Annotated in this window: 89 protein-coding genes; 48 read left to right on the top strand and 41 right to left on the bottom strand. The window is 68.6% G+C overall.

What is annotated here, in order from left to right; all coding sequences use genetic code 11:
- A partial coding sequence (locus AC3WQR_RS14560) for a response regulator (protein ID WP_492742477.1) occupies positions 1-427 on the bottom strand: 427 nt, incomplete at its 3' end.
- Positions 428-1,048: 621 nt separating this feature from the next.
- Here AC3WQR_RS14560 and AC3WQR_RS14555 point away from each other — a divergent pair.
- From AC3WQR_RS14555 to AC3WQR_RS14525, 7 genes are all read left to right on the top strand, one after another.
- Positions 1,049-8,704 (top strand): tandem-95 repeat protein, encoded by a 7,656-nt coding sequence (locus tag AC3WQR_RS14555; protein WP_492742476.1) that lies wholly within the window; start codon positions 1,049-1,051, stop codon positions 8,702-8,704.
- 61 nt (positions 8,705-8,765) lie between these two features.
- On the top strand, positions 8,766-10,100 hold the full coding sequence (locus tag AC3WQR_RS14550) for a TolC family outer membrane protein (RefSeq protein WP_492742475.1): 1,335 nt from the start codon (positions 8,766-8,768) through the stop codon (positions 10,098-10,100).
- A complete protein-coding gene (locus AC3WQR_RS14545) occupies positions 10,097-12,289 on the top strand; it encodes a type I secretion system permease/ATPase (RefSeq protein WP_492742474.1) in 2,193 nt (730 codons plus the stop codon). Before AC3WQR_RS14550 ends, AC3WQR_RS14545 begins: the two co-directional genes overlap by 4 nt.
- Positions 12,286-13,533 (top strand): beta-barrel domain-containing protein, encoded by a 1,248-nt coding sequence (locus tag AC3WQR_RS14540; protein WP_492742473.1) that lies wholly within the window; start codon positions 12,286-12,288, stop codon positions 13,531-13,533. The genes AC3WQR_RS14545 and AC3WQR_RS14540 overlap by 4 nt, the downstream gene beginning before the upstream one ends.
- A 66-nt stretch (positions 13,534-13,599) precedes the next feature.
- The gene (gene bamE, locus AC3WQR_RS14535) at positions 13,600-14,043 is read left to right on the top strand and encodes an outer membrane protein assembly factor BamE domain-containing protein (RefSeq protein ID WP_062479197.1); all 444 of its coding nucleotides are present in this window, start codon (positions 13,600-13,602) and stop codon (positions 14,041-14,043) included.
- 23 nt (positions 14,044-14,066) lie between these two features.
- Positions 14,067-14,456, top strand: a complete 390-nt coding sequence (locus tag AC3WQR_RS14530; RefSeq protein WP_307693486.1) for a hypothetical protein — start codon at positions 14,067-14,069, stop codon at positions 14,454-14,456.
- A 105-nt stretch (positions 14,457-14,561) separates the two neighbouring features.
- Positions 14,562-14,732 (top strand): hypothetical protein, encoded by a 171-nt coding sequence (locus tag AC3WQR_RS14525; protein ID WP_157627413.1) that lies wholly within the window; start codon positions 14,562-14,564, stop codon positions 14,730-14,732.
- 769 nt (positions 14,733-15,501) lie between these two features.
- Here the strand turns inward: AC3WQR_RS14525 and AC3WQR_RS14520 are convergent.
- From AC3WQR_RS14520 to AC3WQR_RS14485, 8 genes are all read right to left on the bottom strand, one after another.
- On the bottom strand, positions 15,502-15,681 hold the full coding sequence (locus tag AC3WQR_RS14520) for a hypothetical protein (protein WP_492742472.1): 180 nt from the start codon (positions 15,679-15,681) through the stop codon (positions 15,502-15,504).
- Between the two features lie 103 nt (positions 15,682-15,784).
- Positions 15,785-16,459 (bottom strand): abortive infection family protein, encoded by a 675-nt coding sequence (locus AC3WQR_RS14515; RefSeq protein ID WP_492742471.1) that lies wholly within the window; start codon positions 16,457-16,459, stop codon positions 15,785-15,787.
- A 240-nt stretch (positions 16,460-16,699) separates the two neighbouring features.
- Entirely contained in the window at positions 16,700-18,175 is a 1,476-nt protein-coding gene (locus tag AC3WQR_RS14510) for an MBL fold metallo-hydrolase (protein ID WP_492742470.1), read from the bottom strand.
- A gap of 272 nt (positions 18,176-18,447) precedes the next feature.
- Positions 18,448-19,221 (bottom strand): hypothetical protein, encoded by a 774-nt coding sequence (locus tag AC3WQR_RS14505; protein WP_492742469.1) that lies wholly within the window; start codon positions 19,219-19,221, stop codon positions 18,448-18,450.
- 47 nt (positions 19,222-19,268) lie between these two features.
- Complete coding sequence (locus tag AC3WQR_RS14500) at positions 19,269-20,021, bottom strand: hypothetical protein (protein WP_492742468.1); 753 nt, start codon at positions 20,019-20,021, stop codon at positions 19,269-19,271.
- Positions 20,022-20,491: 470 nt separating this feature from the next.
- Positions 20,492-21,823: a sulfatase family protein gene (locus AC3WQR_RS14495; RefSeq protein WP_492742467.1), complete on the bottom strand. Its 1,332-nt coding sequence runs from the start codon at positions 21,821-21,823 to the stop codon at positions 20,492-20,494.
- A 19-nt stretch (positions 21,824-21,842) separates the two neighbouring features.
- Entirely contained in the window at positions 21,843-22,796 is a 954-nt protein-coding gene (locus AC3WQR_RS14490; protein WP_095949153.1) for a Bug family tripartite tricarboxylate transporter substrate binding protein, read from the bottom strand.
- Positions 22,797-22,902: 106 nt separating this feature from the next.
- On the bottom strand, positions 22,903-23,922 hold the full coding sequence (locus AC3WQR_RS14485) for a Bug family tripartite tricarboxylate transporter substrate binding protein (RefSeq protein WP_492742466.1): 1,020 nt from the start codon (positions 23,920-23,922) through the stop codon (positions 22,903-22,905).
- A 153-nt stretch (positions 23,923-24,075) separates the two neighbouring features.
- Between AC3WQR_RS14485 and AC3WQR_RS14480 the strand changes: the two genes are divergently transcribed.
- Positions 24,076-24,672 (top strand): MarR family winged helix-turn-helix transcriptional regulator, encoded by a 597-nt coding sequence (locus AC3WQR_RS14480; RefSeq protein ID WP_492742465.1) that lies wholly within the window; start codon positions 24,076-24,078, stop codon positions 24,670-24,672.
- On the opposite strand, the gene AC3WQR_RS14475 is transcribed toward AC3WQR_RS14480, so the two are convergent.
- Positions 24,644-25,657, bottom strand: a complete 1,014-nt coding sequence (locus AC3WQR_RS14475) for a tripartite tricarboxylate transporter substrate binding protein (RefSeq protein ID WP_492742464.1) — start codon at positions 25,655-25,657, stop codon at positions 24,644-24,646. The two genes, AC3WQR_RS14480 and AC3WQR_RS14475, sit on opposite strands and share 29 nt — an antisense overlap.
- 137 nt (positions 25,658-25,794) lie before the next feature.
- Here AC3WQR_RS14475 and pcaQ point away from each other — a divergent pair, with 137 nt between their 5' ends.
- The 5 genes from pcaQ to AC3WQR_RS14450 all read left to right on the top strand — a co-directional run bounded on the left by pcaQ (position 25,795) and on the right by AC3WQR_RS14450 (position 29,715).
- Positions 25,795-26,724: a pca operon transcription factor PcaQ gene (pcaQ, locus tag AC3WQR_RS14470; RefSeq protein ID WP_159276039.1), complete on the top strand. Its 930-nt coding sequence runs from the start codon at positions 25,795-25,797 to the stop codon at positions 26,722-26,724.
- An 82-nt stretch (positions 26,725-26,806) separates the two neighbouring features.
- Positions 26,807-27,418, top strand: a complete 612-nt coding sequence (locus AC3WQR_RS14465) for a TetR/AcrR family transcriptional regulator (protein WP_492742463.1) — start codon at positions 26,807-26,809, stop codon at positions 27,416-27,418.
- Positions 27,415-28,620 carry a DUF418 domain-containing protein gene (locus AC3WQR_RS14460; RefSeq protein ID WP_492742462.1) on the top strand — a complete coding sequence of 402 codons (1,206 nt, stop codon included), beginning with the start codon at positions 27,415-27,417 and terminating at the stop codon, positions 28,618-28,620. Before AC3WQR_RS14465 ends, AC3WQR_RS14460 begins: the two co-directional genes overlap by 4 nt.
- Positions 28,621-28,660: 40 nt before the next feature.
- Positions 28,661-29,323, top strand: a complete 663-nt coding sequence (locus tag AC3WQR_RS14455) for a suppressor of fused domain protein (protein WP_095949134.1) — start codon at positions 28,661-28,663, stop codon at positions 29,321-29,323.
- 83 nt (positions 29,324-29,406) lie between these two features.
- Positions 29,407-29,715, top strand: coding sequence for a TfoX/Sxy family protein (locus AC3WQR_RS14450; RefSeq protein ID WP_159272669.1), 309 nt, complete (start codon positions 29,407-29,409; stop codon positions 29,713-29,715).
- A 4-nt stretch (positions 29,716-29,719) separates the two neighbouring features.
- On the opposite strand, the gene AC3WQR_RS14445 is transcribed toward AC3WQR_RS14450, so the two are convergent.
- Positions 29,720-30,343, bottom strand: a complete 624-nt coding sequence (locus tag AC3WQR_RS14445; RefSeq protein ID WP_369646381.1) for a LysE/ArgO family amino acid transporter — start codon at positions 30,341-30,343, stop codon at positions 29,720-29,722.
- A 107-nt stretch (positions 30,344-30,450) separates the two neighbouring features.
- Here AC3WQR_RS14445 and AC3WQR_RS14440 point away from each other — a divergent pair, with 107 nt between their 5' ends.
- Positions 30,451-30,909, top strand: coding sequence for an Lrp/AsnC family transcriptional regulator (locus AC3WQR_RS14440; RefSeq protein WP_070063168.1), 459 nt, complete (start codon positions 30,451-30,453; stop codon positions 30,907-30,909).
- A gap of 158 nt (positions 30,910-31,067) precedes the next feature.
- On the opposite strand, the gene AC3WQR_RS14435 is transcribed toward AC3WQR_RS14440, so the two are convergent.
- Positions 31,068-32,324 carry a porin gene (locus tag AC3WQR_RS14435; RefSeq protein WP_492742461.1) on the bottom strand — a complete coding sequence of 419 codons (1,257 nt, stop codon included), beginning with the start codon at positions 32,322-32,324 and terminating at the stop codon, positions 31,068-31,070.
- 382 nt (positions 32,325-32,706) lie between these two features.
- Between AC3WQR_RS14435 and AC3WQR_RS14430 the strand changes: the two genes are divergently transcribed.
- Positions 32,707-33,093: a DUF4148 domain-containing protein gene (locus AC3WQR_RS14430; RefSeq protein WP_492742460.1), complete on the top strand. Its 387-nt coding sequence runs from the start codon at positions 32,707-32,709 to the stop codon at positions 33,091-33,093.
- 30 nt (positions 33,094-33,123) lie between these two features.
- Here AC3WQR_RS14430 and AC3WQR_RS14425 read toward each other — a convergent pair whose 3' ends face one another.
- Genes AC3WQR_RS14425 through AC3WQR_RS14415 form a run of 3 tightly spaced genes read right to left on the bottom strand, consistent with a single transcriptional unit; the run spans position 33,124 to position 37,504 of the window.
- Complete coding sequence (locus AC3WQR_RS14425) at positions 33,124-34,209, bottom strand: mechanosensitive ion channel family protein (protein WP_070063165.1); 1,086 nt, start codon at positions 34,207-34,209, stop codon at positions 33,124-33,126.
- Positions 34,209-36,449 carry an FUSC family protein gene (locus AC3WQR_RS14420; protein ID WP_492742459.1) on the bottom strand — a complete coding sequence of 747 codons (2,241 nt, stop codon included), beginning with the start codon at positions 36,447-36,449 and terminating at the stop codon, positions 34,209-34,211. Before AC3WQR_RS14420 ends, AC3WQR_RS14425 begins: the two co-directional genes overlap by 1 nt.
- On the bottom strand, positions 36,449-37,504 hold the full coding sequence (locus AC3WQR_RS14415; RefSeq protein WP_139706900.1) for an inositol monophosphatase family protein: 1,056 nt from the start codon (positions 37,502-37,504) through the stop codon (positions 36,449-36,451). Before AC3WQR_RS14415 ends, AC3WQR_RS14420 begins: the two co-directional genes overlap by 1 nt.
- Positions 37,505-37,636: 132 nt before the next feature.
- Between AC3WQR_RS14415 and AC3WQR_RS14410 the strand changes: the two genes are divergently transcribed.
- The gene (locus AC3WQR_RS14410) at positions 37,637-38,368 is read left to right on the top strand and encodes an RNA methyltransferase (RefSeq protein WP_159276044.1); all 732 of its coding nucleotides are present in this window, start codon (positions 37,637-37,639) and stop codon (positions 38,366-38,368) included.
- Positions 38,340-39,227, top strand: a complete 888-nt coding sequence (gene cysE / locus AC3WQR_RS14405) for a serine O-acetyltransferase (RefSeq protein ID WP_492742458.1) — start codon at positions 38,340-38,342, stop codon at positions 39,225-39,227. The genes AC3WQR_RS14410 and cysE overlap by 29 nt, the downstream gene beginning before the upstream one ends.
- 7 nt (positions 39,228-39,234) lie before the next feature.
- Here the strand turns inward: cysE and cadR are convergent, their stop codons facing one another.
- On the bottom strand, positions 39,235-39,705 hold the full coding sequence (cadR, locus tag AC3WQR_RS14400; protein WP_492742457.1) for a Cd(II)/Pb(II)-responsive transcriptional regulator: 471 nt from the start codon (positions 39,703-39,705) through the stop codon (positions 39,235-39,237).
- Positions 39,706-39,775: 70 nt separating this feature from the next.
- On the opposite strand from cadR, the gene AC3WQR_RS14395 reads away from it, so the two are divergent.
- Positions 39,776-42,100, top strand: a complete 2,325-nt coding sequence (locus AC3WQR_RS14395; RefSeq protein WP_492742456.1) for a heavy metal translocating P-type ATPase — start codon at positions 39,776-39,778, stop codon at positions 42,098-42,100.
- A 97-nt stretch (positions 42,101-42,197) separates the two neighbouring features.
- A complete protein-coding gene (locus AC3WQR_RS14390; RefSeq protein ID WP_492742455.1) occupies positions 42,198-43,451 on the top strand; it encodes a cation:proton antiporter in 1,254 nt (417 codons plus the stop codon).
- A gap of 6 nt (positions 43,452-43,457) precedes the next feature.
- Here AC3WQR_RS14390 and AC3WQR_RS14385 read toward each other — a convergent pair whose 3' ends face one another.
- Together AC3WQR_RS14385 and AC3WQR_RS14380 are read right to left on the bottom strand one after the other, a co-directional pair.
- Complete coding sequence (locus tag AC3WQR_RS14385) at positions 43,458-44,786, bottom strand: heavy metal sensor histidine kinase (protein ID WP_492742454.1); 1,329 nt, start codon at positions 44,784-44,786, stop codon at positions 43,458-43,460.
- Positions 44,783-45,460, bottom strand: a complete 678-nt coding sequence (locus AC3WQR_RS14380) for a heavy metal response regulator transcription factor (protein ID WP_062481258.1) — start codon at positions 45,458-45,460, stop codon at positions 44,783-44,785. Before AC3WQR_RS14380 ends, AC3WQR_RS14385 begins: the two co-directional genes overlap by 4 nt.
- 162 nt (positions 45,461-45,622) lie before the next feature.
- Here AC3WQR_RS14380 and AC3WQR_RS14375 point away from each other — a divergent pair, with 162 nt between their 5' ends.
- From AC3WQR_RS14375 to AC3WQR_RS14355, 5 genes are all read left to right on the top strand, one after another.
- On the top strand, positions 45,623-45,997 hold the full coding sequence (locus AC3WQR_RS14375; protein WP_492742453.1) for a hypothetical protein: 375 nt from the start codon (positions 45,623-45,625) through the stop codon (positions 45,995-45,997).
- A gap of 104 nt (positions 45,998-46,101) precedes the next feature.
- Positions 46,102-47,457 carry a TolC family protein gene (locus AC3WQR_RS14370; RefSeq protein ID WP_492742452.1) on the top strand — a complete coding sequence of 452 codons (1,356 nt, stop codon included), beginning with the start codon at positions 46,102-46,104 and terminating at the stop codon, positions 47,455-47,457.
- A gap of 26 nt (positions 47,458-47,483) precedes the next feature.
- Positions 47,484-48,866, top strand: a complete 1,383-nt coding sequence (locus AC3WQR_RS14365) for an efflux RND transporter periplasmic adaptor subunit (RefSeq protein WP_492742451.1) — start codon at positions 47,484-47,486, stop codon at positions 48,864-48,866.
- Between the two features lie 10 nt (positions 48,867-48,876).
- Positions 48,877-52,086: a CusA/CzcA family heavy metal efflux RND transporter gene (locus tag AC3WQR_RS14360; RefSeq protein WP_492742450.1), complete on the top strand. Its 3,210-nt coding sequence runs from the start codon at positions 48,877-48,879 to the stop codon at positions 52,084-52,086.
- Positions 52,076-53,002: a cation diffusion facilitator family transporter gene (locus tag AC3WQR_RS14355; RefSeq protein WP_447745888.1), complete on the top strand. Its 927-nt coding sequence runs from the start codon at positions 52,076-52,078 to the stop codon at positions 53,000-53,002. The genes AC3WQR_RS14360 and AC3WQR_RS14355 overlap by 11 nt, the downstream gene beginning before the upstream one ends.
- 101 nt (positions 53,003-53,103) lie before the next feature.
- Here AC3WQR_RS14355 and AC3WQR_RS14350 read toward each other — a convergent pair whose 3' ends face one another.
- The 3 genes from AC3WQR_RS14350 to yjgA form a co-directional block, all read right to left on the bottom strand.
- Positions 53,104-56,334 (bottom strand): Ig-like domain-containing protein, encoded by a 3,231-nt coding sequence (locus tag AC3WQR_RS14350; protein WP_492742449.1) that lies wholly within the window; start codon positions 56,332-56,334, stop codon positions 53,104-53,106.
- A gap of 365 nt (positions 56,335-56,699) precedes the next feature.
- Positions 56,700-57,293, bottom strand: coding sequence for a molybdopterin adenylyltransferase (mog, locus tag AC3WQR_RS14345; protein ID WP_447745883.1), 594 nt, complete (start codon positions 57,291-57,293; stop codon positions 56,700-56,702).
- Positions 57,290-57,949: a ribosome biogenesis factor YjgA gene (gene yjgA / locus AC3WQR_RS14340; RefSeq protein WP_062476481.1), complete on the bottom strand. Its 660-nt coding sequence runs from the start codon at positions 57,947-57,949 to the stop codon at positions 57,290-57,292. The genes mog and yjgA overlap by 4 nt, the downstream gene beginning before the upstream one ends.
- A gap of 98 nt (positions 57,950-58,047) precedes the next feature.
- On the opposite strand from yjgA, the gene pmbA reads away from it, so the two are divergent.
- The 11 genes from pmbA (at position 58,048) to AC3WQR_RS14285 (ending at position 69,997) form a co-directional block, all read left to right on the top strand.
- Positions 58,048-59,418 carry a metalloprotease PmbA gene (pmbA, locus tag AC3WQR_RS14335; RefSeq protein ID WP_062476484.1) on the top strand — a complete coding sequence of 457 codons (1,371 nt, stop codon included), beginning with the start codon at positions 58,048-58,050 and terminating at the stop codon, positions 59,416-59,418.
- Positions 59,419-59,484: 66 nt separating this feature from the next.
- On the top strand, positions 59,485-60,429 hold the full coding sequence (locus AC3WQR_RS14330; RefSeq protein ID WP_062476487.1) for a helix-turn-helix domain-containing protein: 945 nt from the start codon (positions 59,485-59,487) through the stop codon (positions 60,427-60,429).
- Positions 60,430-60,603: 174 nt separating this feature from the next.
- Entirely contained in the window at positions 60,604-61,875 is a 1,272-nt protein-coding gene (locus AC3WQR_RS14325) for an ABC transporter substrate-binding protein (RefSeq protein WP_095949109.1), read from the top strand.
- A gap of 2 nt (positions 61,876-61,877) precedes the next feature.
- Positions 61,878-62,747 (top strand): carbohydrate ABC transporter permease, encoded by an 870-nt coding sequence (locus tag AC3WQR_RS14320; RefSeq protein WP_159276062.1) that lies wholly within the window; start codon positions 61,878-61,880, stop codon positions 62,745-62,747.
- Between the two features lie 11 nt (positions 62,748-62,758).
- Entirely contained in the window at positions 62,759-63,571 is an 813-nt protein-coding gene (locus AC3WQR_RS14315) for a carbohydrate ABC transporter permease (RefSeq protein WP_354345133.1), read from the top strand.
- A 32-nt stretch (positions 63,572-63,603) separates the two neighbouring features.
- Entirely contained in the window at positions 63,604-64,710 is a 1,107-nt protein-coding gene (locus AC3WQR_RS14310) for an ABC transporter ATP-binding protein (protein WP_447745879.1), read from the top strand.
- A 37-nt stretch (positions 64,711-64,747) separates the two neighbouring features.
- Positions 64,748-65,797 carry an NAD(P)-dependent alcohol dehydrogenase gene (locus AC3WQR_RS14305; RefSeq protein ID WP_447745877.1) on the top strand — a complete coding sequence of 350 codons (1,050 nt, stop codon included), beginning with the start codon at positions 64,748-64,750 and terminating at the stop codon, positions 65,795-65,797.
- 108 nt (positions 65,798-65,905) lie between these two features.
- Complete coding sequence (locus AC3WQR_RS14300; protein WP_492742448.1) at positions 65,906-66,733, top strand: SDR family oxidoreductase; 828 nt, start codon at positions 65,906-65,908, stop codon at positions 66,731-66,733.
- Positions 66,730-68,067: a flavin-containing monooxygenase gene (locus tag AC3WQR_RS14295; protein WP_447745872.1), complete on the top strand. Its 1,338-nt coding sequence runs from the start codon at positions 66,730-66,732 to the stop codon at positions 68,065-68,067. The genes AC3WQR_RS14300 and AC3WQR_RS14295 overlap by 4 nt, the downstream gene beginning before the upstream one ends.
- Before the next feature lie 32 nt (positions 68,068-68,099).
- Entirely contained in the window at positions 68,100-69,002 is a 903-nt protein-coding gene (locus tag AC3WQR_RS14290) for a bile acid:sodium symporter family protein (RefSeq protein ID WP_095949103.1), read from the top strand.
- A complete protein-coding gene (locus AC3WQR_RS14285; protein ID WP_447745866.1) occupies positions 68,999-69,997 on the top strand; it encodes an SDR family oxidoreductase in 999 nt (332 codons plus the stop codon). The genes AC3WQR_RS14290 and AC3WQR_RS14285 overlap by 4 nt, the downstream gene beginning before the upstream one ends.
- On the opposite strand, the gene AC3WQR_RS14280 is transcribed toward AC3WQR_RS14285, so the two are convergent.
- On the bottom strand, positions 69,984-70,898 hold the full coding sequence (locus AC3WQR_RS14280) for a LysR family transcriptional regulator (RefSeq protein WP_447745864.1): 915 nt from the start codon (positions 70,896-70,898) through the stop codon (positions 69,984-69,986). The genes AC3WQR_RS14285 and AC3WQR_RS14280 overlap by 14 nt on opposite strands.
- Before the next feature lie 101 nt (positions 70,899-70,999).
- Here AC3WQR_RS14280 and AC3WQR_RS14275 point away from each other — a divergent pair, with 101 nt between their 5' ends.
- On the top strand, positions 71,000-71,761 hold the full coding sequence (locus tag AC3WQR_RS14275) for a sulfite exporter TauE/SafE family protein (RefSeq protein ID WP_447745861.1): 762 nt from the start codon (positions 71,000-71,002) through the stop codon (positions 71,759-71,761).
- Between the two features lie 12 nt (positions 71,762-71,773).
- On the opposite strand, the gene AC3WQR_RS14270 is transcribed toward AC3WQR_RS14275, so the two are convergent.
- The 6 genes from AC3WQR_RS14270 to AC3WQR_RS14245 form a co-directional block, all read right to left on the bottom strand.
- A complete protein-coding gene (locus AC3WQR_RS14270; protein ID WP_447745858.1) occupies positions 71,774-72,265 on the bottom strand; it encodes an NUDIX domain-containing protein in 492 nt (163 codons plus the stop codon).
- 13 nt (positions 72,266-72,278) lie between these two features.
- Entirely contained in the window at positions 72,279-72,728 is a 450-nt protein-coding gene (locus tag AC3WQR_RS14265; protein ID WP_062476513.1) for a GatB/YqeY domain-containing protein, read from the bottom strand.
- 111 nt (positions 72,729-72,839) lie between these two features.
- Positions 72,840-73,052, bottom strand: coding sequence for a 30S ribosomal protein S21 (rpsU, locus tag AC3WQR_RS14260; protein ID WP_007833691.1), 213 nt, complete (start codon positions 73,050-73,052; stop codon positions 72,840-72,842).
- Between the two features lie 110 nt (positions 73,053-73,162).
- Positions 73,163-74,380 carry a BaiN/RdsA family NAD(P)/FAD-dependent oxidoreductase gene (locus tag AC3WQR_RS14255; RefSeq protein ID WP_447745846.1) on the bottom strand — a complete coding sequence of 406 codons (1,218 nt, stop codon included), beginning with the start codon at positions 74,378-74,380 and terminating at the stop codon, positions 73,163-73,165.
- Positions 74,377-75,162: a YaeF family permuted papain-like enzyme gene (locus AC3WQR_RS14250; protein ID WP_159276073.1), complete on the bottom strand. Its 786-nt coding sequence runs from the start codon at positions 75,160-75,162 to the stop codon at positions 74,377-74,379. The genes AC3WQR_RS14255 and AC3WQR_RS14250 overlap by 4 nt, the downstream gene beginning before the upstream one ends.
- 2 nt (positions 75,163-75,164) lie before the next feature.
- Entirely contained in the window at positions 75,165-76,289 is a 1,125-nt protein-coding gene (locus AC3WQR_RS14245) for a sterol desaturase family protein (RefSeq protein ID WP_070063138.1), read from the bottom strand.
- A gap of 123 nt (positions 76,290-76,412) precedes the next feature.
- Here AC3WQR_RS14245 and AC3WQR_RS14240 point away from each other — a divergent pair, with 123 nt between their 5' ends.
- The 5 genes from AC3WQR_RS14240 (at position 76,413) to AC3WQR_RS14220 (ending at position 83,049) form a co-directional block, all read left to right on the top strand.
- Positions 76,413-76,757 carry a hypothetical protein gene (locus AC3WQR_RS14240; RefSeq protein ID WP_447745842.1) on the top strand — a complete coding sequence of 115 codons (345 nt, stop codon included), beginning with the start codon at positions 76,413-76,415 and terminating at the stop codon, positions 76,755-76,757.
- A gap of 76 nt (positions 76,758-76,833) precedes the next feature.
- Positions 76,834-78,066, top strand: a complete 1,233-nt coding sequence (locus tag AC3WQR_RS14235; protein ID WP_447745839.1) for a TolC family protein — start codon at positions 76,834-76,836, stop codon at positions 78,064-78,066.
- Positions 78,063-79,556 (top strand): efflux RND transporter periplasmic adaptor subunit, encoded by a 1,494-nt coding sequence (locus AC3WQR_RS14230; protein ID WP_447745836.1) that lies wholly within the window; start codon positions 78,063-78,065, stop codon positions 79,554-79,556. The genes AC3WQR_RS14235 and AC3WQR_RS14230 overlap by 4 nt, the downstream gene beginning before the upstream one ends.
- Positions 79,553-82,720 carry an efflux RND transporter permease subunit gene (locus AC3WQR_RS14225; RefSeq protein WP_447745833.1) on the top strand — a complete coding sequence of 1,056 codons (3,168 nt, stop codon included), beginning with the start codon at positions 79,553-79,555 and terminating at the stop codon, positions 82,718-82,720. Before AC3WQR_RS14230 ends, AC3WQR_RS14225 begins: the two co-directional genes overlap by 4 nt.
- Positions 82,717-83,049, top strand: a complete 333-nt coding sequence (locus AC3WQR_RS14220; protein ID WP_095949094.1) for a copper-binding protein — start codon at positions 82,717-82,719, stop codon at positions 83,047-83,049. Before AC3WQR_RS14225 ends, AC3WQR_RS14220 begins: the two co-directional genes overlap by 4 nt.
- On the opposite strand, the gene cobA is transcribed toward AC3WQR_RS14220, so the two are convergent.
- The 6 genes from cobA to nirB are packed head-to-tail and all read right to left on the bottom strand — an operon-like array spanning position 83,046 to position 91,284.
- Positions 83,046-83,852, bottom strand: a complete 807-nt coding sequence (cobA, locus tag AC3WQR_RS14215; protein WP_447745830.1) for a uroporphyrinogen-III C-methyltransferase — start codon at positions 83,850-83,852, stop codon at positions 83,046-83,048. The two genes, AC3WQR_RS14220 and cobA, sit on opposite strands and share 4 nt — an antisense overlap.
- A complete protein-coding gene (ybiB, locus tag AC3WQR_RS14210) occupies positions 83,849-84,754 on the bottom strand; it encodes a DNA-binding protein YbiB (protein WP_369629497.1) in 906 nt (301 codons plus the stop codon). The genes cobA and ybiB overlap by 4 nt, the downstream gene beginning before the upstream one ends.
- Positions 84,755-84,801: 47 nt before the next feature.
- Positions 84,802-87,603 carry a nitrate reductase gene (locus AC3WQR_RS14205; RefSeq protein ID WP_447745826.1) on the bottom strand — a complete coding sequence of 934 codons (2,802 nt, stop codon included), beginning with the start codon at positions 87,601-87,603 and terminating at the stop codon, positions 84,802-84,804.
- Positions 87,604-87,610: 7 nt separating this feature from the next.
- Positions 87,611-88,015, bottom strand: a complete 405-nt coding sequence (gene nirD, locus AC3WQR_RS14200; protein ID WP_062475470.1) for a nitrite reductase small subunit NirD — start codon at positions 88,013-88,015, stop codon at positions 87,611-87,613.
- A gap of 34 nt (positions 88,016-88,049) precedes the next feature.
- Complete coding sequence (locus AC3WQR_RS14195) at positions 88,050-88,838, bottom strand: type IV pili methyl-accepting chemotaxis transducer N-terminal domain-containing protein (protein ID WP_159276082.1); 789 nt, start codon at positions 88,836-88,838, stop codon at positions 88,050-88,052.
- 13 nt (positions 88,839-88,851) lie between these two features.
- Entirely contained in the window at positions 88,852-91,284 is a 2,433-nt protein-coding gene (gene nirB / locus AC3WQR_RS14190; RefSeq protein ID WP_447745822.1) for a nitrite reductase large subunit NirB, read from the bottom strand.
- Between the two features lie 64 nt (positions 91,285-91,348).
- On the opposite strand from nirB, the gene AC3WQR_RS14185 reads away from it, so the two are divergent.
- On the top strand, positions 91,349-93,067 hold the full coding sequence (locus AC3WQR_RS14185) for a bifunctional protein-serine/threonine kinase/phosphatase (protein ID WP_492742447.1): 1,719 nt from the start codon (positions 91,349-91,351) through the stop codon (positions 93,065-93,067).
- Between the two features lie 20 nt (positions 93,068-93,087).
- Here AC3WQR_RS14185 and AC3WQR_RS14180 read toward each other — a convergent pair whose 3' ends face one another.
- Positions 93,088-94,353, bottom strand: a complete 1,266-nt coding sequence (locus tag AC3WQR_RS14180) for an MFS transporter (protein ID WP_369629492.1) — start codon at positions 94,351-94,353, stop codon at positions 93,088-93,090.
- A gap of 260 nt (positions 94,354-94,613) precedes the next feature.
- On the opposite strand from AC3WQR_RS14180, the gene AC3WQR_RS14175 reads away from it, so the two are divergent.
- On the top strand, positions 94,614-95,897 hold the full coding sequence (locus AC3WQR_RS14175) for an ANTAR domain-containing protein (RefSeq protein WP_492742446.1): 1,284 nt from the start codon (positions 94,614-94,616) through the stop codon (positions 95,895-95,897).
- A 25-nt stretch (positions 95,898-95,922) separates the two neighbouring features.
- On the opposite strand, the gene AC3WQR_RS14170 is transcribed toward AC3WQR_RS14175, so the two are convergent.
- From AC3WQR_RS14170 to AC3WQR_RS14155, 4 genes are all read right to left on the bottom strand, one after another.
- The gene (locus tag AC3WQR_RS14170; protein ID WP_492742445.1) at positions 95,923-96,732 is read right to left on the bottom strand and encodes an ABC transporter ATP-binding protein; all 810 of its coding nucleotides are present in this window, start codon (positions 96,730-96,732) and stop codon (positions 95,923-95,925) included.
- A gap of 55 nt (positions 96,733-96,787) precedes the next feature.
- A complete protein-coding gene (ntrB, locus tag AC3WQR_RS14165; RefSeq protein ID WP_492742444.1) occupies positions 96,788-97,711 on the bottom strand; it encodes a nitrate ABC transporter permease in 924 nt (307 codons plus the stop codon).
- Positions 97,712-97,724: 13 nt separating this feature from the next.
- The gene (locus AC3WQR_RS14160) at positions 97,725-98,972 is read right to left on the bottom strand and encodes a CmpA/NrtA family ABC transporter substrate-binding protein (RefSeq protein WP_062475451.1); all 1,248 of its coding nucleotides are present in this window, start codon (positions 98,970-98,972) and stop codon (positions 97,725-97,727) included.
- A gap of 318 nt (positions 98,973-99,290) precedes the next feature.
- Positions 99,291-100,556 carry a nitrate- and nitrite sensing domain-containing protein gene (locus tag AC3WQR_RS14155; protein ID WP_492742443.1) on the bottom strand — a complete coding sequence of 422 codons (1,266 nt, stop codon included), beginning with the start codon at positions 100,554-100,556 and terminating at the stop codon, positions 99,291-99,293.
- A 100-nt stretch (positions 100,557-100,656) separates the two neighbouring features.
- On the opposite strand from AC3WQR_RS14155, the gene tsaD reads away from it, so the two are divergent.
- Positions 100,657-101,718: a tRNA (adenosine(37)-N6)-threonylcarbamoyltransferase complex transferase subunit TsaD gene (gene tsaD / locus AC3WQR_RS14150; RefSeq protein WP_139702818.1), complete on the top strand. Its 1,062-nt coding sequence runs from the start codon at positions 100,657-100,659 to the stop codon at positions 101,716-101,718.
- Here the strand turns inward: tsaD and AC3WQR_RS14145 are convergent.
- Positions 101,654-102,412, bottom strand: coding sequence for an alpha/beta hydrolase (locus AC3WQR_RS14145; RefSeq protein ID WP_062475441.1), 759 nt, complete (start codon positions 102,410-102,412; stop codon positions 101,654-101,656). The genes tsaD and AC3WQR_RS14145 overlap by 65 nt on opposite strands.
- Positions 102,413-102,602: 190 nt before the next feature.
- Complete coding sequence (locus tag AC3WQR_RS14140; RefSeq protein WP_159276089.1) at positions 102,603-102,971, bottom strand: Hsp20/alpha crystallin family protein; 369 nt, start codon at positions 102,969-102,971, stop codon at positions 102,603-102,605.
- Between the two features lie 127 nt (positions 102,972-103,098).
- On the opposite strand from AC3WQR_RS14140, the gene AC3WQR_RS14135 reads away from it, so the two are divergent.
- The 4 genes from AC3WQR_RS14135 to AC3WQR_RS14120 all read left to right on the top strand — a co-directional run.
- Complete coding sequence (locus AC3WQR_RS14135; RefSeq protein ID WP_062475434.1) at positions 103,099-104,382, top strand: branched-chain amino acid ABC transporter substrate-binding protein; 1,284 nt, start codon at positions 103,099-103,101, stop codon at positions 104,380-104,382.
- Between the two features lie 5 nt (positions 104,383-104,387).
- The gene (locus tag AC3WQR_RS14130; protein ID WP_082818144.1) at positions 104,388-105,581 is read left to right on the top strand and encodes a pyridoxal phosphate-dependent aminotransferase; all 1,194 of its coding nucleotides are present in this window, start codon (positions 104,388-104,390) and stop codon (positions 105,579-105,581) included.
- 11 nt (positions 105,582-105,592) lie between these two features.
- Entirely contained in the window at positions 105,593-106,387 is a 795-nt protein-coding gene (locus AC3WQR_RS14125; RefSeq protein WP_447745798.1) for an AraC family transcriptional regulator, read from the top strand.
- Positions 106,388-106,470: 83 nt separating this feature from the next.
- A partial coding sequence (locus AC3WQR_RS14120) for a DMT family transporter (RefSeq protein WP_492742442.1) occupies positions 106,471-107,286 on the top strand: 816 nt, incomplete at its 3' end.

Here is a 107,286-nt window from a genome sequence, read left to right as displayed (position 1 = left end):
GGGCAGGGGCGGTGCGCGCCCTGCGGGATTCCGCCAGCGCCAGGTGAATTTCGACGCGGGCCATCACCTCGGCCGGGTCGAAGGGCTTCACGATGTAGTCGACCGCGCCGGCCCGCAGGCCCGTCAGGCGCTCTTCCAGGCTGGCCGACGAGGTCACGAAGATCACCGGAATGTCCGCCGTGGCCGGGTCGGCCTTCAGCAGGCGGCAGGCGGCAAACCCGTCGGTGCCGCCCAGGCGCACGTCCAGCAGCACCAGGTCCATCTGCAGCGTCGTCGCCCGCCGGTAGCCCTCCATCGCGTCGAAGGCGAGCGTGATGCGGTAGCCGGTGCCCCGCAGCGTTTCCAGCAAGAGCTTGAGTTCGTCAACGTTGTCGTCGACAACCAGCAGATGAGCTCTCCGGGGCTCCGGAGGTGACCAATAGGACATGGAAAGAGGGGGCGCCGGCACCGCGTTGGAACGCTCTGTGGCCGAAACAATGTAACCAAGAAATTAATTTGGTAATCATTGTCACAAGAAATGCAAATTCATCCAATGACCGGTCTTCATTCCTGATCGATTCACCCGCCATTGACGCCCGAGGCCTTAAAAAAGGTGCCGCAGCGAGGGGGTCTGTCAGAGGGGAAACGGGGCGCTGGACAGGGCCCGTTCGGTATTGCAGCAAATAGCCGGGCCGATTCCGTCCATCAAAAGAATTGGACGCTCCGGCAAAAGCCCGTAAGCCAAAAGGCCGCCAGCGCTCGCTTTCCTGACTTGCGAATTGCTGAATTTCTTTGGCCAATCGTGTGAAGTATTCGACATTCACACACGTTTGTGAACAGTTGTACGCCACGGCAAACGCCACGGCCTCTCCGGCAAAAGTCCGGACACCCCCCCGAACCAAGAATCCGGCCCCATGCAAGCGCAAGCCTGCGTGACCCGCGCACCGGGTCTCGCTGGCGAGTCCTCGAGAGCCACCCGCGGCCTTCGAGATTTCCCAACGTGCGACCCGGGCTGTTCGCTGAAAGCGAGGGCTCGCCCGAGGTCCGGAGTCAAGGAGAAAGACCAATCATGGAAGCTGTTTACAAGTCTGGTGGCGCGTCATCCCGCAAAGCGACGGCGGAAGCCCCTCTGGTTCTGGATCGCCCGTCGATCGTCACGCTGAAGATCGCGCCCGAGAGCGTGCTCAAGTTCGAGCGCCGCGGCGACGACCTCGTGCTCGTGCTGCGCGACGGCCAGGAAGTCGCCGTGCGCGGCTTCTTCGCCGAGTACCCCGACGCCGGCCGCAACGACCTCGTGCTCGAGGACGGCGCCGGCGTGCAGTGGTGGGGCCAGTACACCGCGCCCTGGAAAGACTTCCACTTCACCGAGATCGAATGGAACGACGCCGGCGGCGCCTTGCTGCCCGACGGCGTGCCGGGCTGGCTGCTGGGCGCGCTCGGCGTGCTGGGCGTTGGTGCCGCCGCGAGCGGTGGCGGCGGTGGCGGTGGTGGCCCGGCCTTCATCCCGCCGTTGCTGCCCGCGCAGAACCGCGGCCCCGAAGGCAAGGCCGATCCTGTCGTCACCGACCAGGACAAGCCCGTTAGCGGACAAGTGCAGGCGACCGACCCCGACCGTGACACGCTGACCTACACCGTCGCCAAGGGCCCCGAGCACGGCACCGTCACCGTCGATCCGACCACGGGCCAGTTCGTCTACACGCCCAAGCCCGGCTACGAAGGGCCCGACAGCTTCGAAGTGACCGTCAGCGATGGCAAGGGCGGCACCACCACCGTCACGGTGCCCGTGACCGTCTCGCCCGTGAACGACGCGCCCACCGCGCCCGACTACACCGAGACCACGACCGAAGACACGCCCGTGAGCGGCCGCGTGACCGGCAGCGACATCGACAGCGGCGACACGCTGACCTACACGAAGGGCAGCGATCCAGCGCACGGCACGGTGACGGTCAACCCGGATGGCACGTACACGTACACGCCGAACCCGGACTTCCATGGGACGGACAGCTTCACTGTCACGGTGAGTGATGGCCATGGCGGGACGACGACGAGCACGGTGACGGTGACGGTCTCGCCCGTCAACGACGCGCCCGAGGCGCCCGACTACAACGAGACGACGAACGAAGACACGCCGGTCAGCGGCAAGGTCGTCGGCAGTGACGTGGATGGCGACACGCTCACGTACGTGAAGGGCAGCGACCCGGCACATGGCACCGTCACGGTCAACGCCGACGGCACCTACACCTACACCCCGGGTGCCAACTTCCACGGTACGGACAGCTTCACCGTGACGGTGAGCGACGGCCACGGCGGCACGACCACCAGCACGGTGAACGTGACCATCAACCCGGTCAACGACGCGCCGACGGCGCCCAACTACAACCAGACCACGAACGAAGACACGCCGGTCAGCGGCCAGGTCGTTGGCAGCGACGTCGATGGCGACGCGCTGACCTATACCAAGGGCAGCGACCCGGCACACGGCACGGTCACGGTCAACGCCGATGGCACGTACACCTACGTCCCCGGCGCCAACTTCAACGGCACGGACAGCTTCACCGTGACGGTGAGCGACGGCCACGGTGGCACGACCACCAGCACGGTGAACGTGACCATCAATCCGGTCAACGACGCACCGACGGCGCCCAACTACATCGAGACCACGAATGAAGACACGCCGGTCAGCGGCAAGGTCGTCGGCAGTGACGTCGATGGCGACGCGCTGACGTACACCAAGGGCAGCGACCCGGCACATGGCACCGTCACGGTCAACGCTGATGGCACGTACACCTACAACCCGGGTACGAACTTCAACGGCACCGACAGCTTCACCGTCACGGTGAGCGACGGCCACGGCGGCACCACCACCAGCACCGTGAACGTGACCATCAACCCGGTCAACGACGCACCGACGGCGCCTAACTACACCGAGACCACGGACGAAGACACGCCTGTCAGCGGCCAGGTCGTCGGCAGCGACGTCGATGGTGACGCGTTGACCTACACCAAGGGCAGCAATCCTTCGAACGGTGCTGTCACGGTCAATCCCGATGGCACGTACGTCTACACGCCGAACCCGAATTTCCACGGCACTGACACGTTCACCGTCACGGTGAGCGACGGCCATGGCGGCACGACGACGAGCACCATCACGGTCACCGTCGATCCGGTGAACGATGTACCCACGGTGCCCGACTACACCAAGACCACGAACGAAGACACACCCGTCAGCGGGCAAGTGGTCGGCAGCGACGTCGATGGCGACACGTTGACCTACACGAAGGGCAGCGACCCAGCGCACGGCACGGTGACGGTCAATGCCGATGGCACGTACACCTACACCCCAGGTGCTAACTTCAATGGCACCGACAGCTTCACCGTCACGGTGAATGACGGCCACGGTGGTACGACCACCAGCACAGTGAACGTGACCATCAACCCGGTCAACGACGCACCGACAGTCCCCAACTACACCGAGACGACGAACGAAGACACGCCCGTCAGCGGACAAGTGACCGGCAGCGACGTGGATGGCGACACGCTGACTTATGTGAAGGGTAGCGACCCCGCGAACGGCACGGTGACGGTCAACGCGGACGGCACCTATACCTACACCCCGAATGCCAACTTCAACGGCACCGACACGTTCACCGTCACCGTGAGCGATGGCCATGGCGGCACGACGACCAGCACCGTCACCGTCACTGTCGATCCGGTGAACGATGCACCGACAGTCCCCAACTACACCGAGACGACGAACGAAGACACGCCCGTCAACGGCCAGGTCGTCGGCAGCGACGTCGACGGCGACGCGCTGACCTACACCAAGGGCAGTGATCCGGCGCATGGCACGGTCACCGTCAATGCCGACGGCACGTACACCTACGTTCCCGGCGCCAATTTCCACGGCACGGACAGCTTCACCGTCACGGTGAGCGACGGCCACGGCGGCACGACGACCAGCACCATCACCGTCACTGTCGATCCGGTGAACGACGCACCCACGGTGCCCAACTACACCGAGACCACGAACGAAGACACGCCCGTCAACGGTCAGGTCGTCGGCAGCGACGTCGACGGCGACACGCTGACCTACACCAAGGGCAGCGATCCGGCGCATGGCACGGTCACGGTCAACGCGGATGGCACCTACACCTACGTCCCTGGCGCCAACTTCAACGGCACCGACAGCTTCACGGTGACGGTGAGCGACGGTCACGGTGGAACGACCACCAGTACGGTGAACGTGACCATCAACCCGGTCAACGACGCACCGACGGCGCCCAACTACACCGAGACCACGGACGAAGACACGCCTGTCAGCGGCCAGGTCGTCGGCAGCGACGTCGATGGCGACACGCTGACCTACACGAAGGGCAGCGACCCCGCGCACGGCACGGTGACGGTCAACGCGGATGGCACCTACACCTACGTCCCTGGTGTGAACTTCAACGGCACCGACAGCTTCACGGTGACGGTGAACGACGGTCACGGCGGCACCACCACCAGCACCGTCAACGTGACCGTCAACCCGGTCAACGATGCACCGACGGTGCCCAACTACGTCGAGACCACGAACGAAGACACCCCCGTCAGCGGGCAAGTGGTCGGCAGCGACGTCGACGGCGACACGCTCACGTACGCGAAGGGCAGCGATCCAGCGCACGGCACCGTCACGGTCAATCCCGACGGCACGTACACCTACACGCCCGGCGCCAACTTCAACGGCACCGACACGTTCACCGTCACGGTGAGCGACGGCCACGGCGGCACGACCACCAGCACCGTGAACGTGACCATCAATCCGGTCAACGACGCACCGACGGCGCCCAACTACACCGAGACCACGAACGAAGACACCCCCGTCAGCGGGCAAGTGGTCGGCAGCGACGTCGACGGCGACACGCTCACGTACGTGAAGGGCAGCGACCCGGCACATGGCACCGTCACGGTCAACGCCGATGGCACGTACACCTACGTCCCCGGCGCCAACTTCAACGGCACCGACACGTTCACCGTCACGGTGAGCGACGGCCACGGCGGCACGACGACCAGCACCATCACGGTCACCGTCGATCCGGTGAACGACGCCCCCACGGTGCCCAACTACGCCCAGACCACGGACGAAGACACCCCCGTCAGCGGTCAAGTGATCGGCAGCGACGTGGACGGCGACGCGCTGACGTATGCACTGGGCAACGGCCCTGCGCATGGCAGCGTCACGGTCAACGCCGATGGCACCTACACCTACGTCCCCAGCGCGAGCTTCAACGGCACCGACACGTTCACCGTCACCGTGAGCGACGGCCATGGCGGCACGACCACCAGCACGGTGACGGTCACGATCGACCCGGTGAACGACGCGCCGACGGTGCCCAACTACGCCCAAACGACGGACGAAGACACACCCGTCAGCGGCCAGGTCGTCGGCAGCGACGTCGACGGCGACACGCTGACCTACGTGAAGGGCAGCGACCCCGCGAACGGCACGGTCACGGTCAACGCGGACGGCACCTACACGTACACACCCAACGCCGACTTCAACGGCACCGACACGTTCACCGTCACGGTCAGCGACGGCCACGGCGGCACGACCACCAGCACGGTGACCGTGACCATCGACCCCGTCAACGACGCCCCGGTCTTCGTCGACGGCGGCGGCACGCCGGTCGACACGGCCACCGGCTACGTCTTCGGCTACGACGAGAACCGCCCCGCGGGCACCGTGCTCGGCACGGTCCAAGCCACCGACATCGACAGCGCGAACGTCACCTACAGCATCCTCTCGGGCAACGACCAGGGCTACTTCGCCATCGACCCGGTCACGGGCGAGATCAGCCTCACGCCGGCAGGCGCTGCAGCTTTCGTCAACGACTACGAAGCAGGCGCCAACGCGCACGCGCTGGTGATCGGTGCGACCGATGGCACGGCCACGACCACCATCCCCGTCACGCTCAACGAGCAGAACATCAACGACGCACCGACGGTGCCCGACTACGCCAAGACCACGGACGAAGACACACCCGTCAGCGGCAGCGTGGTCGGCAGCGACGTCGACGGCGACACGCTGACCTACGCCAAGGGCAGCGACCCATCGCACGGCACGGTCACCGTCAACGCCGACGGCACCTACACATACACGCCCAGCGCCGACTTCAACGGCACCGACAGCTTCACCGTCACGGTGAGCGACGGCCATGGCGGCACGACGACCAGCACCGTCACCGTGACCATCAACCCCGTCAACGACGCCCCGGTGTTCGTCGACGGCGGCGGCACGCCGGTCGACAGCGCCACCGGCTACGTCTTCGGCTACGACGAGAACCGCACTGCGGGCACCGTGCTCGGCACGGTCCGCGCCACCGACATCGACAGCGCAACCGTCACCTACAGCATCCTCTCGGGCAACGACAACGGCTACTTCGCCATCGACCCGCTCACGGGCGAGATCAGCCTCACGCCGGCAGGCGCTGCAGCCTTCGTCAACGACTACGAAGCGGGCGCCAACGCGCACTCGCTGGTGGTCGGTGCGAGCGACGGCACCATCACGACGAACATCCCCGTCACGCTCAACGAGCAGAACGTCAACGAGGCACCAGAGGCTCCCGACGACACCAAGACCACGGACGAAGACACGCCGGTCAGCGGCCAGATCGTCGGCAGCGACGTCGACGGCGACACGCTCACCTACGTGAAGGGCAGCAACCCGTCGAACGGCACGGTGACGGTGAACCCCAACGGCACCTACACCTACGTTCCCAACGCCAACTTCAACGGCACCGACAGCTTCACCGTCACGGTGAGCGACGGCCACGGCGGCACGACCACCAGCACGGTGACCGTGACCGTCAACCCGGTGAACGACCCGCCCACGGCCACGGCGACCGACGCCGGCATCGTCTCCGAAGGCAGCCTGCCCGGCGGCATTGCGGCGGTGGGCGAGCCGTCGGTGCAATCGACCGGCAAGATCTCCATCGCGGACCCCGACAGCCTGGCGGGCGACCTGTCGGTGTCGCTCAGCGGCCCGACCGGCGTCACCTCCGGCGGCCAGCCGGTGTCGTGGACCTGGGACGCGGGCACGCACACGCTCACGGGCAGCGTCACCGTCGACGGCGTCACCACCCAGGTGATGACCGTGGCCGTGGGCAATGTCACCGCCACGGGCGCGGGGCAGTTCGAGGCGGGCTACACCGTCACGCTGAAGGCGCCGATCGACCACCCGGCGGGCAACGGCGAGGGCGTGTCGAACCTGCACTTCGAGGCCGTGGTGAGCGATGGCCAGCTCAGCGGCGCGCCGGTGGGCTTCAATGTGCCCGTCAAGGACGATGCGCCGGTGCTCGTGAACGGCGAGCAGTCCGTCGACGTGGCACCGATCAACACGAACCTGATGGTGATCCTGGACCTCTCCGGGAGCATGGGCGAGGAGAACCCGACGCGGCTCTCGCGTGCGAAGGAGGCCATCAAGAACCTGATCGACGGCTACGACCTGTACGGCGATGTGCGGGTGCAACTCGTCACCTTCAGCACGACCGGGCAGGCACAACAGGCCTGGATGACGGCGGCCCAAGCCAAGACGCTGGTGCAGAGCCTGCAGGACGGGGGCAGCACCAACTACGACGCCGCCCTGGCTACGGCGATGACCGGCTTCGAGGCCAATGGCAAGCTGCAGGGCGCGCAAAACGTGTCCTACTTCCTCACGGACGGCGAGCCGACCCGGGGGGACGGCAACACCGGCCAGCTCGGGAACAACAGCAACGGCAGCAACACGGCCGACTTCGGTATCCAGGCGGCGGAAGAAGCGATCTGGAAGACCTTCCTCACCAACAACAAGATCAACTCGTTCGCACTGGGTCTCGGGTCCGACCTCTTGCCCGCGGCGCAGGGCATCATCGACCCCATCGCCTACAACGGCAACACCGGCACGAACACCAACGGCAAGATCGTCACCGACACGAGCCAGCTGAACGACATGCTGCAAGGCACGATCAGCGTGCCGCCCACGGTCAGCAACCTGCTGACCGGCGGCCTCGGCGGCTCGTCGGGCTTCGGTGCCGACGGTGGCCATGTGTCCACGCTGACCATCGACGGCACCGTCTACGCCTTCGACAGCAGCACGGGCCTGATGACGAAGACCGGCCCCGCCACCAGCAGCGACTACAGCTACAACCAGGCGACGCACCAGGTCACCATTGCCACCGACAAGGGCGGCAAGCTGGTGGTGGACTTCGACACGGGCGAGTTCAGCTACCAGGTGGCACCGCGCACCACAACCTCGCACAACTACGACGAGACCCTCAGCTACCAGGTGGTCGACCGCGACGGCGATGCGAGCAACGTGGCCACGCAGACGCTGCACGTCAACTACACGCCTGCAGCGGGTGCGGCAGCGCTCTTCACCTCGGCAGACTCGTTGGGCCTGGCCGGCGTCGACGAAGTCACGGTGTCGATCGAGCAGCAACAGCAACCGCACGATGCGCCGCATTTCCCCTTCGGCGACAGCCCGGCGTGGGGCGGGCTGCAGCTGTCCGACATGCTGCAGGGCTTCGGCGCTGTCGAGTCGCTGCATGCACTGTTGCAGGCCGCGTTCCCACCGGCCTTCGGTGGCACGCAGGCGTCTCCCACGGTGCTGTCGCTGGCGTCGTCCGCAGATTCGCTCGCGGCCTACGCACCGCCCGTGGCGCCATCGCTCACCGACGAGCTCCACATGGGCCTCGCGCTTCACCACTGACCGACCGGTGTGCCGGCGCCGCTCGCGGCGTCGGCACCTGGTGGTCTGCACGTCTTCACGCATGCTTGCTTCCCGTCATCTTTCGTCTGCTGCCGCGGGCCTTTTCTTCCTGCTCGCCGGATCGGCGGCGCTTGCGCAAGCGAGCACCGCCGCCCCGCTGGGCATGGCCGAGGCCGTGCGCCTGGCCGCCACCTCGCACCCGACCGTGCGCAACGCCGTCGGCCAGGCGCTGCAGGCGGGCGAGGGCATTGCAGCCGCGCGCTCGGGCTACTACCCGCAGGTCAGCGCCGGCGTCAGCGCGCGCACGGGCAACCGCCAGCTGCAGGCCGACGGTCGCCGCCAGGTGCACCAGGCCTCGCTGTCGGTGACCCAGCTGCTGTACGACTTCGGCAAGGTGTCGAGCGCCGTGAGCGAGGCCGAAGCCTCGGCCACGGCCGCGCGCGCCAAGCTGCTGGTGGCGGTCGACGACGTGGTGCGCGACACCGCGCAGGCATGGATCGAAGTGCATCGCCAGCAGGCGCTCGGCGAAATCGCGCAGGCCCAGGTGAAGGGCGTGCAGTCGCTGGCCGGCCTCGTGGGCGAGCGCCAGGCCAAGGGCGCCACCAGCCAGTCCGACGTGGCGCAGGCGCAGTCGCGCCTGGAGGCCGCGCGGGCCCAGCAACTCAACACCGCGTCGCAGGCCGAGCGCTGGCGCCTGAACCTCATGCACCTGACCCAGGGCCGCACGCCGGCCGGCATCGCCGGCGAAGCGCCCGTGCCGCTCGCGAGCGCTTGCGCCGCGCTGCCGCAGACAGCCTTGCCCGCACCGACCGTGCAGATGGCACAGGCCGAGCGCGACATGGCGCAGGCCGCGCTGCGCGGTGCCGATGCGCAACTGCTGCCCACGCTGTCGCTCAACGCCGCCGTCAACCGGGGGCTCGAATCGGGCGGGCGGCCCGCCGGCCAGTCCGCCAACGAAAGCACGTTCACCGTCAACTTCACCGCGCCGCTGTACGAAGGCGGGCGCAGCCAGGCCCGCCAGCGCGCTGCCGCGCACGCCGTCGAGGCGGCCGAGGCTGCGCTGGGCTATGCCGAGCTCAGCGTGCGCCAGCGGCTCGAAGACGCGCGCGTGCAGTCGCAAGGCCACGCGCTGCGCCTGCCCGTGCTCGCCGCGCGCGTGCACAGCACGCAGCGCACGCGCGACCTGTACCGCGAGCAGTACCTGCAGCTGGGCACGCGCTCGCTGCTCGACCTGCTCAATGCCGAGCAGGAGTTCCACGGCGCGCGCTTCGAGCAGGCCGAGAGCGCGCACGAAGTGCAGCGCCTCGCGGTCGAGTGCCTGTACCAGGCGGGCCGCCTGCGCGAGGCCTTCGGGCTGGTCGATGCGGGCGAGCTCGTTGCCGGAGGCCAGCCATGACCGCCACCACCGTGCCCGAACTGTCCGCCGCGCGCGGCCCCGAGCTGCTCGCCGGCTGGGTCGACGCCGTGCTGGCCGTGGCCGCCCACTACCACCTCGACACCTCACGCGAGCGCATCCGTGGCGCCGCCGCATGGAGCGACCACGAAGACATCGGCGAGCGCGTGCGCCAGATGGCCCGCCAGGCCGGGCTCACCGTGCGCCAGGTCGCGCCGCGCCTGGACACCCTGAGCCCCTGGCGCCTGCCCGTGGTGCTGCAGCTGCGCGACGGGCAGGTGGCCGTGGTCACCGCCATCTCGGCGCAGGGCCTGCGCGTGATGCTGGGTGGCGACCAGGGCGCGGAAACCGTCTGCACCGTGGATGAGCTGCAGCCCGCGCTCGAAGCCATGGCCGTGCTGCGGCCCGCGCAATCGGCACCCGACTCGCGCGTGGACGCCTACATCCGCCCGGTGGAGCCGCACTGGCTGCGCCAGATCGTGCTGGCCGACTGGCGGCCCTATGCGCACATCCTCGTTGCGTCGCTGGCCTACAACCTTATGGCGCTGGCCGGCACGCTGTTCTCGATGCAGGTGTACGACCGCGTCGTGCCCGCGCAGTCGCTGCCCACGTTGCATGTGCTGTTCGGCGGCGTGCTGCTGTCGATCGCGTTCAGCTGGGTCATGCGCGGCGCGCGCATGCGCATCACCGACGTGGTGGGCAAGCGCGCCGACCTGCGCATTTCGGACCGCGTGTTCGGCCACGCGCTGCGCGTGCGCGGCTCGGCGCGCCCGCGCGCCACCGGCACCTTCATCTCGCAGCTGCGCGAGCTGGAGCCCGTGCGCGAAATGCTCACGTCGACCACCGTGGCGGCCGTGGCCGACCTGCCGTTCTTCTTCGTGTTCTGCGTGCTCTTCTGGTTCATTGCCGGCTGGCTCGTGCTCGTGCCGCTGGCCGCGTGCGTGCTGCTGATCGTGCCCAGCCTGCTGGCGCAACCGCGCCTGCGCGCGCTGGCCCAGACGGGCATGCGCGAGTCGTCGCTGCGCAACGCCATGCTGGTCGAGGCCGTGCAGGGCATCGACGACATCAAGGGGCTGCAGGCCGAGCCGCGCTTCCAGAACCAGTGGAACCACTACAACGCCGTCAACGCCGACTCGGGCCTGCAACTGCGCGCGCTGCTCAACACCCTGAGCAACTGGACGCAGACCGTGCAGGGCGCCGCCTTCGCCTTCGTCGTGTTCTTCGGCGCGCCGCTCGTGATGGACGGCCACATGAGCACCGGCGTGCTCGTGGCCGCATCGATCCTGTCGACCCGCATGCTCGCGCCGCTGGCCGGCGTGACGCAGGTGCTCAACCGCTGGCAGCAGGCCAAGGTGGCCGGCGAGGCGCTCGACCAGCTCATGAAGCTCCCGGTCGACCACCCGCCCCACGAGACCCGCGTGCACCGGCCCGCCGTGCAGGGCGACTACGCGCTGCGCGACGCCGTCTTCAGCCACGACGGCCAGACCACCGCGCTGCACGTGAAGGCGCTGCACATCGGCGCCGGCGAACGCATTGCCGTGCTCGGGCGCAACGGCGCGGGCAAGTCGACGCTGCTGCAGGCGCTGTCGGGCCTTATCGAGCCGCGCGCCGGCAGCGTGCTGCTCGACGGCGTGTCGATGGCCCACATCGACCCCGCCGACGTGCGCCGCGACGTGGGCCTGCTCGGGCAGGACGCACGCCTGTTCCACGGCACCCTGCGCGAAAACCTGCAGATGGGCACCCCCCACGCCACCGACGCCGAGCTGGTGGCGGCGCTGCAGGCCACCGGCGCCTGGGCCTTCGTGCGCCGCCTGCCCACCGGGCTGGACCATCCGCTGCTCGAAGGCGGGCGCGGCCTCTCGGGCGGACAGCGCCAGAGCCTGCTGCTCGCGCGGCTCATGCTGCGCCGCCCTGGCGTGCTGCTGCTCGATGAGCCCACCGCCTCGCTCGACGAAGTGGCCGAGCGCGAAGTGATCGAACAACTGCGCGCGCTGCCCGCCGGCCGCACGCTGGTGCTGGCCACGCACCGCCCGGCCGTGCTCGAGACGGTCGACCGCATCCTCGTGGTGGACGGCGGCGCCGTCGTGCTCGACGGCCCGCGCGAGCAGGTGATGGCGCGGCTGCGCCAGGGCGCGGTCGCCTCGCGCGAGGCGATGGCCTCCGCAGGCCGCAGCAAGGAGGGGCAGGCATGAACGCCGTGACATTGACCAAGGCGCAGGTGCAGGCCGCCGCGCAGGCACCCGTCGTATCCACCGCCACCGTGTGGGGCCCCGGCGGCGCCGACGACTTCGACGAAGCCCGCGCCAGCGGCTCCGCGCGCGTCGTGTGGTTCATCGCGCTCTTTCTGCTCGCCTTCTTCGTGTGGGCCTGGGTCTTCGAGATCGACGAGGTGTCCAGCGGCATGGGCAAGGTGATTCCCAGCTCGCGCGAGCAGCGCATCCAGTCGCTCGAAGGCGGCATCCTGGCCGAGCTGCGCGTGCACGAAGGCCAGATCGTCGAGAAGGGCCAGGTGCTCGCGCAACTCGACCCCACGCGCGGCGAATCGAACGTGGAAGAAACCGCCGCGCGCTACCGCGCCGCCCTGGCCAGCAGCGTGCGCCTGCGCGCCGAGGTGCAAGGGCAGGGCAGCCTGCAGTTCCCCGCCGAACTGAAGGCCTACGCGCAACTGGTCGATTCCGAAAGCGCGCTCTTCCGCTCGCGCCAGGGCAGCCTGCGCGACACCGTGTCCGGCCTGGGCCAGGCGCTCGCGCTCGTGCGCAAGGAGCTCGACATCACCCGCTCGCTGCAGGTGAGCGGCGCGGCCAGCAACGTCGAGCTCATCCGCCTGCAACGCCAGGCCGCCGACCTGGAGCTGAAGATTGCCGAGGCACGCGCCAACTACATGGTGCGCAGCCGCGAAGAGCTGGCCAAGGCCGATGCCGAGGTCAAGTCGTTGTCGTCCGTGGTGCGCGGGCGCGCCGACTCGCTCGAGCGGCTCACCCTGAACTCGCCCGTGCGCGGCATCGTCAAGAGCCTGCAGGTCACCACCATCGGCGGCGTCGTGCCGCCCAACGGGTCGCTGCTGACCCTGGTGCCGCTGGACGACCAGCTGCTGGTCGAGGCGCGCATCTCGCCGCGCGACATCGCCTTCATGCGGCCCGGGCAGGAGGCGCAGATCAAGATCACCGCCTACGACTACGCCGTGTACGGCGGCCTCAAGGGCCGCGTGGTGACCATCGCGCCCGACACCCAGCGCGACGAGGTCAAGCCCGAGATCGTGTACTACCCCGTGCTCGTGCGCACCGACTCCGACGCACTCACCGACAAGGCCGGCCGCCGCATGCCCATCGTGCCCGGCATGGTGACCACCGCCGACATCCGCACCGGCCGCAAGACCGTGTGGGACTACCTGACCAAGCCGCTGAACAAGGCGCGCGAAGCCATGCGCGAGCGCTGACCCGCGCGCGCCCATTTCTCCCAGCAAACCCATCCGTCACCCATCCGACCCAAGAGGACGCTAGCCATGAAAACCACCCCGCACGCATCCCCCGCCGCTGCCGCCTTCGTGCTCGCCGCCGCGCTGCTCGGCGCCGCCGCTCCTGCGGTGGCCCGCGACAACCCCGTGGACCCCGTGAGCAACCCCGACAAGCTCGACTACCGCGACGTCGAGGCGCGCCGCCCCGACTTCAAGGAACCCTTTCTGCGCGACGGCGTCGTGTCGCGGCCCGAGCGCTTTCGCGAGATCAAGCCCGGCCTCAACCAGGCCCAGGTGCTCGCCGTGCTCGGGCAGGCGCTGAAGCAGCAGCGCGGCGCGCTCGGCACCGAGTGGGACTACCACTTCAAGTTCCAGATGCCCCAATCGGCCAACTACCTCGTGTGCCAGTACAAGGTCGTGTTCGACGACAGCCAGGCCGTGCGCAGCGCCGTGTGGCGCCGCCGCCAATGCCTGGACCTGCTGCCGCGCTGAGCCGCAACGCCGGCCCGCAGCCCATGCCTCGCGATTCCACGCGCGCCCCCCGTCCCTACGAGGCCTTCGTGTACGGCAACTCCGCCGACGAGCCCACGCGGCTGGCCGAGCGTTGCCTGGAGGTGATCGAGGGCACGCTGAAAAGCGTCGACCGCGTCGTGGCCTGCCTGCGCGCGGCCGAGCTGGAACACGGCATCGGCATCGCCGCCATGACCCGCGCGCAGATCGCCGACGCCGCCGAGTGGCACCGCGCCAAGCTGCAGGGCCTGCTGGCCGTGAAGCTGCAGCTCACGAACCGCGGCGGCGACATTCATCTGGTGGACGACCTGCATCTGGTCGTGCGGCTCAAGTCGCGCCTCACCGCGCCCGGTGGTTTTCTGCCGGAGCTGTACCACCTCATGCCCCATGGCTGACCTGGACGACGCGGCCCTCGCGGTGGATGCGGTCCGCTGCATGGGGCGTTGTCTTCTTCTGGCGTTGAACGACGACGCCCACACGGCCGCCCCGGGAGTCGCGCCGTGATCCGCCGCACCAAGCGCTTTCGCAAGAACCTCTACCGGCTGAGCGACGTGGCGCTGTGGCTGCTCCTTGCGCTCTTCCTTGCGCTGGCGGCCGACGCGCTGCCGGCCCGAGGTGTCAGCCAGGATCATCACGACAGCGAAGCCGAGCGCGCCACGCACGCGCACTAGCTGGCGGCCGGCCCCGAGCCGGGTCTTGCTTCGCCTCGTCTCGCCTCCGCTGAAGCAGAAAAACCGGGGCACCTCAGATATCTCGTCGATTCGAGAAATCGTCGACGAATTCTTTTCTCTTGCGCGGCTTCGCTTCTCTACAGTGAATGCCCCCGCGATAAGACGGCCCGCTGTAGCGGCCGACGAACCCTGTGAAAGGAACGCCTTCTCCCCAGACATTCATTGATGGATCGATCGATTGATTCGTGCGAGCGAATGAACCGCCTTGCCTCACGGCGGGTGTCGATGCGGCTTTGTGAAGCGGCGACACGAATGTGAGGCACAAAAGGCGACGGCCAGGGTGCGTGAACACCCTGACCGTCTAACCACATGACGTGCACAACTTTTCAGGAAAGCACACCAAATGGCTGATCGAATTATGGCCGGGCGCTCAACGCCCAAATCTCCCCGCCGCACACGCGGCGCGACCCCTTCGTCCACCCCCACAGGCGAAGACGCCCGAGACCTTCTCGAAATCAAACTGGCCCAGCTGAACTCCCTGCTGTGGTGCTGCTACGGCGACGGCAACGGATGGTTCGAAGAAGCTGGGGAGAAACACCGGGATCACATGCTGTGGATTGCGGCGGATTTGGCGCGGGAGGCGGAGAGGTTGTTGGGGGAGAGTGGGAGGGGGTAGGGAATTGGTTGCCCGGCCGCCGCGTCTTTGTGGCCGGCGGCGGGTCACTCTCCCATACCCTGCAACGCGGCAAAGGAGGGCGGGTGTTGCCGGTTACTGGACCAGGCCGAGCGGAACCTTGCTTGTGTTCTTCAGGTCCTTGGGCGCCGCGCTGGCTATGTACTCGCAGATGTTCTCGGCCTTGTCGTGCGGAGCGACGACTACAAAGCTGAAGACGTCGTTCCCCTTGTTCACGTCGCCAACGCAGTAGTCCGAGATCACTGACCATGGCATGCCAGCTGGATAGCGAGCGAACCACTGCTTCAGCTGCAATCGCGTTGTCGCAGTGGCTTGGACTAAGACGGGAAGCAGGTCAATCATGGCCCAATGGTAGAGACTACCTTCCGTTTGTCGCCAACTTTGCGAGCAAGTAGCTGGCGACCGTGCCAACAGACTCAATCGCTGCCTTGGCCTCGGCATCTGTGAGCGTCGGTAGCCATGGGCGGCCGTGGCCAGAGCCTTGCTTGTTCCGGACGCGGTTAACACCGAGCGCAGTTGCGAACAGGCCCCGCTCCATCGCGCGGACAGGCGACTCGCCCTGAACCTCAGGCATCTCCGGCACTGCAAGGTCTAGCGCAATGAAGGCCATGCCCAATAAGGCCTGAAAGTTGGCACCTGCGGGATAGCCGCCCCGTATTGTCATGAGCACGTGGGCAGCAGTGGCCTCAAGCAGGTCCTTACCTGTTCCAGCCACAAGAGCCGCATCGTCGGCGCCTCGCTGTGCGCGCCGCGCGTAGCCCAAAAGCGCGTCCGTCAGCTCTGGGCCACGAAGAGTTGTGAGTACTTTCGGGGCAAGCGTCCCGTCGTCAGCGAGGACAAAGCCAACGCTGTCGCAGGCCGACTTGGCGTTCGCAATCGCCTCGGCGCCAACGAAGTTGGGTGCACCAACGCGGAAGCCGCCACACGCACGAATCTTTCCCAGGAGACCTATGGCGAATTGCGAAGCGGCGGTGGGATTGGCTGTCATCGCCTCGTACAGCACAGCCCTGACCCGCTTGGCCTTTCCGATCAACTGTCCCTATTGCTTGGGATCGAAGGTCGTCAGCCCGGACGCATTGACTTGAAATTCGATGTCCGAATGCGATGGCTCTCGATAGCTTCCGCCATTCCCCGAGTCGTCTACTAACTGGGAAAATGCGTGTACGACCGTGTCAGTAACAGGAATGTTCGGCATAGCGTTTTTCCATAGGGGAGAAAGCGCACATATCGGCCCGCTTACTGGCGACTAGACGCATCGGAGTGCATTTGAAGGTCATGGAGCGATGGGCACCCAGCCCCATATGAACTCTCGGAACCCTAGCGCCCATTTTTCCGTTATCACCCACAGGTATCCGTTTCTCTTGCGGACCGCTGTGAGCACCTCTTCCCGAGGGTGCCCGTATCGGTTCTTGGTTCCGACGGAGATCACAGAATGAATCCCGGCGCGATCATTCAGCCCCGGGTTGTAAAAGGCAGGGCCGCGCACGGGTGCAGCGCCATGATGCGGAAGTAGGACGGTCTGGACGCGAGGTAGCTCAATCGCGTAGTGCACTGAGAAATCTGCCCAGACGTCGGGTTCCCCGAGAAGTGCGTCCCCGGTCCCCAGCCACCCCACCTCGTCGGGTTCATCGCCGTACCACCAGTGAGGCACATGCCCCTCGAAAGGCGGCAATACGTCGTACCGGAGGTAATCTGGTGCATCGCCCAGATACCGAGGGCCGCTAAAGAGCGCCAAGGAGATCAGGTTGGGAACATGGTCAGGGGCGATTTCCAGCGTTGCCGACGTGCCGAGTTGACGGAAGGCTTCGATGTAGGCGTCGAGGGCTGCATCTCGATTCGTCTTGCTCTTGAGCCAGGCGCAAACTGTGGTCGCGCCGTTGGGCTGAGTCAGCGCGTCCAAGGGGAATCCGACTGCATCCAGGAAGCTCCAGATGTAGAAGAGCATTTCGTCCGACACTTGGTGATTCCAGAAGCGCAACCGCCAGATGAAATCACCTGATGCCTCAAGGCGGGCGTCTTCTGAGTGGTCCAGGTCTGCGTCCATGGGGCCGCCGCTGTGCGCCTTCATCACTTCCATTGCTCTAGGGTAGGGCGATGGCTGCGCCGGACCTTCGCTCGAAGGGCTGTACTCGTCGAGGGCCGGCTTCCTTGGTAGCTCAGGGTCACCAGGAAGATTCGGGTTGTCTCTCGTCGGACCTCCTCTCACGCGCGTGACGGGAATGCCCCAAAGGTCACCACCATTTGCCACAGAGAAGAGCTGTTCTAAGTATTCCTCGTTGATGGATTTGGCCTGCCGCGCGATCTCCAGTGCCAGCTCAACGGGGGAAAGGTAAGGCGCATAGACCCGCTTGACCTCAAACTTCGCTGCGAGCAACTCAGCACCGTTGATGTGGTCATAGTCGTAGTGCGAAAGAACCAACGCATCAATTACACCGACCAACTCGATGGCGCCAGCTACGACCCTGGGCTCATACCGAGGCTCATACGAATCCACGGCGATTCTGACTGCTGGACTGCGCCACCAGCTCTGCAGGGCGCCGCAGTCATAGACATAGTCAAAGCGATAGCGACCTGATGGGCGCGTCAGTGTGACGCTGGCAGAGTGAAAGGCGCCTTGCCCGACTGCGTGCTGAGTTCTGACGTGCTCAAGATCTACTTGCATGCGTTCCCCTGGTGAACGGTGGCTGGTTAATAAGGGGCTGATCGGGTGATCGCTGACATCCGACCGATCCAGCGGCAGAGTGGTCATCCGCCTGGGTAGGCCTTGGATGATCGGTACCACCGTGATCACATGCTGCGGATTGCCGCGGATCAGGCTGGGGAGGCAGAGAGGTTGTTGGGGGAGAGTGAGAGTAGAGGAGGTAGAGGGCTGGTCAACCGCCGTGTCTTCACGAAAGGCCGCGGGTTGCTTTTTCCATGCCCTTCAACGCGGCAGTAGTCGAGCGCCGCCGCCTTGAAACGATAGAAGACCTTGGTGTGCTGCGTAGGCGTGGGCTTTCTGAATCCATGACTCGACTGGCGCTACATCAGCTCAAAGGGTGATAGGACTCCTGCTAGGTGGTCTGGATGCTTTTCGTCGACAACCAGCCAGAGCATTGGCCCATTCTTCACCTGCGCTTTTTGCAAGATGTCCTCGATGCTCATCGTCGCGCGGAGAACGTCTTTGTCGAGGACTTCGATCATCCCCATGCCCGCCTCCTTGGCCTCCTGAATGGTGAGGCCCAGGCGTGCTTTTTTTTGGTCAATTTTGCTCAGAAACTTTGCCAGCCCCAACTCGGAAATCAGCCACCATGACGTGCCGATTCGTACTGGTAGGAAAGAAAATGAATGCATCAGCATCAGTTGCCTTGCATGGGCGACCACCTGCCAATGCGCGACCGTTACGGGGGAGGTAACCATTAGGTTGCCCACAGTGCGTACAACTTCAGCCATCAGGGCCTCCTCCAGTCCGATACACAGCTCGATGGCCGCTTCCGTTGCGTGACGTGCGTAGGCACCGATGTGCATAGCATCATTGCGCGCCGTTTGTACTGTTTTGTAGAGTGCTTCGAAGTGTTTGAATCTTGATGGTTGCTTTGTCGCGAGGTCATTTAGGACGGGCGAAAGTAACGCATACGCAGCGATTCGATCTTTGTATTTTTCTAGCGTACTTTGCTTGCCAAGTAGTCGGAGTCCGAGAGCCTCCAACGCGAAGCAGATGGCACCGAAGCCTTCTGCATCTGCGAGTGCTGCGTATCGGGCAGTGCGAAATTGGTCGCGGTAGTGAACGCATTCCTCGGGTTCGAGCCAGCGCATGGGGGATGGCGCTTGGTGTGGATTTGACGGTGCCGGCGACTTCGCCATCAGGTGTGCACCAACGCTTGCCGTACGTCCGCCGTGAGCCGAGCCCGTGAAAAAACGTCTAGGGCTCTCTGACCTGAGAGCATGCCGCTCAAGAAGAACTGCGCCCCGGGCAGCTCTTCCCAGAAGTACGTTCGCCCTCGATCTTCAGTTTTCAGTCCAAGGCCCTCGAGCGCGAGATGGCTAGCTCCGGCATTAACAATGACTATCGTCTTGGGCGCCATCGCCTTCAGCGTATGCTGGAACAGTTGGAACTGCTCCTTGGCGATGGGGGGTAGCTCCGAAAACCGCTTGCCGTAGGCCGCGTGCACGTCCGCTTGCGTGGTGTGGCGCACGACGAACATGTCGATGTGTCCATGGCTTCTTGCCTCGGCCTCTTCGGCGAAATCCTGCAGCGGTCGGAAGTAGGGGGCGTACTCCGCTCTGGCTGTCTTTTCAAAGCGAAGGATGTCTTGGACGCGCCGTGCAAGCATGTCTTCATCCAGTTCAGCGTCCCATTCGAATGGGTTTACACCTTCGACGATACCGCTCTCTGCGTTGGCCCAGATGCGTCGCACGGCACCCTGTGAGAATGACGGATTCATCCCCACAAACAGGATGTCGACGCCGATGCGATATTCGTCAAGCAACAGCGGCATCAAGGTCATACCCGGTGCTTGCGGGTACTGGTGCGCGTACACGCGCCAGATGCGCAGCGCCTCGCGCGTGCAGTGCTCTTGCAGGGCCGCTTCGGACTGTGTCGTGTTCGTGCTCAAGTAGTCCCACCTGTAGTGACAGTTCGCCCGGATTATCAGGCGCTGCCTGCGAAAGTGCTACCGCATTCCACTTGGAGATCGAAGCGCGTAAAAGAAGCCAGCGGCCGCTGTACCACGCCCGAGCGACACGAGCGACACGAGCGACACGAGCGACACGAGCGCACAAGGCCGTGACTGCACGTTCATGGGGAATCGAACTGCGCGACCAGCAGCTTCTCCAGCCGATCGCGTTCCGCCTATGCAGTCACCGCGTCAGCGTGTGCGCGCGTGGCGCTCATGCGCGTTGCTTTCTGCCACTTCTCGTGGTTCGGCGACCGGAACGTTCGCATCTAACCTGGAGCAGGCACTCGGGCCGCAGACATCGATCGACTGCAACCAGTCTGAGACGGCCACCTAAGCACTGCTGGTGGCAGTACTTGGGGGGCGGGGACTAAATGTCTTACTGACGATAGATTTCCTGCCGTCGCTCCTTACCTCTGCGGCATATCCCTAACCGAGTACCCCAAACTAACAGTCGCATCCTCCGGAATCCCCGGCATGGTCGCATTCCACGCCTGCCACTGCGCCCGCATCGCCTCCAGCCGCTGCGGCTCCTTCTCCCCCAGGTTCGCGCGTTCGCGCTCATCGGCCGGAATGTTGAACAGGTACTCGTTGCCGTCGACCTTCAGGTACTTCCAGTCGCCGTCGCGCATGGCTTCCTGGCCGCGGTGGTTCATGCGCCAGTGCAGGGGGCGGCGGAAGGTGTGGGTGGCGTCTTTCAGCACGGGCATGAGCGACACGCCATCGAGCGGGTACGCCGCGTCGGCCTTCACGCCGGCGGCGTCGAGCATGGTGGCCGACCAGTCCATGGTCATGCACAGCTGGGTGCTCTCGCCGCCCTTGGCGATCACCTTGGGCCAGTGCGCAATCCATGGAACGCGGATGCCGCCTTCGGTCAGGTCCATCTTGCCGCCGACCAGCGGCCAGTTGTCGGAGAAGCGTTCGCCGCCGTTGTCGCTGGTGAACACGACGAGGGTGTTGTCGGCCATGCCGTGCTTCTCGAGCGCGGCCATGATCCAGCCGATGCCCTCGTCCATGTGATGGATCATGCGGCGGTACACATGGATGTTGCCGCCCGACAGGTCGAACAGGTTGTCCTTTACGAGCGGTGCCTTGTCGGCGTCGTCGCGGGTTTCCCACGGCCAGTGGGGCGCGGTGTAGTGCAGGCTGAGGAAGAAGGGCGCTTCTTGCGTGGCCATGCGCTCGACGTAGTCGACGGCGCGCTTGGAGAGCACGTCGGTCAGGTAGCCCTCGTCGTCTTTGTGCTCTTCTTCGCCGTACCAGAGGTCGTGGCGGCCGGCCGAATCGCAGTGGGTGAAGTAGTCGACACCGCCCGACATGGGGCCGAAGAATTCTTCATACCCCGAGCGCAGCGGGCCGAAGCTGGGCGGGTAGCCCAGGTGCCACTTGCCGATGAGCGCGGTCTTGTAGCCGCTGTCTTTCAGCAGCGACGGCAGGGTGGGGTGCTCGGTGGGCAGGCCCAGGGTGGTGCTGCCGCGGCTTCGGCTGTTGATGGGCTCTTCGGCCGCGCCGCGCAGGCGGTACTGGTAGCGCGCGGTGATCATCGCGAAGCGCGTGGGCGAGCACACGGGCGAGTTCGAGTAGCCCTGCGTGAGCTTCAACCCGTTGGCGGCCAGGCCGTCGAGCACGGGCGACACGCGGCCAAAAGGCGCCTCGCGGCCGCCGTAGCAGCCGAGGTCGGCATAGCCGAGGTCGTCGGCCACGATGAAGATGATGTTGGGGCGGGTGCTGCGTGTCGTCATAGGTCGGAAGGTTTTTCGATCAGGGCTGGTAGCCGGATTTCTGCACCACGGGCGCCCACTGCGCCTTGTAGGCCTTGAGCATCGCGGCGGTCTGCGCCTGGGTGCTCACCACCGGCGTCATGCCGGCGTCCTTGAACTTGCGTTGGGTGTCGGGGTCTTGCATCACGGCGTGGATGGTGGTGGCCAGGCGTTCGACTTTCTCCTTGGGCATGCTGGCCGGCGCGAAGAAGGTGTTCCAGCCGGTGGCGGCGAGGTCGAGGCCGGCTTCCTTGAAGGTCGGAATGGTGGGCGCGAAGGGCGAGCGCTTTTCGCCCGACAGCGCCAGGATGCGCAGCTTGCCGGCGGTGTGCTGCGGCAGCACGACGTCTTCGGTGTCGACGGCAATGGGCACCTGGCCGCCGATCAAGTCATTCAGCAGCGGGGCGGAGCCGCGGTAGCCAATCACCTGGGTCTGCACCTTGGCCTTCTCGCCCACCATGAGGCCGAAGAAGTGCGGCAGGCTGCCGGTGGCGGGCACGCCCACGTTGGCCTGCTGCGGGTTGGCGCGCATCCATGCGAGCAAATGGTTCAGCTCGCGCACGGGCAGGGTGGGCGACACGGCCAGCGCAAAGTCGTAGGCGTTGACGTGCGACACGGGCACGAAGTCGCGCTCGGCGTCGTAGCCGTTGTCCTTGAAGACGAGCGGCGCCACCACCATCACGGCGGGGTTGGCGAGCATCAGCACGTTCTGGTTGGCGGGCGTGGCCTTGGCCTGCTGCGCGGCCAGGCGGCCGCCCGCGCCGGGCTTGTTGTCGACGATCACGGGCACGCCGAGCTGGGCCGCGAGCTTGTCGCCCACGATGCGCGCCACGCGGTCGGTGGCGCCGCCGGGCGCGTAGCCGACGACGATGCGCAGCGGGCTGTCGAGTGCGGCTTGGGCGGCCTGTGCGCGCGCGAGCGTGGGGGCGGCGATGGCCGCCACGAGGCCGGCCATGGCCAGCACGGCGGCGAGGCGGCGTCGGGCCGGGTTGAAGGAAGAGGCGAAAGCGGGGAGGGCGCGCGGGATCATGAAGGGTGTGTCCTTGTTGTCGATCGGTCGGTCAGTCATTGGCCTGGAAGTTCACGGCCTTCATGATGCCGGCCCAGCGGGCAATGTCTTCGCGCATGGTCTTCACGAGCGCTTCGGGGCCGTCGGCCACGGGGTACATGCCGTTCTGCAGCAGCAGCTGGCGCACCTCGCGCGAGTTCACGGCGCGGATGATTTCGGTGCGCAGTTTCTCGGCAGTGGCCGCCGGCGTCTTCAGCGGCGCGTAGTAGGCGAACCACGCGGTGGCCACCACGTCCTTGTAGCCGCTCTCGACGAAGCTGGGCAGCTGCGGCATGAGCGGCGAGCGCTTGTCGCCGCTGGTGGCCAGCACCTTCACGCGGCCGGTGGGCAGCATCTGTTGCGCGCCGCCGATGGTGTCGAAGTACACGGGCACGGTGCCGCCCATCACGTCCTGGCGCGCGGGTGTGGAACCGCGGTAGGGCACGTGCACCATCTTCAGGCCGGCCGCGCGGTTGAGCATTTCGCCCAGAAAGTGCGAGGGCGTGCCGGCGCCGTACGAGCCGAAGCTCACCTTGTCGCCCTGCGCCTTGGCCCAGGTGATGAACTCGGCCAGGGTGTTGGCGGGCACGTCCTTGTGCACGGTGAGCGCCAGCTCGAAGCGCGCGGCGTTCACCAGCGGCACGAAGTCCTTGATGGGGTCGTACGACAGGTTGCGGTAGGCGCTGGGGAACATGGTCATCATGCTCGCGGTGCCCAGCAGCAGGGTGTGGCCGTCGGGCGGCGCGGTCTTCACGGCGTCCACGGCAATGCGGCCGGCCGCGCCCGAGCGGTTGTCGATGATGAGTGGGCCGAGCGAATCGCGCACCTGGTGGGCAATGGCGCGGGTCAGCACGTCCTGCGTGCCGCCGGCGGGCACACCGATGAGCACCTTGATCGGCTGGCCGGGGGTGAAGGCGGCGGGTTGCTGCTGCTGCGCGAACGCAAGCGGTGCGAAGGACGCAAGGGGTGCAAGGGCCAGCCCGCCAAGGGTGGTCAGGGTGCGGCGGCGGGTCGGGTCGGGAAGCTGGGGCATCGTCAATCTCTCCGGGGTCTCGTTCGGCGTTCGGCAGGGTCTGTGCGTGGCCGGGGCGGGTGGCCGCGGCTGCGGACGATTCTGGAGACGCTACATTCGATTGATCAAATCAACCATCGCCCGGATTTACCCGGCCTTTCGAGACGCCACCCCATGACTGCCGAAGACGCCGCCACCCCGCCGCGCCGCCCGCTGGACGACCTGCTGCTGTACCGCCTGTCGCGCCTGCTCGCGGTGGCGGGCAGCATGGTGATCCGGCTGTGCGAGGGCCGCTTCGGCATCACGCGGCGCGAATGGCGCCTGATCGCGGTGCTGGCCAGCCGGGGCGAGCTGGGCTCGTCGCAACTGGCCGAGCACGCGCAGCTGGACCGGGCGCGCACTTCGAAGGCGGTGGGTTCGCTGGTGGCCAAGCGGCTGGTGTCGCGCACGGCGCTGGCAGGCGACCGGCGGCAGGTGCGGCTGGGCCTCACGGCGGCGGGGCAGGCGCTGTACGACGAACTCTTTCCGCTGGTGACGCGCATCAACGCCGAGCTGATGGGCACGCTCGACGCGGACGATGCCGCGCGCTTCGACGACGCGCTGCACCGGTTGCAGGCACATGCCGAAACCATGGTGGCGCAGGCGGTGCTGCCCAAGGCCGACCGGGGGCGCCACGCGGCGGCTGCTGCGGCGGCAGCAGGCCAGGGCAAGAAGAACAGCACGGCGCGCAGCGGCAAGGCCGTCAGTCCACCTTCATCCCGGTCGCCTTGACGATGCGGCCGTAGCGTGCCTGCGCCGTGGCCAGGCGCGTGGCGGCGGCGGCATCGGTTTCGGCCAGCGGCACCATGTCGAGCGAGGCCAGGCGGGCCTTCAGTTCGGGCAGGGCCAGCGCCTTGTGCAGCGCCTGGCGCAGGGTCTGCATCACGGGCTCGGGCGTGGCGGCCGGCACCATGGCGAGGTAGAGCACTTCGAACTCCAGGTCTTTCAGGCCCAGCTCGCCGACGGTGGGCACCTCGGGCAGCAGCGGCGCGCGCTGGCGGCCGGTGACGGCCAGGGCCCGCAGCTTGCCGCCCTGGATCTGCGGCAGCACGCCCGGCGTGGCGACGATGCCGGCCTGCACCTCGTTGCCCAGCATGGCCATCACGGCAGGGGCGTTGCCCTTGTAGGGCACGTGCACGATCTTCGCGCCGGTCGCGCTCGCGAAGATCTCGGCGGCAATGTGGCCCGGGCTGCCGTTGCCGGCCGAGCTGAAGGTGGCGGGCTCGGCCTTGGCCTGCGCGATGAAGTCGGGCAGCGTCCTGGCCTTCACCGAGGCGGCGGTGGTGAAGCTCAGGCCCGACGAGCTGAAGATCATCAGCGGCTTGAGGTCCTTGGCCGCGAAGGGCATCGACGCGTACAGGTGCGGGTTGACGGTGAAGGTGCTGTCGATGCCCAGCAGCACGGTGTAGCCGTCGGCCGCGCTCTTGGCCACGGCGTCGGCGCCGATGTTGCCGCCCGCGCCGGGGCGGTTGTCGACCACGAAGGGCTGCTTCAGGTCTTTCTGCAGCGCATCGGCCAGCGCGCGCCCGAGGATGTCGATGGGGCCGCCGGCCGGGAAGTTGACGAGGAACTTCACGGGCTTCGCGGGGTAGCTCGTCTGGGCCTGCGCGGCCGGGGCGGCGAGGCCGAGGGCCAGCGCGGCGCAGGCGGCGGCGAGCGTGAGGCGGCGGCGCGTGCCAAAGGAAGAGGAAGGCTTCGAGGAAAAGGTCGTGGTCATGGGCTGCTTTGTCTGTCTCCGTATCCACGGCACTCTAGAAGGCTGCGCGGCGCGGCACAACTGAAGTCTCTTCCGCCAGCTATTCCCTCTGGTTATATTTGAAAGCGCGTCGCCCCACTGGCTTCGAGGAGAACCGCATGTCAGCCATGAACTTTGAGCGCCTGAAGATGCGCCACCTGCAATGCCTGGTCATGGTGGCGCAGGAGCGCAACCTCGTGCGCGCGGCCGAGGCGCTGTCGCTCACGCAGCCGGCGGTGTCGAAGACGGTGGCCGAGCTCGAAGAGATCGTGGGCCGCCAGCTGCTGCTGCGCCGCCGCCGCGGCGTGGAGCTCACGCCGGCCGCCGAGGTGCTGGTGCGCCATGCGGTGTCGGCGCTGCGCGGCCTGCGCGAAGGCCTGGGCCTGGCGATGGACCAGCCCGAGGCCGACCAGCTGCGCGTGGCGGTCGGCGCCTTGCCCAACATGGCGGCGCACCTGCTGCCCGAGGCGGTCGCGCGGCTGCATGCGGCGCACCCGGCGATGCGCGTGCGCGTGGTGAGCGGCACCAACGCGCAGCTCATGACGCAGCTGCGCCAGGGCGAGATCGACCTCGTGCTCGGCCGGCTGGCGCAGGCCTCGGCCATGGCCGACCTGGCCTTCGAGCAGCTGTACAGCGAGGTGCTGCTGCTGGTGGTGCGCCCCGGCCATCCGCTGGCCTCGCGGCGCAAGCCCACGCTCGACGCGCTGGCCGCCTACCCGCTGGTGCTGCCGGTGTCGGGCACGCTGATCCGGCACACGGCCGACGCCTTCCTCATCGCGCAGGGGCTGGCGCTGCCGGCGCGGCTGGTGGAGGCGACCGACACCAGCTTTGCGGTGGGCCTGCTGCAGCGCTCCGATGCGGTGTGGTTTGCGCCGCAGGGCGCGGTGGAAGGCTTCGTGGCGCGCGGCGAACTCCAGCGCGTGGCCATCGACACGGCAAGCACAGAAGGCCCGGTGGGCGTGACCGTGCGGCGCGGCAGCGAGACGGGCGAGGGCGCGCGGCTGCTGCTGGACACCATCCGGGGCATTGCGGCCACGCGCGCTGCCTGAAGGGTTTCTTCAGGCTTCCTTCAGAATAGATCGAGCGCTCGGTCTAATAATTCGGGCATGACCGAATTCCGCGAGAACCACCGTGCGCAAAGTTGACCCCGAACGCCAGCAGGCCAAGCGCCGCCAGATCCTGGAGGCCGCGGGCGACTGCTTTGCGCGACGTGGCTTTCATGCCACCACCACCGCCGAGATCTGCGCCGCCGCGGGCATGAGCCCGGGCAATCTCTTTCATTACTTTCCCAGCAAGAACGCGATCATCGAGGCCCTGGCCGAAGAGGAGTGGCGCGACACGGCCGCGTACTTCGCCGCGATCGACGACGACCCGGCCGACCCGCTGGAGGTGGTGCTGTCCTTTCTCGACGTGGTGATGGTCTTCGCCTCCGACCGCAGCTACTCGCGGCTGGCGCTGGAGGTGGCGGCCGAGACCCTGCGCAACCCGGTGGTCTGCGCCAGCGTGGCCGCGGGCGACACCGAAATGCGCGACGGCCTCGCGGCCCTGCTGCGCAAGGCCGCGGCGCGCGGGCAGATCGATCCCGAGCTCGACCCCGTGCAATCGGCCAACTGGATCGCCGCGCTCATCGACGGCGTGTTCTCGCGCCTGGCGCTCGACACGGGCTTCGACCCCGCGCGCGAGGCACCGATGCTGCGGCGCGTGGTGGGCCGCTTTCTCGCGAAGCCGGAGCAGGGCGCATGAACCCCACTCCAGTAGCGGGCGAGCGCCAGTCGCTCGTCGATGCATTGCGCGGCTTCGCGCTGCTGGGCATCCTGGTCGTGAACATCGCGGCCTTTGCCTCGCCGTACTACGGCCAGCCGCTGCCCGACCCGATGGTGCGTTCGGGGCTGGACCGCGTGGCGGCCTTTGCCGTGGCCTTCCTGTTCGAGACCAAGTTCTACCTGCTGTTCTCGTTCCTGTTCGGCTACAGCTTCACGCTGCAGATGCAGTCGGCGCAGCGCAGCGGCAAGCCCTTCGTGCCGCGCCTGGCGCGCCGGCTGGTGGCGCTGTGGTGCATCGGCGTGCTGCATGCGGTGCTGCTGTTCCATGGCGACATCCTCACGACCTACGCGGTGCTCGGCGCCGTGCTGCTGGCGCTGCGCCACCAGAGCGACGCGGTGCTCGCGCGCTGGGCGCTGCGGCTGGTGCTGGCGACCGCGATGGTGTGGGGTGCCATCGGCATGCTCGCGATGCTGGGCGGCCCGGCGACCGAAGACGTTCTTCGCACCGCGAGGGCCGACGCGGCCTCGGCGCTCGCGGCCTACCGCGGCACGGCGGCGACGGTCATCCGCCAGCATCTGCGCGAGCTGTCGCAGGTGTGGATCGTGCTCGGGCTGGTGCAGGCGCCGATGGCGCTGGCGATGTTCTTCGCGGGCGTCATCGAGGGCCGTCGCAACCTGTTCGCGCGAGCCGACCGCTACCGGCCGCTGTTCAAGCGCCTGCTGGTGCCCGGGCTGGTGCTGGGGCTGCCGGGCGCGGCCGTGTATGCGTGGACCGCGTCCGTCGTACCGGGCTCGCGCTGGGACGTGCTCGGCCTGGCGGTCGGCGTCTTCACCTCGCCGCTGCTCACGGCGACGTACGTGGGCGCGATGATGCTGCTGTTCCAGTCGCGCTGGGGCGGCTGGCTGGCGGATGCTCTCGCACCGGCGGGGCGCATGGCGCTGTCGAACTACCTGCTGCAGTCGGCGGTGTGCGCGTGGCTCTTCCTGGCGTACGGGCTGCGGCTCATCGGCGAGCTCGGGCCGTTCATGAGCCTCATGGTCGCCTTCGGCATCTTCGGCGCGCAGATGCTGGTCAGCCGCTGGTGGCTGGCACGCTTTGCGTACGGCCCGGTGGAGTGGGTGCTGCGTGCCTTCACCAACCTCGAACGGCCCGCCCTGCGGCGTATGCAGCGGTCACGTTGAGCGACGAGAATGCCCTCGTTCCAACGAGGAGGATGCGCCGATGAGTTCCATGGAAGACGTGTGGGCCTACCGCGAAGAGACGCTCTACCCGCGCCTGTTCGGCCCTGAGCGCACCGGCATCTACGTGCTGGACTTCGACGAGTTCAAGGCGTTGGGCGCGGAAGACGTCGATCCGCGCTGGCTGCACCTGGGCGTGTTCGAGTTCGCGCCCACGCCCGTGCGCAACACCTGGCTGTACGTGACCTCGGGCGGCTCCACGCCCTGGGAAACGGAACCGGCCGACTACGACCCCGAAGACTATTCGTGGATCGGCTCCGAGCTGGTCATCGAAGTGCCGTCGCAGCCGCAGGACCAGTGGGCCATCAAGCTGCTGCGCCGCCTGCTCGCCTACAACGTGCTGCTCGCGCATTCGCACTTCGGCGAAGACAAACAGCCCTTCGACTACGGCGACCGCATTCCCGTCGGCGAAGCGATCCGCGAGAAGGGCACCGTCGCCCTGCGCCATGTGGTGCTGATGGAGCCGAAGCACTACCCCGCGACGGCGCAGCTCGATTCGGGCCGCTTCGACTTCCTGCACCTCGTCGGCATCAACGACTCCGAACGCGACTGGGCCAAGGCCCACAGCTCCGAGGCGCTGCTGCGTTTGCTCGAAGTGCATGGCGGTGCGCCCGTGACCGACGCGCGACGCAAGGCGGTCGTTTGAGCCGCGCGAAAGGCGGGGCCGCCGCCGGCGGTGCCGAGCGTTCGCACGGGCGAGCACTGGAGCTGGCCGAGTCGCTCGGTGCGATGGGCCCCATCGAGGTCAAGCGCTTCTTCGGCGGCTTCGGCCTCGTGCAGGCCGGCGTGCAGTTCGCCTTCGTGATGAAGGGCACGCTGTACCTGCGCGTCGACGACGCCACCCGGCCGGACTTCGAGCGTCTGGGCGCGGTGCCGTTCTCGTACGCGACCAGCGCCTCGACCGTGAAGGTCGCGAGCTACTACGAGGCGCCGGTCGATGCGCTCGAAGACCCGCACGCCTTGCGCGACTGGGCGACGAAGGCGCTGGCGAGCGCGCTGGGTGCGCGCAAGCCCGCGCGCCGCAAGCCGGCTGGTTGATTCCTCAGCGCGATAGCAACGTCGACAGCTGAAACACCGCAAAGCCCAGCAGCAGTGCACCCGACAGCTTGTTGATGCCCTGCAGCACGCGCGCGCCGAGCTTGTGCCGCACCATCGACACGATGCTCGACAGCCCGAGCCACCACAGCGCCGAGCCGAGGAACACCCCAGCCACCATCGTGAGCGCCGCACCGCTGCCGCTGCCCACGTGGCCGCTGCCGAGCGAAGCGAACACCGCGACGAACGACAGGATCGTCATCGGGTTGGCCAGCGTGAGCACGAACACCGACAGCAGCGCCTTCACCGGCGTGGCCGCGTCTTCCGCGGCGCGGGCCTGCGTCGCGGCCGGGGCGCGCAGCAGCTGCACGCCCATCCACGCGAGAAACGCTGCACCGCCGAGCGCCAGCGGCACGCGCGCCGCGACCATCGTCGACACCACGGCCGACACGCCGAACGCGCCGATGGCGCCATAGCAGGCATCGGCCAGCGCGGCGCCCAGGCCGCTGAGAAAGCCGATCGTGCGGCCATGCGCGAGCGTGCGCTGGATGCACAGCAAGCCGATGGGGCCCACGGGTGCGGCGATCGAGAGCCCGATGACGAGGGCCTTGAGAAAGAGAGGGAAGTCCATGCCGACGATTGTTCGGCGAGGCCTGCATGGCGAGAATGGCGAAATTCAGGCGCACGGCATGCCTTGCCTGAAATCGGAAGCGAAATTCTCAATCAGGCCTGAAATCCATGGAAATCGACGCCAAGAACTGGCAGATCCTCGATGCGCTGCAGCAGGACGCGCGCACCTCGCTCACCGCGCTGGCGCGGCAGGTGGCGCTGTCGGTGCCGTCCACCTCCGAGCGCGTGAAGCGCCTCGAAGAGGCCGGCGTCATCGAGGGCTACCGCGCCGTGGTGCCGCCGCGCAAGGCGGGCTACACCGTCACCGCGCTGGTCGGCATCACCACTGCGCAACCCGACAAGGCCCGGCTGCTGAAGCTGCTCGGCAGCCGGCGCGAAGTGCTCGAGTGCTTCCACGTCACAGGGCAGGACTCGTACGTGCTGAAGGTGGTCGCGCGCGACATCGAGCACCTCGAAGCCTTCGTAAGCAGCATCAACCACTTGGGCGAGACGCGCACCTCGATCGTGATGTCGGTGCCGATCGCGGCGCGCGCGGTGGCGGCGCCGGCGGGCACAGTGCCCGACTGAGGCGCGCTTCTCTCGCCCCAAAAAAATGGTCCGCACAAAGGCGGACCGAATGGACCCGCCTGACGGGCTCCTGGAGAAACGGAACATCCGCGGGCGCAGGGCCGCCCGCGGTCATTCACTCACTTGCTTGCTTCTTTGCGCGTGACAGTCTTCCCTGATCAGAACGAGTGGCGCAGCCCGACGTCGTAGCCCGTCGAGGTCTTGGGCACGAACACCCCGGTGTTCACGAAGGCAGGGCCGCCGACCGTGAGCGCCGCGCCGTTCTTGTTGCTGATGCGCGCGACGGTGGCGTACAGGGCGGTGCGCTTGGACAGGTTGTGGATGTAGCCGATGGCCAGCTTGTTGGCCTTGGGGTCGGCGACCGACGGCGTGAACGGCAGGTTGACGGTGTTGAGGTCGTACTTGACCTGCGAGTACGAGGCGCGGATCAGGCCAGGGCCGACCGGCGCGGTCACGCCGATCAGGTAGCCCGTGAGGTCGACGTCGGGCACGCCGCCGACCAAGGGTGTGACGGCGTAATCGCGCGTTTTCTTGATTCGTGACAATTCGCCGAACAGCTTGACCACGCCGAAATCGTAGGAGCTGCCGAGATTGAAGGTCTTGACGTTGTCGGTGGTGCCCGCATAGAAATTGTCGGCCGCCGTGCTGTTGCCGTACGACACGGCCACGTCGAACGGGCCATTGGCATACCCGACACGTCCGCCCAGATAACGGCCTGCGCGCGATGCAGACGAATTGCCCGAATTGAGCGCGCCAAGTGCATTGACGCCAGGTGGCGTTGCCGTGCCGGGGTCGTATTTGGTATTTTCATGCAGCGCGTACATGAATTGGCCATAAAAGCCACCGAGATTCTTCGGCAGGAAATAACCGATCGAGTTGCTGGCGCGGTTGTAATTGAGGTCGCCGCCGAAGCCGCCCGAGCCGCCGCCGGCGTTCGTGTTGGCGGCGGTGAAGATCAGGCTGCGGCCCACGCCGACGATGCCGAAGGGGTCGAACACGATGTCGTTCCAGGCCGTCGGCACGTAGTCGCGGCCCAGGCGCAGTTCACCGAAACCGCCCGACAGGCTGACCGTGGAACGGCGCTGGAAGGTGGTGATGCCGGTCTTGCCGTCGTCGGGGCTGATCGGCGCCTCGAGCCAGAAGCTGGCCGCCAGCCCACCGCCCAGGTCCTCGGTGCCGCGAAAGCCCAACCGGCTCGTGGAATAGCCGCCCGAGCTCAGCGCGGTCTGGCTCGCGGTGCGCGTGCCCTGGTTCACGTAGAACGGGTTGAACAGCGTGGCGCCGTTCATGTCCTGCGATTTGGAGGAGTAATTGCTGATGCCCGTGTCCACCACGCCGAACAGCGTGACGGAAGACTGTGCATTGGCGAACCCGACACCGAACAGTGCGGCGGCCGTGAGGAATTGTCTTTTCATTGTTGCCCTTGAATTGAATATGAAATTCATCGCTCCCACGCACCGCGTGGGAACTCCGGTTCGGCGTGCGGAAATACCTTCAATTGATTTCTTCTGCCTTCCGCATGGTTCATGCGTCCGGGCAAATCATATCGATCGATTGCGACGGGAAAAGACCGAAACCGCCTTTTTCAATTACGTTTTCCGTGCAGCCGGGTTACGAATTGGAAAGCTCCGGTTGCCCCTTGCAGAGAATTGATGAATTGGTCTTCATCCTGTCGTTTTTGTAATTGAACCGTTCGCGCGGCGACGGTCCGAATTCCTAGCGTGTCGGCATGGCGAAGCAAAACCGCCATCGCCGAAGCGGGTGGTCCTCTTCGGCGTTCAACGAAGGAGATGACACATGACGAACAGGAAGATGGCCTTTGCGTTGGCGGCGATGGCCGCCGCAGCGCTCCCGCTGCTGGCTGGCGCACAAACCAGCCAGCAGCACGTCGAGGGGCCGGCGCATTTCGCGGCGACCGAAGCCGGCATCAAGGAGCACCCCGAAAACGCCGGCCCGGGCAAGACCGACGCCCAAGTGGTGGCCGAACTGCGCGCCGCGCAGCAAAGCCCCGAGTGGGCCGGCGTGCTGCGCTGGGGCGCCCCGATCCCCGTGAAGGCCACGCAACCGCGCACGCGCGCCGAGGTGGTGGCCGAACTGGAGCGCGCGCAGTCGCAACCGGGCTGGGAGCGCGCCTCGCGGCTGGGGGCGCCGATGGTGCTGCCTGCGGCGGCGCCTGCGCGGTAGGGGAGAAGAAAGAAGGCGGCGGCGGGAGCTTCAGCCCGCCGTCGCGCCTTGCATCACCGGCGGCTGCCCCATCGCCGGATCGTTGCCCTCGAAGCGCATCTTCGGCAGGAACTGCGGGTACTCGCGCTGCATGAAGTCGATGACGCCTTCGCGCACGTGGCAGCGCAGGTCGAAGGCCAGGCCGGAGGTGGCGGCGGTGCAGAGCACGCGGACCTGCATCGTGCGTTCGGTGGCGTCGGTCACGCGCAGGTTGAAGAAGCGGCCGTCCCACTCGGGCGCGGCCTTCACGAGGCGCTCGACCTCGGCGCGCAGCGGCGCCAGCGGCGTGCCGTAGTCCAGGTAGAAGAAGACCGAGCCGAGCAGTTCGGCCGAGTGGCGGGTCCAGTTCTGGAAAGGCTTCTCGATGAAGTAGGTGAGCGGCAGGATCAGGCGCCGGTCGTCCCAGATGCGCACGACCACGAAGGTGCCGGTGATCTCCTCGACCCGGCCCCATTCGCCCTCGACCACGAGCACGTCGTCGATGCGGATCGGTTGCGACAGCGCGATCTGCAGGCCGGCGATGAGGTTGCTGAAGACGGGCTTGGCCGCCAGGCCGGCCACGATGCCGATCACGCCGGCCGAGGCCAGCAGGCTGGCGCCGACCTGGCGCGCGCCCGGAAAGGTCATGAGCATCATGGCGCCGCCGGCCACGACGACGACCGACATGGCGGTGCGCGCGAGCACGCGGGTCTGCGTGAGCACGCGGCGCGCCTGCAGGTTGTCGGAGATGTCCGAAGGGTGCTGCGCGAGCACGCCGTCGGCAAAGCCGCTGATGGCCTTGAGCACGAACCAGGTGCTGGCCGCGATGAGCAGCAGCCCCGTGAGATGCCGCACGCTGCCGATGAAGCGCAGGTCGTCCGGCGCCGCCTGCCACACCATCATGAGCGCCGCCAGCGGCAGCACCAGCCGCGCGGGGGCGGTGCAGTTGACCACCATCGCATGCACGGCGGGCGCCGGGCGGGTGATCCGCCTGAGGACCATGCCCCCGATGCGGTGGGCGAGAAGGGCGAGGGGCGCGGCGATCAGGGCGGCAATCCAGGTGCCGAACCAGGGGTGTGCGAGGAGCTCTTGGGTCATCAGGCGGGGGTGGTCTTTGCTTCTGGGGTGTTGTCGTTCAGTGGTTGAAGAATGCGCGCTGCGTCGTCGCGCAGCTGCGTGGCGAGCGCCGTGGCCAGGTCGAGCCGGCGCACCAGCCAGGGGCTGATGTCGTTGTCGAACGGGTCAGGCAATGGAATGGGGCCGCCGACGGTGGTGGCGCCTGTGCTCTCGGGGTGAGAGGGCCCTGCGATCGGAATGGTTCCCAGGGCGGCCTCGATGCGTTGCGCGGTGCGCACGAGCGGGCCTTCGATGTCGCCCGGCGTGAGACGGTCGCGCCGCAGCACGAGCATCGACTTCACGGCGCTGAGCTGCGCGAGCAGCTGGTAGCTGTGGGCCTGCAGATGTTCGAGCGGTTCGAGCGGCGGCTGCACGGCGCGCGGTTCGGAGAGCGAACGCTGCGTGGCCTGCACGAGCGCCGAGAGGCTGTCGTAGGCCTCGCGGCGCGCGAGCCGCCATTCGAGCTCGGGGCTGCTCTGGATGGCCTGCAATTGGCCCAGGCCGAGCGCGAGCCGCGCATGGCGCGCCTGCGCGGTGAGCACGCGCGCCACCAGCGCCGGAATCTGCGTGCGCTCCCACGAGGGCAGCACGTAGCAGAAGCCCCAGGCCAGCGCGGCGCCGATGAGCGTGTCGGCGATGCGCTCGAACAGCGCAAAGATGGGCGCGGTGCCGGTGTTCAGCATGTGGGCCTGCAGCAGGCCCAGCACGGTGGCGGCCACGGCGGTGACGAGGTAGCGCCGCACCGCGAAGCTGTGGGCAATGGCCTGCGCGATGGTCACGGTCACGAGCAGCATCAGCGCCGAGGGGTGCGCCGACAGCAGGCCCACCGCGAGCACGCAGCCCAGCAGCGTGCCGGCGACGCGGCTGTTGCGCCGCTCCAGCGTCTGCGAGAGGCTGCCGCGCAGCACCACCACGATGGTCAGCAAGATCCAGTAGTCGTGCGACCCCCAGGGCATCGACACGGCGATGCCGTAGCCGGCCGCGATGGCCAGCGCCGCGCGAATGGCGTGGCGCAGCGGCGGCGCGTCCCAGCGCCACAGTGCGAGGAAGGGGCGCAGCGACCAGTCGGTCGGGCTCACGAAGAGCTGCCAGTTGGCGCGCACCACGGCCAGGTTGGGCTCGGCGTCGCCGCGCGCCATGGCCGCCAGGCGCAGCACCTCGTCGTTGATGTGGCCGATGCGGCTGGCCAGCCCGCGCGCGAGCATGGCGGCCGACGGGCCCATCTGACCGTGCGTGTCTTCGTCGTCGGCCGTGACGTGGATCGCGGCCAGGCGCGGCCGGCGGTCGGCCACGGCGGCGGGGTGGCGGCGCATGAGCAGCGCGTCGGCCAGCGCCGTCGTTTCGTCGGCCAGCTCTTCGAGGATGCGGCGCATCTCGACCAGCGCCTGCGCGTGCGACGGATGGGCGCGCAGGGCGTCGAGGTCGAGCTCGCTGGCGAGCAGCTGGTCGCGCATCTCGAGCACGATGACGAGCATGCCGGCCAGTCGCTGGCGGCGCGGCGTGCGCGGCGACTCGAGCACGATGTCGCGCGTGGCCTGCAACTGGTCGGCCAGCGCGGCCTGCTCACGCAGCAGCTGGCCCAGCAGCGAGGCAGGGGTGTCGCGGATGTCGCGGGTTTCGTCCTGCGGCGTGAACTGGCTGGCCTCGGTGCGCATGAGCGCGGCCAGCGAAAACAGCACGTCGGCGATCGACTGCGTGCGAAAGCGCCCGTTGAGCAGCAGGTTGGCCAGCGTGGCCCACACCACGTACAGGCCAGCGCCCAGGCCGAATTCGGTGGTGCGCGCGATGGCGTCCGACAGCCCGGTGGGTGCGGGCGTGGCCATGGAGAAGACCATCGAGAACATCACCGCGATGGCGATGGGAATGCCGCGCTTGCCCCAGGCCATGGCCACGAAGGCCATGAAGGTGGCGGGCACCAGCAGCAGCCCGAGGCGGATCGGTGCGCCGTGCAGCATCTGCACCGCGAAGAACAGCGGCAGGCCGATGAGCGGCGCCGGCAGCATCTGCAAAAACTTGCCGCGGCGCGGGCCGGGCAGGTCGGGCGGCGCCGTGACGATCACGCCGGTGGCGGCGGCCGAAGCGGCCAGGGTGCCCAGCCACAGGTGCACCCCGCCCGAGATCACGAGCAGGCCGAGCGCGACGGTGAGCCCGCTCGCGACGTAGTGGCTCAGCGCAATGCGCAACGCCGCGCGAACCCGCGAGGCGGCGCCCGGCCCCGTCATCACTTGGCGGAGGCGTCGCCCTCGGCGGGCGCTTCGCGCTTGATGCGGGTGAGCTTGCGCGGGGCGGCCGGCGCGGCGGGGGCTGCGGCGGCCGGGGTCTCGGCGCTGCCGTCGAGCGGGGCGGCCGTGGCTTCGGTCACGGTGCTGCGGGCGTACAGGTCGACCGAGGCGTCGGCGGGGCTCGACCTGGTCGAGGCGGAGACGGCGCGCACGCGGTCGCTGGCGCGCAGCTTGTCGTCCACGTTGGCGAACTTGGAGTACTTGGCGAGCAGCGGCACCAGCTGGCCGTACACGCGCGGGGCGCCGGCCAGGCATTCGCGCTGGTCGAGGAACTCGGGCTCGCCCGTGAAGTTGCCGATGAGGCCGCCGGCCTCGGTCACCAGCAGCGAGCCGGCGGCCACGTCCCAGGGGTTCAGGCCGGTCTCGAAGAAGCCGTCGGTGAAGCCGGCGGCCACGTAGGCCAGGTCGAGTGCGGCGGCGCCGGGGCGGCGCAGGCCGGCCATGCGGGGCATCATGTCCGCCATGATGGCCAGGTACTGCTTGAAGTTGTCGCCGGTGCGGAACGGGAAGCCGGTGGAAATGAGGCACTCGCTGAGCTTCACGCGCTTGGACACGCGGATGCGGCGCTCGTTCATGTAGGCGCCGCGGCCCTTGGTGGCCGTGAACAGGTCGTTGCGCGACGGGTCGAAGACGACCGCCTGCTCGATCTTGCCGCGCACCGACAGCGCGATCGACACGCAGTAGACCGGGAAGCCGTGGATGAAGTTGGTGGTGCCGTCGAGCGGATCGATGATCCAGACGAATTCGGAGTCTTTGGCGCCGTATTCGGTGCCCGATTCTTCGGCCAGGATGCCGTGCCCCGGGTACGCGCCCAGCAAGGTCTCGATGATGACCTTTTCGCTGGCGTGATCGACTTCGGTGACGAAGTCGTTGACCTGCTTCTGGGAGATGCGCACGGCCTCGACGTCGAGGGCGGCGCGATTGATGATGGCGCCGGCGGCGCGTGCGGCCTTGACGGCCACATTGAGCATGGGATGCAGGTTGGGGGACGACATTCTGGATTGTGAGAAGAACGGGTGGGAGAGGTCCCCAAGAATGCAATCTGGGCGACCCTGCGGTCCGGCGATGCGGGCGGCGAGAATCGGGCATTTTACCGGCTCAGCCCGTTTGTGTCTTCCCCACCCGTCATGCGCACCCGTTTCATCCTCATCCAGACCAGCCACGCCGGCAATGTGGGCGCCGCCGCCCGCGCCATGAAGACCATGGGCTTCGACGACCTGGTGCTGGTTGCGCCGCGCTGGGCCAACGTGCTGCGGCGCGAGGAAACCATCCAGCGCGCCAGCGGCGCCCTGGACGTGCTGAACAATGCCCGCATCGTCGAAACACTGGACGAAGCCCTCGACGGCGTGACCCACCTGTGCGCCACGGCCATGATCCCGCGCGACTTCGGCCCGCCCACGCGCACGCCGCGCGAGCACCTGGAGCCGCTGGCCACGCAGGGCGACCAGCACGTGGCCTTCCTGTTCGGCTCCGAGCGCTTCGGCATGCGCAACGAGGACGTCTACCGCTGCAACGTGGCCCTGAGCATCCCGACCGACCCGAAGTTCGGCTCGCTGAACCTGGGCGCGGCCATCCAGGTGGTGGCCTACGAATGGCGCCTGGCGCTGGGCGGCTACGGCGTGCGCGAGGCCATCGCGCCGGTGCAGGCAGCCGACGCGCAGGCAGTGGCCGGCATGCTCGACCACTGGGAGCGCTCGCTGGTGGACATCGGTTTTCTCGACCCGGCGGCGCCCAAGAAGCTCATGCCGCGGCTGCAGCAGCTGTTCAACCGCGCGCAGCCCACGCCGGAAGAAATCCACATCCTGCGCGGCATCGCCAAGGCCATGAGCGATGCCACGCGCGGCCCGCGCGGTAGCTGAGCCGTCACAAAACCCCATCGCGCGTAAGCGAAGACGCCCGGCTTTAGACTGCCCGGCCCCTATCGATATAACGACAACAAAGGCAGCGATGTTCTCTCGACTGCGCGCCGACATCCGGTGCATCCTCGAACGCGACCCGGCCGCCCGCAGCGCCTGGGAAGTGGTCACGGTCTACCCCGGCTTCCATGCCGTGGTGCTGCACCGCTGGGCGCACGCCTGTTGGACCCACGGTTTCAAGTGGCCGGCCCGCTTCATCGCGCACTGCGCGCGCGCGTTCACGGGCATCGAGATCCACCCGGCCGCCAAGATCGGCGAGCGCGTGTTCTTCGACCACGCCATGGGCGTGGTGGTCGGCGAAACCGCCGAGATCGGCGACGGCTGCACCATCTACCAGGGCGTGACGCTGGGCGGCACCTCGCTCTACAAGGGCACCAAGCGTCACCCGACGCTGGGCAAGAACGTGGTGGTGAGCGCGGGCGCCAAGGTGCTGGGTGGCTTCGTCGTGGGCGACGGCGCCAAGATCGGCTCCAACGCGGTGGTCATCAAGCCGGTGCCCGCGGGGGCGACCGCGGTGGGCATTCCGGCACGCATCATCCCGTCGAAAGAGGGCGAGAGCGCCGACGTGGCCGCGCCGCAGAAGTTCTCGGCCTACGGCATCACGCAGGACGACGACCCGCTGAGCCAGGCCATGCGCGGCCTGATCGACAACGCCTCGAGCCAGGAGCACCAGATCGCGCTCCTGTGGCAGGCCATCGAGAAGCTGTCGGCGCAGCCGGGCACCAAGGACTGCGTGCCGGGCGACGCGGCGCGCGGCGAGTCGTTCGAGGCCGACAAGCTGACGCAGCTGATCGGCAAGTAAGAGCCGATCAGCCGGCCCGCTTGCCCGGCGCGTGCAGCGTGCCGTGCACGTGCCCCGCATGCTGGCCGAAGGTCTCGGGCGCGAGCGCGGCGGTGTCCAGCTCCTGCAGGATGCCGCAGGCGCTGGCCGATTCGGGGCCGCCGCACTGCAGGCGCAGCGCCTTCAGCTGCTTTTCGAGCGTCTTCAGCTCGGCGATGCGCGAGGCCACGTGGCCGATGTGGTCGTCCAGCAGCTGGTTCACCTCGCCGCAGTCCTCCTGCGGCGCATCGCGGAATTTCAGCAGGCTGCGGATCTCGTCGAGCGTCATGTCCAGCGAGCGGCAGCGGCGGATAAAGCCCAGGCGCTGGGTGTGCTCGTCGTCGTAGATGCGGTAGTTGCCGTCGGTGCGCGCGGGCGCGGGCAGCAGCTGTTCGCGCTCGTAGTACCGGATGGTTTCGACCGGCGTGTTCGTGGCCTTGGCCAATTCACCGATTTTCATGATGCGGCATCTCAAGGAAGTGGCAATCAACGGTTGACTCTACACCTGCTTCAGGGTTTCCAATGAATGCATGACGAATCAGAACACCCTGAATCAGCCGGTGCCGCGCGCTGCGCCGCATGACCACGCTCACGACCACGGGCACAGCCACGGACACGACCACGCGCACGACCATGCACACGATCACGCCCCCGCCGCGCCGGCAACGGCCTGCTGCGGCAGCGCGGTGTGCGGCAGCACCCCGGCGTCGACCGAGCCCGCTGACCTGCCGAAGGGCGCCGTGCTGTTTCGCATTCCCACCATGGACTGCGCGGTGGAAGAGTCCGAGATCCGCCGCGCCCTCGAGCCCGTTGCGGGCGTGAAGGCCCTGCGCTTTCGCCTGAGCGAACGCACGCTGGCCCTCACCACCGAAGACGGTGCGCTGCCCGCCGCGCTCGACGCCATCCGCCAGGCCGGCTTCAAGCCCGAGCCGGTGGCCACCACGGGCGCACAGAAGGCCGAGCCCGCGCGCTTCGCCGGCATGTCGACCGGCCTGGCACGCCTCGTGGCCGCGCTGGTGCTGGCCATCGCGGCCGAGACCGTGTCCTTCCTCGCGCTCGACGGCGTGGGCTTCATGGCCGCCGAGATGGGGCTCGCGCTCGCGGCCATCGCGCTGGCCGGCCTGGACACCTACAAGAAGGGCTTCGCCGCGCTGGTGCGCGGGCGCCTCAACATCAATGCGCTGATGGCCGTCGCTGTCACCGGCGCTTTCATCATCGGCCAGTGGCCCGAGGCCGCGATGGTGATGGCGCTGTACGCCATCGCCGAGCTCATCGAGGCCCGTGCCGTCGACCGCGCGCGCAACGCCATCCAGAGCCTGCTCGCGCTCGCGCCCGAACAGGCCGAGGTGCGGCAGCCCGACGGCAGCTGGCAGACCGTGCGCGCCGACGCGGTGGCGCTCGACGCCGTCGCGCGCATCCGCCCCGGCGAGCGCGTGCCGCTGGACGGCGTGGTGCTCGAGGGCACCAGCGCCATCGACCAGGCGCCGGTCACGGGCGAGAGCATCCCGGTCGACAAGGCCGCGGGCGACGCGGTGTTTGCCGGCACCATCAACCAGACCGGCGCGCTGGTGTTCCGCGTGACGGCCGTCGCGGCCAACACCACGCTCGCGCGCATCATCCACGCGGTCGAAGAGGCGCAGGGTTCGCGCGCGCCCACGCAGCGCTTCGTCGACAAGTTCGCCGCCATCTACACGCCCACCGTCTTCGTGCTGGCGCTGGCCATCGCGGTGCTCACGCCGTGGCTGCTGGGCTGGACCTGGGTGCAGGCCGTCTACAAGGCGCTGGTGCTGCTGGTCATCGCCTGCCCGTGCGCGCTGGTCATCTCCACGCCGGTGACGGTCGTGAGCGCGCTGGCCTCGGCCGCGCGGCGCGGCATTCTCATCAAGGGCGGCACCTACCTCGAAGAGGCGCGCAAGCTCAAGGCCGTGGCGCTCGACAAGACCGGCACCATCACCGAAGGCAAGCCCAAGCTGGTCGAGTCGGTGCTGATCGACAAGGCCGGTGGCGATGAAGGCGCGGTGTACGCGCTGGCCGCCAACATCGCCGGCCGTTCCGATCACCCGGTGTCGAAGGCCATCGCCCAGGGCCTGGGCGGCGCAGTCGACGAGGTCGGCGACTTCACCGCGCTGCCCGGACGCGGCGTGCAGGCCACGCACGCCGGCCAGACCTACGTGCTGGGCAACCACCGGCTGATCGAGGAGCGCGGCCTGTGCTCCCCGGCACTGGAAGCCGAGCTGAAGCGGCACGAAGAAGCCGGCCGCACGGTGACGCTGCTCGCATCGGACACCTCGGTGCTGGCGCTGTTCGCGGTGGCCGACACCATCAAGCCTTCGTCGCAAGCCGCCGTGGCCGAGCTGCGCGCGCTGGGCGTGACGCCCGTCATGCTCACCGGCGACAACACCGCCACCGCGAAGACCATCGGCGCGCACGCCGGCATCGACGACGTGCGCGGCAACCTGTTGCCTGAAGAAAAGCTCGATGCCATCCAGGCGATGCAGCAACGCTACGGCGCCGTCGCGATGACCGGCGACGGCATCAACGACGCCCCGGCACTGGCCAGGGCCGACATCGGCTTCGCCATGGGCGGCGCCGGCACCGACACCGCGATGGAGGCGGCCGACGTGGTCATCATGAACGACGACCTGCGCCGCATCCCCGAGACCATCCGCCTGTCGCGCCGCTCGCATGCCGTGCTGTGGCAGAACATCACCCTCGCACTCGGCATCAAGGGCGTGTTCTTCGTGCTCGCGGTGTTCGGCAGCGCGACCATGTGGATGGCGGTGTTCGCCGACATGGGCGCGAGCCTGCTGGTGGTGGCGAACGGGTTGCGGTTGATGCGCATGCCCAAGGAGTGATTTCGGGCGGGGCTTGAGGTCCCCGGGGGGCGCGCGCGGCACCGGCGGCGATGGCACTAACATCGGCCGCTGTTCCCGCTTTCACCGCGACCCCGCCATGTCCGTCACCACCCTCCTGCTGCAACTCGTCGTCATCCTCACCACCGCGCGCCTGTGCGGCTGGGTGCTGCGCCATGTGGGGCAGCCGAGCGTGGTGGGGGAGATGGCGGCGGGGCTGATGCTCGGGCCGGCGGTCATGGGCCTGCTGTTTCCGTCGCTGCACGCGCAGCTGTTCGCCAAGGAGTCGCTGCAGGGGCTGTCGTCGCTGGCCACGGTGGGGCTGGTGCTGTTCATGTTCGTGGTGGGCCTGGAGCTGCGGGCCACGCGCAACATGCGCGCGCAGCTGCAGGCGGCCGGCGCGGTGGGCGTGCTCAGCGTGCTGGTGCCGCTGGTGCTGGGCCTGGCGATCTCGCCGGCGCTGCACCCCACGCTCGCGCCGGCCGGCGTGGGCTTCTGGCCCTTCGCGCTGTTCATGGCGGCGGCGCTGTCGATCACGGCCTTCCCGGTGATGGCGCGCATCCTCAAGGACCGCGGCATGACGCGCACGCCCTTCGGCCAGCTCTCGCTGAGCGCGGCGGCGGTGGTCGACGTGTTCGCGTGGATCCTGCTGGCCTTCGTGGTCGCGCTGGTGGGCACCAGCGACGGCTATGCGGGCCTGATCAAGATCACGGTCGGCGTGGTGGTGATGCTCACGGTGCTGTTCCTCGGGCTGAAGCCGGCCTTTGCGTGGCTGCTGCGCGTGAAGGCGCCCGACGGCGAGCCGTCGACCACGCTGATGGCCGCGCTGATGATCGGCCTGCTGGTCACGGCGCTGCTGACCGAGTGGCTGCACCTGCACGCGGTGTTCGGCGCCTTCCTGTTCGGCGCCTGCCTGCCGCGCGACGACCGCCTGCTGCGCTCGCTGAGCGAGCGCATCGAGCCGATTTCCATCGTGGTGCTGATGCCGCTGTTCTTCGCGCTCGCGGGGCTGGGCACCACGGCCAACGCGTTCTCGGGCGCCAGCCTGGGCGCGATGCTGCTGATCGTGGGCGTGGCCACCGTGGGCAAGATCGCCGGCGGTGCAGCCGGCGCGCGCATCGCCGGCTACAGCTGGCGCGACAGCCTGGCCACCGGCTCGCTCATGAACGCGCGCGGGCTGATGGAGCTCATCGTCATCAAGATCGGCCTGGACGTCGGCCTGATCGGCCCCGAACTCTTCACGATGCTGCTGGTGATGGCGCTGGCCACCACCGCGATGACCGGGCCGCTGATGACGCTGTGCGTCGGCCGCAAGCCGAAGCCCGCCGAGGCGGCGGCGCACGCCGAGCCCTGAACCCCTTCAGCCGCCGCGGCGCACGCTGAACCCGATGCGCGTCTCGCCGCCCTGGCTCGACGCGAACACCTGTCCGCCGTGCATGCGCGCGATCGCCTCGACGATCGACAGGCCCAGCCCGTGGTGGCGCGTGGAGCCGTCGCGCGCCTGGGCTGCGCGGAAGAAGCGCTCGAACAGGCGTGGTAGCGCCTCGGGGTCGATCGGCGCGCCGCGGTTGATCACGGCGATGGTGCTGTGTTCGCTCCCATCACCTGCCGCAATCTCGATGCGCACGGTCGAGGCCGGTTCGGCAAAGCGGATCGCGTTGCCCAGCAGGTTGAAGAGGGCGCGCCGGATCAGCCCCGCGTCCACCTCGGCCACGGCCTCGCCGTGCACCTCGGCACGCAGGCCGGCCTCGTCGAGCATGGCGTCGTAGAAGTCGATCACGTCGCGCGCCTGCTCCGCCAGGCTCACCGGGGCCATCGAGCGCGCCGAGGTGCCGCGGTCGGCCTTGGAGAGAAACAGCATGTCGGTCACGATGCCCGACAGCCGCCCCATCTCCTCGAGGTTGGAGGCCAGCACCGCCTGCAGCTCCTCGTTGCTGCGCGGGCGCGTGAGCGCCACCTCGGTGGAGCCCAGCAGGTTGGCCAGCGGCGTGCGCAGCTCGTGCGCCACGTCGGCGTTGAATGACTCCAGCTGCACGTAGGCGCGCTGCACCCGCGCCAGCAGCGCGTTGAACTGCGTGATCCAGGGCCGCAGCTCCTGCGCGAAGGCGCCGGGGTCGATCGACTGGTGGACGTGGTCGGGCGTGATGGCCGCGGTGCGCTCGGCCAGCGCCTTCAGCGGCCGCAGCCCGCGCCGCACCAGCCACATGCCGGTGAGCGACACCAGCGCCGTGCCCAGCACCACCGCGCCCAGCAGCGTCCAGGCCAGGCGTTCGAGCAGCCGGGAGTCCTGCGCGATGTTCACGCCGACCTGCACCGACAGGTCGGTGTGGAAGTCGCCGTTCTGCCAGGGCACGACGATGGCGCGCCGCAGCCAGCGGCCCTGCGGCGGCGGCGTGGACTGGAACAGCGGCTTGCCGGCGTTGGCGATCGACAAGGTCACGTCGTCCTGCATCGAGAAGAAGTCGTCGAGCTTGTGGCGCAGAAAGACAAGGTCTCCGCCTTTCTCGGCCTCCTTGAGCAGGTGCTCGACGAGCACCGTCTTCTGGTCGAGCGCATCGCGCTGCTTGGCGCCGAAGCTCCAGGCGGTCACGAGGTAGATGGCCAGGCAGATGATGCTCAGGCCGGACAGCGTCTGCGCGGCGAACCAGAACGAGAGCCGGCTCTGGATCGAATGCGGCTTCGGGCTCATGCCCAGGAGCGGTCTTCCAGGACGTAGCCCATGCCGCGCACCGTGTGCAGCAGCTTCACGTCGAAGGGGTCGTCGATCTTGCTGCGCAGGCGGCGAATGGCCACCTCGACCACGTTGGTGTCGCTGTCGAAGTTCATGTCCCACACCTGCTCGGCGAGCGTGGAGCGCGACAGAATCTGGCCGCGCCGGCGCAGCAGCACCACGAGCAGCGTGAACTCCTTGGCCGTGAGGTCCAGCCGCGTGCGGTTGCGCATGCACTTGCGGCTCACCAGGTCCAGCTCCAGGTCGGCCAGGCGCAGCACCGTGGGCTCCTGCGTCTTGCCGCGTCGCAGCAGCGCCTGCACGCGCGCCAGCAGCTCCGAAAAGGAGAAGGGCTTCACCAGGTAGTCGTCGGCGCCTTGCTGCAGGCCCTGCACGCGGTCTTCGACCTTGTCGCGCGCGGTGAGCACCAGCACGGGCACGTTCTTCGTGCGGCGGATGGCCTGCAGCACGGCAAAGCCGTCGATGCCCGGCAGCATCACGTCCAGCAGCACGAGCGCGTAGTCGCCCTCGGTGGCGAGGTAGCGGCCTTCGATGCCATCGCGGGCGATGTCAACCACGTAGCCGTTCTCTTCCAGCCCCTTTTTCAGGTAATCGCCCAGTTTGGGTTCGTCTTCGATGACAAGAATTCGCATGGTACGGATCGTACCCAAGGCCTTTCGAGACGCTGGTTACGATTTAGTAATCCTATTGAAGGACAAAGCGCCGACACGCTGTCGTACAGTGGGCCGGGCCCTCGGTTCGCAGGGCTTTTCTTGGTCGGCGCGCCACGCCCCGTCGATATACTTTTGTCAACAATGCGCCGCTGGCTCCTGATTTTCCTGCTGTTTCTCTTGCCTTTCCAGTACAGCTGGGCGGTGTCGGCCGCCTATTGCCTGCACGAAGGCGACAAGAGCAGCGGCCACTGGGGCCACCACGAGGACGAGCCGCGCGGCACCGACCGCACCCACGCGGGCGACGGCGCCAAGAAAGACAGCACCCGCCAGCCCAACGCGGCGGTCGGCCATTGCATCGTTGCCCATTTCGGGCAGGCCCAGCATGCGGACACCGCCGCCGCGCTGCCGGCCGAATCGCCCATCGCCTCGCAGGCGCTGCGCGCCACTGCCACCGAACGCTTCGCCTCGCACATCGCCGAAGTGCCGGTGCGCCCCGACTGGTTGCTCTCCGCCTGATTCGGCGAGAGCACAGCCCCTTTTCTTTTTTCTGATCTCACTCATCAGCTGAGCGCTCCTCGCCGAATTCGTCCGTCCGTTGTTTCGCAACCCAGGAGAATTCGATGCGCACGCTTTTCGTGCCGCTGGCCGTGTTGGCCTTGGCGGTACCCCCGGCCTTTTCACAGCAGACCCCGCAGGCGGCCGGTCCTTCGTCGTCCCTGTCGGCACCTGCCCGCACGCTGGAGCCCGAAGGCCCGCTGACCCTGCGCGCCGCCGTGGCGCTGGCGCTGCAGGCCAACCCGGGCCTGTCGGCCGCGCGCCATGAGCAGGCCGCCGCCGATGGCGCCGTGGTGCAGGCCGGCGCCTGGCCCAACCCCACGCTCGACACGCAGCTGGAAGACCTGCGCCGCAACAACCGCACGACCACACTGCAGCTGAGCCAGCCCCTGGAGCTGGGCGGCAAGCGCGCCGCGCGCGTCACGGCGGCCGAGCGTGCGCGCGACCAGGCGGCGTCGGCGCTGTCGGCGCGGCGCGCCGAACTGCGCGCCGCGGCCGTCACGGCCTTCTTCGACGTGCTGACCGCGCAGGAGCGCCTGCGGCTGGCGCAAGACTCGGTGGGGCTCGCGCAGATCGCCACCCGCGCCGCGGCCAACCGCGTGGCGGCCGGCAAGGTGTCGCCGCTCGAAGAAACCAAGGCGCGCGTGGCCGAGGCCGGCATCCGCGTCGAACTGCTGCAGGCCGAAGGCACGCTGCGCGCGTCGCGCCAGCTGCTGGCCGCGCTGTGGGGCAACCCGGCGCCGCGCTTCACGCAGGTGGACGGCGCGGTCGACCAGCTGCCCGCCCAGGCCGCCGCGCCCGAGGTGGCGCGCCGCCTGCCCGATGCGCCCGTGCTGCGCCAGGCCCGGCTCGAGGTCGAGCGCCGCCGCGCGCTCAGCGACCTGGAGCAGGCCAAGCGCATTCCCGACGTGACCGTGTCGCTCGGCGTCAAGCGCGTGCCCGCGTCGGAAGGCGAGGGCGGCGAGGCCGTGAGCAGCAGCCGGCGCAACCAGGTGGTGGTGGGCCTGTCGGTGCCGCTGCCGATCTTCGACATCAACCGCGGCAACATCGCCGAGGCATTGAGCCGCGAAGACAAGGCACGCGACGAACTCGCCGCCGCCGAGCTGCAACTGGGCGCCGACGTGGCCCAGGCCAGTGAGCGCCTGCGCTCCGCGCGCGCCACCGCCGAGACGCTGCAGCGCGACGCACTGCCCGGCGCCGAGACCGCCTACCGCGCCGCCACCAAGGGCTTCGAGCTGGGCAAGTTCAGCTTTCTCGAGGCGCTCGACGCGCAGCGCACGCTGTTCCAGGTGCGCAACCAGTACCTCGTCGCGCTGGCCGAGGCGCACCGCGCGGCCGGCGAGCTCGACCGCCTGCTGGGCACGGAGGGCGACGACATCGCCTCGAACGCGACGCCGAACGTGACGCCGAACGCGCGCTGAAGAAGAACACCGAACCGATTCCGACCATGACCACACCACACAACCGCACATCGTCCGCCGGCCGCAAGCAGTGGATTGCCATTGCCGCCGTTCTGCTCGCCGGCCTCATTGCCGGCGCGCTCATCCTGCGCACCGCGCCGTCCAAGCCCGAGGCGGGCGGGCACTCGGAGTCCGCCGGCCATGCCGACGGCGAGCACCACGAGGAAGACAAGAGCCACGCCAAGGGCAAGGAAGACGACCACGGCCATTCGCATGACGAAGGCCATGGCGACAAGGAACACCACGCGGAAGAAGGCAAGGACGCAGGCAAGGAGCCCGCCAAGGAAACGCCCGCATCGGCAGAGCCGCAGAAGGCCGCCGCCAACGCCCACAAGGAAGACGAGGAAAAGATCCCCTTCACCGACGAACAGGTCAAGGCCGCCGGCATCGCCATCGACAGCGTCGGCCCGGCGCGCATCAAGACGTCGCTGCAGCTGCCCGGCGAGATCAAGTTCAACGAAGACCGCACGGCCCACGTGGTGCCGCGCGTGGCGGGTGTGGTCGACAGCGTGTCGGCCAACCTGGGCCAGGAAGTCAAGCGCGGCCAGGTGCTGGCCGTGATCTCCAGCCCCGCGCTCTCGGAGCAGCGCAGCGAGCTGCAGACCGCGCAGCGCCGGCTGGCGCTGGCACGCACCACGCACGACCGCGAGAAGAAACTGTGGGAAGAAAAGATCTCGCCGCAGCAGGACTACCTGCAGGCCGAGCAGGCCATGCAGGAGGCGCAGATCGCCGTGGCCAACGCCAACCAGAAGCTGCTGGCGCTGGGCGCCACGCCCGGCTCGTCGGCGCTGGGCCGTTACGAGCTGCGCGCACCCTTCGACGGCATGGTCGTCGAAAAGCACATCTCGCTGGGCGAATCGGTGGGCGAGGCGGTCAACGTGTTCACCATTTCCGATCTGTCGACCGTGTGGGCCGAGATCAGCGTGCCCGCCAGCAGCCTGAACCTGGTGCGCGTCGGCGAGGCTGTGACCATCCGCGCCGGTTCCTTCGAGCAGGCCGCGCGCGGCACCGTGTCGTACGTGGGCTCGCTGCTGGGGGCGCAGACGCGCACCGCCACCGCGCGCGTCACGCTCACCAACCCGCAGCGCACCTGGCGCCCGGGCCTGTTCGTGAACGTGGAGCTGGTGGCGTCGGAGGCCGATGCACCCGTCACCGTGTCGGCCGAAGCCGTGCAGACGGTGGACGACCAGCCCACCGTGTTCCTGCGCGTGCCCGGCGGCTTTGTGCCGCAGCACGTGAAGACCGGCCGCAGCGACGGCCAGCGCATCGAGATCGTGGGCGGCCTGAAGCCCGGCGCGGCCTATGCGGCCAGCGGCAGCTTCGTCGTGAAGTCGCAGCAGGGCAAGAGCTCGGCCACGCACACCCACTGAGGACGACCGCATGTTCGAACGCATCATCCGCTTCTCCATCGAGCAGCGCTGGCTGATCCTGCTGGCCGTGCTCGGCATGGCGGCGCTCGGCGTCTTCAGCTACCAGAAGCTGCCCATCGACGCCGTGCCCGACATCACCAACGTGCAGGTGCAGATCAACACCTCCGCGCCCGGCTACTCGCCGCTCGAAGCCGAGCAGCGCGTGACCTACCCCATCGAGACCGTCATGGCCGGCCTGCCGGGCCTGCAGCAGACGCGCTCGCTGTCGCGCTACGGCCTGTCGCAGGTCACGGTGATCTTCAAGGACGGCACCGACATCTACTTTGCGCGCCAGCTCGTGAACGAGCGCATCCAGTCGGCGCGCGAGAGCATGCCGCCCGGCGTGTCGCCGGTGATCGGGCCCATCTCCACCGGCCTGGGCGAGATCTACCTGTGGACCGTCGAGACCGAAGAGGGCGCGAAGAAGGCCGACGGCAAGCCCTACACGCCCACTGACCTGCGAGAGATCCAGGACTGGATCATCAAGCCTCAGCTGCGCAACGTACCGGGCGTGACCGAGATCAACTCCATCGGCGGCTACGCCAAGGAGTTCCAGATCGCACCCGACCCCGCGAAGCTCCTGGCGCACGGCCTCACGATGACCGACCTGGTCACCGCGCTGGAGCGCAACAACGCCAACGTGGGCGCGGGCTACATCGAGAAGCGCGGCGAGCAGTACCTCATTCGCGCGCCGGGGCAGGTGAAGTCGGTGGAAGACATTGGCAACGTGATCCTGGGCAACGCCGGCGGCATTCCGCTGCGCGTGTCCGACGTGGCCGAGGTCGGCATCGGCCAGGAGCTGCGCACCGGCGCCGCCACCGACAACGGCCGCGAGGTGGTGCTGGGCACGGTGTTCATGCTCATCGGCGAGAACAGCCGCACCGTCTCGCAGGCGGTCGACAAGAAGATGCAGGAGATCAACCGCACGCTGCCCGCGGGCGTGAAGGCCGTGACGGTGTACGACCGCACCGTGCTGGTCGACAAGGCCATCGCCACCGTGAAGAAGAACCTCTTCGAGGGCGCGGTGCTGGTGGTGGCGATCCTGTTCCTGTTTTTGGGCAACATCCGCGCGGCCATCATCACCGCCACGGTGATTCCGCTGTCGATGCTCTTCACCTTCACCGGCATGGTGAACCAGAAGGTCAGCGCCAACCTCATGAGTCTGGGCGCGCTCGACTTCGGCATCATCATCGACGGCGCCGTGGTGATCGTGGAGAACTGCGTGCGGCGCCTGGCGCACGCGCAGGAGAAACACGGCAGGGCACTCACGCGCAGCGAGCGTTTTCATGAGGTGTTCGCGGCCTCGCAGGAGGCGCGCCGGCCGCTGCTGTTCGGCCAGCTCATCATCATGATCGTGTACCTGCCGATCTTTGCGCTCACCGGTGTCGAGGGCAAGCTGTTCCACCCGATGGCCTTCACCGTGGTGATTGCGCTCTTGGGCGCAATGATCCTGTCGATCACCTTCATTCCGGCCGCCGTGGCGCTGTTCATCGGCAACAAGGTCGGCGAGAAGGAAAACCGCCTCATGCTGTGGGCCAAGCGCGGCTACGCGCCGCTGCTGTCGCGCGCGATGAATGCCAAGCCGTTGGTCATCACCACGGCGGTGGTGGCGGTGGTGCTGTCGGGCCTGCTGGCCACGCGCCTGGGCACCGAGTTCGTGCCCAGCCTGAGCGAGGGTGACTTCGCCATCCAGGCGCTGCGCATCCCGGGCACCAGCCTCACGCAGTCGGTCGAGATGCAAAAGCAGCTCGAACGCACGCTGAAAGACAAGTTCCCCGAGATCGAGCGCGTGTTCGCGCGCACCGGCACGGCCGAGATCGCGTCCGACCCGATGCCGCCGAACATCTCCGACGGCTACATCATGCTCAAGCCCGAGAGCGAATGGCCCAAGCCGAAGCGCACGCGGCCCGAGCTGCTGGCCGCCGTGCAGGAAGAGGTCGAGAAGCTGCCAGGCAACAACTACGAGTTCTCGCAACCGATCCAGCTGCGCTTCAACGAGCTGATCTCGGGCGTGCGCAGCGACGTGGCCGTGAAGATCTTCGGCGACGACATGGACGTGCTCAACCAGACCGCCGCGCAGGTGTCGAACGCGCTGGGCAAGGTGCCCGGTGCCGCCGAGGTGAAGGTGGAGCAGACCACCGGCCTGCCCATGCTCACCGTGAACATCGACCGCCAGAAGACCGCGCGCTACGGCCTCAATGTGGGCGACGTGCAGGACGCCATCTCGACCGCCGTGGGCGGGCGCGAGGCCGGCACGCTGTTCGACGGCGACCGCCGCTTCGACATCCTCGTGCGCCTGCCCGAGACCCTGCGCACCGACCTGGAGGCCATCCGCCGCCTGCCGATCGCGCTGCCCAAGGGGGCGGGCGGCGAAGGCCTGCGCACCAGCTTCATCCCCCTGGGCGAAGTGGCCACGCTCGACCTCGCGCCCGGCCCCAACCAGGTCAGCCGCGAGGACGGCAAGCGCCGCATCGTGGTGAGCGCCAACGTGCGCGGGCGCGACCTCGGCTCCTTCGTGGCCGAGGCCGAGGAGGCCATGCGCGCCGTGCGCATTCCGCCGGGCTACTGGACCGTGTGGGGCGGCCAGTACGAGAACCTGGCCTCGGCCACGCAGCGCCTGCAGGTGGTGGTGCCCGTGTCGCTGCTGCTGGTGTTCACGCTGCTGTTCGCCATGTTCGGCAACCTGAAGGACGGGCTGCTGGTGTTCACCGGCATTCCGTTCGCGCTCACGGGCGGCATCGTCGCGCTGTGGCTGCGCGGCATTCCGCTGTCGATCTCGGCGGCGGTGGGCTTCATTGCGCTGTCGGGCGTGGCCGTGCTCAACGGGCTGGTGATGATCTCGTTCATCCGCAACCTGCGCGAAGGCGGCCTGCCGCTGGACGAAGCGATTCGCGAAGGCGCGCTCACGCGGCTGCGCCCGGTGCTCATGACCGCGCTGGTCGCCTCGCTGGGCTTCGTGCCCATGGCCATCGCGACCGGCACCGGCGCCGAAGTGCAGCGACCGCTGGCCACCGTGGTCATCGGCGGTATCCTGTCGTCGACCGCGCTGACGCTGCTGGTGTTGCCGCTGCTGTACCGCATCGCGCACCGGCGCGATGAAGACGAGGTGCAGGAAGCCAACGCAGAGCAGCAACACGGCGCACCTCTCGACCACGCACTGCAAGGTTCCCATGGCCCATGAGCATTCACACGCCACAGCCGTTGCTGGTGGCAACGAGAAGGCGCTGCGCTGGGCGCTGGCGCTGACCTCGACCTACCTCGTCGCCGAGGTGATCGGCGGGCTGGTGTCGGGCAGCCTGGCGCTGCTGTCCGACGCGGCCCACATGGCCACCGACACCGTGGCGCTGGCCATCTCGCTGGCCGCCATCTGGCTGGGCAAGCGGCCGGCGGACAAGCGCCGCACCTTCGGCTACTACCGCTTCGAGATCCTGGCGGCCGTGGTCAATGCGGTGCTGCTGTTCTTCGTGGCGATCTACGTGCTCTACGAGGCGTACCGGCGCATCTCGCAGCCGGCCGAGATTCAGTCGACCATGATGCTGCTCGTGGCCATCGGCGGGCTGGTCGTCAACCTCATCGGCATGCGCCTGCTGGCCAGCGGCAAGGACGAGAGCCTCAACGTGAAGGGCGCCTACCTGGAGGTGTGGGCCGACATGCTCGGCTCGGTCGGCGTGATCGTGGGCGCGCTCATCATCCGTTTCACGGGCTGGGCCTGGGTCGACTCGGTGATCGCCGTCGCCATCGGCCTGTGGGTGCTGCCGCGCACCTGGCGCCTCTTGCGCGAGAGCCTCAACGTGCTGCTCGAAGGCGTGCCCGACGAGATCGACCTGCCCGAGGTCGAGCGCGCGCTGCAGGCCCAGCCGGGCGTGGCCGGCCTGCACGACCTGCATGTGTGGGCGCTGTCCAGCGGCAAGGTGAGCCTGAGCGTGCACGTGGTGTGCACGCCCGACGTGGTCGACCTGGCACCGCTGATGCTGCAGCTGCGCGGCTTGCTGGCCGAGAAGTTCGACATCCACCACTCGACCGTGCAGGTGGAGCGGGTGCCGTGCGAGCAGGCGGGGGAGACTCATGGGTTCGGGCCTGCGGTGACGGCGGGCTGACGCGAGGGCGGGGCACAACAACAAAAAACGCGACAGTCGCACGGGGCAACTGTCGCGTTGAGGGCGGTGCCGATGCGGCGCCGCGTGGCCTGCCTGCAGGCTTAGAGGATGGTCACGTGGACCTTGTCCTCGACCAGCAGCTCGGCGGTGCCGGCGAGGTTGGTGTAGACGCTGTAGGTCACGCCGCCGACGGTGGCTGCATTGCCCAGGGTCCAGCCGTCGTCGCCGCCGAGCAGGTTCACATCACCGTTGGCGCCGTTGACCAACATCTGCACCTTGCCGTCGGCCGAGACCATGTCGCGTGCGCCACCGGCCAGCAGGTCTTGCGCGCTCAGCGCCAGCGTGTTGCCGCCTGCGCCCAGGTCGAACTTCTCGAAGCCCTGCACCTTGGCCCCGAGGGCCGACAGGTCGATGTGCATCGCCTTGCCGTCCATGACGAGGGTGTCGATGCCCAGGCCGCCGTCGAGGCGCGCGAAGTCGCCGCTGTTGATGCGGATCGTGTCGTCGCCTGCGCCGCCATGCACCACATCGCTCGTGCCGACATTGATGAAGGTGTCGTTGCCGGCGCCGCCTTCGAGGCGGTCGGCGAAGCCGAGCTTGGCGATGATCTTGTCGTTGCTGTTGGTGAATGGCGAGCTCGCGTTGACCAGCGCCTCGGCGCCGTTGCCCGTTGCAGCAGTAGCTTCCGGGTCTTGTGCCGCCGGGCTGGAAGCAGGGACGGTGAGCGTTGACCACTCAATGTTGTCAATCCCCACGACCCCTCCAGCGTCTATCTTCATATAGGCCACTGTTTTGCCGGGAGGTGCGGCGAACGAATAGTCGTTCCCGCCGGGGGAGTCGGGACGGACGGAGACCCACGACAGCAAGGTATCTTGATCATCGAAATAGTAGACCCTATGGTCTGCGGGGGTTCGCTGCTGGGTATGGAGGCGATATTGAAGAACATCAACTCCTCCGGGGCCAAAATCGATTCGTGTTTGCGATAGGTAGCCAAGAGCCAGGAAAAATTTTCCATCCGCGGACCCGTCAGCGTAGGCCCCTGCAGGGTAAATGGCGGGGCGACCATCCCATTTTGCGTACTCACACTTGATTTTGAGACCGTGAGTGGTTGTGATTACCTGTGACCAGAGTTGTTCATACGCCATGGACTCGAAGTCTTCCATGTGGGTCAAAGCATTCCCGATCCCCAGGTTGTACGGCCCCGAACCCGGGCTCGCATTTCCGGCCTGATCGGACTGCGTCGCGACGAAGCTGTAGTTGCCCAGCGTCAGGTCGCTGCTGGGTGTCAGCGACCACTTGCCGTCGCTACCCACCGTGGCGGTTCCGATCACGGCGTTGCCGTTCTTGACCGTAATCACGCAACCGGCCATGCCCGTGCCACTGAAGGTCGGGCGTCTGTCGTCCGTGCTGCCTCCGCTGGGTACGTTGCCTTGGCTGATTCCCACGTCGTCGTAGGCCCCCGTGATCGTCGGCGCCGTGGCCGGCGGCGTCGTGTCCACAGTCAGCTCGAACACCGCGGTGCGGGCGCCTTCGTTGCCGCCCACCGGCGTCACGGTAGCGCTCAGACTGTGCAGCCCTTCGCTCAACGGCGTGTCCGGCGTGAAGCTCCAGTGGCCCTTGGCGTCGGCCACGGCCGAGCCCAGCAGGGTGCTGCCGTCGTACACCTTCACGGTGCCATGGGCGGTGGCCTTGCCGTTCAGCGTGGGGGTGGTGTCGTCGGTGAAGCCGCCCTTGTCGATGGCGCCGGTGATCGCGCCCACGTCGTCCATCACGCGGTCGATGCTGATCTGCAGCGTGACCGTCACGCCCTGCTGCACCAGCAGGTCGGCCTTGAAGCCCGAGTGCTGATACACCTCGTAGACCACGCCATCGATGGTCACGTTGGCGCCCTGGGCCCAGTCGCCCGGGTCGGTGCCGTTGGGCAGCAGGTCGAGCAGTGACACTGCGTCGCCGGCGTTGCCCTTGTTCTGCTTGCCGTTGAGCAGGTGAATCCGGTCGCCCGGCGACACCGCGGCCTTGTCGAAGCTCACGGTCACTTGCCCGTTGCCCAGCACGACCGCAGTGGGTGCGTGGGGCGTGGCGGTGTCCAGGGCCACCGCCTGCGAGTTCACCGGTCCCACGTTGCCGGCCAGGTCCACCACGCGCGTCTGCACGGTCCAGTCGCCCGCATGGCTTTGGTCGTCCTGGGCACTCCATTGGGTGCCGCTCACGAAGGCGGTCTTCCAGGTCTGGCCGCCGTCGGTGGACACCTGCAAGGTCTCGCCGGCCGCGAGCGATGCGCCCAGGCGGCCCGTCATGAGGCGCCCCGCGCTGCCGTCGTTGGTGGCGTGGTCGTCGGCGTTCATGCCGCTGTCCTTGCCGATGCCCGAGACGGAGGGGGTCTGCGTGGGCGCCAGGGTGTCGACCTCGAAGTGCCAGCCGTTGCTCGCGTCGCCGGTCTGGCCCACCGGGCCGGTGGCCGTGGCGGTGATGTGGTGCGCACCCTCGCTCAGGTTGTCTTTGGGCGTGAACGCCCAGGTGCCGTCGGCGCCGGTCTGGGTGCTGCCCAGGAAGGTGGTGCCGTCGTGGAACGACACGGTATGGCCGGGCTGGGCCGTGCCGTGCAGGGTCGGCCGGGCGTCGTTGGTGACCTCGCCGGGGGCCAGCATGTGGGGCACGCCCACGTCGTCGTAGACGTGCTCGATCACCGGGGGCGCCGGCTTGCTGGTGTCGATGGTCACCTGGTAGCGCCCCGTCGGCGCCGTCTCGTTGCCCGCTGCGTCTTTCTCCACGAGCGTGAAGGTGTTCAGGCCCGCGGCCAGTGGCGAGATGACCTGCAGCGACCACTGGCCGTCGTCGCCGACGACGGCTTCACCCAGCGCATGGGTGCCGGTGCTGTCCCTGACCATCACCGTGACGGTGTGGCCGGGCTGGCCGGTGCTTGTGCCGGTGAGCAGCGGGCGGGTGTCGTCGGTGGTCTTGCCGGCGGCCACGTTGCCGGTGATGCCGCCTGCGGTGTCGAGGACGCCGGTGATGGCCAGTTTGCTCGCGTTGGGTGGCGTGACGTCGATCTCGAAATTGAACGGGCCCGAAGGTTCGCTCTCGTCGCCGGCGGGGTCGCGCGCCACGATGGTGATGACGTGGTGGCCTTCATTCATGTCGGTCGACGGCGTGAAGGCCCATTGGCCGTCGTCGTCCACGACGGTCTGGCCGATCTCAACGCCGTTGTTCCTGATGAGGATGGTGTCGCCCGGCGTGCCCTGGCCCTGGAACTCGGGTTGACGATCGTCCGTGACGCCGCCGGAGGCGAGGGTGCCCATGATGTCGCCTGCGTCGTCGATGACGCTGTCCATGGTGGGCGGCTGTGGTGCGAAGACCTGTGCGCGTGCTATCTGATCGATGCTCGGGCTGTTGTCGATGAAGACGTTTGCCTTTTTGGATGCCATGCAGTTCCTATGCTCTGAAAAGGGAAAGAAAGATCGGATCGGGCAGCGAATTCACGCTGTTCGATCCGGCGGCCCGGGCGTCAGGAACTCTAGGAAGAACAGGGGGGCGGAACCATCGGACGGGTCCGATAAAAGCCGGGGCGGGCGACGGCGGCGCACGGCAGGCCGCGGCGTGCCTGTCCCCGATGCGGACGCGAGCGCGCCCTTCGCGCGTCGGCGAAGCAGAAAGTCATCGGTGAAAGCCGCCGCGCGAGAACCGGCGGCGGGGAGGCTCAGCGCGCGGCGCGGATCGCCGACTTGGGCCGGAAGGCCTTGCAGACCGTGTCGTCGGTCTCGAGGTACGGCCCGCCGATCAGGTCGATGCAGTAGGGCACGGCGGCGAAGATGCCGGGCACGAGCTGCGTGCCGTCGGCGTCCTTCAGCCCTTCGAGCGTCTCGGCGATCGACTTGGGCTGGCCCGGCAGGTTGATGACGAGACTCTGGTCGCGGATGACAGCCACCTGCCGCGAGAGGATGGCGGTCGGCACGAAGCGCAGGCTGATCTGGCGCATCTGTTCGCCGAAGCCGGGCATTTCCTTGTGGGCCACGGCCAGCGTGGCCTCGGGCGTCACGTCGCGCAGCGCGGGGCCGGTGCCGCCGGTGGTGAGCACGAGCGAGCAGCCGGCATCGACCAGCTCGATGAGCGTGGCGCTGATGCGCGCAGTCTCGTCGGGGATCAGGCGGGCTTCGAATTCGAGGGGGTTCTTCAGCGCGCGGCCCAGCCATTCCTTGAGCGCGGGCAGGCCCTTGTCTTCGTAGGTGCCGCTGGAGGCGCGGTCGCTGATGGAGACGATGCCGATGCGGACCGAATCGAAGCCTTCGCTCATGCGTCTTCTTCCCGGTCTTGCGCCGCAGCCGCTTCGGCGTGGTCGTCGCCGCCGTGCACCGCGAGTTGCGCGCGCACGAGCTGGAAAATCTCGCGGTAGGCCTTGCCCTGGCGCGGTGCTTCGCCGGCGGGGCCGGACTTCAGGTCCTTGCGGGCCTGGCGCACGAGGGCGCGCAGCTGCTGGGAGTCGGTGGCGGGGTGGGTTTCGATCCAGCCGCCGAGGGCGTCGTCGTCGGCGATGAGGCGTTCGCGCCAGCGTTCGGCCTCATGCAGCGCGGCGGCTTCGGCGGCCGGCACGGTGTTCTGCTCGGTCAGCGCCTGCTTCACGGCCTCGAGCACCTCGGGGTCAAGGGCGCGCATGAGCTTGCCGATGAACTGCATCTGGCGGCGCTTGCCCTCGAAATTGGTGATGCGTTTCGCCTCGGCGATGGCATCGACCAGTTTCTCGCTCAGCGGGAGGGCGTCGAACAGGCCGGCGCGCAGGGTGAGCAATTCTTCGCCCAGTTTCTGCAGTTCGGCGCTCTCGCGCTTGAGTTCGGTGCGACTGGCTTCGTCGGTGCCGCCCTTGAGCTCGCGCTTGAGCTCCAGGTCGAGTTCGCTGCCTTCGGCAACGAAGTGGCCACGGACGAAATAGCCTTTTTTGGGTTTGCGGGACATGGGGTGGATTCTGGGCCGCGCCGTGCGGCGCTGCAACGCGCACAGGGGGCGCGGAAGGGAAAACGTGAAACAGGGGGCGCAAGTATCATAGCCACCACATGACGACATCCTCCTCGCGCGCCGATTCCGGCTTCGCCTACAGCCGCTCCTTCTTCGAAAACCTGGTCGATTCGGCCCTGGCCCACGCCAAAAAGCTCGGGGCCACCGACGCCGGCGCCGAGGCCTCCGAGGGCTGCGGCCTGAGCGTCTCGGTGCGCAAGGGCGAGCTCGAGAACGTCGAGCGCAACCGCGACAAGTCGTTGGGCATCACGGTCTACGTGGGCCACCGCCGCGGCAACGCCAGCACCTCCGACTTTTCCGAGGCGGCCATCGCCCGCACGGTGCAGGCGGCCTACGACATCGCCCGCTTCACGGCCGAAGACCCGGTGAGCGGCCTGCCCGACGAGGAAGACATCGCCAAGGTGCAGCCCGAGCTCGACCTGTTCCACCCCTGGGACGTGACGAGCGAGCAGGCCGCCAAGCTGGCGCTGGAGTGCGAGGCGGCGGCGCTGTCGACCGACAAGCGCATCACCAACAGCGAAGGCGCCGGCGTCTCGGCGCAGCAGAGCCACTTCTTCAGCGCCCACACGCACGGCTTTCGCGGCGGCTACGCCAGCTCGCGGCACTCGATTTCGGTGGCGCCCATCGCCGGCAAGGGCGACGACATGCAGCGCGACGCCTGGTACAGCTCGATGCGCTCGGCCGACGAACTGGCCAGCCCGCAGGCCGTGGGCCGCTACGCCGCCGAACGGGCGCTCAGCCGCCTGAAGTCGCGCAAGATCAAGACCACCGAATGCCCGGTGCTGTTCGAGTCGCCGCTGGCCGTGGGCCTGCTGGGCGGGCTGGTGCAGGCCGTGAGCGGCGGGGCGCTGTACCGCAAGAGCACCTTCCTGCTCGATTCGCTGGGCAAGCCGGTGCTGCCCAAGCACGTCGACGTGGCCGAAGACCCGCACGTGCTGCGCGGCAAGGGCAGCTCGCCCTTCGACGACGAAGGCGTGATCACCCGCGCCCGCAAGGTGGTCGATGCCGGCCGCCTCGAAGGCTACTTTCTCTCGACCTACTCGGCGCGCAAACTGGGCATGAAGACCACCGGCAACGCCGGCGGCTCGCACAACCTGACGCTGAGCTCGCGCCTCACGAAGCACGGCGACGACCTCGACGCCATGCTCGCCAAGCTCGGCACCGGCCTGTTCGTGATCGAGCTGATGGGGCAGGGCGTCAACTACGTGACCGGCGACTATTCGCGCGGCGCCAGCGGTTTCTGGGTGGAAAACGGCCGCATCGCCTATCCGGTGCAGGAAATCACGATTGCCGGCAATTTGCGTCAGATGCTGATGGGAATTGAAGCGATTGGCGCAGATGCTTACACTTTCGGCGCAAAAACCACGGGGTCGATCCTGGTCAACCGCATGAAGGTGGCGGGCGCCTGACAGGCGCTGCCGCTCGCAACGGCGCTGGCTCGACGACCCCTCCATTCAAGGACAGGGGGACAGGACATGAGCAAACACAGCGCCGTACGCAAGCCGGCCCTCGAACACGAACTGCTGCGTGACCCGCGCCTGGGCTTCGAGCCGGCGGGCAGCAGTTCGGTGCGCTGCCTGCAGCACGGCGTGCCCTGGCCCTTCGACTGCTGGCACTACCACGACGAGTACGAGCTGCAGTGCATCAACCGCACCAGCGGCGACGCCTTCGTCGGCAACCACATCGGCCGCTTCGAGCCCGGCTATGTCGCCCTGGTGGGCGCGCGGCTGCCGCACACCTGGATCTCGCACGACGTGCCGCCCGAGGGCGTGGCCGACCGCAGCATGGTGATCCACTTCCGCGACGCGCCCCTGCGCCAGGGCGTCGACCTGTTCCCCGAGCTGGAGACGGTGCTGCCGATGCTCGACCGTGCCAAGCTGGGCATCGAGTTCTTCGGCATCGGCGACCTCGTGCGCGAGCGCTTCGTGCGCGTGCAGAAGCAAAAGGGCATGGCCCGGCTGTCGGAGTTCATCGGCCTGTTGCACGAACTCGCCAGCTGGAGCGACTGGCGCCAGATCTCGAGCAACGCCGACCCGAGCGACGAGGACCCCACGGCCAACACCCGCATGCGCCGCGTGCTCGACTACCTGCACGCCCACCTGGCCGAAGAGCTCTCGCTGCCCACCGTGTGCGGCGTCGCCAACATGGCCGAGAGCAGCTTCTCGCGCTATTTCCACAAGCACATGGGCAGCACCTTCACCGATTTCGTCACGCGGCTGCGCATCACCAAGGCCTGCGAGATGCTGCAGGTGTCCGACCGGCTGGTGAGCGACATCTGCTACGAGGTCGGTTTCTCGAACCTCGCGAACTTCAACCGTCGCTTCCTGCAGCTCAAGGGCATGACGCCCTCGGCCTACCGGCAGCAGGCGCAGGAGCGTTTCGGCCTGCGCAGCGCGCAGCACACGCCACTCGCTGCCTGATGGCCGACTGATACGTACTTGCCTCTTGGGCTAAACCCCGAGACGGCTTGGCAGCAAAGTATCAGGTGCCCGGTGGGCATGTAGGAGGCCCTTCGGATCGGCCTCCTAACCTTCGTCTCGTTGCATTTGCCGGCATTTCGCCGGCAATTTGCACGAACAACGAAGGAGACAAGCATGCCGATTCCGCATTCCCACCGTCTGGCCGGCCTCGCGCTGGTGCTGGCCGCGCTGGCGCCCGCCGCGCTGGCGCAGGTCTGCAAGGAGGACGTGCGCGTCCTGTCGCAACCGCGCGAAGGCCTGACGTTGCTCGAGAAATCCAAGGACGAGTTCAAGCGCCTGAGCGGTGCCTCGTTCAGCATCGACAACCTCAACGAGAACGACCGCCGCGCCAAGTCGCGCGCCGATGCGTCCACGGTCGGCAAGTACCACGTGTACTACGTCGACGAGGCCAACGTGGCGCAGTTCGTCCAGTCCAAGTGGATCGTGCCGCTCACGCCGTACTACCCGGCCAGCTACGACTACGCCGACTTCGACGCCGGCCGCCAGAAGGTCGCGACCTTCGCCGGCCAGGCCTGGTTTGCGCCGCTGACCGGCGGCGGCGACCTCATGGTCTACCGCAAGGACCTGCTCGAGAAGGCGGGCATCAAGCCGCCGGCCACGCTCGACGAGTTCGTGGCGGCCGTGAAGAAGCTCAACGACCCGGCCAACGGCGTCTACGGCGTGGCGCTGCGCGGCCAGCGCGGCTCGGGCGCCAACGTGTGGCGCTGGATGCCGTTCTTCCGCGGCTACGGCGGCCAGTGGTTCGACGGCGACAAGCCGGTCTTCAACTCGCCCGCCGCCGTGAAGGCGACCCAGACCTACCTGGACCTCTTCAAGTACTCCGCGCCCGGCACCAAGACGGGCGGATGGGACGAATCCACCGGCGCCTTCCTGGCCGGCAAGGTCGCGATCCTGGTCGAGTCGACACCGCTGGCGGGCAACGCGCTCGACCCGAAGATGTCGACCGTGGTCGGCAAGATCGCCTACGCCGTGCCGCCCGCGCCGCTCACCGGCGGCGGCTACGGCCACGGCCTGGCCATCGGCGCGCGCGCCAACAAGACCGAAGAGGCCAAGAAGTGCGCGGGCCTGTTCATCGCCTGGGCCACGTCCAAGGAGAACGAGCAGCGCCGCCTGGCGCAAGGCCAGTTCGGCGAACTCAACCGCACCAGCGTGCTCGGCAGCCCCGAGTTCGCCAAGCGCTATGGCGCCGACCTGGGCAAGGCGCTGGCCGACACCGGCAAGGTCACGGCCGTGAACTTCTGGCAAGACCCGGCCTGGCCTGACCTGGGCGACCGCTGGGGGATCATTCTGGAAGAGTTGATCACCGGCTCGCGCACCGACATCCAGGGCGGGCTCGACGAACTCGACGCCTATGCCAAGCAGCTGATCGCGCGTCGCAAGAAGTGAGCATGCGTTCCCACACCACACGGCTGCCGGCCGTGTTCATCGGGCCGGGGCTGCTCGTGCTGGCCGTCCTGGCGCTGGTGCCGACGGTGTTCGCCATCGCCATCTCGCTGCAGGACCGCGAGCTGGGCCAGGCCGACACCGGCTGGGTCTGGTTCAGCAACTACGTGCAGCTGTTCTCCGACCGGCGCTTTCTCAACTCGGTGCGCGTGTCGCTGGTGTGGGAGGTGCTGACCGTCAGCGCCACCATGGCCCTGGCCGTACTCATGGGCACGCTGATGCACCGCTGCGCCACGCCGCGCTGGCGCCAGGTGCTGTCGATGCTGTTCATCGTGCCGGTGCTGCTGCCGCGCGTGTCGGCCGCCTTCGTCTGGAAGTTCGCCTTCCATCCGCTGTTCGGCCTCATCACGTGGCCGTACAAGGCGATCACCGGCGAGCCGCTGGACCTGTTCGCCGACCCGGTGCTGGCGCTGCTCACGGTGGCCTTCGTCGACGTGTGGCAGTGGGGACTGTTCTTCGGGGTCATCGTGCTGAAGCTGCTCGAAACCCTGCCGCCGCAGCCCTTCGAGGCCGCGCGGCTGGACCACGCGAAGACCTGGGAGGTGTATGCCTACGTGGCGCTGCCGATGCTGAAGGCGCCGCTCATCAGCCTGGCCTTCGTGAAGATGGTGGAGTCGCTGCGTGCCTTCGACCTCATCTACGTGATGACGCGCGGTGGCCCCGGCATCTCGACCGAGACGCTCGACATGTATGCCTTCTCGCAGGGCTTCATCGAGTCGGGCCGCATTTCGTACGCGTCGAGCATGGCGGTGCTGATGATGGTCGCCTCGACGGTCGCGTTCACCTACATCTGGAAATGGACCAAACCGTCATGAAGAAGCTTGCCATCGGAACGCTGCTGGCGCGGCTGGCGCTCATCGCGGCTGGGCTCTCGGCGCTCGTGCCCGTGCTGTGGACCTTTCTCAACTCGTTCAAGAACCGGGTCGACATCGTCTCGGCCGTGCCGAAGTTCTTCTTCACGCCCACGCTGGACAACTACCTGTACGTGCTGAACCGCGAGGCCGTGGCCGCGGGGCTGGTCAACTCGATCGTGGTGGCGGGCGCGGCGGTGATCATCGGCGCGGTGCTGGGCCTGCCGGCCGCCTATGCACTGGCGCGCTACCCGCTGCGCTGGGGCAACGACATCCAGTTCTTCGTGCTGTCGATGCGCTTCCTGCCGCCGGTGGCGGTGGCCATTCCGCTCATGGTGATCTGGCTGCAGCTCGAGCTGTACGACTCGCGCACCGCACTCATCGCCACCTACACGCTGCTCACGCTCTCGACCGTGATCTGGCTCGCCATCCCGGCCTTCAAGGCGGTGCCGAAGGAAGTCGAAGAGGCCGGCCGCGTCGACGGCTACGGCCCCTACGCGATCTTCTTTCGCATCGCGCTGCCGATTGCCGCACGCTCGCTGGTGGGCGCCATCGCCTTCGGCTTCGTGCTGGTGTGGAACGAGTTCCTCATCGCGCTGATGCTCACCACCTCCGAGGCCAAGACGCTGCCCATCGTGGCGTCGGAGCTCAGCCAGCTCGGGCGCGACGTGCCGTGGGGCATTTTGAATGCCTCGGTCATTTTGCTGTCGCTGCCGCCGCTGCTCATGGTGGGCGTGCTCAGCGGTTTTCTCAATGCCGCGTTCAAGCGCAAGCGGGAGGCTGAATGAACCCCGTCGCTTCCCTTTCTCCAGAACCCAAAATGTCTGCCATCCGCTGTCACCACCTCATCAAGCGCTACGGGGAAACGCAGGTCGTCCATGCCTTCGATCTCGACGTGGCCGACAACGAGTTCGTCGTGTTCCTCGGCCCCTCGGGCTGCGGCAAGTCGACCATCCTGCGCATGCTCGCGGGCCTGGAAGACATCAGCGGCGGCGACCTGCACATCGGCGGCCAGCGCGTGAACGACCTGCCGCCGCAGGAGCGCGGCATCGCGATGGTGTTCCAGAACTACGCGCTGTACCCGCACATGACGGTGCGCGACAACATCGCGTTCGGGCTCAAGCGCCTGAAGGTGCCCAAGGCCGAGATCGACAGCCGCATCAAGGAGGTGTCGGACACGCTGGGCCTGGAGCGCTACCTGCAGCGCAAGCCCACCGAGCTGTCGGGCGGCCAGCAGCAGCGCGTGGCGATTGCGCGCGCGATGATCAAGACGCCGAAGGTGTTCCTGTTCGACGAGCCGCTGTCGAACCTCGACGCCAAGCTGCGCAATCACATGCGCATCGAGATCGCGAAGCTGCACCAGACGCTGAAGACCACCACCGTGTACGTCACGCACGACCAGCACGAGGCCATGACGCTGGCCGACCGCATCGTGCTGCTGCGCGACGGGCGCATCGAGCAGGTCGGCACGCCGCAGGAAATCTTCGAGCGCCCGCGCTCGGCCTTCGTGGCCGGCTTCATCGGCACGCCGCCGATGAACCTGATGGAGATGGCGGTGCACGGCCTGGACGGCGGGCAGTGCGAGCTGCGCGGGGGCGGTGGTTCGGTGCGCGTGGATGCGCGCCGCTTCGCGCTCGAAGGCCGCGCGCGCGTGACGCTGGGCGTGCGCCCCGCGCACCTGCACCTCGACACCACCCGGGCGAACGGCGAAGGCTTTGCAGGCGAGGTCCAGCTCATCGAATACCTCGGCAACGAAGTGCTGGTGAGCGTCGGGCAGGGCGGCGAAGAGATCGCCGTGCTCCTGCCGTCCGCCGCGGGCCCCCGGCTCGGCGAGCCGCTGCGTTTCGTGGCCGATGCGCAGCAGGTGCACCTGTTCGATGTCGCGACGGGCGCTTCGCTGCTGCGTCCGGACGCCGTGCTGCACTGAGTGTGCGGCCCCATTTCAACCCTCTGAGAAAGATGCAATGAAAGCACTGGTTCTGGAAAAGGCGCACGAGATCACGCTGCGCGATGTCGAGCTGCCGCTGCACGTCGGCCCGCGCGACGTGAAGATCCGCATGCACACCGTGGGCGTGTGCGGCAGCGATGTTCATTACTACCAGCACGGCGGCATCGGCCCGTACGTCGTCGACGCGCCCATGATCCTCGGCCACGAGGCCTCGGGCGTGGTGGCCGAGGTGGGCGCCGAAGTCACCCACCTGAAGCCCGGCGACCGCGTCTGCATGGAGCCCGGCATTCCCGACATGGACTCGCGCGCCGTGCGCGAAGGCTTCTACAACCTCGACCCGGCTGTGCGCTTCTGGGCCACGCCGCCGATCCACGGCTGCCTCACGCCCTACGTGGTGCACCCGGCGGCCTTCACCTTCCGCCTGCCCGACAACGTGAGCTTCGGCGAAGGCGCCATCGTCGAGCCGCTGGCCATCGGCCTGCAGGCCGCGAAGAAGGCGGCGCTGAAGCCGGGCGACGTGGCGGTGGTCATCGGCGCCGGCACCATCGGCGCGATGACGGCGCTGGCCGCGCTCGCGGGCGGCGCGGCGCGCGTGATCCTGGCCGACCTCGTGCCCGAGAAGCTGGCGCTGTTCGCCCACAACCCGGCGGTGACGACGGTCGACGTGCGCAGCACCAACCTGGCCGACACCGTGCAGGCCCTCACCGATGGCTGGGGCGCGAACGTGGTCTTCGAAGCCAGCGGCAGCGCGCGCGCCTTCGACAACGTGTTCGACCTGCTGTGCCCCGGCGGCTGCCTCGTGCTGGTGGGCATACCCGCCGCCAAGGTGCCTTTCGACATCGTCGCGATCCAGGCGAAGGAGGCGCGCATCGAGTCGGTGTTCCGCTACGCCAACATCTTCCCGCGCGCACTGGCGCTCATCGCGTCGGGGCAGGTCGACGTGAAGCCCTTCATCTCGCGCACCTTCGCGTTCGAGGACGGCATCGCCGCCTTCGAGGAGGCGGCGGCGGGGCGCGTCACGGATGTGAAGATCCAGATCGAATTCCCTGCCGCCGAAGCGGCCTGAACGCCCCGCAAGGGCGCGGGGCAAGGGGAAACGCTGGGGAGTGCGCCGGCAGGGCGCGGCTACAGTGGCTGCGTTTTGCCACTTGCAGCCTTGCGCGCCTCCCTGCCCATGCTCTTGCCGTTTCGCAATGTCGTTCTCACCGGTGCCTGCGGCGGCCTCGGGCAGGCGCTGGCGCGTGCGCTGATCGACGGCGGCGCGCGCGTGGCGCTGGTGGGGCTCGACACCGACCGCCTCGCGGCACTCGCAGCCCCAGCCGAAGGGCGCTGCAAGGCCTACACGCCCGACGTGTCCGACAGCCCCGCCATGCAGGCGATGGCGGCCGACTGGATGCAGCGCTTCGGCCCGCCGGACCTCGTGATCGCCAACGCGGGCGTGGCCGGCGGCTACGACACCGCCGAGGCCGATGACCTGGCCGTGTTCCGCCGCATGCTCGAGATCAACCTGCTCGGCGCGGCCACCACTTTCCAGCCCTTCTTGCAGCCGATGCGCGACCAGGGCCGCGGCGCGCTTGTCGGCGTGGCCAGCATCGCGGGCTGGCACGGCATGCCGGGCAACGGCGCCTACTGCGCGAGCAAGGGCGGCCTGATCCGTTATCTCGAAAGCCTGCGCGCCGAGCTGCGCGGCACGGGGCTCACGGTGCACACGGTGAGCCCGGGCTACATCCGCACCGCGCTCACGGCCGGCAACCGCTTCGCGATGCCGGGGCTGCTCGAGGCCGACGCGGCGGCGCGCCAGCTGCTGGCGGGCCTAGCCGCACGGCGCGAAAAGATCGTGCTGCCGCGGCGCATCGGCTGGCTGTCGAAAGCGCTCGACCTGTTGCCCGCGCCGCTGCACGACCGCCTGCTGCGCGGCCAGCCGCGCAAGCCGCGCGTGGGCGAGGCGGGCGCCACCGCCATCCCCGGCCTGAACTCCCCGAAAGAACCTCCCCGCCGATGACGCCTTCCGCTGCCGCCGCCACCGTTCCCACGCACGAACAGATCGCCCTCATCGGCGCCGGCCCCTCGGGCCTGGCGGGCGCCCGCAATCTGCAGAAGCTTGGCGTTCCGTTCCAAGGCTTCGAGGCGCACAGCGACGTGGGCGGCCTCTGGGACATCGACAACCCGCGCTCCACGGTCTACCACTCGGCCCACCTGATCTCGAGCAAGCGCACCACCGAGTTCGCCGAGTTTCCGATGGCCGACACCGTGGCCGACTACCCGAGCCACCGCGAGCTGCGCCGCTACTTCAGCGACTTTGCCGACCGCTTCGGCCTGCGCGCGCACTTCCGCTTCGGCACGCGCGTGCTGCGTGTGGAGCCGGTGAGCGACGCGCCCGACACGCGCTGGCGCGTGAGCGTCGAGGCGCCCGACGGCACCGTGGAAACCGACGAATACAAGGGCGTGGTGATCGCCAACGGCACGCTCTCCGAGCCCAAGCATCCGCAGTTCGAAGGCCACTTCGACGGCGAGCTGCTGCACACCAGCCGCTACAAGCACGCGGAACTGTTCAAGGACAAGCGCGTGCTGATCGTCGGCGCGGGCAACTCGGGCTGCGACATCGCGGTCGATGCGGTGCACTACGCGCAGAGCGTCGACATCTCGGTGCGGCGCGGCTACTACTTCGTGCCCAAGTACGTGTTCGGCAAGCCGGCCGACACGCTGGGCGGCAAGCGCCCGCTGCCGCCGTGGCTCAAGCAGAAGGTCGACGCCACCGTGCTGCAGTGGTTCACCGGCGACCCGGTGCGCTTCGGTTTTCCGAAGCCCGACTACAAGATGTACGAGTCGCACCCGGTGGTGAACTCGCTGGTGCTGCACCACGTGGGCCATGGCGACATCGGCGTGCGCGCCGACATCGCGCGGCTCGCCGGACGCACCGTGCATTTCAAGGACGGCAGCGCGCGCGACTACGACCTGATCCTCACGGCCACGGGCTACGCGCTGCACTACCCGTTCATCGACCGCGAGCTGCTCAACTGGCAGGGCATGGCACCGCGCCTGTACCTGAACATCTTCTCGCCGCGCTTCGAGACGCTGGGCGTGCTCGGCATGATCGAGGCCAGCGGCATCGGCTGGCAGGGGCGCTACGAGCAGGCCGAGCTGCTGGCGCGCTACTTCCGCGCGCAGGCGGCGGGCTCGCCCAAGGCCGTGGCGCTGCGCACGGCGGTGCAGGGGCCGCCGCCCGACCTGTCGGGCGGCTTCAAGTACCTGCAGCTGGAGCGCATGGCTTACTACGTGCACAAGGACACCTACCGCGCGGCCGTGCGCCAGGCCGCTGCCGCACTGGCTGACTGACCGACCGATCCCTTCTTCACGAGGTTCCGCGCATGCTGCCTGTCGACGAGATCCGCCTGCACTTCAATCCGGCCTCGCTGGTGCTGCTCAACGTGGTGCTGGGCTTCCTGATGTTCGGCATTGCGCTGGACACGCGCATCGACGACTTCAGGCGCGTGGCGCGCATGCCCGGTGCGATGGCGGTGGGCATCGGTGCGCAGTTCGTGGTGCTGCCGGCCGTGACCTTCGTGCTCACGCTGATCCTGCAGCCGGGCCCGAGCATCGCGCTGGGCATGATCCTCGTGGCCTGCTGCCCGCCGGGCAACATCTCGCAGATCCTCACGCACCGCGCGGGCGGCAACGTGGCGCTGTCGGTGTCGATGACGGCCATCTCGAACGCGCTGTCGATCGTGGTGATGCCGCTGAACTTCGCGTTCTGGGGCGGCCTGCATCCCACGGCCTCGGTGCTGCTCAAGACCATCGCGCTCGACCCCTTCGACATGCTGGGCCACATCGTGATGATCATCGGCATTCCCTTCGTGCTGGGCGTGGCCTGCGCACACAAGCTGCCGGGGCTCACGGCGCGCATCAAGAAGCCGGCGCGCATCCTGAGCTTCCTGGCGCTGATCGCCTTCATCGTTGGCGCCATCGCGGGCAACTGGCGCTACTTTCTCGACTACGTGGGACTGGTGCTGATGGCCGTGGTGATCCACGACGCGCTGGCCTTCGGCACGGGCTACCTGTGCGCGCGGCTCTCGGGGCTGGGCGACTACGACCGGCGCGCGGTGGCCATCGAGGTGGGCATCCGCAACGCGGGGCTCGGGCTGGTGCTGATCTTCAGCTTCTTCGGCGGGCTCGGCGGCATGGCCGTGGTGGCCGGCGTGTGGGGCTTCTGGGACATCATCGCGGGCCTGGCGCTGGCGAGCTGGTGGGGGCGCAAGCCTGCGACGCCATGAGCGAGGTCTGGAAGGCGTCCGCACGGCGCGTGCTGGTGACGGGCGGCGATGGTTTTCTGGGGCGCAGCGTGCTCGCCGCATTGGCCGCGCAAGGTTCCTTCGAAAGGCTGGTGGCACTCGACGTGCGCGAGGTGCCCACGGAGCGCCGGCTGCCCGGCGTGGCCTACCTGCAGCAGGACGTGCGCGACGACGGCATCGCCGACGTGCTGGCCGAACACGCGATCGACACGGTGGTGCACCTCGCGTCCATCGTCACGCCGGGCAAGGACTCGAACCGCGCCTTCGAGCATTCGGTGGACGTGGGCGGCACGCGCAACGTGCTCGACGCCTGCGTGGCGCGCGGCGTGGGGCACATCGTGGTGTCGTCCAGCGGCGCGGCCTACGGCTACCACGCGGACAACCCGGCCTGGATCACCGAGTCGCAGCCGCTGCGCGGCAACCCGGTGTTCGCCTATGCCGACCACAAGCGGCAGGTGGAAGAGATGCTGGCCGAGTGCCGCAGGCAGCATCCCGCGCTGGCGCAGACGGTGCTGCGCATCGGCACCATCCTCGGCGAGCGCGTCGACAACCAGATCACGGCGCTGTTCGAGAAGAAGCGGCTGATCGCCATCCGCGGCAGTGACAGCCCCTTCGTGTTCGTGTGGGACGAGGACGTGACCGGCGCCATCGCCCATGCGCTCGGCGGCGCGCCGTCCGGTTGTTACAACCTCGCGGGCGACGGCGCGCTCACGATCCACGAGATTGCTGCGCGGCTCGGCAAGCGCGCCATCGCCTGGCCGGCCGGCGTGCTGCAGGCGGCGCTGGCCGCGGGCTCGGCACTGGGCGTGAGCCGCTATGGGCCCGAGCAGCTCGACTTCCTGCGCTACCGGCCGGTGCTGCTGAACACCGCGCTGAAGACCCAGTTCGGCTACGTGCCGCGCAAGACCAGTGGCGAGGCCTTCGAGGCGTTCGTGGCGGCGCGTGCGCAGCAGGGGCGGCCGGTCACTTGCGCGTAGCGTCCGCCGGCGGCGGTGGTGGCGCGGTGAGGTAGTCGAGCATGCGCCGCGCATTCAGTGGCAGATCTTCCGACGAGCGCACGCAGGCCATCAGCGTGCGCTCGGCCCACGGGTCGGCCAGCGAGGCGCGCGCGATCTTCATCGAACGGGCGCAGCGCTCGGCCGCGGTCTGCGGCACGATGCCCACGCCGATGCCGTACTCGACCATGCGGCACACGGCCTCGAAGTTGCGCACGCGCACGCGGTAGGCCAGGTGCCTGGCGAGCGCGCGCACGTGCCCGGTGATCAGCTGCTGCAGCGCGCTGTCGGCGGGCAGGCCGACGAACTCGCTGTCGACCACCTCGGCCAGGTGCACGCGGCGCCGGCTGGCCAGCGCGTGGCCGCGCGGCATCACCAGCACGAGGTCGTCGCGGCGGAAGGGGTGGCATTCGAGGCCGTCGCTCTCGATGGCGTCGGAGACGATGCCGATGTCGCACAGGCCGCTGCGCAGGGCCTCCACGGTGTCGGGGCTGGCGCGCTCCTCGAGGTCGACCGAGATGCGCGGATGCTCGGCCAGGAAGCGGCTCAGCACCTCGGGCAGGTGCTCGGTGAGCGCCGAGGTGCCGCACATGAAGCGCACGTGGCCCTTGAGGCCCTGGCCGTACTCGCCGAGTTCGCCGCGCAGCCGCTCCATCTGCTGCAGCACGACGCGCGCATGGTGCAGCAGCGTGCGTCCGGCCTCGGTGGGGCGAACGCCCTGTGCGTGGCGCGTGAGCAGCGGGGTGCCGAGCGCGTTTTCCATGCCGCGCACACGCTGGCTGGCCGAGGCCAGCGTCATGTGCGAGCGGCCGGCGCCGGCCGTGAGGCTGCCGGCTTCGACGACGTGGAGAAAGAGCCGCAGGTCGGTCAGATCGAATCGCATGATGGGCCGCAAGGTAGCACGCCAGCCTCAGCCTGCGCCTGAGGCTGGCTGCGCGAAAGCCGCATTTCCAGTGAAGGCGCCGGTCGGCAGACTCCGCGGCGATGACGATCTCCAATGAAGCGATGGGCCTGTGGGCCGCGGCGGCCGCGGTGTTCCTGCTGGCCGGCCTGATCAAGGGCGTGATCGGCCTCGGGCTGCCGACCGTGGCGATGGCGCTGCTCGCGCTGTGGATGTCGCCCGCACAGGCGGCGGCGCTGCTGATCGTGCCGTCGCTGGTCACCAACCTCTGGCAGACCGGGCCGCGCGCCAGCTTCGGCGCGGTGTTCCGCCGCATCGGTCGCATGCAGGCCGGCGTGGTGGTGGGCACGCTGGCCGGGGCGTGGTGGCTGGGCGTACCGGCCGGGGCCTGGGCCTCGCTGGCGCTCGGCGTGGCGCTGGTGATCTATGCGTTGTGGGGGCTGACGGGGCGGCAGCTGCACGTGAGCGACGCACAGGCGCGCTGGCTGGGGCCCGTGGTGGGCGCTGCGACGGGACTGGTGACGTCCGTGACCGGCGTGTTCGCGGTGCCGGCCGTGCCGTACCTGCAGGCCCTGGGTTTCCAGCGCGATGCGCTGATCCAGGCCATGGGCATCTCGTTCACCACCTCGACCGTGGTGCTGGCCCTGGGGCTGGCGGCCAACGGAAGCTACCCGGCGGCGGTGCTGGGCGGGTCGTTGGCGATGCTGGTGCCGGCGGTCGGCGGCATGGTGCTGGGCACCTGGTTGCGGCAGCGGCTGCCGGTGGCCGTGTTCCGGCGCTGCTTCCTGATCGGGCTGGCGCTGCTGGGGGCGTACATGGCGCTGCGCGCCGTCATGTCCGCCTGATCCCGTGATCGGTCAGCTGGCGGCCAGCAGGGCCGCGCGCACGCGCTCGATGGTCTGGCGGTAGGGCAGGGCGAAGTCCTCGATGGGGGCGTCGGCCTCAAGCCAGTAGAACGAGAACACCAGGCCTTCTTCTTCCGGGCTGCCCGTGGCCATGTGCTCGAAGGTCTCGGGCAGGGCGCGGTGGTCGCGCATCAGGAAGATGTGCCAGCGCTGCGGATGGCGGTGCGTGTTGCCTTCGACGCCGGCTTCGCATTCGCGCTCCAGCGTGCCCAGCGATTCGAGCCGGCCGGCGAACACCAGGCCCGACTCTTCGAGCAGCTCGCGCCGCACGGCCGCCTCGGGCGACTCGCCGGGCTCGATGGTGCCCTTGGGCAGCTGCATGTTGCCGTCTTCGGGATGACGGAACACCAGCAGCCGGCCCTGCGCATCGACCAGGCAGGCGCAGGCCTTCGGGATCGTCGCGACGGGGACGGCGCCGAGCGGGCTGCTGCTGCCGTTCTTCATGGCGGTGGCCGCCTCAGGCGCCCGTGAGGGCGGCCTTGACCGCGGCGCTGACCTGGCCCATGTCGGCCTTGCCAGCCAGGCGCGTCTTGACCACGCCCATCACCTTGCCCATGTCGCCGGGGCCCGAGGCGCCCAGTTCGGCCACGATGGCCTTCACCGCGGCGGCCGTTTCATCGGCGCTCATGCGCTGGGGCAGGTAGACCTCGAGCACCTTGATCTCGGCGGCTTCCTTGTCGGCCAGGTCGGCGCGGCCACCCGTGGTGAACGCGGCGATCGAGTCCTTGCGCTGCTTGACCATCTTGTCGACGATGGCCACGACCATGGCGTCGTCGAGCTCCACGCGCTCGTCGACTTCCTTCTGCTTCATGGCGGCGAGCAGCAGGCGGATGGTGGCCAAGCGCTCCGAGTCCTTGGCGCGCATCGCCGTCTTCATGTCTTCGGTGATTTGTTCTTTGAGAGTCATTCTTCGCAACCTTTCGGAAAAAACAAAAGCCGCGGCAGGTTTCCCTGGCGCGGCTGGTGCAACGGGGCGCTGGCGGGGACTTTCGTCGGGGCCAGCCACCCTGGGCGTTGCTTAGTACAGCTTCTTGGGGAGCTGCATGCTGCGCACGCGCTTGTAGTGGCGCTTGACCGCAGCTGCCTTCTTGCGCTTGCGCTCGGCCGTCGGCTTCTCGTAGAACTCGCGGGCGCGCAGGTCGGTCAGCAGGCCGAGCTTTTCGATGGTGCGCTTGAAGCGGCGCAGGGCGACGTCGAAGGGCTCGTTTTCTTTAACGCGGATGGTGGTCATTGATGAATCGTTGAAATGGATTTGGCCGGGGGAGATCGAGGCCCCAAGCCGGGGTTCCTCAACTGAAAACTTTTTGCGGCCGTTGAGGGAAGGCCAGAGTTAGCCCGCGATTATAGCGCGGTTGCGCACGCATGTGCGCTCGCCCACGCCCATTGGAAGTTGTATCCGCCCAACCAGCCGGTCACATCGACCACTTCGCCGATGAAATACAGGCCCGGCTGCTTCGATTCCATGGTCTGGGACGACAGATCGCGGGTGTCGACGCCGCCCGCCGTCACTTCGGCCTTCTTGTAGCCCTCGGTGCCGCTGGGGGTGATCTGCCAGCGGGCGATGCGCTCGGACAGCGCCGCCAGCGCCTTGTCGGTGGCCTCGTTGACTGGGCGCTGCAGGGCCGGGTCTTCGCCGACCCAGGCGTCGGCCAGGCGCGAGGGCACCAGCGCGGCCAGTTCGTTGGCGATGCGTTTCTTGGAGCGCCGCTTGGCGTCGGACAGCGACTCGGCCACGTCCATGCCGGGTGCGAAGTCCAGCGTCAGCGGGGCGCCGGGCTTCCAGTAGCTCGAGATCTGCAGCACCGCCGGGCCCGACAGGCCGCGGTGGGTGAACAGCAGGTCTTCCAGGAAGGCCATCTTGTCCTTCTTGCCGCCGGTCTCGATGCGCACCGGCAGCGCCAGCCCGGCCAGGCCGGCGTAGGGCGCCCAGGCGTCGCCGCCGAAGGTCAGCGGCACCAGCGCCGGGCGCGGCGTGACCAGGCGCAGGCCGAACTGCTCGGCGAGCCGGTAGCCGAAGTCACTTGCACCAATCTGGGGAATCGACAGGCCGCCGGTGGCCACCACGAGCTTGGGCGCGTCGATCGGGCCGCGCGTGCTACTGATTTGGTAGCGCCCGTCGACAAAGGAAATGTCGCCGAGCTTGCACGGCTGCCAGCGTTCGACGTTGCCGGCGGCGCACTCGGCCAGCAGCATGTCGACGATCTGCTGCGAGGAGCCGTCGCAGAACAGCTGCCCCTTGTGCTTCTCGTGGTACGCGATGCCGTGGCGCTGCACCATGTCGATGAACTGCTGCGGCGCGTAGCGCGACAGCGCCGAGCGGCAGAAATTCGGGTTGTCGCCGACGAAATGGCGCTGCGGGGCGCGCACGTCGAGGTCGCGGTTGGTGAAGTTGGCGCGGCCGCCGCCCGAGATGCGGATCTTTTCGCCGACCTTCTCGCTGTGGTCGACCAGCAGCACGCGCAGGCCGCGCTGGCCCGCCAGTGCGGCGCAAAAAAGACCGGCGGCGCCGGCACCGACGACAACGACGTCAAAGGAAGAAGAGGGAGGAGAAGAGCTCAAGCGGGTCCGTCCGCCGCCAGCACCGGCGGCGGGTTGTATTTGAGGTGGCCCACGTAGCGCAGCGGCTGCGTGGCGGCGATCGAGGGCACGTCGCCCTCGCGCATGTGGAGCAGGTCGGCGGGGCTCACCCAGCGCGGGTCGGCGTCGGTGATCGGCACGCCGGCCTGGCGGTAGGCCTCCAGCACGAACTGGGAGCAGAAGAACTGGTCGTTGCGGCTGGCGCCCAGCTGCACCGTGGCCAGGCCGCTGATGCAGTACGCGCTGACGGCCGACGGAATCAGCGGCAGCTCGCACAGCCGGCGGTTCAGCACGAAGGGTGCGTTCAACAGCACGCCGGCGGTGTTGTAGCGGGTGCCGACCTGCGAGTGCGCCCACTCGCGCATCTTCTCGACATCGGCCTCGACGAGGCCCGGCACGCGAAAGGCGACGACCATCTGCTCTTCGTCGACCACCTCGGCCAGCGGCCGTGCGCGCACGCCGGTGCCCACGGCCTCGGCGATCTGGCCGTCGCCCAGGTACAGCACGGCATGGCTCACGGGCGAGAAGGTGCCCAGGCGGATGCCGAACGAGTTCACCGTGGCGATCGAGGTCAGCAGGATGTCGCCGGGCGCCAGCACCTCGGCGCCGATCAGCTCGCCGCCGTTGCCGGGGGCGATCACCGAGCTTTGCACGCGCAGGCGCAGGCCCGAGGTTTCGGAAGGCATCTCGATGCGCGTGGCGCAGGCCGAGAGCAGGAGCGGCAGCGCCGCGGCGAGCGCCACGGCGCGAAGAAGGGAGGCCATGGTCATCCCTTCCAGACGAACGGGAACTTCAGCTGCTTGAAGAAGCCGTTGGGCACGTAGTCGCCCAGCACGCCGTATTTTTCGGGCCAGAGCTTGGTGCTCTTCACCGCGGTGCCGAAGAGGTAGTCGAGGAAGGCGTAGTGCGCCGCGTAGTTCTTGTCGAGCGCCTCGATGTCCTGGCTGTGGTGCCAGTGGTGGAAGTTGGGCGTCACGATCAGGTAGCGCAGCGGGCCCAGGCGCACGCTCACGTTGCAGTGGTTGAACACCGCCTGGAAGCCGACCACCACGATGTAGGCGTCGATCACGTCCTTGCTGAAACCCAGCACGTAGATGGGCGCGAGCACCAGCGTGCGCGTGATCAGCAACTCCAGGATGTGCTGGCGCGAGCCCGCCATCCAGTCCATGCTCTTCACGCTGTGGTGCACCGCGTGCAGGCGCCACAGCACCGGCACCTCGTGGTACGCGCGGTGCGTCCAGTACTGCACGAGGTCGGCCACCAGAATGATCAGCAGGATGCCGGCCCAGAACGGCAGGTTGCTCACCCAGCCGCGGATGCCGTCGTTGGCGGCCCAGCCGAAGAGCTTGTGCACCATGAGGTTGGTGGCCAGCAGCACGAAACCCACGATCATGTGGTTCACCACGAAGTGGTGGAAGTCGGTTTGCCACTCTTCGCGGAACACGGGTTGATCTTTGCGCAGTGCAAAGAGCTTCTCGATGAAGATGAAGATCAGCGACGAGCCCAAGAGGTCGAGGATGAACCAGTCGAGCCCGATGTACGGCGTGTGGTCCGCGAAGTCGTGCACCGGCACCTTGTGCCCGCCCAGCAGCGCCGACACCGCCACCAGCAGGAACGCGGCCGACGACAGCCAGCGCGAGCGGTTGAAGATGATGTTGACCAGCGAGAGCCCGCCCGCGATGACCAGCGCCGTCAGCAGGATGACGCGCATCACGTCGACGTTGTAGCTCTTGCGCAGCTCGGGCGTCGTCAGGTACTGCGGAAAGTGGAAGGCCAGCACGCCCAGGAAGCACAGGGCGGCGAGGCTGAAGGCGATGGTGCCCGTGACCAGCCCGCGCCCGCGGCGCAGCTCGCCGTGGCTTTCGGTGAATTCGTTGAGTTTGTCGAGCATCCCTGCCTCTTCCTTCTTGTTCGTTGGGCCGGGCGGGATTTTAGGCGGCGCCCGGACGGCGGCGCTACACTGCGGCTCCTCATGGCCCGCCGCTCTCTCCGTCGCTGCACGACCGCGATTTTCGTGGTCCTGTCGCTGCTGTTCTCGCAGCTGGCGCTGGCAGGCTATGTCTGCCCCGGCGCCCCGGACAGCCCGGGTTCGATGGCCGAGAGGATGGCGTCGGGCGAGCCCTGTGAAGGCATGGACATGGCCCAGCCGGTGCTGTGCTTCCAGCACGCCGCCGACCTGTCGCTGTCCTTCGAGCCGGTGAAGCTGACCACGCCTTCGCTGCCGGCCATCGTGCAGCTCGTGGTGATGCCCCTGGTGCTGGTGTCGGAAGGCCATGTCCTTCCGCCGCAGGCCGTGCCGGAGCGGCAGCATCCACCGCCCGATCCCGTTTTTCTTGCCACGCGCCGACTGCGCGTCTGACATCTCCGTCGACTGACCGGTGCTGGTGCGGCGTGTCCGCTTGCCAGCGATTCGCTCGTTCGTTTGCGGAGTTTTCATGTCCCTTCCTTTTTCGCGCGCGGCCGTATGGGCCGTCGCGTTGCTGCCGTCCCTAGCGGCGGCGGCCCCCTTATCTCTTGATGCAGCGCTGGAGCTTGCGGCCCGGCGTTCCGAAGCCACCCGCGCCGCCCGTGCCGGCGTCGCCAGCGCCACGGCGGCGGCCTCCGCGGCCCCGCAGCTTCCCGACCCCACGCTGCGCATCGGCGTCGACAACCTGCCCGCGACGGGCGCGGACCGTTTCCACACCACGCGCGACTCGATGACGATGAAGCGCATCGGCCTCAGCCAGGAATGGCTGTCCGCCGACAAGCGCGCCGCACGGCAGGCCGCCGCCGAGGCGTCGGTCGGGCTGGAGGCGGTGCGGGTGCAGGCCGCCGTGGCCGACACCCGCCGGCAGGCCGCGCTCGCGTACGTGGACGCTTTCTACGCCGGCGAGAGCGTCAAGCTCGCGCAGCGCATGGAACACCATGCGCACGAAGAACTGGAGGCCTCGCGCGCACGCCTGTCGTCGGCCGCGGGGAGCAGCCAGGACGTGCTGGCGCTCGCCGGCGGCAGAGGCATCGCGGAAGACGAGACGGCCGACCTCCTGCAGCAGCAGGAAGCCGCCAGCGTCGCCTTCCAGCGCTGGGTCGGCGTGCCGCCCGACGAACTGCGGTCTCCGGGCGCCATCGCCGTGCCGTCCGAAGCGGCCTATGTGGCCGCGCACCCCACGGTCGCAGCCATGCAGCGCGATGTCGACGTGGCCAGGCAGACGGCGGCCGTCACTGCGTCCAATCGCAAGCCGAACTGGACCTGGGAGGTCGCCTATGGCCAGCGCACCGGCTACGCCGACATGGTGTCGGTGGGCCTGAGCATTCCGCTGCCCGTCGCACCCGGCGAACGGCAGGACCGGGACACCGCCGCCAAGCTGGCCTTGGTCGAGAAAGCCGAGGCCGACCTGGCCGAAGCCACCCGGGCCGCGACCGCCGAATACCAGGCGCTGCGCAGCGATGCGCAACGCCTGCAGCAACGCATCGACCGCTACCGCTCGGGCGTGGTCGTTCCGGCCGGCCAGAGAACGGCGGCCGCAACGGCGGCCTACCGGTCGAATCAAGGCAGCCTCGTCACGCTGTTCGAGGCGCGCCATGCCGAAGTCGAAGCGCAGCGCAAGCTGCTGACGCTGCAGCGCGACCTGGCCAGAACCCACGTCCAACTGGCCTTCCGGCCGCTCACCACCGAGGGGGCCCCATGAACCGCACACGCACGATCGGCGTTTCGCTGCTGGCCGCCCTGTTGCTCGGCGCAGGCGCCTTCTACCTGGGGCGCACGACAGCCCCGTCCACGGAGGCGTCGGCGACCACGCCGTCCACCACGGACGGCCGCAAGGTCCTCTACTGGCACGACCCCATGGTGCCGGGCCCGCGCTTCGACAAACCCGGCAAGTCGCCCTTCATGGACATGCAGCTGGTGCCCATGTACGCCGACAGCGCCACCGGCAAGGGCAACGAAGGCGGCGTGCAGGTGAGCCCCACGGTCCAGCAGAACCTCGGCATCCGGTATGCCGGTGTGCGGCGGGTGGAAACCTCCGCGTCTTTCGATGCGGTCGGTGCCGTGCAGTTCGACGAGCGGCTCAACGTCGTCGTGCAGACGCGCGTGGCGGGCTACGTCGAGCGCCTGTCGGTCCGCGCGCCGATGGAGCGCGTGCGCAAGGGGCAGGCGTTGGCGACGGTCTTCGCGCCTGAATGGCTGGGCCCGCAGAACGAATGGCTGGCCCTCAAGCGATCGGGCGTTTCCGCCGACCTCGTCGCCGCCGCGCGCGAGCGCATGCGGGCCCTGTCCATCCCCGCCGAGCTCATCCGCCGCAGCGAGGAAACCGGCACGGCGCAGGCGCGCTACGTGCTCACCGCGCCGTCCGACGGCGTGGTGGCCGAGCTGGGCGTGCGCGAAGGCGTCGCGGTCACGCCCGGCATGACGCTGTTCCGCATCGCGGGCCTGGAGAAGGTCTGGGCGGTGGCCGAGATTCCGGAAGCGCAGGCCGTGCGGCTCGCGCGCGGCCAGAAGGTCAGGGCGGTGCTCCAGGCCGATGCCGCCCAGTCGTTCGACGGCACGCTCGACGAGATCCTGCCCGAGGTCAACGCAGCCACCCGCACCCTGAAGGCCCGCTTCGAGGTCGACAACCGGCGCGGCACGCTCACGCCCGGCCTGCTGCTGCGCCTGCAGGTGACGGGGCCCGCCAGCACCCGGCTGGTCGTGCCGTCCGAAGCCGTGATCCGCACCGGCAAGCGCGCGGTCGTCATCGTGCGCAAGGCCGATGGCGCGTTCGAGCCGCGCGACGTGTCGACTGGCGCGGACCTCGGCGACGACACCGAAGTCGTCTCCGGCCTGAATGAAGGTGACCAGGTGGTGGCCAGCGGCCAGTTCCTCATCGACTCGGAGGCCCGGCTGCGCTCGGTGCTGGGCAGCATGGCATCGCCTGCGGCCACGGCCGCAGCGCCGGCTGCCGTGCTGCACCAGGCCGAAGGCAAGGTCGAGAGCGTGGCGCCCGACGGTCTCACGATCTCGCACGGCCCCGTCGCCACGCTCAAGTGGCCGTCGATGACGATGGGCTTTGCGAAGGCATCGCCCGAGGCGTTCCCGGACATCCAGCCCGGCGACCTGGTCCGCTTCGAGTTCAAGGAAGGTGGCCCCACGGGCTACGAGCTGGTCTCCGTGCAGCGCATGCCACAGGGCACCAAGCGATGATCGCCGCCGTCATCCGCTGGTCGATCGGCAACCGCTTCCTGGTGCTGATCGCGACCTTGTTCCTGGTGGCCGCCGGGTGGTGGTCGGTGGTGCGCACGCCGCTCGATGCGCTGCCCGACCTGTCGGACACGCAGGTCATCATCCGCACGCCTTTCCCCGGCAAGGCGCCCCAGGTGGTCGAAGACCTCGTCACCTACCCGCTGACCACCACCATGCTCAGCGTGCCCGGTGCCAAGACCGTGCGCGGCTACTCGTTCTTCGGCGACTCGTTCGTCTACGTGCTGTTCGACGACAAGACCGACCCCTACTGGGCGCGCTCGCGCGTCGTCGAGTACCTGAACCAGGTGCAGGGCAGGCTGCCCGCCGGCGCCAACGCCTCGCTGGGCCCCGATGCCACGGGCGTGGGCTGGGTCTACGAGTACGCGCTGGTCGACCGCACGGGCACGCGCGACATCGGGCAGCTGCGCGCACTGAACGACTGGTTCCTCAAGTTCGAACTCAAGACCGTGCCCGACGTGGCCGAGGTCGCCAGCATCGGCGGCATGGTGCGCCAGTACCAGGTGGTGCTCGACCCCGACCGCATGCGCGCGCTGGGCATCACGCAGGCGATGGTCGTGGCGGCGCTGCAGAACGCCAACCAGGCCTCGGGCGGCTCGGTCGTCGAGCTCGCCGAGGCCGAGTACATGGTGCGTTCGCGCGGCTACCTGCGTTCGCTGGACGACTTCCGCACCATCCCGCTGGCCGTGACGGGCGCCACGCCGGTGCTGCTGCGCGATGTGGCCACGGTGCAGATCGGCCCCGAGATGCGCCGCGGCATCGCCGAGCTCGACGGCGAAGGCGAGGTGGCGGGCGGCGTGATCGTCATGCGCTCGGGCAAGAACGCGCGCTCGACCATCGAGGCCGTCAAGGCCAAGCTCGAGGCGCTCAAGCCCGGCCTGCCGGCCGGCGTCGAGATCGTGCCGACCTACGACCGCTCGCTGCTGATCGATCGCGCCGTCGACAACCTGCGCGGCAAGCTGATCGAGGAGTTCATCGTGGTGGCGCTGGTCTGCGCGGTCTTCCTGTTCCACCTGCGCTCGGCGCTGGTGGCGGTGGTGGCCTTGCCGATCGGCGTGCTCGCGGCCTTCATCGTGATGCACTGGCAGGGCGTCAACGCCAACATCATGTCGCTGGGCGGCATCGCGATCGCCATCGGGGCGATGGTGGACGGGGCGATCGTGATGGTCGAGAACGTGCACAAGCACATCGAGGCCTTCGAGATGGCGCAGGGCCGGCAACCGACGGTGATGGAGCGATGGGGGCTCGTTGCCGACGCGTCGGTGGAGGTCGGGCCGGCGCTGTTCTTCTCGCTGCTGGTGATCACGCTGTCCTTCGTGCCCGTGTTCTCGCTCGAGGCGCAGGAAGGGCGGCTGTTCTCGCCGCTGGCCTTCACCAAGACCTATGCGATGGCCGCAGCGGCGGGCCTGTCGGTCACGCTGATCCCGGTGCTCATGGGCTACCTGGTGCGCGGGCGCATTCCGCACGAAGGCGCCAATCCAGTGAACCGTTGCCTGATGGCCGTGTACCGGCCCGCGCTGGAGCTGGTGCTGCGCTTTCCCAAAGGGACGCTGGCCGTTGCCGCGGTGCTGCTGGCGCTCACCGTGGTGCCGCTGATGCGCCTGGGCGGCGAGTTCATGCCGCCACTGGACGAAGGCGATCTGCTCTACATGCCGTCGGCGCTGCCGGGGCTGTCGGTGTCGAAGGCCGCCGAGCTGCTGCAGCAGACCGACCGCCTCATCAAGACCGTGCCCGAGGTCGCGCGCGTGTTCGGCAAGGCCGGCCGCGCGGACACCGCGACCGACCCCGCGCCGCTCGAGATGTTCGAGACCACCGTCCAGTTCAAGCCGAAGCGCGAATGGCGCGCCGGCATGACACCCGACCGACTGATCGAGGAACTGGACCGCGCCGTCAAGGTGCCGGGCCTGACCAACGTGTGGGTGCCGCCCATCCGCAACCGCATCGACATGCTGGCCACGGGCATCAAGAGCCCGGTCGGCATCAAGGTGGCGGGGGCGGACCTGGCCACCATCGACAAGCTGACCACGCAGATCGAGGCGGCGGTGAAGGGCGTGCCCGGCGTGTCGTCGGCGCTGGCGGAGCGGCTCACCGGCGGGCGCTACATCGACGTCGATGTCGACCGGCTGGCGGCCGCGCGCTACGGCCTCTCGGTGGCCGATGTGCAGGCCGTGGTGTCCACGGCCATCGGCGGCGAGAACGTGGGCGAAGTGATCCAGGGCCGCGAGCGCTACCCCATCAACGTGCGTTATCCGCGCGAGATCCGCGATTCGCTGGAGCGGCTGCGGCAACTGCCCTTCGTGACGGAGAAGGGCGCACAGCTGCTGCTCGGCGACGTCGCGCGCATCGTGATCGAAGACGGCCCGCCGATGCTGCGCAGCGAGAACGCGCGGCTGTCGGGCTGGGTCTACGTCGACGTGCGCGGGCGCGACCTGCGCTCCGCCGTCCACGACATGCAGGCCGCCGTCGACAAGGCCGTGAAGATGCCCGCGGGCTATGCGGTGTCATGGTCCGGCCAGTTCGAGTACCTGGCGCGCGCGACCGAGCGGCTGAAGCTGGTCGTGCCGGCCACGCTGGCGGTGATCTTCGTGCTGCTGTACCTGCTGTTCCGCTCGTTCGCCGATGCGGCCCTGGTGATGGCGGCCGTGCCGTTCTCGCTCGTCGGCGGCTTCTGGCTCATCTGGGCGCTGGGCCATTCGATCTCGGTGGCCACGGCGGTCGGCTTCATCGCGCTGGCCGGCGTGGCGGCCGAGTTCGGCGTGGTGATGCTGGTCTATCTGAAGAACGCGCTGGCACGGCGCCTCGATGCCGGCGAGCCGATGAACGAGGAGACGCTCCTGGCCGCGATCCGCGAAGGCGCCGTGCTGCGCGTGCGGCCCAAGGCCATGACCGTGGCCGTCGTGATGGCCGGCCTGCTGCCCATCCTGTGGGGCAGCGGCACCGGCTCGGAGGTGATGACCCGCATTGCCGCACCCATGGTGGGCGGCATGGTCACCGCGCCGCTGCTGAGCATGCTGGTCGTGCCCGCGGCCTGGTATCTGTTGCGCCGTCGCGCCCCTTTGTCATCTGCTGTTTCCAACCCCTCATCTCGTCAAGGAGCCACTTCATGAACTTCCTCCATCCCCTTGCCTTCGCACTGCTCGCCGGCCTGGCCGGTGCCGCCCAGGCCCAGGCGCCGAAGAGCGAGCCACCGCCCGCGAAGGCGTCCGCGCCGGGCATGCTGACCGATGCGGTGGTCCAGAAGATCGACCCGGCCCGCGGGCTGATCGTGTTGAAGCACGGCGACATCCCCAACCTGGCGATGCCGCCGATGACGATGGGTTTCGATGTGGCCGAGAAGCAGATGCTTGAACAGGTCAAGCCCGGCGACAAGGTCCGGTTTCATGTCGAGGTGGTGAAGGGCAAGCCGACCGTCACGCACCTCGAAGCTGCGCGCTAGGTCCCGAACCGGCCGGCGTCGCCCGGCTGCAGCGCGGCTGCGGCCAGCCCCTGCAGCACGTCGCCCACCACGATCACCGCCGGGCTGGCCAGCCCGGCCTCGGCGATGCGGGCCTGCAGGCCCTGCAGCGTGGTCACGAGGTGGCGCTGGTGCGGCAGGCTCGCGTGCTGCACCACGGCCACGGGCGTGTCGCCCGGCAGGCCGTGCAGCAGTTCGCGCTCGATATGGCCGGCGCCCGAGACGCCCATGTAGATCACCAGCGTGAGGCGTGCGTTGTGCGCCGTGGCGGCCAGCGCGCGCCAGTCGGTCGGGTCTTCGGCCGCGCCGGCGCCGGTCTTGGCGTGGCCGGTGACGAAGACCACGCCCTGCGCATGGTCGCGGTGGGTGAGCGGCACGCCCAGCGAGGTCACGGCGGCCAGGCCGGCGGTGATGCCGTTGACCACCGCGCATTCGATGCCGGCCTCGCGCAGGTGTTCCACCTCTTCGCCGCCGCGCCCGAAGATGAACGGGTCGCCGCCCTTGAGGCGCACCACGGTCTCGCCTTCGCGCACGGCCGTGATCATGAGCCGCTCGATGAAGGCCTGCGGCGTGCTCTTGCAGCCGCCGCGCTTGCCCACGTGCACGATGCGCGCGCCGGGCCGGGCGTAGGCCTGGAGCACGGCGTCGTTCACGAGGTCGTCGACCAGCAGCATCGTGGCGGCCTGGATCGCCTTGACGGCCTTGACGGTCAGCAGCTCGGGGTCGCCGGGGCCGGCGCCCACCAGCGTGCAGCGGCCGGTGATGAGGGTGGAAGGGGTGTTCATGCGTGGGAGGCCAGTTCGGTGATGTGCCTGACTTGCGTCGCGATGGCTTCGGGCACTGGAAGCTCGCCGGCCAGCACGCGCCGCGTGTAGGCGGCCGTGGTGGCGACGTCGATTTCTTTCGGCAGGCCGGGCACGTCGGCGGCGGTGCCGGCGGCCTGGGCCTGGAGTTCGCTGCGCACGCCGCGCACGAAGCCGTCGATCTGCGCGGTGCGGCGCGGGTCGGAGACCACCTCGCCTTCGAGGCCGCGCGAGAGCAGGGCGGTCATGCCCGTGAGCTCGAAGGTCTCGCCCATCGTGCGGGCGTATTCGGGGTGCGTGTAGCTGGCCACCACCACGCAGGGGCCGGTGGTCGGGCGCATGAGCTTGACCACGCTGTGGCCGGGGTTGCGCAGGCCCACCACGCGGCGCACGTCGAGCAGGCGCTTGAGCGCGGGGTTCAGCAGCTCGGTCGGGGCAAAGCCCACCTGGCCGGCGGCGATCGGGGTGAGCGTGGTCATCGGGGGCATGTCCAGGGCCGAAAGCACGTTCGATGCCAGTACGCGCGAGGTTTCGCTCGCGCTGCCGTGCACCAGCACCGCCAGGCCTTCGCGGGCCAGCAGCAGCGCCAGGAGCGGCGTGAGCACCGGCAGCTTGCGCGCGCCGTTGTAGCTGGGCAGCACGATCAGCGGGCCGCCGCGGGTCGTCACGGGGTTCAGGCGTGCATGCGTGGCGTCGAGAAAACCGGCCATCTCCTCGGGCGTCTCGCCCTTGATGCGCATGGCCAGGCAGAAGCCGCCGATCTCCAGGTCGGTGACCGTGCCGTCCAGCACCTGGCCGAACAGGTCGCAGGCCTGCTCGCGCGTGAGCGGACGGGCGCCTCGCGCGCCGCGGCCGATTTCCTTGATGTAGTGGCTGATTCCCATGGGTAGGCGGATTGTCCCGCAACGCTTATGCCGGAATGTGAGTCGGCTTATGCCCCCACGGCCAGTGCTTCGGCCGGGGTGGCCCGCACCATGCGCTTGAGTTCCGGCACGCACGAGCCGCAGTTCGTGCCGCACTTCAGCGCCCCCTGCAGCGCCGCCAGCCGTTCGTCGGGGCTGCCGGTGCAGCGCAGCAGCTCGGCCTCGATGGCGCGGTCGGTCACGTTGAAGCAGGCGCACACCGGCTTGCCGCGCGACTGCACGGCGACCGGCGCGCGGGCGCCCGGCGACAGCAGCAGGCGGCCGTAGCTTTGCGCGGGCAGTTCCTCGCGCAGCAGGGTGGCGATCCAGGCTTCGGCGCTGGTGTCGCCGCCCAGCAGAAAGGCCTCGAGCCCGGCGCTGCCGTCGGCGCGGCGCACCAGCCGCGCGGCGCGGCGCTGGCCGCGGCGGTGGTCGGCGTAGCGCAGGGTGTCGGCGGTCTGCAGGCCCAGCAGGGCTTCGATTTTCTCGACCAGCGCGGCGTCGGGTGCGTCGTGCGCGGCGGCGCGAAAGAGCACGCCGCTGCGTTCTTCTTCGCCTGGCGCATTGCCCGCGAATGGCACGCAGGTGGCGAAGGGGAACAGCGCCATCAGCGGCTGCAGCGCGCGCTGCGCCGTGAGCGCGTCGCCGGCGGGCAGCCAGGCCATGGCCAGCAGTGACCATGGCAGCTCGGCCTTGAGGATCTTCACGGGCGTGTGCTTGAGCTCGGGCTGCTTCGAGGTCGGGCAGTAGGCCGGCGTGGTCAGCGCGTTGATGCCCGCGAGCCGCACGCCGGTCGACGAGCAGCCGCTCAGGTACTCCTCGCCCCAGTGCATGGCGACGAAAGCCTGGCTCATGCCGATCTCGGCGCTGGCGCGCGCCGGCAGCAGGATCGAGCCGCGTTTGGACGTGAGGTGCACCAGGTCGCCTTCGGCGATCTGGCGGCGTGCCATGTCCTGCGCATTCATCTGCACCACGGGCTCGGCCACGTGGCCGAACAGCTTGCCGACCGTGCCGGTGCGGCTCATGCCGTGCCACTGGTCGCGCAGCCGGCCGGTGTTCAGCGAGAAGGGAAAGCGCGCCTCGCGCGCCTCGGCCACGGGCTTGTAGGGCGTGTCGACAAAGCGCGCGCGGCCGTCGGGCGTGGGAAACACGCCGTCTTCGTACAGGCGCACGCGGCCGGTGCGCTCGCCTTCCTTCAGCGGCCATTGCTGCGGGCCGGCGTTCTCGAGCATCGCGTAGCTCAGGCCGGTGATGTCGAGGTCGCGCCCGCGCGTGGATTCGCGGTGCTCGTTCCAGACCGATTCGGCGCTCTCGTACGGGAACAGCGTGAAGGTGCGGCCCAGTTGCTGTTCGAGCCGGCGCGCGAAGGCCACGCCGATCGACCAGTCGTTGCGCGCCTCGCCGGGCGCCGGCACGGCCGGGCGCACGCGCGAGATGCGGCGCTCGCTGTTGGTCACGGTGCCTTCCTTCTCGCCCCAGGTGGTGGCGGGCAGCAGCAGGTCGGCGAAGGCGCAGGTGGCGGTGGTGGCGAAGGCTTCCTGCACCACGACGAACTCAGCGCGTTCGAGCGCGCGGCGCACCGTGGCCTGGTCGGGCATCGATTGCGCGGGGTTGGTGCAGGCGATCCACAGGGCGCGGATCTCGCCGTCGGCCGCGGCCTGGAACATCTCCACGGCCGTCTTGCCGGGCTTCTCGGGCACCGAGGGCACGCCCCACAGCGCGGCCACTTCGGCGCGGTGCTCGGGGTTGGCCAGGTCGCGGTGCGCGCTCAGCAGGTTGGCCAGGCCGCCCACCTCGCGCCCGCCCATTGCATTGGGCTGGCCCGTGAGCGAGAACGGGCCCGCGCCGGGCTTGCCGATCTGGCCCGTGGCCAGGTGCAGGTTGATGAGCGCCGCGTTCTTCGCCGTGCCGCTGGACGACTGGTTCAGGCCCTGGCAATACAGGCTCAGCGTGGCGGGCGAGGTGGCGAACATGCGCGCCGCCGCGAGCAGGTCGTCCTTGGGGATGCCGCACACCTGCGCCACGGTGTCGGGCGTGCAGTCGCGCACCGTGGCCTTGAGCGCGTCGAAGCCGTTGGTGCGGGCCGCGATGTAGGCGGTGTCGGTCCAGCCTTCCCACAGCATCAGGTGCAGCATGCCGTGGAACAGCATCACGTCGGTGCCGGGCTGGATCGGCAGGAACAGGTCGGCGATCTCGACCGTGTCGGTGCGGCGCGGGTCGGCCACGACGATCTTCAGCGCCGGGTTCGCGGCCTTCGCGTCCTCGATGCGGCGAAAAAGAATGGGGTGCGCCCACGCCGTGTTGCTGCCCACGATGAACAGGCACTCGGCATGCTTCAGGTCGTCGTAGCAGGCCGGCGGCGCGTCGGCGCCCAGCGTCTGCTTGTAGCCGGCCACCGCGCTGCTCATGCACAGGCGCGAGTTGGTGTCGATGTTGTTGGTGCCGACCAGGCCCTTGGCGAGCTTGTTGAAGACGTAGTAGTCCTCGGTGAGCAGCTGGCCCGACACGTAGAAGCCGACCGCGTCGGGGCCGTGGTCGCGCACCACCTGCGCGAACTTGCCGGCGGCGAGGTCGAGCGCGTGGTCCCACGTCATGGGCGCGGGCGCCTCCTTGCGCGCGAGGCGCTGCAGGGGCTGCAGCAGCCGCGTCTGGCGCGTGACGGTCGCGCTGGCCGTGAGGTGCAGGGTCGAGCCCTTGGTGCACAGGCGCCCGAAGTTGGCCGGGTGGTCGGGGTCGCCGCGCACGCCGGTGATCTGGTCGCCCTGCGATTCGATGATGACGCCGCAGCCGACGCCGCAGTACGGGCAGGTGGAGCGCGTCTCCTGGGTCATGCGGGCCTCAACCTTCTTCCGGGGACAGGACCGTCACGGCGGCCAGGCGCTGCGGCCCGGCGACCGGGCGCTCCAGGTCGAGCGCGTGCGTGGCCAGCTCGCCGGCGTCCAGGTGCACCACGCCGTCTTCCAGCTTCACCGCGAACTTCGGCGTGCAGCCTTCGTCGGGCGAGCGGGCGCAGCCGTCGTCCAGGCCGATGGCCCAGTTGTGCAGCGGGCAGGCCACGCTGGTGCCGAACACGATGCCCTGGCTCAGCGGGCCGCCCTTGTGCGGGCAGCGGTCGAGCAGCGCAAAGACCTGGTCCTCGGCATTGCGGAACACGGCCACGTCCAGGCCGGCGGGCCGCATCACGCGGCGGGCACCGAGCACGGGGATGTCGTCGAGGCGGCAGATGGCTTTCCAATCGCTCATGGTGGGGCTCTCTTGTCTTGGGGTCGGGCGCGGGTCAGGTCTTGATCTCGGCGTACAGGCCGGTCACGCGGTCCATGATCGCGAGCAGGTTCTCGCTGCTCACGAACACGTCGGACATCAGCGCGGGCGAGGCGCCCGCACCGTCCAGCCGCTGCAGGCCGCGGTTGAAGAACATCCATTGCGCGTCGGCCAGCACCAGCTCCTGGCGGATCTGCGCGGTGGCCTCGGGCGCGTTGCGCAGCAGCTCGAGCGCGGCCAGGAATTCGGTGCGCGCCTTGGCGATCTCGGCGGTGCTGCCGGCCGGGTCGATCTGCATGGCCGCGGCCAGGTAGCACTTGGCCATGCGCTGCGACAGCATGCGCTGGCGCCCCGCGATGTTGACCAGCCGCCCGACCGGCCTGCCCGAGGCGGCCTCGTACTGCGCCGTGCCCTGGTGCGCCAGCGCGAGCACGGCGGCGTCGAGCGCCACCACCCGGGCGGCGGCTTCCCGGCCGGGTGCTGCGTCGGCCAGCTCGGTGCGGAACGCGCGCCAGGCGCCGTCCAGGCCGTCGTAGGTGGCGCGCAGCGTTGGCGTGGGCGCAAAGGCCTTGAGCTCGCCGAGCTGGCGCTCGAACAGCGCCACCGAGCGGTCGAGCACTTGCTGCGCGCTGCGCGGCTCCACCTTCTGCACCAGCGCCAGGTAGGCCTTGCTCGCGCGCTGCGACAGCATGCGCTGGCGGCCGGCCTTGTTGATGGCGTCGTTGAGGTCGGCCACCTGCGCACGCGCGCCCACCGGGGCGAGCGCGGCGAGGGCGGAAGAAGCAATGAAGAGTCGTCGTTTCAAGCGGTCGCTCCGATCACACGCTCAGCGGCGCAAACTGCCGCACGTCCACCGAGGCCTGCGCCGACTCGAACCACGGGTCGGGCTCGCCGTCGAGCGCGAACTGCAGCCGTTCCCACAGCGACTTGCGGCCTTCGACGTCGTCGAGGATCTTCTTCTTCACGTAGTCCAGCCCGACGCGGCCGATGTAGTGCACGGTGCGCTCCAGGTACCAGCCTTCCTCGCGGTACAGCTGCAGGAAGGCGCCGGCGTGTTCCATCACTTCCTCGGCGGTCTTCACCTTCACGAGGAACTGCGCCACCTCGGTCTTGATGCCGCCGTTACCGCCCACGTACAGCTCCCAGCCCGAGTCGACGCCGATCACGCCCACGTCCTTGATGCCGGCCTCCGCGCAGTTGCGCGGGCAGCCCGACACGGCCAGCTTGACCTTGTGCGGCGAGTACATGGCCCACAGCGCGCGCTCCAGGTCCTTGCCCATCTGCGTGGAGTCCTGCGTGCCGAAGCGGCACCACTCGCTGCCCACGCAGGTCTTCACCGTGCGCAGCGACTTGGCATACGCAAAGCCCGAGGGCATGCCGATGTCCTTCCACACGCCTTCGAGGTCTTCCTTCTTCACGCCCAAGAGGTCGATGCGCTGGCCGCCCGTGACCTTGACGGTCGGGATCTTGTACTTGTCGGCCGCGTCGGCAATGCGGCGCAGCTCGTCGGGCGTGGTGTGGCCGCCCCACATGCGCGGGATGACGGAGTAGGTGCCGTCCTTCTGGATGTTGGCGTGGCTGCGCTCGTTGATGAAGCGGCTCTGCGGGTCGTCCTTCGCCTCTTTGGGCCAGGTGCTGATGAGGTAGTAGTTGACGGCCGGGCGGCAGGTGGCGCAGCCGTTGGGCGTGCGCCAGCCCATGCCGCGGTAGACCGCGTCGTGCGTGAGCCAGTGCTCCTTGCGGATCGCGTCGCGCACGTCCTGGTGGCTCATGTCGGTGCAGCCGCAGATCGCCTTCTTCTTCGGCGTGGCCGAGTAGTCGCCACCCGCGGTGAACATCAGGATCTGCTCGACCAGCCCGGTGCACGAGCCGCAGCTGGCACTGGCCTTGGTGTGCTTCTTCACCTCGTCGAGCGTGAACAGGCCCTTTTCCTTGATGGCCTTGCAGATGGTGCCCTTGTTCACGCCGTTGCAGCCGCACACCTCGGCGTCGTCGGGCATGCTGGCGGCCTTGCTGTGGCCTTCGTGGCCGGTGTCGCCGATGTTCGATTCGCCGAACATCAGCTTGTCGCGGATGTCGTGCACGCTGCGCCCGTCGCGCAGCAGCTTGAAGTACCAGCTGCCGTCCACCGTGTCGCCGTACAGGCAGGCGCCGATCAGCTTGTCGTCCTTGAGCACCAGCTTCTTGTAGACGCCGCCGAAGGGGTCGCTCATGACGATTTCTTCGGTGCCTTCGCCGCCCATGAACTCGCCGGCGCTGAACAGGTCGATGCCCGTCACCTTGAGCTTGGTGGAGGTGAGCGACCCCAGGTAGCGGCCGATGCCGAACTGCGCCAGGTGGTTGGCCGCGACCTTGGCCTGCTCGAACAGCGGTGCGACCAGGCCGTAGGCGATGCCGCGGTGCGCCGCGCATTCGCCCACCGAGTAGATGCGCGCGTCGGTCACGGTCTGCATCGTGTCGGTGACGACGATGCCGCGGTTGCAGTGCAGGCGCATCTTCTCGGCCAGCTCCACATTGGGGCGGATGCCCACGGCCATCACCACGAGGTCGGCCGCGACCTCGGTGCCGTCCTTGAAGCGGATGGCCTTCACGCGGCCATCGTCGCCCCCGACCAGGTCCTGCGTCTGCGCGCCCATGAGGAACTTCAGGCCGCGGTCTTCGAGCGACTTCTGCAGCAGCTTGCCCGCCACGTCGTCCAGCTGGCGCTCCATGAGCCAGGGCATCACGTGCACCACCGTCACGGTCATGCCGCGCAGCATCAGGCCGTTGGCGGCTTCCAAGCCGAGCAGGCCGCCGCCGATGACCACCGCGTTCTTGTGCGTGCGCGCGGTCTCGATCATGTAGTCGGTGTCGGCGATGTCGCGGTAGGCAATCACGCCCTTCAGGTCCTTGCCGGGCACGGGCAGCATGAAGGGGTTCGAGCCGGTGCACATCAGCAGGCGGTCGTAGGGCGCCTCGGTGCCGTCTTCCGCACGCACGATGCGGTTCACGCGGTCGACCTCGACCACCTTCTTGCCGGCGTGCAGCGTGATGTGGTTGTCGCTGTACCACTCCCAGCTGTTGAGCACGATCTCGTCCACCGTCTGCTCGCCCGCGAGCACGGGCGACAGCAGGATGCGGTTGTAGTTCGGGTGCGGCTCGGCGCCGAAGACGGTGATGTCGTACAGGTCGGGCGCGATCTTCAGCAGCTCCTCGAGCGTGCGCACGCCGGCCATGCCGTTGCCGACCATCACGAGTTTCATTTTCTTCATGGGGCGGGACCTTTCAGGGAAATCAACCGAACGACGGCCCGCGGCGCGCGGTCAGAATCGCGCCATGAGCTTTGAAGTGGACATCGGCTACAGCAGCCAGCGTGGGCCGCGCGACGCGAACGAGGACTTCGCCGGCACGGTGCATGCGCCGGCCGGCGACGAGGCCCGCGGACTCATCGCGGCGATTGCCGATGGGGTCTCGAGCGGCGGACGCGGCCGCGAAGCGGCGCAGACCACGGTGATGGGTTTGCTGGCCGACTACTTCGCCACGCCCGCGACCTGGGAGCCGACCGCCGCGCTCGACCGCCTGATCGGCGCGCAGAACGGCTGGCTGGCCGATCACAACCGCCGGCGCCAGGGCAAACAGGAGGGCGCCGGCACGGCGCTCACCACGCTCACCGCGCTGGTGCTGCACGGCCAGAGCTACACGCTGGCCCACGTGGGCGACACGCGCGCCTGGCGCGTGCGCGCCGACGGCGAGCCCGCGCAGCTGCTCACGCAGGACCACGCCTTCGACCACCCCGACATGCGCAGCCGGCTCACGCGCGCCATCGGCCTGGACGATCAGGTGCGTGTCGACTACCTGCAGGGCGACGTGCGCGTGGGCGACTGCTTCGTGCTCAGCACCGACGGCGTGCACGGCGTGCTCAAGCCGCAGCAGGTGGCCGCGCTCGCGCTGCAGGGCGACGCCGAGGCAGCAAGCGAGGCGCTGGTGCAGGCCGCGCTGGCCGCCGGCACGCGCGACAACGCGACCGCGCTCGTGATTCGCGTGGTGGGGCTCGATGCGCGCCAGCTCGACGACGAACTCGGCGACGGCCGCCGGCTCGCGCCGCCGCCGTGGCTCAAGGTGGGCGACGTGCTCGACGGCTACGTCGTCACCGGCCTGGTGGCCGACACCGGCGTACACCTGCTGTACCAGGCGCGCCATCCGGTCACGCGCGAGCTGGTCGCGCTCAAGACCCTGCACCCCTCGCGCGCCGACGACCCACAGGAGCGCGCGATGCTGGCGCACGAGGCCTGGCTGGGGCAGCGCGTGGGGCAGGGCGGCGGCTTCGTGCGCGTGCACGAGCGCGCCCCGGACGCCAGCGCGCTGTACATCGTGTTCGACTGGCACGGCGGGCGCACGCTCGAGCAGATGCGCAAGGACGGCACGCGCGGCGCCGTGGCCGAGGTGGTCGCCGCGGCCATCGAGGTGAGCCGCGCGCTCGGGCGGCTGCACCGCCACGGCGTGGTCCACCGCGACATTAAGCCCGGCAACCTGCACCGGGGCGACGACGGGCGCTGGCGCATCCTCGACCTGGGCGTGGCGATCTCGGGCCGCGAGGGCGCGGCGCAGCGCGAGCTGCATGCGGGCACGCCGAGCTACATCAACCCCGAGCAGTGGGAGGAAGGCGGCGTGGCCGATGCGGGCAGCGACCTGTTCGCGCTCGGGGCCACGCTCTACCAGTGGCTCGGCGGGCACCTGCCCTACGGCGAGATCGAGCCCTACCAGGTGGCGCGCTACCGGCGCGACCCGGTCGCGCTCTCGCGCCTGCGGCCCGACGTGCCCGTGTGGCTCGACCATTTGGTGCGCAAGGCCGTGGCCCGCGATCCGCGCGAACGCTTCGAGACCGCCGAGGAGATGCTGCTCGCGCTGGAGCGCGGCGCCTCGCGCCCCGTGAACGCGCCCGCCGCCACGCCGCTGATCCGCCGCGACCCGCTCGCGCTGTACCAGCTCGCGCTCGGCGTGTCGGTGCTGTTCAACGTGCTGCTCATCGTGTGGCTTCTCTTCCTGCCACGTTGAGCGGGGGCGGGCGAAGCGGGTCATGAACGGGCGGCCTTGCGAACGGGCGAGGGCTTGGCAGCCGCAGGGGCCGGTGTGACGCGTGCGCGTCCGCCTTTTTCGGCCCAGGTGCGCGTCCAGCGGATCTGCATCACGCGCATCACGCCCAGCATCGCCAGCGAGAGCGCACCGAAGAACACGAAGCCCCAGGCATAGCTGCCCAGGTACTGCTTCGACAGGCCCATGGCGTTGGGCACCAGGCCGCCGCCGAGGGCGCCGATCTCGCCGATCATCGAGCCGGCCACCGCCGTGCTCGTGGGCCAGCGTAGCGGCACCAGCTGGAACAGCGCGCCGTTGCCCGCGCCCAGCGCGGCGAAGCAGACGATCAGCAGCAGCGTGGTGAGCGCCAGCGAGCCCGACGAGAAGCCCACCAGCACGAGGCCCACGGCCACCACCAGCAGCACCACCGTGAGCGTGTTCACGCCGCCCCAGCGGTCGGACAACCAGCCGCCCACGATGCGCACCGCCGCGCCCATGAAGGCCGCGAGCATCGTCAGCTGGCCGGCCTGCACCTTGCTCACGCCGAACTGGTCGTAGTAGTACGAGGGCAGGAAGGTCGTGAGGCCGATGAAGCCGCCGAAGGTCACGCCGTAGATCAGGCTGAAGACCCAGCCGTCTTTCTCGAACAGGCAGGCGATGTGGGCGCGGAAGCTGCCGTGCGGGTCCACGTCCGGCGGCTCCTTGGCGAAGAACACCATCACGACCATCGGGATGAGGATCGCGACGGCGGCCACGCCGTACACCGCCTGCCAGCCCAGCCAGTTGGCCAGCGGCGGCGCCACCAGCACCGACACGGCCGTGCCCACGTTGCCCGCGCCTACCAGGCCCATGGCCAGGCCCTTGTGCTGCGGCGGGAACCAGCCCGAGCCCAGCGACAGCGCCACGCCGAAGCTCGCGCCGGCGATGCCCAGCAGCACGCCCATGGCGAGCAGGTCGTTGAAGCTCTTCACGAAGAAGAAACCGAACAGCATCGCCACGGCGATGAGGCCCATCTCGACCAGCGTTGCCTTCTTGCGGCCGATGTACTGCGACAGCAGGCCCAGCGGAAAGCGCATGAGCGCGCCCGCGATGATCGGCACCGACAGCATCAGGCCCTTCTGCGCGGGCGAGAGGTTGAAGGTCTCGCCGATGAAGGGCGCCATGGCGCCGTTGAGCACCCAGATGCAGCAGGAGAACGAGAAGTACAGGAAGGCCGCGAACAGGGTCGGACTGTGGCCTGACTGCAAGAAATTCCTGAAACCGGACATGGCGTTCAAAGGTGCAAAAAGCCGCGACGCGACCGGGGAGCGGCCGTGTCGACGGACAGGGGTGGAGTCGGGAGGCCGGCGGCGAACGCCGTCGGCATGGGGGTGAGCCCGGCCTGAGGATGGCCGGGTTGGATGCAGGGACCTGCAGCCTCACCAAAGCGGTGCTTCGTTACACCGTGCCCCCTTCGATGCAAGAGGCGTGCCTGCGGATGCAGGCTGGCGTGACCTATGCTTCCCGGGCCTTGCCACACCTTGCCGCCATGTCCCTTCTCGTCGTCCTTTCCCCTGAACCCGCTGAAGGCGAGCCCTTGCCGGCGTCGCTGCAGTTGTCGATCGATGCCGCGGGCGTCGCGGTGCTCGGGCGCGCGGGCTGCCACACGCTGGTGCAGCGCACGCAGGCGCTCGCACCGTCGATGGTCCTGGTGCATCTGGATGAAACAGAGCCGCAGCTCGACGCGCTGCTCGAAGCACTGGCTGCCTGGGGCGGCGCACCGCCATGCGCACTGGGCGTGATGAGCGCGCCGCTGGACGGCGCGCAGCACGCGGCGCTCGTGGCCGCGGGCGTGCACGGGTGGGTACCCATCGAGAGCGCCGATGCGTTCGCCGCACTGACCGCGCAGGCGCAGGCCCGCTGGACCCGCGAGGCCGCGCTGCGCACCGAGCTCTACGCCCTGCGCACGCGCATGGACGAGCGAAAGTGGGTCGACCGCGCCAAGGGCCTGCTGATGTCCGCGCGCGGCATCGGCGAGGACGAGGCCTTCGGCCTGCTGCGCGGCGCCGCGATGCACGCCAACCTGCGGCTGGGCGAGGTGTCGCGCTCGGTCATCGAGGCCGCGCAATGGGCCGAGGCGATCAACCGCGCGGGCCAGCTGCGCATGCTCTCGCAGCGGCTGGTACGCGTAGCGGCGCAGCTCGCGGCCGGCATCGACGCGCAGCGTGCGCGCGTGCTGCGCACGCAGTCGACCGAGCGGGTGCAGCAGACGCTGGATCATCTGACGGCCCTCGAGCTGGGCCCGGCCGGCGTGCGGGCGCTCGGCGAGGTGCAGGCCGCGTGGCTCGCGCTGGCCGTGCTGCTGGCTGCCAAGCCCGTGTCGCAAGGGCTGGCCGCGATCGATGCGCGCGGCGAGGCTTTGCTGTCGGCGGCCGAGTCGCTGACGGACGCGCTGGAGGCCTCGGGTGCGCGGCGCGCGCTGCGCATCGTCAACATCTGCGGGCGGCAGCGCATGCGCGCACAGCGGCTGGCCAAGGACGCGCTGCTGGCCTCGACGCTCGCGGCCGGTGCCTCGCGCGAACGGCTGCTGCCGACCATGAACGAATTCGAAGCCGCGCTGCTGGAGCTGGAGCGTGCCCCGCTCAGCTCGCCCGAGATCCGCGCCGGGCTGGCGAGCGCGCGCGACGAGTGGCTGCGCCTCGTCGGCGGTGTGCAGGCGCTCGACAGTGCCGATGGGCGCGCCACGCTGGTGCGTTCCAGCGAGGCACTCGTGGACACCTTCGAGCGCCTGACCGGGTGGTACGAGCACAGCCTGCAGGTCATCATGTCCTGACGCCCGTCGTGCCGCGCCTGCCGGGTCAGGCCGCGGCCTTCTCCACGTGCGCCTGGCGCGTGTAGAGAAAATCGATCACCGCCTTGCGCGCATGCACATAGGCCGGGTCTTCGGCCAGCGCGACGCGGTTGCGCGGACGCGCGATGTCCACCGCCAGCACGTCGCCGATGGTGGCGGCCGGGCCGTTGGTGAGCATCACGATGCGATCGCTCAGCAGCACGGCCTCGTCGACGTCGTGCGTGACCATGACGACGGTGCTGCGCGTCTTCTGCACGATGGCGAGCAGCTCGTCCTGCAGCTTGGCGCGGGTGAGGGCGTCGAGCGCGCCGAAGGGCTCGTCCATCAGCAGCACCTTGGGCTCCATCGACAGCGCCCGGGCGATGCCCACGCGCTGCTTCATGCCGCCCGAGATTTCGCCGGGGCGCTTCTGCGCCGCGGGCGTGAGGCCCACCAGCGCGAGTGCCGCGTCGGTGCGTTCGCGCAGCTGCGCCTTGTTCTCGGTGACCGCGAACACGCGCTCGACCGCGAGGTACACGTTCTCGAAGCAGGTGAGCCAGGGCAGCAGCGAGTGGTTCTGGAACACCACGGCGCGCTCGGGCCCCGGGCCCTTGATTTCCTTGTTGGCGCACAGCAGCACGCCCTGCGTGGGCGTGGTCAGCCCGGCGATCAGGTTCAGCAGCGTCGACTTGCCGCAGCCCGAGTGGCCGATGAGCGTGACGAACTCGCCCTTGGCCACGTTCAGGTTCACGTCGCGCAGCGCGACGAAGCGGCCCTTGGGCGTCTTGAACGCCTGTTCGACGCCGTGGATCTCGATGTACTTGCTGTCGTCGTTCATTGGAAACCTCCGCGCAGCAGCGCTGCGGTATTCGCCTTCGGAGCGGCCGTGCGGCTCATGACTTCACCTCTTCGAACGTGAATGCGGTGGCGAGCTTGATGAGCGCGAACTCCAGCACCAGGCCGACGATGCCGATCACGAAGATCGCGATGATGATGTTGGCGACGTTGAGGTTGTTCCACTCGTCCCACACCCAGAAGCCGATGCCCACGCCGCCCGTGAGCATCTCGGCCGCGACGATCACCAGCCACGCGGTGCCCACCGCCAGGCGCACGCCGGTGAGCATGTAGGGCAGCACGGCGGGAAAGAGGATCTTGGTGAGGATCTTCCATTCGCTGAGGTTGAGCACCTTGGCCACGTTCATGTAGTCGCTGGGCACGCGCTGCACGCCCACGGCGGTGTTGATGACCATCGGCCAGATCGAGCAGATGAAGATGGTCCAGATCGCGGCCGGGTTGGCGCCCTTGAACACCAGCAGGCCGATGGGCAGCCAGGCCAGCGGCGACACCGGGCGCAGCAGGCTGATGAGCGGGTTGAACATGCGCGAGAGGAACTCGAAGCGCCCGATGGCGAAGCCGGCCGGAATGCCGACCGCTGCCGCCAGTCCGAAGCCCAGCGCCACGCGCTGCAGCGACGAGAGCACGTTCCAGCCCACGCCCTGGTCGTTCGGCCCCTTGCTGTAGAACGGATCGCTGAACACCGTGAGCGCCTGCTGCCAGGTGGCCAGCGGCGAAGGAAAGCCGGTGGTGCTTTTCATGGCCACGATCTCCCACACCAGCACCAGCAGGCCGAAGCCCAGGAACGGCGGGAGCACGCGCATCCAGAAGGCGCGCAGGTCCAGGGGCGTGCGGGTGCGGGGCACGGGTGCCGCCGCCGCAGCGGCCGCAGCGGGGGCGGGTGCCAGGGGCCTGGACACCACGGGCGCGGCGACCTGCGAGGCCACGGCGTCGAGCGGGGAATGGAAGACAGCGCTGACCATGGTGCGTTTCTCCTCAGACATGGAGCTTGAAAGACTCGGCGTACTTCTTCGGGTCCTTGCCGTCCCAGACGGTGCCGTCGAAGAGCTTGCTGGTGCGCAGCACGTCCTTGGGCACGGGCGTCTGCGTGGCGGCGGCGGCCTGCTTGTAGATGTCGATGCGGTTGATCTCGGTGGCCACCTTCAGGTAGTCGGGGTGTTCCTTCAGCAGGCCCCAGCGCTTGTGCTGCGTGAGGAACCACATGCCGTCCGACAGGTACGGGAAGTTCACGGCGCCGCCGTTGTAGAACTTCATGTGGTTGGGGTCGTCCCAGCTCTTGCCCAGGCCGTTGGTGTAGCGGCCCAGGATGCGCTGGTTGATGGCGTCCACGCTGGTGTTGACGTAGCTCTTGTCAGCAATGGTTTCGGCCATCTTGTTCTTGTTCTGCAGGCCGGTGTCGATCCACTTGCCGGCCTCGAGGATCGCGGCCGTGACGGCGCGCGCGGTGTTCGGGTACTTCTTCGTGAACTCCGCGGTGCAGCCCAGCACCTTCTCGGGGTGGTCCTTCCAGATGTCCTGCGTCGTGATGCCGGTGAAGCCGATGCCGTCCATGATCGCGCGCTGGCCCCAGGGCTCGCCCACGCAGTAGCCGTCCATGTTGCCCACGCGCATGTTGGCCACCATCTGCGGGGGCGGCACGGTGATGTTCTTCACGTCCTTGAACGGGTCGATGCCGGCCGAGGCGAGCCAGTAGTAGAGCCACATGGCGTGCGTGCCGGTGGGGAAGGTGTGGGCGAAGGTGTATTCGCCCTTTTCCTTGGCGATGAGCTTGGCGAGCGAGGCCGCATCGACCGCGCCCTTGTCGGCCAGCTTCTTCGACAGCGTGATGGCCTGGCCGTTGTTGTTCAGGGTCATGAGCACGGCCATGTCCTTCTTCGGCCCGCTCACGCCCAGGTGCATGCCGTACACGAGGCCGTAGAGCACGTGCGCCATGTCGAGGTCGCCGTTCACGAGCTTGTCGCGCACGCCGGCCCAGCTGGCTTCCTTGCTCGGCACGATCTTCACGCCGTACTTCTTGTCGATGCCCAGCACCGAGGCCATCACCACGCTGGCGCAATCGGTCAGCGGGATGAAGCCGATCTTCACTTCTTCCTTCTCGGGCTTGTCCGAGCCCTGGGCCCAGACGGCGGCGCGCAGCGCGGGGTCGATGCCCACGGCGCCGAGGGCGGCGGCCTGCAGCACGCGGCGCCGGCTCAGTTTGGTTTTCAGCAGCAGATCGGACATGGGCGGGGCTCCAGAAGTGAAAGACAAAAACGAAAAGGCGTCCGCACCGCGCAGGGGCTGCTCGTGAACGAGCCCTTGCGGGATGGGGACGCCTTTGTCCGGTTCGGTGGGCCGCACCCGCCGTTGGGTGCAACCTGCCTGAAGACCTTGCGGTCTGTGACAAGCTCCATGCAAGCGGTGTGCCAGCCCGCAACTGCCGTTGGGAGCTATGGAAAAGATAGCTGGCAGGGCGCGCCGGTGCAGGAGAAAGTTCCAGTCGGCCTGCGAAACCGGGCTACGCACAACTGTTGTGCGCTGCACCAATCCAAGCGGCCCGGGTCAGCGCCGCGGTGCAGGTTCGAGCGGCAGGTAGTCGGCCATGGCCAGCATCGACTCGGCCACGTCGACGAGGCGGCGCTTCTGGTTCATGGCGGTCTGGCGCAGCATCTTGTGCGCCTCGGCCTCGCTCAGGCGTCGGTGCGCCATCAGCAGGCCCTTGGCGCGCTCGACGATCTTGCGTTCGTTGAGCGAGGCCCGCACGGTGTCGAGCTCGTCGCTCATGGCCTGCAGGCGCTGCGACTGCTCCTGGACCATGTCGAGCACCGAGCGTTCGAGGTGGCGCCCGAGCTGCGCCGGCGTGGCGTCCTGCGCCTGCTGGGCATCGTCAAAGAAGAGCGCGCCGCCGGCCTGCGGGGCCAGCGTGCCGAGCAGTTGCCGGTAGGCCGCCAGCTCGCTGCGCGCCTGGGCGGTCTTGTGGTCGCACAGCGCGCGCAGGTCGGCCGAGAGGCGGTTCTCGACCGTCTGCATGGCGTCGATGCGCCGCGTGCAGCAGTCGAACCAGGCCTGGCTCAGCACCGCGTCGGCGGGCACCGAGGTGGCGCCCTTGCGGCGCAGGCGCTCGAGCTCGGCCAGCACGGCGTCCGACTGGCTGTCGTGCCACAGCGTGCGCACCGCGTCGCCCGAGAAATCGATGAACACCTGGAAGCAGCGCTCCTGCGACTCGATGAGATGGCTCCACTGCTGGCGCTGCGCGTCGTCGCCCCGGCCCAGCGCGAGCGCGGCGGCGCCGAAGGCCCGCTCCTGGCCGGCGAACTCCTTGCCCTGCATGAAGTTGAACATCGCCACCAGCAGGCGCGAGATCTCGGGGTCGGTGGCGCCGTCTGCCGCCTCGAACACCACCGCCAGCAGGCCGGCCACCAGCTTGGCGAAGGCGGCCACGGCCTGCACCGGCTGGAGTTCGAGTGCGTCGATGCGCCGGCGCAGCGCGGGCAGAGCGTCCAGGCCGGGCAGCACCCAGGCGATGCGGCTGAACAGGCGCGCGCCATGGCCGGCGCCCACCGCGCGATGGTGCTCGGCCTCGAGCCGATCGAAGCCGGCGCGCACCTGCTGCTCGAGCGCCAGGCATTCGGCGATCTGCGGGCCGCGCTGGTCGGCAAAGCGCCCGCCGTGCGAGGCCAGGAACACGTTCGACATGCCGCGCTCGCGCTGCAGCGCATGCACGAGCCGCCCGATGGCGCCGACCAGCTCGCTGGTGCGCGCGAGCTGGTCCAGCGCGTCGATCTCGCATCGGCGCGCGGCGATCAGGAAGCTCAGGCCGGAAGTCATTCGTGGGGGCGCAGAAGGAGCGCATCCCGCTCGTGCAACTTCCGTGCCTTGCTTGCCCCTTCGCGGGCGCCGCCGGCGGGCGGCCCCTACACTCGGCGCCATGCTCTTGTTGGGAATCGAATCATCCTGCGACGAGACCGGCGTGGCGCTGGTCGAGTCGCACGGCGACGCGCTGCCGCTGCTGCGTTCGCACGCGCTGCACAGCCAGATCGCCATGCACCAGGCCTACGGCGGCGTGGTGCCCGAGCTGGCCAGCCGCGACCACATCCGCCGCGTGCTGCCGCTCACCGAAGCCGTCATGGCCGAGGCCGGACGCTCGCTGGCCGAGATCGACGTGGTGGCCTACACGCGCGGCCCGGGCCTGGCCGGTGCGCTGCTCGTGGGCGCGGGCGTGGCCTGCGCGCTCGGCGTGGCGCTGGGCAAGCCGGTGCTGGGGGTGCATCACCTCGAAGGGCATCTGCTGTCGCCGTTCCTGAGCGCCGACCCGCCCGAATTTCCGTTCGTGGCGCTGCTGGTGTCGGGCGGCCACACGCAGCTGATGCGGGTCGACGGCGTGGGCCGCTACGAACTGCTCGGTGAAACCATCGACGACGCGGCCGGCGAGGCCTTCGACAAGAGCGCCAAGCTCATGGGCCTGCCGTACCCCGGCGGCCCCTGGCTCGCGAAGCTGGCCGAAGGCGGCGACGCCGCGGCCTTCAAGCTGCCGCGCCCGCTGCTGCACAGCGGCGACCTCGATTTTTCGTTTGCCGGCCTGAAGACGGCCGTGCTCACGCAGGCCAAGAAGCTCGGCGACCAGCTCGAGGCGCGCAAGGCCGACCTGGCCGCCTCCACGCAGGCGGCGATCGTCGAAGTGCTGCTGAAGAAGTCGCTCGCGGCGCTGGACCAGACCGGCCTGAAGCGGCTGGTGGTGGCCGGCGGCGTGGGGGCCAACAAGAACCTGCGCGAGCAGCTGAACGCGGCCTGCGCCAAGCGCAAGGTGCGCGTGCACTACCCCGAGCTGCACCTGTGCACCGACAACGGCGCCATGATCGCCATGGCGGCCGCGATGCGGCTGCAGTCGGGCCTGTCGCAGGCTTCGGAGCGCTACGCCTTCGACGTCAAGCCGCGATGGCCGATGGCATCGCTGATGACGCCCGAGACGCCGCTGCCGGAAACCGTGTAGCCGGCTGCTGCCGTGCACGCCCCAGCGAGGGCAGCGGCAGCACGTCGAGCACGTTGCGCCAGAGCTGGCGCCACTCGGGCCAGTCGTGGCCGCCTTCGGTCGTGAACACGCGCCCCGGGGGCAGGGCGTCGGCCAGCAGCTTGTGGTTGCTGGCAAAGCGGTCGGCCAGGCCGAAACCCAGGTACAGCGGCGGCAGGTCCTGGGAAGGCTTCGGCGCCAGGTACTGCTGGAAGAAGGGCCAGAGCTTGCGGTCGGGTTCCTCGTCGGGCTGCGGCCCGGTGGGGGCCTGCCAGGCGCGCAGGCCGCCGGCCTTCTTGATTTCCGCACCGAGCACGCGGCGCCCGAGGTAGGGCGCCAGCGCCACGATGCCGTCCACCGAGCCCGGCCGCGCCAGTTCGTGGATCAGCGCGCCGAATCCGCCGATGGAAATGCCGACCAGCCAGATCGAGGTGTAGCCCTTGGCCCGCTGCGGCTCGATGACGTCGGCGTGCAGCCGCTCGCTGAGGGTCTGGTCGTAGTAGTAGGAGACGTCCGCATCGACCAGCAGTGCGTCGGCTGCGAGGTGCCGCTCGCGCACGGCGCTGATGAAGCCCTCGCGCTCGAACTCTTCGGGTTTGAGGTAGGCCCCTGGCAGGAAGATCAGGAGCGTGTCGGACCGTTCGTTGTCATTGGCTGACTGCAGGTGCGTTTTCATGGTGCCTTGAGGCACACCCGCTGTCCGCACCGCCCGGGAACTCGATGCGTTTACGAGATGCCCACGAAGAAGAAAGTACTAATAAATCGTCACATCATGTGACGTTATTTGGCACTATTGTGAATACGGCGCTTGTTTAAAGTCAAAACAAGCTGTCACTAACATTTTCTTCGTGGGGGCATCGCCGGGACTAGTTGATCTGCAAGTTCGAAACCTGGCTTGCCGGCACCAGCTTGCCCAGCTTCAGGGTCAGCACGCCGTTCTCCAGCTTGGCTTCGCTGGTGGCCAGGTCGATGGCTTGCGGCAGCTCGTAGGCGAGCTTGATCTGGCGCTTGGCTTCGGCCTTGCTTTCGATGCGGACCACGGCGCCTTCGATGGCCACCGACAGGTCTTCACGCGACAGGCCGGGCACGTCCAGCGACAGGGTCCAGCTCTTGTCGTCCTGCTCGACCAGAGGGGAGCGGCGGGCGCCGGCGAAGGCCTCGTTCACGAAGCGCTCGAAGGCGCGGTCGTGGGCACGGGGAGCGAAATGCGCGCGGTGGGTGGGGGTGAAGAACATGGCGAAAACTCCTGGGTGAATGAACACAATGGGGACATGGAATGTGTGTCCCTTACACTGCGCGGCCTTTCCATCGTGAGTGCCGCTTGACACCTCATCTAGGCGCATCGGCACGCGTTTCAAGACAATGAAAACCCCCTTTATTTGGCGCCGCCAGGCCTTGAAATTCGCAGCGGCGGCGCTATGCGCGACCCCGTTCGCCGGCCTGGCCCAGGCCCCGCAACCCGCCCCCATCCGACTGGCGCTCATCGAGAGCATGAGCGGCCCGTTTGCCAACACCGGCGAGGCCGTGTTCCGCAACCTGCAGTGGGCCGTGGAGCGCGTGAACGCGCGCGGCGGCGTGAAGCTGGCCGGCGGCGCGCGGCCGCTGCAACTGGACCGCTACGACAGCAAGGGCCAGAACGAAGAGGCGCTGTCGGCGCTGCGCGCGGCCATGGACGACGGCACCCGCATCGTGCTGCAGGGCAATTCGTCGGTGACGGCCGCGGCGCTGATCGATGCCATCGACAAGAACAACGAGCGCGACCCCTCGCGCCGCGCGATCTTCCTGAACTACTCGGCGGTCGATCCGGTGCTGACCAACGAGCGTTGCAGCTTCTGGCACTTCCGTTTCGACGCCCATGCCGACATGCGCGTGGCCGCGCTGATGGACGTGGTCAAGGACGACGCGGCGCTCAAGCGCGTCTACCTGATCGGCCAGGACTACAGCTTCGGCCAGGCCGTGCTGCGCGAGTCGCGCCGCCAGCTGGGCGTGCAGCGCCCCGACGTGGAGATCGTCGGCGACGAGCTGCACCCGATGGGCAAGGTGAAGGACTTCGCGCCCTACGCCACCAAGATCCTCGCCAGCGGCGCGCAGGCGGTGGTCACCGGCAACTGGGGCAACGACCTCACGCTGCTCGTGAAGGCCGCGCGCGAGGCTGGCTTCAACGGCAGCTTCTACACCTTCTACGGCAATGCGCTGGGCGCGCCGGCCGCCATCGGCGACGCGGGCATCGGCCGCGTGGTCGCGGTGGCCGACTGGCTGCCGAACGTGCAGACGCCGCAGTCCGAGGCTTTCTACCGGGCCTTCCGCACGCGCTTTCCGCGCCCGGCCGACGACTACGTGCACATGCGCATGCAGCTCTTGGTCGAGTCGCTCGCGCAGGCGCTGGAACGCGCGGGCAGCACCGAGGCCGTGCCGCTGGCGCGCGCGCTGGAGCAGGCCGACGTGAGCCTGTACGGCCAGCGTGGCCGCATGCGCGCGGCCGACCACCAGTTCCAGCAGCAGCTCGTGGTGGGTGTGATGGACAAGCAGGGCAAGCCTGGCGTGCAGTTCGACGTCGAGGGCTCGGGCTATGGCTTTCGCGTGATCAAGACGATCGCACCCGAGCGCGCCGAGCAGCCCACCTCTTGCAAGATGAAGCGCCCCTGAGGCGCATGACCCCGACAGCACAGGAACTCCCCGACATGCGTGAAGCCATCCACCACCTCGAAGCCTCGAAGATCCGCGAAGTCGCCAATGCCGGCATGGGCCGCGACGACGTGCTCGCCTTCTGGTTCGGCGAGAGCGACGAGGTCACTCCCGAGGTGATCCGCCAGGCGGCCATCGAGTCGCTGCAGCGCGGCGAAACCTTCTATGCGCACAACCTCGGCCTGCCCGAGCTGCGCGAAGCCATCGCGCGCTACACCAGCCGCCTGCACCCGACGGTCGACGCCTCGCGCATCGCCGTCACCTCGGGCGGCGTGAGTGCGCTGATGCTCGCGGTGCAGGCGCTGGTCGATGCGGGCGACGACGTGGTCGCGGTCACGCCCGTGTGGCCCAACCTCACGGCGCAGCCTGCGATCATGGGCGCGCAGGTGCGCACCGTGCCGCTGGTGCCGGTGAACGGGCAGTGGACGCTCGACCTGCCCGCCTTGCGCGCCGCGGTCACGTCGAAGACGAAGCTGCTGATCGTCAACGCGCCGAACAACCCCACGGGCTGGACGATGACGCGCGACGAGCAGCAGGCCGTGCTCGACCATTGCCGCGAAACCGGCACCTGGATCCTGGCCGACGAGGTGTACGAGCGGCTGTACTTCGAGCCCACGCCGAATGGCTGTGCGCCGAGCTTTCTCGACATCTCGACGCCGGACGACCGCCTCGTCGTCACGCACAGCTTCTCGAAGAGCTTCCTCATGACCGGCTGGCGCCTCGGCTGGCTGGTGCTGCCGCCGGCGATGGTCGACGGCATCGGCAAGCTGATCGAGTTCAACACCTCGTGCGCCAGCGTGTTCACGCAGCGCGCCGCCATCGCGGCGTTGGAGCACACGGCCGACATCACGCCGCGCGTGGTCGCGCACCTGAAGCAGTGCCGCGACACGCTGGTGCCGCTGCTGGCGGCCGTGCCGGGCGTGCAGGTGGCGCCGGCCAAGGGCGGCATGTATGCCTTCTTCCGGCTCGAGGGTTTCGGCGATTCGCTCGAGCTCGCCAAGCGCCTGGTCGCCGAAGCCGGCCTGGGGCTCGCGCCGGGCAACGCCTTCGCGCCCGAGGCGCAGGGCTGGCTGCGTTGGTGCTTCGCGTCGAAAGACCCGCAGCGGCTGGTGCAGGGCGTCGAGCGGCTGCGCGGCTGGCTGGCCAAGCAGGCGCGCTGAGGTTTTCCGGCATGGCATCGAGGTCCGAGCCCGTCGATGCCGTGCGCATCCGCGGCTCGGCGCTGCCGGGCCTGCAGGCGATCGCGGCCGAATCGAAGCGCAGCTTTCCGCGCCACATGCACGACGTGTTCGGCATCGGCGTGATGGACCGCGGCGGACAGCGCTCCGCCAGCGGGCGTGGCGCGGTCGAGGCGGTGCGCGGCGATGTCATCACGGTGAATCCGGGCGAGGTGCACGACGGCGTTGCGATGCGAGGTGAAGCGCGGGCCTGGCGGATGCTGCATCTGGCGCCTGCGCTGCTGTCGGACGGTGTGCCCCCGGGGTTCGAGCTGACGCGGCCGGTGCTGAGCGATCCGGCACTGCGGCAGGGCTTCGACCGGCTGTTCGTGGCCGTCGTCCAAGGCGACGACGCGCTGGCGCTGGAGCAGGGCGTGCTGCAACTGCTGCGCGATGCCCCCGGCGCGCGGGCTCCTGAGTCGCCGCGCCGTGTGGCGCCGGCAGCGATGGAACGTGCACGTGCACGCATCGCCGACGACTGCATCCACGTGCCCACGCTCGCCGAACTGGCGCGCGAGGCGGGCCTGAGCCGCTACCAGTTGTTGCGTGGCTTTGCAGCTGCCTTCGGCTTGCCGCCGCATGCCTGGCTGCAGCAATGCCGGCTGTCGCGCGCCCGCCGACTGATCGCGCAGGGCAGGGCGCTGGCCGATGCCGCGGCCGGCGCGGGCTTTGCCGATCAGAGCCACATGACCCGGGCCTTCGTGCGCTTCCTGGGCTTCACGCCCGGGGCGTATGCGGCGGCGCGCTAGCTCGATTCCTGCAATTTCGTTCAAGACCGCCGCGCCCCTGGCGGGAGACGCTCGCGCTTTCTGCAGAACGGAAGGCGATCAGGATGTCGGAACGAAGCAAGGGAATGTGGCTGTGCGCGCTCGCGATGGTCACGGTCGGCAGCACGGTGGTCGCGAGCAAGCTCATCGCCAGCGGCCTGCCGCCGTTCACGGCGACCGCGCTGCGCTTTGCGCTGGCGCTGCCCGTGTTCGTGGCGCTGATGGGGTTCCTGCGCGTGCGCTGGCCGCGTCCGGACCGCCACGACGCCGTGCTGCTGCTGTGCCAGGCGGCGGCGGGCAGCGTCGGCTACACGGTGCTGCTGATCCTGGGCGTGCGCTGGGCGCCGGCCGCCGATGCGGGCGTGGTGACCGGCACGCTGCCGGCCATGGCCGCACTGGTGGCTGTGCTGGCGCTGCGCGAGCGGCCGGGGCGTTACCTGGTGGGCGGGATCGTGCTCGCGAGCCTGGGCGTGCTGGCGATCACGCTGCGTCCGGGCGACGGAGGTGGCGAGCGCACGTCGACCGCGCTGCTCGGCAACCTGCTGGTGCTGGGGGCGGTGGCGCTGGAGTCGCTGTTCATCCTGCTCAACAAGCGGCTGCGCGTGCCGCTGGCGCCGCTCGTGCAATCGACGGCGATGGTCGCGCTGGGACTGCTGCTGTCCGTGGTTCCGGCGCTGCTGGAGCGCGCCTGGCTTCAGCCGGTGCCGGCCGAGGCGCTGGCCGGGGTGGCTTACTACGCGCTGGTGCCGACGGTGGCGGGTTTCCTGCTCTGGTACGCGGGCGCCGCCCGGCTGCGCGGTGCCGAGGCGGCGCTGTTCACGGCGCTGATGCCGGTGTCGGCGCTGGTCCTGGCCGCGTGGTGGCTGGGGGAGGCCGTGGGG

It is taken from the genome of Variovorax sp. FW305-3-2-15-B-LB1 (assembly GCF_058787635.1).
The sequence above is the reverse complement of the archived record's forward strand: the minus strand, read 5'-3'. Positions and strand labels throughout refer to the sequence as shown.

Bases quoted from the DNA above. Each gene is read 5' to 3' on its own strand.
- AC3WQR_RS14555 (WP_492742476.1), top strand. From the start codon at position 1,049: ATGGAAGCTGTTTACAAGTCTGGTGGCGCGTCATCCCGCAAAGCGACG.
- AC3WQR_RS14550 (WP_492742475.1), top strand. From the start codon at position 8,766: ATGCTTGCTTCCCGTCATCTTTCGTCTGCTGCCGCGGGCCTTTTCTTC.
- AC3WQR_RS14545 (WP_492742474.1), top strand. From the start codon at position 10,097: ATGACCGCCACCACCGTGCCCGAACTGTCCGCCGCGCGCGGCCCCGAG.
- AC3WQR_RS14540 (WP_492742473.1), top strand. From the start codon at position 12,286: ATGAACGCCGTGACATTGACCAAGGCGCAGGTGCAGGCCGCCGCGCAG.
- bamE (WP_062479197.1), top strand. From the start codon at position 13,600: ATGAAAACCACCCCGCACGCATCCCCCGCCGCTGCCGCCTTCGTGCTC.
- AC3WQR_RS14530 (WP_307693486.1), top strand. From the start codon at position 14,067: ATGCCTCGCGATTCCACGCGCGCCCCCCGTCCCTACGAGGCCTTCGTG.
- AC3WQR_RS14520 (WP_492742472.1), bottom strand. From the start codon at position 15,681: ATGCCATGGTCAGTGATCTCGGACTACTGCGTTGGCGACGTGAACAAG.
- AC3WQR_RS14510 (WP_492742470.1), bottom strand. From the start codon at position 18,175: ATGACCACTCTGCCGCTGGATCGGTCGGATGTCAGCGATCACCCGATC.
- AC3WQR_RS14505 (WP_492742469.1), bottom strand. From the start codon at position 19,221: ATGCGCTGGCTCGAACCCGAGGAATGCGTTCACTACCGCGACCAATTT.
- AC3WQR_RS14495 (WP_492742467.1), bottom strand. From the start codon at position 21,823: ATGACGACACGCAGCACCCGCCCCAACATCATCTTCATCGTGGCCGAC.
- AC3WQR_RS14490 (WP_095949153.1), bottom strand. From the start codon at position 22,796: ATGGCCGGCCTCGTGGCGGCCATCGCCGCCCCCACGCTCGCGCGCGCA.
- AC3WQR_RS14485 (WP_492742466.1), bottom strand. From the start codon at position 23,922: ATGCCCCAGCTTCCCGACCCGACCCGCCGCCGCACCCTGACCACCCTT.
- AC3WQR_RS14480 (WP_492742465.1), top strand. From the start codon at position 24,076: ATGACTGCCGAAGACGCCGCCACCCCGCCGCGCCGCCCGCTGGACGAC.
- AC3WQR_RS14475 (WP_492742464.1), bottom strand. From the start codon at position 25,657: ATGACCACGACCTTTTCCTCGAAGCCTTCCTCTTCCTTTGGCACGCGC.
- pcaQ (WP_159276039.1), top strand. From the start codon at position 25,795: ATGTCAGCCATGAACTTTGAGCGCCTGAAGATGCGCCACCTGCAATGC.
- AC3WQR_RS14460 (WP_492742462.1), top strand. From the start codon at position 27,415: ATGAACCCCACTCCAGTAGCGGGCGAGCGCCAGTCGCTCGTCGATGCA.
- AC3WQR_RS14455 (WP_095949134.1), top strand. From the start codon at position 28,661: ATGAGTTCCATGGAAGACGTGTGGGCCTACCGCGAAGAGACGCTCTAC.
- AC3WQR_RS14450 (WP_159272669.1), top strand. From the start codon at position 29,407: ATGGGCCCCATCGAGGTCAAGCGCTTCTTCGGCGGCTTCGGCCTCGTG.
- AC3WQR_RS14445 (WP_369646381.1), bottom strand. From the start codon at position 30,343: ATGGACTTCCCTCTCTTTCTCAAGGCCCTCGTCATCGGGCTCTCGATC.
- AC3WQR_RS14440 (WP_070063168.1), top strand. From the start codon at position 30,451: ATGGAAATCGACGCCAAGAACTGGCAGATCCTCGATGCGCTGCAGCAG.
- AC3WQR_RS14435 (WP_492742461.1), bottom strand. From the start codon at position 32,324: ATGAAAAGACAATTCCTCACGGCCGCCGCACTGTTCGGTGTCGGGTTC.
- AC3WQR_RS14430 (WP_492742460.1), top strand. From the start codon at position 32,707: ATGACGAACAGGAAGATGGCCTTTGCGTTGGCGGCGATGGCCGCCGCA.
- AC3WQR_RS14425 (WP_070063165.1), bottom strand. From the start codon at position 34,209: ATGACCCAAGAGCTCCTCGCACACCCCTGGTTCGGCACCTGGATTGCC.
- AC3WQR_RS14420 (WP_492742459.1), bottom strand. From the start codon at position 36,449: ATGACGGGGCCGGGCGCCGCCTCGCGGGTTCGCGCGGCGTTGCGCATT.
- AC3WQR_RS14415 (WP_139706900.1), bottom strand. From the start codon at position 37,504: ATGTCGTCCCCCAACCTGCATCCCATGCTCAATGTGGCCGTCAAGGCC.
- AC3WQR_RS14410 (WP_159276044.1), top strand. From the start codon at position 37,637: ATGCGCACCCGTTTCATCCTCATCCAGACCAGCCACGCCGGCAATGTG.
- cysE (WP_492742458.1), top strand. From the start codon at position 38,340: ATGCCACGCGCGGCCCGCGCGGTAGCTGAGCCGTCACAAAACCCCATC.
- cadR (WP_492742457.1), bottom strand. From the start codon at position 39,705: ATGAAAATCGGTGAATTGGCCAAGGCCACGAACACGCCGGTCGAAACC.
- AC3WQR_RS14395 (WP_492742456.1), top strand. From the start codon at position 39,776: ATGACGAATCAGAACACCCTGAATCAGCCGGTGCCGCGCGCTGCGCCG.
- AC3WQR_RS14390 (WP_492742455.1), top strand. From the start codon at position 42,198: ATGTCCGTCACCACCCTCCTGCTGCAACTCGTCGTCATCCTCACCACC.
- AC3WQR_RS14385 (WP_492742454.1), bottom strand. From the start codon at position 44,786: ATGAGCCCGAAGCCGCATTCGATCCAGAGCCGGCTCTCGTTCTGGTTC.
- AC3WQR_RS14380 (WP_062481258.1), bottom strand. From the start codon at position 45,460: ATGCGAATTCTTGTCATCGAAGACGAACCCAAACTGGGCGATTACCTG.
- AC3WQR_RS14375 (WP_492742453.1), top strand. From the start codon at position 45,623: ATGCGCCGCTGGCTCCTGATTTTCCTGCTGTTTCTCTTGCCTTTCCAG.
- AC3WQR_RS14370 (WP_492742452.1), top strand. From the start codon at position 46,102: ATGCGCACGCTTTTCGTGCCGCTGGCCGTGTTGGCCTTGGCGGTACCC.
- AC3WQR_RS14365 (WP_492742451.1), top strand. From the start codon at position 47,484: ATGACCACACCACACAACCGCACATCGTCCGCCGGCCGCAAGCAGTGG.
- AC3WQR_RS14360 (WP_492742450.1), top strand. From the start codon at position 48,877: ATGTTCGAACGCATCATCCGCTTCTCCATCGAGCAGCGCTGGCTGATC.
- AC3WQR_RS14355 (WP_447745888.1), top strand. From the start codon at position 52,076: ATGGCCCATGAGCATTCACACGCCACAGCCGTTGCTGGTGGCAACGAG.
- AC3WQR_RS14350 (WP_492742449.1), bottom strand. From the start codon at position 56,334: ATGGACAGCGTCATCGACGACGCAGGCGACATCATGGGCACCCTCGCC.
- mog (WP_447745883.1), bottom strand. From the start codon at position 57,293: ATGAGCGAAGGCTTCGATTCGGTCCGCATCGGCATCGTCTCCATCAGC.
- yjgA (WP_062476481.1), bottom strand. From the start codon at position 57,949: ATGTCCCGCAAACCCAAAAAAGGCTATTTCGTCCGTGGCCACTTCGTT.
- pmbA (WP_062476484.1), top strand. From the start codon at position 58,048: ATGACGACATCCTCCTCGCGCGCCGATTCCGGCTTCGCCTACAGCCGC.
- AC3WQR_RS14330 (WP_062476487.1), top strand. From the start codon at position 59,485: ATGAGCAAACACAGCGCCGTACGCAAGCCGGCCCTCGAACACGAACTG.
- AC3WQR_RS14325 (WP_095949109.1), top strand. From the start codon at position 60,604: ATGCCGATTCCGCATTCCCACCGTCTGGCCGGCCTCGCGCTGGTGCTG.
- AC3WQR_RS14320 (WP_159276062.1), top strand. From the start codon at position 61,878: ATGCGTTCCCACACCACACGGCTGCCGGCCGTGTTCATCGGGCCGGGG.
- AC3WQR_RS14310 (WP_447745879.1), top strand. From the start codon at position 63,604: ATGTCTGCCATCCGCTGTCACCACCTCATCAAGCGCTACGGGGAAACG.
- AC3WQR_RS14305 (WP_447745877.1), top strand. From the start codon at position 64,748: ATGAAAGCACTGGTTCTGGAAAAGGCGCACGAGATCACGCTGCGCGAT.
- AC3WQR_RS14300 (WP_492742448.1), top strand. From the start codon at position 65,906: ATGCTCTTGCCGTTTCGCAATGTCGTTCTCACCGGTGCCTGCGGCGGC.
- AC3WQR_RS14295 (WP_447745872.1), top strand. From the start codon at position 66,730: ATGACGCCTTCCGCTGCCGCCGCCACCGTTCCCACGCACGAACAGATC.
- AC3WQR_RS14290 (WP_095949103.1), top strand. From the start codon at position 68,100: ATGCTGCCTGTCGACGAGATCCGCCTGCACTTCAATCCGGCCTCGCTG.
- AC3WQR_RS14285 (WP_447745866.1), top strand. From the start codon at position 68,999: ATGAGCGAGGTCTGGAAGGCGTCCGCACGGCGCGTGCTGGTGACGGGC.
- AC3WQR_RS14280 (WP_447745864.1), bottom strand. From the start codon at position 70,898: ATGCGATTCGATCTGACCGACCTGCGGCTCTTTCTCCACGTCGTCGAA.
- AC3WQR_RS14275 (WP_447745861.1), top strand. From the start codon at position 71,000: ATGACGATCTCCAATGAAGCGATGGGCCTGTGGGCCGCGGCGGCCGCG.
- AC3WQR_RS14270 (WP_447745858.1), bottom strand. From the start codon at position 72,265: ATGAAGAACGGCAGCAGCAGCCCGCTCGGCGCCGTCCCCGTCGCGACG.
- AC3WQR_RS14265 (WP_062476513.1), bottom strand. From the start codon at position 72,728: ATGACTCTCAAAGAACAAATCACCGAAGACATGAAGACGGCGATGCGC.
- rpsU (WP_007833691.1), bottom strand. From the start codon at position 73,052: ATGACCACCATCCGCGTTAAAGAAAACGAGCCCTTCGACGTCGCCCTG.
- AC3WQR_RS14250 (WP_159276073.1), bottom strand. From the start codon at position 75,162: ATGGCCTCCCTTCTTCGCGCCGTGGCGCTCGCCGCGGCGCTGCCGCTC.
- AC3WQR_RS14245 (WP_070063138.1), bottom strand. From the start codon at position 76,289: ATGCTCGACAAACTCAACGAATTCACCGAAAGCCACGGCGAGCTGCGC.
- AC3WQR_RS14235 (WP_447745839.1), top strand. From the start codon at position 76,834: ATGTCCCTTCCTTTTTCGCGCGCGGCCGTATGGGCCGTCGCGTTGCTG.
- AC3WQR_RS14230 (WP_447745836.1), top strand. From the start codon at position 78,063: ATGAACCGCACACGCACGATCGGCGTTTCGCTGCTGGCCGCCCTGTTG.
- AC3WQR_RS14225 (WP_447745833.1), top strand. From the start codon at position 79,553: ATGATCGCCGCCGTCATCCGCTGGTCGATCGGCAACCGCTTCCTGGTG.
- AC3WQR_RS14220 (WP_095949094.1), top strand. From the start codon at position 82,717: ATGAACTTCCTCCATCCCCTTGCCTTCGCACTGCTCGCCGGCCTGGCC.
- cobA (WP_447745830.1), bottom strand. From the start codon at position 83,852: ATGAACACCCCTTCCACCCTCATCACCGGCCGCTGCACGCTGGTGGGC.
- ybiB (WP_369629497.1), bottom strand. From the start codon at position 84,754: ATGGGAATCAGCCACTACATCAAGGAAATCGGCCGCGGCGCGCGAGGC.
- AC3WQR_RS14205 (WP_447745826.1), bottom strand. From the start codon at position 87,603: ATGACCCAGGAGACGCGCTCCACCTGCCCGTACTGCGGCGTCGGCTGC.
- nirD (WP_062475470.1), bottom strand. From the start codon at position 88,015: ATGAGCGATTGGAAAGCCATCTGCCGCCTCGACGACATCCCCGTGCTC.
- nirB (WP_447745822.1), bottom strand. From the start codon at position 91,284: ATGAAGAAAATGAAACTCGTGATGGTCGGCAACGGCATGGCCGGCGTG.
- AC3WQR_RS14185 (WP_492742447.1), top strand. From the start codon at position 91,349: ATGAGCTTTGAAGTGGACATCGGCTACAGCAGCCAGCGTGGGCCGCGC.
- AC3WQR_RS14180 (WP_369629492.1), bottom strand. From the start codon at position 94,353: ATGTCCGGTTTCAGGAATTTCTTGCAGTCAGGCCACAGTCCGACCCTG.
- AC3WQR_RS14175 (WP_492742446.1), top strand. From the start codon at position 94,614: ATGTCCCTTCTCGTCGTCCTTTCCCCTGAACCCGCTGAAGGCGAGCCC.
- AC3WQR_RS14170 (WP_492742445.1), bottom strand. From the start codon at position 96,732: ATGAACGACGACAGCAAGTACATCGAGATCCACGGCGTCGAACAGGCG.
- ntrB (WP_492742444.1), bottom strand. From the start codon at position 97,711: ATGGTCAGCGCTGTCTTCCATTCCCCGCTCGACGCCGTGGCCTCGCAG.
- AC3WQR_RS14160 (WP_062475451.1), bottom strand. From the start codon at position 98,972: ATGTCCGATCTGCTGCTGAAAACCAAACTGAGCCGGCGCCGCGTGCTG.
- AC3WQR_RS14155 (WP_492742443.1), bottom strand. From the start codon at position 100,556: ATGACTTCCGGCCTGAGCTTCCTGATCGCCGCGCGCCGATGCGAGATC.
- tsaD (WP_139702818.1), top strand. From the start codon at position 100,657: ATGCTCTTGTTGGGAATCGAATCATCCTGCGACGAGACCGGCGTGGCG.
- AC3WQR_RS14145 (WP_062475441.1), bottom strand. From the start codon at position 102,412: ATGAAAACGCACCTGCAGTCAGCCAATGACAACGAACGGTCCGACACG.
- AC3WQR_RS14140 (WP_159276089.1), bottom strand. From the start codon at position 102,971: ATGTTCTTCACCCCCACCCACCGCGCGCATTTCGCTCCCCGTGCCCAC.
- AC3WQR_RS14135 (WP_062475434.1), top strand. From the start codon at position 103,099: ATGAAAACCCCCTTTATTTGGCGCCGCCAGGCCTTGAAATTCGCAGCG.
- AC3WQR_RS14130 (WP_082818144.1), top strand. From the start codon at position 104,388: ATGACCCCGACAGCACAGGAACTCCCCGACATGCGTGAAGCCATCCAC.
- AC3WQR_RS14125 (WP_447745798.1), top strand. From the start codon at position 105,593: ATGGCATCGAGGTCCGAGCCCGTCGATGCCGTGCGCATCCGCGGCTCG.